This window comes from Polyangium jinanense, from assembly GCF_028435265.1.
Taxonomy (GTDB): Bacteria; Myxococcota_A; Polyangia; order Polyangiales; family Polyangiaceae; genus Polyangium; species Polyangium jinanense.
Genome location: NZ_JAGTJK010000009.1, coordinates 173,015 through 288,357, shown reverse-complemented (window position 1 = coordinate 288,357; position 115,343 = coordinate 173,015). Strand labels below are relative to the sequence as shown.

The window sequence follows — 115,343 nt, the reverse complement described above, 5'->3', positions numbered from 1 at the left end:
AATGATCACGGAGGTCACGTGATCCAGCTCCTCTCGGGTGTATTCGTCGGAATGGCCCTGGCCGTCTGCCTGTTTTTCGTGCGATTCTGGCGGAAGAGTCGCGAGCGGCTGTTCGCGCTGCTCGCGCTGGTCTTCGCCCTCCTCTCCGTCGAGCGCAGCGTCCTCGCGTTCGTCCCCGGCGGCTACGAGAGCCGTCACTGGATCTTCCTCGTCCGGCTGCTGGCGTTCGCGCTCCTCATCGCGGGCATCGTCGACAAGAATCGGCGCCAGCCGCACCGCGCCGTCCCGCGGGCGCGTTGATTCACTTCGTGCAGGAGAAGACCTCGGCGTGGGGGCGGCGTAGGTATTCGCTCCAGTAGTCGACCCCGAGCGCCGCGATGCCCTCCGGGGCGACCGCGGGCGGGTGCCAGACGATATCGCGGAAGCCAGCTTCGCGCAGGGCAATCTCGTAGGTGGTGCGTTTCCGGTAATAAGCCGAGATCGTGAACGGGAGCTCCGGCACCAGGCTCTTCACCGTGACGACGTCGCCGTCCTCGCCGGGCGACGCCGCTTCGAAGCCGTATTTCCGATAATACGACGTGTCTCGAAGCTCGATGTCGGGGCTCATGCAGATGGACACGAGGCGGCCGCCCGGCCCGAGCGACGCGTGGAGGCTCGTGCACATGTCGCGCAAGACCTCCCGCGACGGCGCGTAATGCAGGAGGTAAGTCGCGGCGACGATGTCGAAGGTGCCGAGGCCGCGGGCGTTCTGCGCATCGAGCACATGGTATTCGATGCCGAGCGGCTGTGATGCTTCGAGGTGGCGGGCATAATCGACCATGCCCTCGGAGTTGTCGATGCCGACGACGCGGGCCGCGCCGCGCTGCTTGAACCGACGGCTGTAGAGCCCCGTGCCACAGGCGACGTCGAGCACCGAGCGGCCCGTGATGTCGCCGAGCGCCTGGAAAAACGTGTACTCCTCGAAAAACTTCCGGAGCGGCATGTCGGCCGTCAGGTTCGTGATCGCCGCGAGCGTGTCGTACTGGCTTCCCATCTCGTTCCTTTCTTTCAAAGTTCGATCAGCGCCTGCGCCGCGACCAGGGGAATCGACGGCCGCGCGCTCGCCATGCTGGAGAAGCGCACGGCCGCGGGGTGTGGCACCCGCGCGAGCGTGTCGAGCTCGGTGGGACGCACCGATTGATACAAAACCTCCACCGTCACGCGTCGGATCGCGGCGCCGCCCTCGATCTTGTACGTGACGCGGTCGAAGCCGGGCTGGAACGTACCGTCGCCCGTGACGCCGACGGGCCCGATCCAGTCGATCCACGGATCCGCGCTCGACCAGCCCAGGGGAAGGAGGCGATTGTCCTTGACAAACCCAACCGAGGCGAGCGGCCGGTGCGTGGGGGCCCCGGTCGCGTCTTTGGCGATGGCCTCGTAGACCTGCACCTCGGATTCCTTGGTGACGACATCATGGTGCGGCAGGACCGAATCCGATCGATCGAGCCGCGCGCCGGCACGATCCACGAGCGCGCCCGTGGCGTCGAACCCGCCCGATTCGAAGAGCACCTCGCCGCCCGCGCCCTCGGCGCGCAGATGGATCCAGGCACGCCGGCTCGGATATCCGGTGGGGAACTTGTGCCCCGCGTGATTCTCCACTTGCACCTCGACGGCGAGCGCGCTGCCCTGCATCGACGCCGAGAGAATGCTCACGACCGCTCCCTCGGCGACGTGCGCCTCGGCCCGCGCCGCCGATTGTTCGAGCTCCTCGGGCGCCACGCCCGCGCCCGTCCATTCCGCGTTGTCCGCGAGGATCCGCAGCATGTAGGCATTCCCTCCGCTGAACCGATGCTGGCCGTACGGCGTGCGCGCGCCGAGCCCGGCGGGGAACTTGGCAATAGGCGAGGAGATGTCGACCTTCGCTCCGTCCTGCGTGGGCAAATGGCAGGTCGCGCAAGGAACACCCTCCGCGAACGTGGAGTTTTTCCACTCGAGGTAGGGCGCCTGCTCGAGGAAATCCCCTACACGCTGGTCGCCTTTCATGATGGGCACGAGCACGGTGTGGCACGTCGCGCAGACCTCGCTTTTCGTGATGTGCGCGGAGGCGGTGGGCGTGTAATTCACGATGAGCTGCATCGGGTCGACCTTGGGCACGAGGTGTGGGCCATAGATCTCCCGCTCGTATCCGATGACGAACCCGCCGCCGAAGCTCTGCGTTTTTCCGAGCCCGTCGTCGGCGATCTGGTGGCAAAGCGTGCAGGTCACGCCGTCGCGGGCGAGGTTTGCCTCTTTGCCGTCGCCCGCGACGAGGGCGTCGAACGTCAAATGCCCGCCCGCCTGCGCTTGCTCCTCGGACCCCGCCGGCGCATGGCAGCGCGTGCACGTCTCCTCGACGAACGCCTCGCGGCCCGAATGCTTGACGAGCTCCTCGCCGAAGACCGCGAGATAATAAGGATCCCGCGCCGCGAAGCCCATCATCGAGCTTCGCCACAGATACACCGGGGAAATGTCGTTCCCGGCGGCGTCGTGCATGACCGTGGTCTCCGGGCCGGCGAAGTGGCATTGCCCGCACTGGCTGCTCGTCGCAAAGCGGTCGGTGGTCGTGAGAACGACGGGCGGGAGCGGATCGAGCGGCGGGGGGAGCTCGACCTCTGGCTCGGGCTCGGGCCCAGGTGTGGTGCCGCCGCCGGGCGGCGTCTCCCCGCAGGAAAACCCGAGGGGCAAAAGAAGCAGCAAGACGCCTGCGCGAAGCGCGTATCGGGTGTTCGTCGCGTTCATGGCAGATTCCTCCGATCGGTGGGCCCGGACGACATCAAACCAGAGCCCCGCACGAGAGGCGATGACATTGTGCAAGCCGCGAGAATGATGACGGAACGCAACGGAAGGTGCCTCCTAACATTCTGGTACGATGTCCACGCCGCCGAAAAACTCGTCCACGAGGATCTTCCAGGCACGGCCATTCTCCTCGGGCCCGCATTTGAACGCCGTCTTCGCGAGTTTTTCGCCGCGGAGCACGGCGCGCGTCTCGCGGTAATACCGGGCGGCGAGGTCGGCGCCGTATTCGTTCACGGCGTCGCCGTTGTTCGGCTGGAAAGCGTAATACGTGCCGCCGCGGACCATCGTGGGCGTGGGCGCGTAGGGCGCGAGGCACGAGGGCTTCGTGCTGCATTTCTGGAGGATGGCGTCGTGGATCGATCCGAGCTTCTTGCGCGACCATTGCTCCGGCCCCGAGAGCCGCGCGGCGTCGTTCAGGTGGAAAATCTCGTGGAACAGGGTCTCCCGCACGGCCTCCGCGGAGCCGTGCAGCGAGCCCGAGACGTTGTACCCGATGCTCCAGCCGCTCGCGTAGGCCGACGGGGTCGTGCGGCCGACGGAGCGGAAAAACTTCCAGGAAATGGCGCGATGTCGATACTGGACGCCTGCCTTCGCGCGGGCGGCGACCGCGTCGAAGAAGGCGTCGAAATCGGCGCTCGCCTCGGCGACCCAGCCGAGGTGTTTTTCGTAGCGGCCGACGGGCAGCTCCGGGACGATACGAATCGAGCCGCGGAAGCCACCCTCCATCACGTAAGGCTCCTCGACGCCGACGACGCTGCCGGTCTTTTCGTAGAGCGAGAGCACGGTGGCCCGCGCGGAGGCGTGCCCGTCGTAGCGTTTTCCGAGCAGGCAACGAATTCGCGCCCGCGCGTCGGCTTCGGTGCAGGCCGCGGCGGCGGACGCCTCGCCCCGGAAGAGCAGCGTAACGGCTTCGTCCGCCGAAATGGCCGGGGGCGCGGGAACGCTCGCGGGAGCGGGCGCAGGCGCGGGCGCGGAGGCGGGCGCGGAGGCGGAGGCGGAGGCGGGAACGGCAGCGGATGCGGAGGCGGATGCAGGCGCCGGATCCGACGACACGGCCGGCGCCCCGCAGGCAGCAAGCAAAAGCGACGCGACGAATCGGGGTTTGGCCAGGCGTATCATTGTTCCATCGCCGGAGGTCCGGGCCGAGGGGCGGTCAAATTCTTGCCGGTAGCATACTGCGAGTCGTGACTTCCGAAAAGGCGTGGTAGGGTGTGAGCCGGCGTCCGGGTCCCGGTCGCCGATGGAGGACGACATGCTTCGTTTTGGCTTGGTTCGTGCTGGTGGGATGGTGGTGGCGGCCGCGGCGCTCGCGCTCGCGGCGTGTGGTGGAACAGTCGAGGGAGGCGGAGAAGGCGGGTCCGGCGGATCCGGCGCGCAAGGCGGCGTCGGTGGCGTCGGCGGCGTCGGTGGCGCCGGCGGCGTCGGCGGGACGGGCGGTACCGGCGGCATCGGGACGGGCGGGGCCGGCGGCGTCGGCGGCGCAGGCGGCGCGGGCGGTGCGGGTGGCGGCGGGCAAGGCGGCTCCGGCGGCAGCGGCGGGAACTTGCCCGATTGCTCCGGCGGCCCGGAGATCGTGCTCGCCATGAATCACATGCTGATCGGCGATACGGATCCGGACGGGACGGCGAATCCAGTGAACGCCTGGAAGCAATACGGAAGGAACATCGACGGGCTCGTGTCCACGAAGGAGTCGACCGGCCTCTGCAAGCCCGCCTTCGGCGGGTCGCCGGCCGCGGTGTATCCCGACGGGATCAATGGCATCGATAATGCGTTCGGAAAGAACGTGCTGCCCATTTTCCTTGGGCTCACCGCGGACTTGAGCGCGCGGACGAACGAGGCCATCGCGAACGGCGAATACACGTATCTGCTCTCGATGTCGAACGTCGGTCAGGAGGCGTGCACGACGTCGAGCAAGCTCTTCCTCGGCGGGAACCTGGGGCAAACACCGGCCTTCGACGGGACCGACGTCTGGCCGATCGACGTGTCGTCGCTCACGGATCCGGCCGATCCGACGTCGGCGATCTGCTCGTTCTCGTCCACGGCCATCACGCAGGGCGCGGTTGACACGATTTCGCCGAGCCAGCTCACGCTGCGGCTCAGGTTCCCGGACCTCTTCGACATGCACCTGCCCATTCATGAGGCCCGCATTTCGATGCAGCTCGACGCGAATCAGCAGGGCGCCACGGGCGGCCAGATCTCGGGCGTCATCTACACGCAGGACCTCACGGACGAGGTGGCGAAGCTGGCCTCCCAGTTCGACGAATCTTTCTGCGACCCGAGCAGCCCGACGCTGCAGAGCATCCTGAATCAGCTCCGCCAGGCCTCCGACATCATGAGCGACGGGACGCAGGATCCGACGAAGGAGTGTGATGCGATTTCGATCGGGATCGGCTTCACGATGAAGTCGACGCAGCTCGGGAGCGTGGTACCGGCCGTGCCGCCGCCGCCGGATCCGTGCGTGCCCTGAGGTAACGAGCGGCCATCGCAGGGGGGAGCCTAGAGCATCGACCGGTTCGATGCTCGGAAGATCGTGAAGCGATCTTCCCTCGGGGGGTGAATCGGCCGGGCTTTGCCCGGACGAGAGGGGGACGCGAGGCGTCCCCCTCGGGACAAGAGAGCTAGAACATCGAGCGGTTGCAAACCGATCGATGTTCTAGCGCTCTCCCACGCCCGATCGAAGAAGGCGGCAATCTTGCTCCGCCCTCCCTCGGACCTCCTGATCACGCAGAGTGCCCTCGCGGCCACGGCACATCGTGCTCGCGCTAGGCCGCGAAATTTTCTAGATCAAGAAGGCCATGCAGGACCACGCCCCCATCTTCGGGTTCAACGCGGCGCGGGAAGACATCGTGCGGACCGTGATCTCGCGCGTCGTGCTCTCCACGAGAGATCCCCTGCTCGCGCTGAACGACGCGGCTTACCACGAGACGAAGCGCCTCGAAGCCAGCAAGCGCGGGCCCGAGGAGCAGAAGGAGCTCGCCGAGTGGCAACGGCTCGCCCGCGCCTTGAGCCGCATGGACGACGGCGAACGGCGCCAGAAGCTCGTGGAGATCGTCGATCACATCGGCTGGGACGTGGCCGGGAACTTCGATCCACGCGTGTTCAAGGTGTCGTCGAAGCTCCTGCCGCCGATCGTGACGTACCTGCTCGCGCCGCGGACGCTCGTGCGCCTGGCCCGCGATCCGAGGCACCTCGTGAGCCTGTCGGCGCTCGATGACAAGGTGCGCGTCGAGGGGCCGGTCGAGGAGCTGCGCGAGCTTTCGCGGCACGGGACGGCGGTGTACGTCCCGACGCACCTCTCGAACATGGATTCGATCGTGTTCGGCTACGCGCTCGAGCGCGCCGGTCTGCCACCCGCGACCTACGGCGCCGGCAAGAACCTGTTCACGAACCCCGTGCTCTCGTTCTTCATGCACAACCTCGGCGCCTACCGCGTCGACCGGAGGGTCCGGCACAACCTCTACAAGGACGTGCTGAAGACGTACTCGTGCGTGCTGCTCGAGCGCGGCTACCACTCGCTGTTCTTCCCGGGCGGAACACGCTCGCGCTCGGGCGGCGTGGAGCGGCGGCTGAAGCTCGGGCTGATGGGCACGGCGATCGAGGCGTACGCGCGGACCTTGCTCGCGAACCGGGAGCGGCGCGTGTACTTCGTGCCCGCCACGATCAACTACCTCATCACGCTGGAGGCCGAGACGCTGATCGCGGACTTCCTCGCCGAGGCCGGCAAGGGGCGCTTCATCATCGAGGACGACGAGTCGTCGCGCCTCGGGCGCGTGACCGCGTTCATGCGCAAGATGTTCGACATGCAAGGCGCCGTGGTGATCCGCTTCGGCAAACCCATCGATCCCTTCGGCAACGTGGTCGACGAGCGTTGCCGATCGTTCGATCGGCGCGGGCGCGAGGTGGATCCCGCGAGTTACGTGAAGGATCTCGACGGGCGCGTGACGCTCGATCCGGTGCGCGATGCGCAGTACACGCGCGAGCTCGGCGACGAGATCTGCAAGGCCTACCTGCGCGACACGGTGGTGCTGGAGACGCACGTGGTCGCCGCCGCGAGCTTCGAGCGGCTGCGGCGCGCCTCGCCCGCCGGGGATCTCTTCACGGTGCTCCGGCAGCGCGACGTGGTCGTGGTGCCGCGCGACGATCTCGCGCGGGACGTGGTGAAGCTCCGCGATCGGCTGGTCGAGCTCGCGGATCGCGGGGAGATCGTGGTGGGCGGGTTTCTGCGGACCGCGTCGGGCGGCGACATCGTGGAACGCGCGCTCCGGGCCTTCGCCGGCTACCACGCCTCGCCCGTGCTCGCGTCGCGGGCGGACGGGATCGCGATCGTGGACACGAATCTATTGTTTTATTACCAGAACCGGCTCGCGGCCCACGGGATGGCCTGGGACGTCATCGCGCCCCCGGGCGTGCCGCCCGCGCGGCCGCCGGTCTTCGCCAAACCCGAGGCGCAAGAGGCGGCGCAGGGAGGTTTGTCGTGACAGAACAGAGCCAGACGCCGAGCGTGGGGATCGTGGGCGGCGGGCCCTGGGGGCGGGCGCTCGCGACGGCCGCGCGTCGGACGGGCGCGGAGGTGGTGCTGCACTCGCGGCGTGATCAGCCGGACAGCGATCCGGGGCTGCATGTGACGGTCGATTACGCGGAGGTCGCGAAGGCGCGGCTCGTGGTGATCGCGGTGCCGTCGTCGGTCGCGCGGAACGTGCTCAGGGCGCTCGGCGATCACCTCGGCGGGCAGCACCTCGTGGTGCACGGGGTGCGCGGGCTCGGGTCCGAGGAGCTCGAAACGGTGAGTGATCTCGTGCGGGAAGAGACGCCCGCGCGGCGGCTCGGCGCGCTCGGTGGGCCCGTGCAGGCGGGCGAGCTCATCGAGGGGCGGCCATCGGCGATGGTGATCGGGTCGCGGTTCCCCGAGGTGATCACGGCCGTGACGCGGGCGTTCCAGAGCCCGAGCCTGAGGGTGTACGGGACGAACGATCTGCGCGGGCTCGAGTGGGCCTCGGCGCTCGTCGGATGCCTGTCGATCGGGGTCGGCTACGCGGAAGAGGCGGGCGCGGGGCCGGGGCTTTTGGCGGCGCTGATCTCACGCGGGGTCGACGAGGCGGCGCGGCTCATGGCCGCCGCGGGCTGCGAGGAGCGGACGATGTTCGGGCTCGGCGGGTACGGCGATCTGCTCGCGTCGATCGCGCTCGAAGACCGGCCAGAGGTGGTGCTCGGCAAGGCGCTCGCGCGGAAGGTGCCGCTCGATCAGGCGATCGCGATGGCGAAGCTCCGCGTGGAGGCGATCCCGCTGATCCCGCGGATCGCGCGGTTCGCCGAGGAGCACCGCGTCACGGCGGGAACGTTCCGGGCGCTCTCGGACATCCTCGCCGGCGGGCGCCCGCAGGCCATGCTGGATCGCATGTTCGCAGGGTAGTCGCGAATCTGGACGGACCACGTCGAAAATCTGCCGCTACGGCGCGGCGGATCCCGCTTGCACCGATGCACGATCCTGACCGAACATGAACTCTGTGTCTGCCGCGCAAAGCCTATCCGACAACGAGCCGGTGAGCGTCGGCAAGTACAAGCTGATCGCGAACCTCGGCCGCGGGGGAATGGCCGACGTGTTCCTTGCCGTGGTCGCGGGGCCCCTGGGCGTGAACAAGCTGCAGGTGGTGAAGCGGCTGCGCGCCGAGTTCGCCGAGGATCCCGAGCGCCGGGAGATGTTCCTCGACGAGGCGCGGATCGCGACGCGCCTGAATCACCCGAACGTGGTGCAGACGTTCGAGGTGCACGCGGAAAAGGGCGTGTACTTCATCACGATGGAGTACCTCGAAGGCGCGCCGATGAACCGGCTCATCAACCGGTCGTCGCGCACGAAGACGCCAGCGCCGCCCGGAGTGCTGCTCCGGATCCTGGCCGACGTGCTCGCAGGGCTGCACTACGCGCACGAGCTCGCCGATTACGACGGCAAGCCCCTCAACATCGTGCATCGCGACGTGAGCCCGCACAACGTGATCGTCTCGTACGACGGTCAGGCGAAGCTGCTCGATTTCGGGATCGCGAAGTCCGAAGTGCGCATGATGGAGACGCGCGCGGGAATCATGAAGGGGAAGCTCGGGTACATGGCCCCCGAGCAAGTGCGCTGCAAGCCGCTCGATCGGCGCGCCGACGTGTTCGTCGCAGGCATCGTGCTGTGGGAAATCCTCGCCGGCCGCAAGATGTGGGACAAGGCCGCCGACATGGAGGTGCTCCACAAGCTCGCGACCGGTGATCTGCCGTCGATCGAGTCGGTTCGTCCAGACGTACCTCCCACGCTCGCGAAGATCTGCGGCAAGGCGCTGTCATACGATCCGGTGGATCGATATACGACCGCCGCGGAGATGCGGACGGCGATCCTGGACTACCTCGACAGCGCGAAGATCCGCGTGACGCCGGAGGACATCGGCAAATACGTCACGGCGGTCTACGCGGACAAACGCGCCGAGATCCGGAAGATCATCGAGCGGCAGATCGCGAAGCTGCGGCAGAGCGAGGCGTCGTCGCCGTCCGCAGAGGACATGCCCGCGTCGTCGATGCGCGTGGCGCGTGTGGACACGGCGCACGGCGGGAGCGAGCCCGGCGTGGGGGCAAACCTGCCGAACCTGCGCAGCATGCCGCCGTCGATGGAGGCGCCCGACACGATCGCGCCTTCGATCCCGCCGCCGCCGAGCCTGCCCGCCCCGGCGTCGCTGGAGCCGCCGCCGGTGACGCCGACGCTCGACCGAAACGCGGGGCCAAAGACCGAGCCGCCCGCGGTGCGGAAGAAGCAGCTCACGCCCGTCGTCGTCGAGCCGCCGGCAGAGCTGGTCGAGGCGGGGCCGGAGTCGTCGCGCGGATCGGAGCGCGTTCGCTGGCTCGTGGCGCTCGTGGTGGTGCTCGCAGCGGCGGTAGGCGCGTTCGTGGCCCTCAGGCTGAGGCAAACCCATGCGCCGCCGACGCCGCCTGCGGCCGTGGGGACGTCGCCGCACGATTCGAAGCAGCCGAGCTCCGGGCCGGTCAAGCCGGCCGCGACGACGACGGCGCCGAGGAAGTGACGCGCTTGCCGGGGCGGCGTGCCCGCGCTAGTCGGCGGCTCGACATGAGCCGATTCTCCCCGCGCGCGCTGATCTTCGACATGGATGGGCTGCTCGTCGACTCGGAGCCGCTCTGGCACCACGTGGAGCGCGCGTTCGCCCGCGCACGCGGGGGCGAGTGGACCGACGAGATGGCCCTCGCCTGCACGGGGCAAGGGATCGGGCGGATCGTGCACATCATGGGGGAGCAGATCGGCTTTCCGGTGGACGAGGCGCGCGACGTGGCGGAGCTCGAGGATCGCTTCCTCGCGCACGTGGAGAGTCTTTCGCTGAAGCCGTTTGCCCGGGCGTTCCTCGACGAGGCGCGGGGGCGGCTGCCGATCGGGCTCGCGTCGTCGTCGCCGCGGCGGCTGATCGACGCGAGCCTGAAAAGGTTTGGCCTGACGGACCATTTCGACGTGACGGTGTCCGGGCAGGAGGTGCCGCGGGCGAAGCCGTGGCCGGATGTGTATTTGCGCGCGGCGGAGCGGCTTTCGGTCGGGGCCGAGGGGTGCCTCGCGCTGGAGGATTCGAAGAACGGGGTGCGGGCCGCGAAGGCCGCGGGGATGGCGGTGATCGCGGTGCCCGAGGGGGATGGGGCCGCGTTCGTGGAGATCGCGGATGTTGTGGTGAGGAGCCTGGAAGAAGCGCGGGCGCTCGTGCGGTTGCCGTAGCGCCCGCGCGCTTCGTTTCCGGTCAGCTCTGGCGACGGCGACGCGCGAGGAGCGCCGCGACGGCCGCGAAGGCGGCGAGCGAGGCGCCCGCCGGGACGCTGGAGGAGCCGGGGACCGAGCAGTCGCAGCTCCCATCGTCATTGACGGGCGGGGTGGCCGGGTTGCCGCCCGCGCCGCTGCCACCGGCGCCACCGGCGCCACCCGCGCCACCGGCGCCACCCGCGCCGCCCGCGCCGCCCGCACCACCGGCGCCGCCCACGCCCGACGATTGGTCCGGGGTGAAGGTCAGGTTCGTGAAGAGGCCGTCGCCGTCGCCGGAATTGGCGATCATCACGTACGCCGTCTTCGTGCCGGCCGGGACCTGCGCCGTGGTGGTGTACGCATTCACGCCCTGGGAGCCGCCGCCGTCCGGCGTGAGGACGACGGTGTCGTCCGTCGCTTTGAAGGGCCCATACGTGAACTGGAGGGGCTCCTCGCCAAAGCGGACGAGGACCCTGGGCTCGAAGCTGCCGCCGCCAAACGGAGAGCCGCCGCCCGTGGTCGCGCCGTCGAAATCGATGGTGAGCGCGTCGGTGTTCTCCGGCAGGGTCACGCGGACCTGGACGACGCCGGGCACGTACCCCTGCTGGTTCGAGCCGACGTTCGCCGCAGCCACGCTCGGCGCGAACCAGACGCCGAGGGGGGCGCCGCCGCTGGTGCCGACGAGGAGCGGGCCCTGCATCGTGGAGCCGGTGAATTCGAGGATACGCTTGCACTCGGGCAGGACGCCGCGCGTGGTGAAGGCCGCCTCGAGCTGGGTGGCGACGGCGTCGCCGAGCGCGGAGGTCTTGACCTGGGCAAGGATGAGCTCGGCCATGTCGTGGTAATGGAGGTCGCCCGAGGGCGCGGCCTCCATCGCGGCGAAGACGGCGAGGTCGAGCTCGCCTTTCTGCACCTCGGTCAAACCCTTGCGGACGTCCCAGAGCGCGCCGGAGAAGAGGGTCGCGTCCTGGTGGACCTCGCCCGCGATGGCCGTGGGACAGGCGTCGGGGGCCGCGAGGCTGCGAATGGCCTTGCCGCTCGGATCGGCGTCCAGAACGGCGTATTCGCCGACGTCGGGATCGCCGGTGATGGCCGACGAGAAGTAATCGGCGAGGCCCTCGTTCATGCCGCCCGGCGAGTAGACGATGCCATACGCGTCGAGGTGCGGGGTGCCGACGAGCTGGATCGTCGCATTGACGACGGCGTGCGTGAACTCGTGGTAAATGACGTCGCCATCGTAGGCGTAATCCTTGATCGGGCCCTGGCCGAACATCATGGCGCCGCCCGAGATGTTGAAGAGCGAGCCCAAGGAATCCGGCGGCGAAAAGAAGGCATTCTGGAAGGGAACGAGGGGAACGTTGGGGTTGCCGATATTGGCCGGATTGCCGCCGAAGAGGCCGTCGGGCATGCGCAGGTTCGCGACCGCGTCGAGCGGGCCCGCCTGGACCAGGAAATCGGGCTTGAAGGTCCGGAAAAACCGGTATGCGATCTCGGTGTGCGCATACATGTGGAGCTCCGAGAACGGATCCTCGGCCGCCGTGTCCTCGGCCGGCGTCGTCGACGTGAAATCGAGCGAACCCGCGTCCGCCGTCACCGTATGCACGAGCTCACAGGTATGGATGGTGATACCCATGATGGTCGTCGTCGTCTTCATGTCGATGCAATTGCGCGCGACGACGAGGGGGCTCGAGAGTTGGTCGGCCCCGTCCGGCAAGTTCAGCGTGATGGTCTTCGTCTGCGGCGATTTGACCGGGTTCGACGGGAAGACGTCGGCCTGGTGCACCGAGACGGCCGCGTTGTAGCGCGCGACGACGTCGCCGGTCTTCGCGTCGACGACGACGACAGGCGCATACGGCATGGGAAGACCGGGCGCATAAAAATGCCAGGCGAGGACATTGCCGCCGCCCGAAGGCCAAATCACGAGCCGGGCCGTCTTGGGGTTCATTTCGATGCCGGCCGACTTGGAGGCTTTTTCAGCGACGTCCTCGGCCGAAAGCGCGGGCACGACGTCGGCGGGCAGGTCCTCGGCGAGGCGCGCCGTGACGATATGCGCGATGCCGTCGTCGCCGTACGAGACCGTGGCGCCACGATGAAGCACGGGCACGCCCTGGTGCATCTGCGGCATCTTGACGATGCGCCGGCCGTCACGCAGCGTCGCGTTGCGCGCAGGGCCGAGCGAGAGGCTCTGCGACCAGGGCGCGCGCTCCGCGAGGATGGTGCGCGCCGAGGCCTCGAGCGCCTGGGGCTCCGCACCCTTGACCGAGGCGAGCGACTTCTGCGCGGCGGGCGCGAACGAACCCACCTCGAGCAGTGTGCGCGGCCCGGAGGCGGCGAACGCCGTCCCGCCGAGCGCGAGGACCATCAAGCTTGCCGAGAAGGAGGAAAAAAAGCGCATCGTTGACCCTTGCTTTGGGAAGTCCGAGGACGTGGGACACGCACGGGAAGGGCGCGTCCGAATGGATCCTAGGAAGCCCCGAAAGCGAGGGCAACGATTGGAATCGTCCGACGAGAATGTAGCGTCGGAAAATTGACTAGTCGCGGATGCTTTCGCACCGCGGGCAAGCCGCCTTGAGCCGCTCACTCGCGCGATCGATGCGCTCCTGCGCGGCGGCACAACGATCGTCCTCTTTTCCAGCGAGGTCGCAGAGGCGCGTGGCGGCGCGTTTCATCGAGGCGTACGCGCGACACGCGCCATGGCAGGGGCTCTCGTCGCCGCCCGCCGCCGACATGCCCTCGGGCGCAGGCGTCGTCGGCTTGGTAGGCGCCGCAGGCGCTCGCTTGTGCTGCGGCGCTGGAGGCGCATCCGCGGCAGCCGAGGACTTCCTTTCCTCGTCCGGCACGCCCATCACGTTGAGGAACGTGCTCTCCCAGCGCGAAAGGGCCATCTGGGCGTCGTCCGGGGTCCGCAGGTCGTCGGAGGAGACCTCCGACGGGGCCATGGCCGTGGCCGCAGGCGGCGGCGGCGCCGGCGCCGGCGCGGGCTCGGCCGCGAACTCGGTCGCCGTGGTCGGGGCGTCCGAGGACTTCGGGGCCGCCGCGCAGGCGGTGAGCGCGAGGAGCGCGAGCGGAAGGGAAAAAGACGCCGGACGTAGGAGACGCAAGGACATGTCGAAACCCCCAAACGCGAAAAAGGCCGGCACCTTACGGTGACCGGCCCTTTTCTCTTTCTGACTCGCGGTCCGTGTGGACCGTTTCGGGGTGCGAAGGGGGGGACTTGAACCCCCACGGTGTTACCCGCTAGCACCTCAAGCTAGTGCGTCTGCCAATTCCGCCACCTTCGCTCGGAACCGCTTGCTTCGAGGCGACGGAACCTACCCGTTCCGCCTCCAATGTCAAACACTTTTTTCACGAGGCCGTCGAGCACACCCATCAAACCGTGAGCGCCGCTACAATCTCGCCGATCTCGAAGGGCTTGCGCACGGCTTTGACCTCGAAGGACGCGGGCAAACCCGAGAGGTCTCGCACGTTGCCCGAGATGAGGACGATCCGCACGGATGGGTGCGTCTCGCGGATCTCCACGAGCGCGCCGGGCACGTCCGCACCGAACGGCGAGAGGTCGCAGAGCGCCGCGTCGAGAGTGCCCGTCTTCAACGCACCTCCAAGCTCGGCACGCGTGCGCGCATGCACGATGGTCGCGCCACGCGCCGCGAGCGCCGCCTCGAGCAGATCGAAGACGGCGTCGTCGTCCTCGACGATGAGGATACGTTTGCCCGCGAGGACCATCGCAGGCTTGCGGGCCGAGTGCGGCGGCGCCGGCGGCGAGGAGGGGCGGCGAGGCCAGCGAAGCTCGAAGCGCGCAGAAGGCTCGGCACGCACGAGCGAGAGCGTTCCGCCCGACTCGCGCGCGAGCGCCGCCGCGAAACGAAGGCCGATGCCCGCGCCACCCGCGCGCGTGGTGACGCCCGCGTCGAGCAGGTTCGCGCGGCGCTCGACGGGCACGCCGGGGCCTTCGTCGGTCACGCCGAAAACGACGTCGTCGAGTCCGTCGAGCTTCGCGTCGAGGAGCACGGCGCCACGCGCAGGCGAGACGGCGACAGCGTTGAGCAGGAGGTTCGTGAGGATCTGCAAGATGACGGAAGTGCCCGGCAAATGCGCCATTTCGAGTGCAGGGTCGAGCGAGGTGCGGAGCTCGACGCCGCCACGCTTGGCCTCGGGCTCGCAGCCCTTCGCAGCCTCGGCGAGGATCGACGCGACGGACGCAGGGACGTCGTCAGGGACGTCGGCGCCGATCGCACGGCGGACGATCTGCCGCGCATGGCGCGCGCGTGATGCCGCGATGGCGAGCGCGTCCTCGACGGTGGGGAGCGAGTCGATCTCGCCGCGCGCGCGGTCGATCCATCCGAGCACGACGGTGAGCGCGTTCGAGACCTCGTGGAGGACGCCCGCGAGGTCTCGATCGGTCGGGCGTCGCGACGTTGGGTCGACGTCGCTCCGCGCGCTCTCTTTGTCGGCCAAGGGCCCGCGGCTCACGTCCTCGGAAGACCCTCGTCCGCGCGCCGCCTCGTCCCTACCACCGGTGTCGGACTCCGCCACGCCTCCAGCCTATCCCGGACCGAGGCGAGCGTGTACCCCCGGGACGCAGACGCGTGGCAGCACGCGGGCCTACCTCGAAAGCGCGAGGGACGGAGCGAGGGGCAACTGGTAACGACCGTCGAAATCCGTGGCTCCCTCCGCAATCTGAATCACCACGGTCTCCTCGGTGCCCGATGCCTTGACCGGCATCCACGCGCGAAGGGTCGCATTCGGCACGATCTGTCCCAGGGGATCACGGACCTCGCCGCGGAGCACGACGGGATACGGGAGGACGAGCGTGTCGAAGTTGACGGCCTGGCCGACCACGACCTTGGCCTGCGGGTTCGCGATCCACGGATAGAGCGAGCCAGGCGGCGGGACGACGAGCAGATCGGCAAGGCCAGGATCGGCGAGCAAGGAGAACTCGCCCGCGAAGCCGAGCGGCGTTGACATCGGCTGCGAGGCCGGCGCGTCGGCGAGGAGGCTGCGCGAGAGGTACGGGCGCGCAGGCGTTCGCGAAGGAAAAACGGAGGCCGAGCCCATCGAGAGGGGGCTGCCGTTCGGCAGGACGACCTCGCCGGAGACGACGGATTTGTCGTGGACCGTAAAACCCTTGCCGCAGACGCAGTCGCCGTCGGCGGGGACCTCGAAGCCGTCCTCGGTGGTGACGGCTTTCGTGAGGTCGAAGGTGGGGTGCGTGGTGACGCGGTACTTGCCGGGCGGGAGGAGCGCCGTGAAGATGCCCTCGTTGTCGGTGTCGACGACGGCGCTGTAGATGGCGCTGTTCGAAGCGTTGCCGGAGAGCTCGAGGCTGCGGAAGGAGACGGTCGCGACGACGGCGGCGTCGTGGGCGTCGACGACGTACGACGTGACCGTGCGGCCGACGGCGTCGAGGTCGATGAGGGTGAGGTCGGCCTGGATGTTCTTGTTGTCGGGGTTGAGCGGGCTCAGCGAGGCGACCTGCCAGAAGAACTTCGGCGCGTCCGGATCGTCGGGCGGCGGCCGGAGGCGGAGGATGGGCGAGCTCTCCTGGCCGAAGTCCCAGTAGTACTCGAGGTTGTATTTCGTGAAGAGCGCGAGGGGCGGGTCGACGGTGAGGACCTGCGTGCGCGAGACGGGGATGCCGTGCTTGGGCTCGACGACCTCGATGGACCAGCCGTTCAAGTCCTTGCCTTCGGGGAAGGCGATGCTGCCAGAGATGACGCGCGGTGCCTCGGAGAGGTGGAGGTCGATCTTGCCGCCCTGGTTGAGGTCGATGCCGCGGTAGTACATGGGCGGCGGCGGAGGCGCGGGGCAGTTCGCAGGCGCGCGCGGGACGACGTGCACGTCGTAGATGCCAGGCGGGATCTCGACGGAGTAGGCGTCCGTGCTGCCCTCCTGGATGACGGCCTTGGCCTCGTGATCGGGCAGGCCCGCGTGCTGGGCGTCGCGGAAGAAGGTGAAGTCTGCTTCGAGTTTGCCCTCGGGCGAGAGGGGGCAGCCCTTGTAGTCGTAGTCGACGTAGAGCTCGATCGGCGAGACGACGACGTGCGAGAGCCGGATGTCGTGCTCGACGACGAGGCCCGCGCTCGAGTGGTCGACGAAGCCCTCGCCGCCGAACGGGACGAGGTAGGGCGTGTTCGCGCCGGAGTTCGCCTCGGCCGTGGGGCGCACTTCGAGGATGAGGCCAGGAAGATCGGCCTTGGTCCCGACGCAGGTCTGGAAGCCGTCGACGCTGGCGCAGACGCCGCCGCCCTCGCAGTCCTCGTCGGAGGAGCAAGCATTCACGGCCTCATCCGCGAGTCCCCCGAGCGCGAAGCATCCGGAGAGGGTGGGCACGGCCGCTAGCACGAAGAGAGCAGAAGTCAAGGAGAAGGCGCGTTTCAAGGTCAACCTCCCGTGGTCCCGGCGTCGTTCGGGTCGCTCGTCACCACCGTGGGATCGAGCGGGCAGCTAACTTCGGCGGTTGGACAATTCTCCAGGACCGGCGGACAGTCGCCGACGTCGCATTGCCGGAAATGCCAGGTGATCTGGCTCGAATCCCGGAGGTCTTTGGGACAACCGGTCCTGGTATCGAATTCATGCGTGACGACGAGCGTCAGGCGATGGCAGCCGGGCTGAAGCGCAACCACGCCCACCTTGTAAAGAACCCCCACGAGCGGGCGTGGCCCGTCCGCCAGCGTCGCCGCCGGTAGCTCCGGGAAATTCGGCAAGATATTCCGGAAGGGCTGTTCCAAGGGGTTCTCGAATCCGTAATCGATGTAAAGAGCGGCCTTGACGGATTCCCCGGCGTCCTCGGAGGCCACCGACGCAGCAATCGGAAATTCGGGCAAGCCGAGGTCGCCGCCCACGAGCAGGATGGAGCGCGGATCGGGGTCGAGGCCCGAGGCGACGAGGATCGGCGGTGTCTGCTGCGGCTCGTACGTGACGGGCTCCGCGGTGACGAGGCAACCCGGGGCGAGTACGACGAGCCAAAGCGCATGAAGCGATCTTCGGGCCAGCGGGCCAAGGCCCAGGAAATGGCCTTCAGGCGAAGACGGACGGCGCGGCACCCCTGACAGCGCTGTCAGGTCTTGGAATGCCTCCGGCACGGGCCTTCGAGGCGCGCTGCGAGGTTCGAGCCGACACGCGGGCGAGAGGGCGGGCGAGAGCGGACGAGCGACGAGCAAGGGCACCTCCTTCTGGGGCGGGGCACGGCGCAGCGGCCGCCGCGCGAGCCCCTTCCATCAAGTGCCACGGAAGCGGCTCGGCGGTCCGTTCTTGTTCCCTTCGGTGGAAGGCGCCGCGCGGAAGCGGGCCTCGGCATACTCGCTACGCGTGGCCAGTCGAACGAGATCGGCGAGGGCCGGATGCGCCGCGCAAGCCCGCGCAAGGCCCCCCTCGGCCGTGAGGGGCATATCGAGCTCGAGCTTGAGCTCGGCGACGACGAGGCGAAGCGCCGTGGGAAGGTCGCCGCTCGCAAAAAAGCCGGCGCGGCGGGCGGCACGGCGGGCGCTTTCGATGGCGGCCTCGTAGGTGATGCCGTCGGGCTGGGCGAAGATTTCACGGAGGCGACGGTCGCCACGAGGCGGGACGATTTGCCAGAGGTCCTGGCCGAGTCGCGCGACGCCGGGGTCGGTGCCGCCAGTGGGGCCGACGGGGCCGAAGGCGGCGCGGAGGGCCTCGATGAGGGTGCGCAGGTGCTCCTCGGGGAGGCGGACGAGGACGTGCTCGGGCATGGCGCCGGCGATGGAGGCGCCGAGGAGGTAACGAAGCTCGGGGGTCTCCTCGCGGATCTCGCCGGTGAGGACGACGGCAGGCGGCGCGAGGAGCGCGACCTGGACGTTGAGGGCGGCCTGGTTCGGGGCGCCAGCGGGAGCGCGGCGGTGGAAGAGCGGGGGGCGCGCAGCGCCGAAGACACGCGTGACGGAGCCCCAAACGTCGCCGAGGACGGTGGGGGCGCCGGGCTGGACGCGGAGAGCGCCGGTGAGGCCGTAGTGGCTCGGCTCGCGGCGGTAACGGCCGGTCTCCCAGGTGATGGCGAGGGCCTCGTTGATGGGGCTCTCGACGTTGCGGAAGAGGAGCGCGAGGACGAGCTCGGGGGCCGAAGCAAGGGCCGAAAGCGGTGGCGGCGCGACGGCGCGGCCGGCCGGATCGAAGCCGGCGAGGACGTGATCGACGGCGCGGGCATAAGCGCCGTTGCGGTCGAGCAGGGCAGCCTCGTGGAGCTTCTGGAGCGTGGCGCGATCGCCGGGGCGCAAGGAGGCCTGGTGCTTGCGCACGACGAGGAGGTCGCGCGAGCGCGCCTCGGCATTGCCGCCGTAGAGCTCGACGAGGCGCTCGCCCGCGTCGTACGAGCCGGCCATGAGCTGCTCGAAGAGCGCGGTCTCGCGCGCAGGTCCGCCGCCCGGCGCGGGGGTCGGCGGCGCGGTGCGGGCGCGCGGCTGCGCAGGCGGCGAGGGCTCCTCGACGATCGGCGTGGGGAGCGGCTTCTCGGTCGGCGGAGGCGGAGGACGGAGGCCCGTCGGCATGGAGCGGATGGCGCTCGCCGCGAGGGGGATCGGGATGTCGTCGTCGTCGTCCGCGGCTTCGCCGAAGGCGTTCTCGAACGCCTGTTCGAGGTCGAAGACGAGGGCCTGGCCATCGTCGGCGAGGGGCTCGTCGGCCGGAGGCGGAGCCGGAGGCTCGGAGGGCTCGACGATGAGGCGGGGCCTGCGCGCATGCGCGAGTTCCTCGGCGATCTGCGCGGCGAGGTTGCGATCGGGGGCCGCGAGGGGGAAGGCGTCGGCGTAGAGGCGAATGGCCTCGTCGGGATCGGTGGCGACGACGAGGCGGCCGAGCTGGTAGAGGAAGCGGGCGCGATCGAGGCCAGCGCTCTGGCGGATGAGGTCGAAGAGGGCCGCGCGCGCAGCCTCGGGTTCGCCATACCCCGCGATGAACTCGAGCTTCTTGCGCATCGCGATCGGGCGGGTGTCGGGCTCGACGGCGGCCGTGTCGAGCAGGCGCGAGGCGGTCTCGAGCTGGCCCGCGGCGAGGGCGGCGTCGGCCGCGGCGAGGGCGACACGTCCGCGGCTGCGGAGGCCGCGGAGGTCGCCGCTCAAGGCGCGCTCGAAGAGGGGCAAGGCCGCGTCGAAGTTCTTGTTGCGTACGAGGCGCTCGGCCATGCCGAGGGCGATGAGCGGCGCGGGGCCGAACGCAGCATGCCGGCGCGAGAGCTCGCGCATGCCGGCGCCGCCGCCCTGGATGACGTCGAGCTCCTCGGCGAGGAGGAACGCCTGGAGCTCCATCTGCTCCGGCGTGAGGTGCTCGCCGATGCGCATGAGCTCGTCGATTGCGTGCTGGGCTTCGCGAGGCGTGCCGCCGCCACGCGCGCGGTACTCGAGGCGGCGCGCTTCGAGGACGGCCTCGGCCGAGTGCGGAGCGAGGCGGACGGCGCGGCGGACGCGGTCGAGGGCGGTGGCCTCGTCGCCGGTCGAGGAGGAGGCGCGGGCCGCCTCGACGAGGTAACTCGCGCGTTTGTCCGCGGGCTCGCGGGAGGCGGTGGCGAGCTGATCGAGGGCCTCGGAGAGGGTGCGGGCGTCGCCCTGGTGGCGAGCGATGGAGACGCGCAGCTCGATGACGGCGTCGCGCGCGGCGATGGGCGCGATGCTCTCCAGGATGTTGCGCGCAGCCTGGGCGTTGCCGCCGGCGAGCCAGTCGTTCGCGGCGCGGATGCCGTATTCGGCGCGCTCGTCGGTCTTCGCGGAGAGCTCGCCGAGGCGCTGCCAGAGGGGCGCGGCGCGGAGGGGCGATCCAAGGCGCTCGCGGATGTCGGCGAGGAAGCGGAGCGCGCTCGGATCGTCGGGCGTCTCCGCGAGGAGCGCGTCGAGCTCGGCGCAAGCGTCCTCGAGGCGGCTGAGGCGCTGCTCGAGGACGGCGGCGCGGCGCAGGCGGAGCGTGCGGCGGAGATCGGGCGCCTGTGCGGCGGCGATGCGCTTGCCGAGGATCTCGGCGACGGCGGCGTGATCACCCTGCGAGGCCGCGTGCGCTTCGAGGCCTTCGAGGGCCTCCTCATTGTCGGGCGCGAGCTCGCTCGCGGCCTTGAGGTGGGCGACGCCGGCCTTGTGATCACCGAGCGCTTCGAGGAGCGCCGCGAGCTCACGCAGGATGGAGGCGCGCGTGACGGCGTCCTCGGTGCGCTGGAGCTGGAGGTTCAGGAGCGCGACCTGCGCGGGGCGATCGCCGGTGCGGCGCGCGAGGCGCAGCGTGGTCGCGAGCAGCTCTTCGGTCGGCTCGCTGTCCTGGAGGATGCGCTTGAGGACGTCGAGCGCGGCTGCGTCCTCGCCGCGGCCCGCGAGCATGGTCGAGAGGTCGACCGCGATGCGCACGCGGGACATGGGCCCGAGGTCCTGGCGCGCGAGCTCGGAGGCGAGCACGGCCTCGGCCTCGCTCGCGCGCTCGGACAGGACGAAGAGCCGGCGCATGCTCGAGAGCGCGGCCTCGCGTTGCTCGGGCGTGATGCTCGGCGAGCGCAGAGCGCGCTCGAGTGTCTCGATCGATTCGGCGAAGTTGCCCTCGCGCTCCCTGCGCTCGGCGACGTGCAAGAGGGCCGCGAGGCGAACGTCGGGAGGGACAGCGGTGTCGAGGTCACGCGCGAGCGCCGCGTCGCCCGAGGCGAAGACGGCTGCGTCGGCGTCGCTCACGAGCAGCTCGTCCTCCGGGGCGCGGCGCGCCGCCTGGACGAGGAGCGTGCCCGTGACGAGCGGATCACCGAGCGCATGCGCGAGCTTTCCGCCGAGGCGGAGGAGCGCGACGCCCACGCTCGCGTAAGGCTTGGCGACGGCTTGCAGCAGCGATTCGAGGAAGGCACGTGCCGCTGCGGCGTCGCCCGCCGCAGCCGCGGGCGCGAGCTCGACGAGCGTGTCGTACTCGTCGATGTCGCCGTCCGCGGCCACGGCGCGCTCGACGAGCGAGAGCCCGAGCGCGTGCGCGCCGAGCGCGCTGAACGCTACCTTGGCGAGGGCCACGGCGACGCGCGCGCCATCCGGCCCGTCGGTGCGTTTCAACGCGGCGAGGGCCGTGTTCTCGAACCGGGCGACGAGCGGCCCGACGTGGCTCACGGACGCGACGAGCTTGCGCAGCGTCTCGCCGATCTCCTCGACGGTCCCGAGGTCCGGCCGCGCCGAGAGGGCGCGCAGCAGCAGGTCGAAGCGCATGCGGCTGCCTTCGCCCGCGGCCTTCGCGAGCGAGGCGGCGCGCTTAAGCCACGCGGCCCGCGCGCCTCCTTCGGCCGCCTCGGAGACACGCTCGATCGCGCGGATCGCCTCGGTGGGGTTGCCGCCGCGCTCCGCGAGGCGCGCCATCAGGAAGTACGACGTGCCCTCGGACGGGACGGCCTCGAAGCACGCGACGGCATGGCGCAGCGCCGCTTCGATGGCGCCTCGCCGTTCGAGCTGACGCGCGCCGCGGTAGTGTGCCGCGCGCCGTCCGTAACAACCGAGCGCGGCCGCGGCGAGCACGTCGTACGTGCGATCGAGCACGTCGATCCCACCCTCCACGGCGGACGATCGTTCGACGATCGCCACCGCCTCGGCGCGTGATGGATCGATCTGGATCGCGCTCGCGCCGATCTCGAGCGCGCGCTTCGGCAGCCCGTTCGCGACGGCCAGGTTCGCCGCCTCGATGAGCAGGCTCGCGCGCCTGCGCGGCTCGTTCGTGAGCGTCTCCGAGCGCCGCACGATCGCGTCGAGCGCGGCCGAAGATCCCGCGAAGGTCACGAGGTCCCGCGCGTACCGCTCCATCCCGCCGCGCGGCGCGGCCACCGCGGCTCGCCAGAACGCGTCCTCCGCGCCTGCCGGATCCTGCGCGAGATCCCAGCGCACGGCCCCGAGATCTCGAAGCCCGCTCGACAGGTTCTCCAGGGCCGACTGCTCCGGCCCATCCACGAGCTCCCCGAGCGCGCGCACCCTCGCCTCAACGAACGAGACGAGCCCATCCGAGCCGAGCGACGCGCCGCTCTGCTGCATCTTGTCGTCGAGCGCGTCGAGGTGCTCGTGCAGGTGATGCGACTCCGCGCCCTTCCCCGCGGCCCGCGCGAGCTCCGCTGCCGCCCCGTCCCAGTCCTCCGCCGCCGCGCGCCGCTGCGCCAGATCGAAGAGCCGCTCGATCGTGCGCTCGTTCTTCGTGTCGGCCGACACGAGCCGTTCGAGCAGCACCACGCCGAGCGCCGCGTCCCCCGCGCGATCACTCATCGCGAGCAGCCGACCTCGGAGCCCGGGCACGCGCGGCCCGTACATGTCGAGCGCGCGCCTTCCGACGTCGATCGCCCGCGGCGCGTCGAGCTCGAAGAGCAGCGCGAGCGCGTCGCCGAAGAGGCTTGCCATGTCGTCGAGGGGCCGCGGCTGCGCGAGCACCCACCCGAGCGCGTCCTCCAGCCGGTCCGGATCGTACGCCTGTGAAGCGAGCCGCACGAGCTCGCGCATCGCCTCCGGGCACCCCGGTCGGAGCGCGAGCCAGCGCTGCGTCCACGTCACGGCGAGCGCCATCTCCCCGACCGTCTCGAACGACTTCGCGAGCCCCTCGCAAAGCGTCGAGCGGATGAGCATCGTCGACGCGCCGCCCTCGACCGCCATTGCCGCGTCGAGATCGGGAAGCGCGATCGTCGCCCTCGCCAGCGCCGAAAGGGCCCGCGCCGACGTCGGATCCGTGAGGCACGCGTCTTCGGCCGTCCTCCGCGCGAGCGACGCGATCCCGAGCCCGAGGTAGCCCTCCGCGGCCACCGCGAGCAGGCTCGCGCTGATCTCTCCGCTCGTCTCGGCCGCGATCTGCACGAGCGCGTCGGCACGCTCGCGCTCCTTCGACGCGCCGAGCGTCGCCTGGAGCAGCGCCGCCGCCGCGACCTCCGAACCTTTCGCGCGCGCGGCGATCGACGCGATGCTCCCGCCCTTCTGCCGGAGCTCACGCCGCACCGAGGCGATCCCGTCAAGTGACGCCAGCGCGACAGCGCGATCCGCGAGCAGCCCCAGATCACTCTCGACCTCGGCCACGATCCCCGCGTCGAGCACGGCTGCGATCGCGCGCGCCGCGTTCCCCTCGTCGAGCGCCCGCGACACGCGGCGCAGGTGCACCTGCCGCGCGCGGTACCGGTTCGTCTGGAAGGCGGCGAGCGCGTGATCACGCAGCGCCTCGTCGGCCGCTCCCGCTGCACCGCGCGCGGCGAGCGCGTCCACCATCGTGTTCGCCGCCATCTCGTCTTCGGGCGCGATCTCGAACGCGCGCAGCCGATCCTCGAGCGCGCTGTCCGCGTCTTCGAGCGCCTCGTGCCGCGCCGCCGCCGTCAAATACCCCGCCGCCGCGTCCGCCTTCGGGATCGCTTCCTGCGCCCAGGCCGCGATCGTGCCGATGAGCTCGAGCGGCATGGGCTGGCTCGAATCGAGCGCCGCCGCCTCCTTCAACGCCGCCGCCGCGCCCTTCGGATCGGCGCCTCGCGCGAGCAGCACCGCGATCTTCAAGAGCGTCTGCGCCGACGAAGCGGGCCGCGACGGATGCACCGACGCACGCAGCACCTCCGCTGCCGCGACCGGCTCGCCGAGACCCGCGAGCCACTCGGCGACATCCGAACGCAGCGCCTCGTCCTCGCCGAGCTCGAGCGCGCGCCGCGCCGTGTTCACGGCCGTATCGAGCTCCGTCTCGCGCGACGCGAGCAACTGCGCCAGCGCCTGCGCGGATTCGCGCTCGCCCGCCGCGTCACCGGCCTCTCGACAACGCGCGACCCTGCCCCGCAGATAGGCGATCTCGGCGCGCGGCCCGTTGTGCCGCAGGATCGGCTCTTCCGTGCGGTTCGCCTCCAGCACGAGCGAACCTGCCGAGGTGGGCGCCGGCCGATCGGCGAGCTCGGGCGGCGGCATGGTGGCTCGCCGCGCGACCGGCGCGGCGTCTTCATCCGTCGCGGAGAAATGGGCCGATGAGCTCATGGAAGGGCGCGGCCAGGCTATCAGAGGCCGCGGACGAGCGGTGAGCTCAACGCACGATCAGGCCGAACGGCATGGCCGCGAGCGTTCGCTCGCCCGAAAGAAGGGGCGCCATCGACCCCAGATAGCGGGCGACCTCGGGCAGAAGCGCGCCCACCTCGGGCAAAAGAGCGTCCACGGCGGCCTGCCGCGCCACCTTCGCCGCCGCGCTCTCCTGCGCCGCGCCCGCCTCACCGTTCTCCGACGCTTCCAGGAGCTCCAGGAGCCCCCCGCCCTCGCCCACCACCTCGGCCGGCGCATCATCCGGCAGATGCGCGAGCTTTCGCGCGAGCGTCACCGCGTCGACGAGCCCGCCGAGCTCATCGACGAGACCCCGCTCCTTGGCCTCGACGCCACCGAAAATCCGACCCTCGGCGCTCTCGGCCACCTTCTCGACGGCCATCCCGCGCCCCTCCGAGATGCGCCGGACGAACAGATCGTAGATCGACTGCATCGACCCGAGCACCTTCTGCCGCGTCGGATCGTCCCACCCCTGGAACGGCGACATGTACGTCGCGCGCTTCGCCTTCAGCGGATCGGGCGCGGCCGCGATCGTCTCGGTCGTCACGCCGATCTCTTCGAGCGTCTTGCCCACGGCGAACTTGCCCGACACGACGCCGATCGACCCGAGGATGCTCGTTGGTTCTGCAACGATCTTCGTCCCTGCGCAGGCCAGGTAATACCCGCCGCTCGCGGCCATGCCCCCGACCGACACGACGAGCGGTTTGTCCCCGCGCAGCTTCATCAGCCGCTTCCACAGGAGATCCGACGCGAGCGCCGATCCGCCGGGCGAGTCGATCCGCAGCACCACCGCCTTCGTCGACTCGTCCTTCTCCAGCCGCGCGATCGTCTTGCCCAGATCACGCTCGTTGATCCCCTCGCTCCCGCCGAGCGGCGACGACGGCGCGCCGCCCATCGAGATCGCGCCCGTCGCCGGCACGATCGCCACGTGCGGCTCTCCGCCCGAGCCCGGCCCGGCGAGCACCCGGATCACGTCGATGATCCCGCCCGACACCGGCTCCGGCGACGCGCCTCCGCCGAACCGCACGCTCACGCGCTCCGCGCCCGCGAGCTTCTTCGCCTCCTCGCGCGCCTCGTCCGCGTAGCCGACCTCGTCGACGAGCCCCTTCGCCTTCGCCTCCTCCGGCGGGAACGGCCCATCCTCCACGATGTCTGCGAGCGCGGGTTTGCCCCGCCCCTCCGCGATCGCCGACAGCCACGCCGCGCGCAGCCCACGCAGCGCGCCCTCGACCGACTGCCTCGCCTCGGGGCTCGCGCTGTCGCGCGTGAACGGCTCCTGCGCGCCCTTGTATTTCCCGACCTGGAGGAAATTCACCTCGACGTGGAGCTTCTCCAGCAGGCGATGACCGAACACGAGCTCGGCCGCGATGCCCACCGACTCCACGCCTCCCGCCGGGCTCACCCAGACCCGATCGCAGCCCACGGACGCGAGCAAGAGCGTCGCGTTGCCGAGATCGTCGGCATGACAAACCACGGGCTTTTTCGCCTTGCGGACCGACGCGAGCAGGCGCCCGACCTCGTTCGCCCGCGCGAGCCCGAGCCCTGTGGTCCCGAGCTTCACGAAAAACCCCTTCGTCGTCTCGCGCTCGTTCGCCGCGCCGATCACCTCCACGAGCTCGGCGTGCGTGCGCCCGCGCGGCGAGCCGAAGAGCCCGCCTTGCGACGACTCGGGCGCCCCACGCGACAGATCGATCTCGACCACCGCCGGCCCCGTGAGCGCCGACGAGACCCGCGCGTTCGTCGTGCTCCGCGGCCTTCCCTCGCAGCCCGCGCCCGCGATCGCGAGCGCCGCTCCGATCGTCACGCCGATCGCCCCCAGACGCACCCGTCGGTCCCGCCGCTTTTTCATTAGGGCTCCCAGGAATCCGCGAACTTGGCGAGCCGCTCCTTCGCGCGCTTCGTGTGCGGGTTCGCGTCGCCGCCCTTCTCGATGATCTTCCGATACAGCGTGCTCGCCGTCATGCGCTCGCCGTTCTCCCACCGGAGATCCGCCAGCGCCGCGACCGCGTCGAGCAGCGTGCCGTCCGCGGCCACCGCCTGCTCGTAGAACCGGATCGCCGCCGCCCGGTCGCGCTTCTTCTGCGCGAGATCCCCCTGCGCCTTCAGCACCTTCGCGTCCTTCGGCGTCTTCTCCGCGAGCTCCTTCAAGAGCGGCTCGGCCTTGTCGAGCTCACCTTTCTCGATCGCCTCGGTCACGGTCTTCAGCGCGTCGTCCCCCGCCCCCACCTTGAGGCTCGCGGCCTCGACCTCCGGCTTCTTCGCGCTCTCGGCGCTCGCCACGAACACGCGCAAGGACGCCACGAGCGGATGCGGCCTCGGCATCGCCGCAAGCCGTTCGAGCTCGGCCTTCGCGCCGGCCACGTCACCCGACCGTGCGAGCGCATAGATCAACATCGACCGCGCGCGCCCGAGGTTCTGCTCGTCCCGCGCCGCGGTCTTCAGCCGCTCGATCACCGTCGCCCACACCGGCACAGCCTCGGCCAGATCGAGCGTCGCAAAGAGCAGCTCGTCGCTCGCCTGCGGGGTCGACTTCGGCAACGTCGCGACGAGCTTCCTTGCGCCGTCGACGTCTCCTGCGATGCGAAGCGCATCGATTCGACAGCGCGTCACGTCCGCGTCGGCCGCGGCGATCGACTGCGCCCGCTCCGCCGCTTGCTTCGCGCGCCCCACCACGAGATCGAGCTCGCGCCGCGCGTTCGCCAGATCCGGATCCGACGCGGCCAAGAGCCGCACCTTGAGCCACGCCACGTCCGCGCGCACGGCCGCGAGGCGCGCGAGCCGCACCGCCACGCGCAGATCCGCGTCCGCGATCGCGCTCGCCTTCACGTACGACTCGTTCGCCGCGTCGAGATCGCCATCGCGCAGATCGCGATCTCCTTGCTCCAGCAACGTTCCGAGCCGCGCGTCACCTGGCGTCGGCGCCGCCGCCCCGTTCCCCTTCGGCAGGTACTCGCGCCCGACCATCACCGCGCCGAGCGCGCCCGCGCCGAGCAAGAGCACCCCCACGATCCAGCGCGCCGCATGCGGGCGGCGCGGCGGCACGCCCGACACCGAGAGCACGTCGTCGTTGTGGAGGAGCGCCGACGACGGCGGCAGCGACGTGGGCCCGCTCGACGGCGTCTTCGCCGACGGCGTCTTCGAAGAGATCGGCTTCGCCGGCTCGACCTTCGGCGGCGCGGGCGTGGCCAACGCGGACTTCGCCGCCGTGATCTGCGGCGGACGATCCATCATCAGCGTCGGCCCGTCGCTCGTCGGCGGCCGCTCCATCATGAGCGTCGGATCCTCGCCGCTCGAAGGCCCCGCTTCCTGCACGTGCGGCGGCTCCGGCGTCGCCTTTTTCGGCGGTGGCGGAGGCTCCGGCGGCGGGAACATCGGCGCTGACGCCGCGGCCTTTCGGGCCGGCGGCGGAGCCTCCGGCGGCGGGAACATCGGCGCTGACGCCGCGGTTTTTCGCGGCAAGGGCGGCCCTTCCACGGGCGGCGACGGGAACATCGGCGCCGAACCCGCTTGCTTGCGCGGCGGCGGCGGCGGAGGCGGCAACGCGCTGATCCGCTCCACGGTCCCTCCCCGCTCCTCCGACGACGAACCCGAAGGCGCGCGCATCGGCGGCGGCGAACCGAAGCCACCGTTCGTCCGCGTCGAGACCGGCGCCTCGACGACATCCATCGTGTTCAGCTCTTCGAGCCCGCCCGGCACGCGCGGCGGTGTGAGCGCCGGCATCTCCGAGCCCTTGTCCGCCCCGGCCGCCGCGGGCGGGCGCACCGACCCTGGCCTGCGTCCGAGAAGCGCGCCGCCCATCGCCACGGGCGGAGGCTGAGGCGCGGCCGCTTGGGCTTGCTGCTGGCGCCCGGGCAACGCGAACACGACCGAACCTTCTTGCCGCGGCGGCTGCGCCGTCCCGCCCCCGAGGCCTGCGGGCGTCCTCGTTCGCGTCCGCGCACCCGGCGGCGGCGGCGTCGTCCCGGTCCCGGGCACGGTCATGCCGATGCGGTTGAAGAACGGATCTAGCTCGGCGATCGAACCGAGCCTGCGAGGCCGGCTGCTCCCGCGGGAGAGCACGTCGTCGCGGGTCACCTTCCCGTCGTGGATCGCGCCTTGAAGCTCACGCAGGGCGGAGAACTCGATCTCGCGCCCGTCGACGGTGCGAACGACCCACGTGTCGGGGACGGTCCCCACGGATGCGCGACGCACCTTGAACTGGTGCCCGCATGTCGTGCACTTGACGGAGGTGCCGCGCTCGGAGACGAGGGCGTCGTCGAAGTCGTACACCGTGCCGCAGCGCTCGCAGGTGACTTCCATGGGGAACTTGGCAGCTTTCCTCTTTGTGCACCGGGACGCAACGGCCGCACAGACCGGCGCCGCGGCGCATCAGGCTCCCTACTTCTACCGCGCTTGCCCTGTCCTGCTCCACTCTTCGACGTGCTCGGCCCGTGGATCCTACGCGCCCGGCCCGCCGGATCCTGGATGCCACAGCCGATCGTGAACGCCCTTTCACGATCCGCCCCACGCGGCGCCCCCGATCTCCCCTTCCGACGCGGAAAACCGCCGCGATCGCGCGGCCTTGTGCAGGGCATGTCGCTTGCTAGGCTCCCGCTGTTGCCCTGGCCTTCGTCAAGGCTCGGGCCCACTCTCTTCGCGCCTTGGTCGGTGCTTTTCGGGAGACGGTATGAAGCGACTTTCTCTGCTGGGCTTCATCGGCATGATGGCGACGTTCCTCGCAGGCTGTCCCATCTACGACGACGACGGCGAGTGGAACGAAGGCCCCTGCACCTCCGGGGATTGCTCGAACGGAGGCTGCAGGGACTCGAGTGACTGCGGCCTGAACGAGACGTGCGGCAACGACAACCAGTGCCACACGGGCGACTGCACGGTCTGGGGCTGCTCCGAAGGCTTTTCGTGCGTCGTCACGGGCACGGAGGCGAGCTGCCAGCCGGGCAGCGGTGGCACGGGTGGCACAGGTGGCACGGGCGGGACCGGCGGCACGGGCGGGACCGGCGGGACCGGCGGCACGGGTGGCGGATCGGTCACCTGGTGCGGCAACCCGGATGACTGCCCCATGGGGGAGACCTGCGCGCCCGACGGCACCTGCCAGCCGGGCACCTGCGACACCGTCGGCTGCGTCTACGGCTACGCCTGCGAGGCCTCGCAGTGCGTCCCGCAGAACCCCGCGGCGTGCGGCACGGACGCCGACTGCAGCGCGCTCGGCGCCGGCTACGCGTGCGTGAGCGGCGTCTGCACCGCGCCCTCGGACCAGTGCACGGACCAGACCCAGTGCCCGGCGAACAACAAGTGCGTCGACGGCAAATGCACCCCGTCGTGCAGCGACAACACCGACTGCGACGGCGGCTACACCTGCGACCCGGTCCTCGGCGTCTGCACCGTGCCCGCCGAGCCCTGCACCATCACGAACGACTGCGGCTCGGCCGATCAGGTCTGCGTCGACGGCGCGTGCGTCCCGCGCAGCGACATGGGCACCTGCCCGCCGGGCGACGTGTGGGTGGAGAACGGCTGCATCCCGAACCAGACAGCCGCCTTCTACTGCAACCAGGATGGCGTGCAGGACGCCTGCGCCGCGGGCTCCACCTGCCTGCACCACGCCTGCTACATCTCGTGCGCCCCGCCAAACGACAACGCCTGCAACAACCTGCCGTCGTTCGACGTCTGCAAGACCGTCTCGACGATGTCCGGCGACCACCAGGTCTGCGGCTCGAACAGTAACCTCGGAAACGAGTGCGATCCCACGGCCGGGCTCGCCTGCGCGTCGGGCAAGATCTGCATCGACGGCTTCTGCAAGTAGCTCCCGCGTTCTCGCATCGTCCCCTCGCACGGCGCCGCGGACATCCTTGCGGCGCCGTGTGCGCTCCCCCTGCCCGCTCCCGTCGTGGCATGCGCGCTGCCTGGGGCCTCCCACGCGGATTCGATCGGGCCTTCACGTGGTTCGTTGTCCGCGCGGAGCTCCGGGTCGCCACAGCGACCTCACGCTCCGCGCTCCCACGTGAGGCTTCGATCCATCCCCGACGGAGAGCCTGCACGATGAAGAACTACGGTTTCATCCAGCGTTTGTCGGATTCGTTCCCTTACGAGCGCAAGACCTCGGGGAGCTGGCTGTTGCCTGCTTCGATCGGAGTCGGCATCGGCGTGGCCCTCGGCGTGGGCATCGGCCTGCTCTACGCGCCGCGCCCGGGCGAAGAGACCCGGGAGCGGCTCCGCCAGGGCGCCGATCGGGTCAAGGACCGCGCGCGCTTCGCCGCCGGGCGCGTCCGGGGCGAGCTCGAACAGGCCGCCAGCCAGGTCCGCGAGCGCTCGTTCGCCACGTCGAACGAGGTCGGCCAGAACCGCTAGCGAAAAGGCGCGCGCCCCGCGTTCGTGGCGCGCTCTACACACCTCGACGTGCGAACCGTGTACGCGCTGCGTGCACGGTTTGCACGCTTCGAGGCTTTGCGGCTGCTGCGCGGTTCGTCCGCGCGGAAGGCCTGGCAACGACGACCGCGCGCCGCGTCCCTCACGCGGCCGAAGACGCACCATGAAACACGAGATCCTCATCGCTTTCTTCTTCGAACGCACGCACGCGGAAGGCGCGCTCGCCGAGCTCGCCTCGCTCGGCGTCCTGCCCGGCGACGTCAGCGTCATCCCCAAGCACGTCGGCCATCGAGGCGACCTCGGCCTCCACCTCGGCAGCAAGGCCTCGGAAGGCGCCGCGATCGGCGCTGCGATGGGCGGGCTGCTCGGCGCAATCGTGGGCGCGCTCGGCGCCGCGGGCTCGCTCGTCGTGCCCGCGACCGGCTCCGTCTTCGCGGGCCCCGTCGTCGCGGCGGCCGCGGGCGCCGGCGTCATCGGCGCGCTCGGTGTGGCGGTGGGTGGGATTCTGGGAGCGCGTCACCCGGAGTTCGAGGCGCGCCTTCTCGACGATGCCGTCGGCATGGGCGGCTCGCTCGTCGCGGTCCGGGCCTCGCCTGCGGCGGCCGGCGCCGTCGAGCGCCTCCTCGAGGCGCGCGGCGCGAGCTTCGTACGGCGGCAGGAGACCGAGCCCTGAGCTCGGCCCGAGGGGAACGCCTCGCGTCCCCCTCTGATCCTGGCCGTTCGGGCGCTCAGCGCGCCCCAGCGCTTCCGATCCGCTCCGCGAGCCCGTGCTCGAGCCCCGAGAGCGTCTCCTCCACGGTCGCGCGGAAATATCGCCGCGCCGCGAACAGCGCCGCTGCGCCGACCAGCCGCGGCGTCAGGCCTCCGCCGAGCAGAAAGCCCACCGCGACCGCGCCTGCGAGCGCCGCGTGCGGGTTCGCCCGGGCCACGTTGCTCACCATCGTGAGCACCTCGTTCGGATCGACGCCCCCGAGTGCTGCGAGCGGACCCTTGTCCGCCCCTTGTTCCGTCGTGCCGCTCTGCTGTCTCTCGCCAACCATGAACCCCTCCGTTCTCATCCCTGACGCGTCATCACGCGGCCGAGCACGTACCCGAACGCGAGTGCCACTCCGAGCGCGACGAGCGGCCGCTCCTCGACGAAGGCGACCAGCTTGTCGTCGGCACGTTTCACCTGACGAACCATCCGCGCGGCCCCGGTCCCGTGACCGTTGAGGTGCGCGCCGCCCATTTCCGACTTGTGAGGATCTTCGTGCATCGCCACGCGCTCTCAGCAACGGGCGCGCCACGCAGCCTGAGCAAGGCACGCACGGTCGAGGCGCCCGATCACGCTTCGAGCGGGATGCACAGCCGACAGATCGTCCCCTGCCCCTCCACGCTCTCGACCGACAAACGGCCTCGGCAGAGCGTCGCGAGGTGGTGTGCCAGGTACAGACCTACACCCAGCCCGCGATACAGGTAGCTCGGCGCGTTGGAACCCCGATAGAACTTCGTGAACACCTGGCCGAGCTCGCGCGCCGGGATGCCGATCCCCCGGTCCTCCACGACCACCGTCGCGTTCGTCGCGTCCTCGGAGATCACCCGCACCGAGATCGGCGCCTCGGGCGGCGAGTACTTCACCGCGTTCTCCACGAGCGACGTCACGATCTGCTCCACCCGCTCCGGATCGCACCGCACGCGCACCGGCGCAGCGGGCTCGTGCAGCGCGAACGTCCGGGACTCCAGCATCAGCTTCGCCTCGCCCACCGCCCGCCGCACCGGCTCTCGGAGGTCGAACGAGAGCGCTGCCACGCGCAGCGATCCGTCCTCGATGCGGGGCAAATCCACGAGCAGCGCGTCGATCAAACGGCCCAGCCTGCGCGCTTGCCGCATCGTCCGCGGGAACGTATCGGGCGGCACGCTCGTCCCTCGTTCGAGCGCCCGCGCGATCGTCGTGAGCGAGAGTTCCAGCGGCAAAAGCGGGCTTTTGAGTTGGTGCGCGACGAGCGCGAAGAACGTCCCGAGCTCGAGCCGCGCCTCCTCCGCGGCGGCCTCGCGCGCCGCGCGCTCTTGTGCGAGCCGCTCGTTTTCCCGGCGGAGGCGCTCGTTTTCCTCCTGGGCCTCGGCGAGCCTCGCGGCGAGCGCCTCGTGGCTCGGCTCAATGCGGCGGGCGGCTTTCATCGTGGTTCCCCCGATGGGTCGCCGCCACGCCTGGGCCCTCCGGCCAGTGCCTCGGCAGCACCAGCGAGAAGGCGCTCCCTCGCCCCACCTCGCTCGCGACCGTCAAGCTCCCGTGCAGCCGCTTCGCGAGCCCTTGCGCGAGATAGAGCCCCACGCCGAGCCCGCTCGCCGAGCTCGGCACGTTCGAGCCGCGGTAGAACTTGCCGAACACGTTGGCTTGCTCCGCCGCGGGGATCCCGATCCCTTGATCGATCACGCGCACCCGGACGCGCGACTCCGTCCCCTCGACCTCCACCGTCACCACGCGCTGCCGCCCCGAGTACTTCATCGCGTTGTCGATGAGGCTGATCAGGATCTGATGCACCCGATCCGGATCGGACATCACGGGCACCCCGTCGCCGGGCCCGTGGTACTCGAGCCGCTGCGTCGGCGCGGCCAGGCGGAAGTCCTCCACGACGTCGCGCGTGAAGACCGCGAGATCGAAGGCCGACACGTGCACCTCCAGCGTGCCTCGCTCGATCGCCGCGGCGTCGCTCAGGATCGCGTCCACGAGCCGCCCGAGCCGGAGCGTTTGCCTGAGCGCGCGCGCCATCGTCCCGTCGGGCGGCGCCTTGCCGAGCGCGAGCGCGCGCTCGATCGTCCGGAGCGAGTTCAGCACGGGCTGGATCGGCGCGCGGAGCTGATGCGCGGCCATCGACAGGAACGACTCGCGCTCGGCGGTCAGCAGCTTCGTCGTGACCGAACGATCACTCGCCGACAGGTCCCGCACGAACGCCGTCGCGAACGCGCGGCTCCCGGGTGGAACGAGCGACACTTCGAGCGGCACGTCTGTCCCGTCCTTGCGGTGCCCGATGGCGCGCTCCGGCGCGACCGTCGCCTCGTCCCAGCGATGCGCTTGCCCTCCGGGCAGCGCCACGAGCTCGGGGAACGATTCACCGACGAGCTCTCCGGGCAAGCGCCCAAGGAGTCGCTCCGCCGCTGGATTGGCGTACACGATCCGCCCACGTTCGTCCGCGCAGACCACCCCATCGGGGGCCCGCGCGATCACTTCCGTCCAATCGATCGTCGTCTCCTGCACGGTTACCACCTTGCGTTCGTCGACGATTGCTTCATTAGGGACGGAGGGGTTCTCTGCCAGTGGGGGGCACGAAATTGGGAAAGCGCTCGCGACCAACCGTTCTGATCGTCGATGACGACGACGAGATTCGTTATTCGATGCGCAACCTCCTGGTCGTATCGGACTTCGACGTCTTGCTCGCCGCCGACGGCGTCGAGGCCCTCAAGCTGCTCGAGCGCCAGCGCGTGGACGCGCTCGTCATCGATTTGATGATGCCGCGCCTCGACGGCGTGGGCGTCATTCGGGCCCTGCTCGGAAAACCGCCCGAGGAGCGGCCGAGCGTGATCATCGTCGTCTCGGCGCACGTCGAGCTCCGCCGTCGCATCATGGGCCTCGACGTCCGCCGCGTCTTCCCCAAGCCCTTCGACGCGCTCGCCCTGGTGAACGAGCTCTCGACAGCATTCACCCCGACGAACGGCGACTCGGCCAAGGACAAACCTTCCGAGCCGACCCTCGTCGCCGTCCCCCGCGGACACGAAGGGCGCCCGGTTTGACCCGGACGCCCCTCGATTTCCCGACACGTCCCGATTCGCTCAGCCGACCTCGTCCGAAGTGCCGATCCGTTTCCGGATCGTATCCTCGATCATTTCCCGGACAACCTGCCACAGCGCGTCCTGGTTCGGGCAGGCCGCGAGCGGCCCGAGCGGGATCTGGAATCCACCTTTGCCGCGCCGCCCGCCGCCGTAGGGCATCCCGAGCGGACCGATGCCGAACGCGTCACGCAGCCACGTCGCCGGATCCAAGGACGCGTCCGTCGTACGCAACGAGCCGTCGATCCACCCTTCGACCAAGCCGAACGTGATCGCCGTCTTGATCCCCTCGCGCCGGAGGAGGAAGTCGGCGGCTTGCCCGATCGCGTCTCGGTCCTGCGAGCGCACCTGCCCCACGCCCGCGAACACCCACGTCCCTTCCACCTGCATCGCCTCCAGCGCTCGCCGCATGATCCGCATCGAGCTCGACGGGATCGCGTACCGTGACAGCGCGCTGAGCACGTCCGTGTCCACGAGCTCGATGATGCTCGCGAGCGCCCGCAGGTCGTCGGCGCTCGCGTGGAGCAGATCGTCCGTGTCGCTCCGGATTCCGTAGGCCAGGGCGGTCGCGAGCCTCGTCGCGATCGTCCCGCTCTCCAGAACCCGCGTCGGCGCCTCGATCACGTACTCTGTGTAGATCGTGCTCGCCGCGCCCACGCCGAGCCGGATGTCCACGAAATCCGCGACGGGTTTTCCCTGAATGGCGTGATGATCCACGATGGACACGCAAGGCAGCCCTGCGCTCCTCGGCAGCTCGATCGAGTTCGCATCGACCAGGCTCAGCGCGCTGTACCGGTCGAGGTCTTCTGGCGCGGTCACGCGAACGAGTGGCAGATCGAGCAAGTTCACCATCGCCCGATTTTCCGCCCGGCTCACGAGCGGCAGATGGGCGATGTCGCACTCGATTCCCACGCTCGCGGCGAGCTTTTGATGGGCCCACGCGCTCGCCAGGCTGTCGGGGTCCGGGTATCCCCGGATGACCACGACGTGCCGGCCTTCGTGCTTTCGCAGCGCTTCGAGGAGCTGGCCGACGCGGCTCTCGGCACCGTCCACGCGCCGCGGCCCGCGCAAATCGGGAAGGTGGGGGCTGCTGCTACGGTCGGGTTCGATCCGCAACGCTTCTTGATGGTTCACCGTCTTGCCCTGGAGGTGCGGGCCTGATGCCGCACGGTCCGCCACCCACGAAAGCAAGCTACGCGCCCATCCCGCAGCCGGGCTATCCCGTACGAACGGAAATGAGCGTTTGCCCGAACCGCTTCAGAGCTTGAACATGGCCATGGCCGTTTCGCCGGGACGAACGGTCACGCTCTTCGACTTCGCAGCGCCACTCGAGGGCTTGCACGTCACCGAGTAGGTGCCGGCCTTGAGCGACAAACGGATCGACGACGACTTGCCCTTCGAGGCCCCGTTCACGGTGAACGAGCACGGACCCCCGACGGCCACGGCAACGAGCGTCCCGTTTGCCGCGGCGGGCGCGGGCGCGGGCGTCGCGGGGGACTTGCTCGTCGTCTCGGACGCGCCTGCGCCTGCTTTGGGCGCGGTGTCGTCTCCCCCCGAGGGAGGCGGCGTGGCGGCCGCGACGGCGGACGCGGAGGATGCCGGCGGCTCGGCGGGCGCGGCCGCGGAGGCGCTCTCTGCGGGAGCGGGCGCGGCCGAAGGAGCCGGCGTGCTCGCCGGCGTGGCGATGGCCGAGGGAGCGGGCGTGGCCGCGGGCGGCGGCGTGGGGACCGCGATGGGCCCGTTCTCCTGGGACTGGTTCGTCGTCGCGGCGGTTGGCTCGGCCGATTGCTTGCGCAGCAGCATGACCATGAGCACGACGATGCCGAGCAAGCCAACCGCGCAGAATGCGAGGAGCATGCGGATGACGCGTGAGTTATCCGGCGCGGGCGCGGGCACGGGTGCAGCAGCGAGCGCGGCGGCAGGTGCAGACGCAGGCGCGGCGACGGCCGCGGGAGCAGGCGCGGGCGCAGCGGCGGGCGCAGGAGCAGGCGCGGCAGCCGGCGCAGGCGCGGGCACAGCAGCAGCAGGCGGGGGCGCAGCCGCAGGCGCGGACGCAGCCGCAGGAGGAATGACGGGCCCGGAGAACACCTCCGTCATCGGCTCGTCCATCGGCGGCTGCGGGGCCGCAGACTGCAGCGCCGTCGCCATGTACCTTTGCAGCACCGGCGTCTCTTGGTTCGCCGAGCCCGGATGCACGCCCGTCTCGGCGTCATCGTCGGCGGGCAGGTGCGCGAAGGCGTGCGGCACGACGCCCCCGGCCATCGGCGGCGGGTTCGGCGCGGGGAGCCACGCGGGCGCGGAGGCCGGAGCCGACGGCGGCGGCGCGGGCGGCGGCACCGAACCGGTCGTCTTCCGCTCACGCGCGGAATGCGCGATCTGCCCGATCCGATCCACGAGCAGCCGGCCCTCGGGCGGCGAGAACGGCAAGAGCGCATGCGCGAACGCGTGCACGCTCCGGAAGCGCGCCTCCACGTCCTTCGCGAGTGCCCAGCCGAGCACCGTGTCGAGCTCCGCAGACACGTCGCCGCGCAGTTGCGACACGCGCATCGGCTCCTCGCGCGTGATCTGCAGCATCAGGTACGCGGCTTCGCCCTGGAACGGCGGACGACCTGCGAGCATCTCGTAGAGGATCGTCCCGAGCGACCACACGTCCGTGCGTGCGTCGACGTCCTTCGCCTTGCGCACGAGCTCCGGCGACGCGTACGGCGTCAGGCCGAACATCGCTGTCCCCGTGAGCTCGCCCGTCGCGTCCTGCGCGCCGCCGAGCAGCTTCGCCGTGCCGAAGTCCGTGATCTTGATCAGCGGCGCGCCGCCGGTCCGTTGCGTCACGAAGAGGTGCGACGGCTCGAGGTCTCGCACGACGATGCTGTTCGCGTGCGCCTCGGCCACGGCCTCGCAGGCTTGCAGCACGAACAGGATCGCGTCGTGCAGCGGCAGCGGGCCGGTCTTGCGGACGTAGCGCTCGAGGTCGGTGCCTTCGAGGTACTGCCGGACGAGGTAAAACGTCCCGTCGGCCTCGTTGCCGACGTCGATGATACGAGCGACGTGCTCGGAGGCGATCCTCGAGAGGGCGCGCGCCTCGCGGCGGAAGCGCTCGATCTCGCGCGCGTCGGCCTGGTGGGGCAGGAGCAGCTTGATGATGGCCCGCTGGTCGAACGCGGTGTGAAACGCGTCCATCGTGAGGCCATGTTTACGCCCGAGGATGGCGCGAACGCGGTACTTACCGCCGATCAGGGCGCCGGGATGGATGTCGTTGGCGGAGCGCATGACTCGTCGTTGTCGGCGAACCGGATCGCGCGCCCATTCTTGCATGACCTCGGCGGGAGGGGTAGGAGCGTGCGTCCGGGCGAGAGACGCCCGCGCTCCCCACCATGAAGCGCTACCGGCCCGGCCCCTACGACAACCTCCCCGACGTGCGAGATGGCTTGACCCGCAAGGAGCGCATCGTGCTCTGGGTCCTCCACCAGACGCAGGAAGAGCGCCGAGGCCGCAACGTGCCTACGGCCATGCTCTACGGCCGCGTCGTCGAGTACATCGACATGAGCGTCGAGGAGCTGCAGCGCATCCTCGCCCGCCTGGCCGCTCCGCAGGAAAATACCCGCGGCAAGCCCTGACAGGCTGTTGAGAAACGCCGCGAGCGCCCTGGAGCTAGGGAGGAGGACGCAGGAATACAGGCGTATTCCGAGGACGACGACCGACGATCCAGGGCGCGCAGCAAGTTTCTCAACAGCCTGCTGACGGCCGGACGCGCTCAGCCGGCCTTCGGGAGCGTGATCTTCGGCTCCTTCGGGTGACGCCGGTAGAGCAGGATCGTCCGGCCGAGCACCTGGACGAGCTCGGCGCGCACGGCGGGCGGGATCTTCTCGGCGAGGTCGCCGCGCTCGTCGGGGCACTCCGTCCCTACGCGCACCTTGACGAGCTCGTGCTGCTCGAGCGCGTCATTCACGGCGGCGACGATGCCGTCGGTCAGCCCGTGTTTGCCGAGCTGGACCACGGGATCCAGGTGATGGCCGAGCGCGCGCAGGTGGCGGCGCTGCTTTCCTGTCAGACTCATGCGGTCCTCTTTACTCGGCCAACGCGGTCGAGGGACGGCCGGCCTAGTCCCCCCGCCCCTCCACGTCAAGCGCGCCTGCGCTCCATTGCCGGATGCACCTGCCCCCTCCATGTTCCGCGCGTCCGCGCCGACGAGGCGCGAGAGGAGGGACGCGTGCAAGAGGAACGCGTGCAAGAAACGGAACGTATCACGTTCGTCCTCATCGCCGATGCGAGCCGAGCCCGCCTGTTCAAGCGGAGCGCCGAGGCGAACGCCGCGCTCGAGCTCGTCGAGCAGTTCGAGCACCCCGAAAGCCGCGCCATGGCCCGCGACCTCATGGCGGACAAACCCGGCCGTGCCTTCACCGGCGGCGGCCAGGTCGCTGGTCGCAGCGCCAAGGAGTACGCCACCGACCCGAAGGACGTCGAGGCCCAGAAGTTCGCGCGTAGCCTCGCCGACCGACTCGCCTCGCTGTACGACGCGCACGCCTTCCACGAGCTCGTCCTCGCCGCGCCGCCCAAGTTCCTCGGCCTCCTGCGCGGCACCCTGGCGGCGCACACGAACCACGTCGCCGAGGCCGTCGTCGCTTCCCACGAGAAGGACTACACGCAGCTCGACGTACGCACGATTGCCGAACGTATTGCCGCCTGAGATCCGGGCACGGAATCGTCGGGCGCCCCCCCGCGGGTGAGGGTATACCGGGGCCTTCCATGAGTGACGTGGCCCCGATTCCCAGTGCGTCGCGCATCGTGGACGAGACCTCCAGCGATGGGCCGAAGACTCTCCGCGCGGAGCTTCGCGAAATTGCGGCCCTCGGCGGACCCATCACGCTGAGCTTCGTCGCCAATCAGCTCCTCGGGTTCGTCGATACCGCCATGGTCGGCCGCCTCGGCGCCACGTCGCTCGCCGCCGTCGGCATCGGCAACGGCATCTTCTTCTCGATCACCGTGCTCTTCATGGGCCTCATCCTGGGCATGGATCCGCTCGTGTCCCAGGCCGAGGGCGCGGGCGATCGACACCGCGCCCGCGCCGTCCTCGGCCAGGCTGTGCGCCTCGGCTTCCTGCTGTCGGTCCCGTGCATGGCGCTCCTCGTCATCGCGGGCCTGCTCATTGGCCGCGCCGGCATCGACGCCGAAACCTCGCAGAGCGTCCTGCACTTCCTCCTCGGCCGCCTCCCCAACATCGTGCCTTTCCTCCTGATCACGGCGTGCCGCGTCTACCTCCAGGCCCGCGGCCTCACGCGCGCGCTCGTGTGGTCGGCCGTCTGGGCGAACGTCACGAACATCATCTTCAACATCCTCCTCATCTACGGCGACGACGGCCTCGTCGCCGTCGGCCTCCCGCGCGTCGGCTTGCCTGCGCTCGGCGTCCTCGGCTCGGGCCTCGCGTCGAGCCTCGCTTCGTTCGTCGCGTTCGGCGTCGTGTTCCGCGAGATCGTCCGGCGCGAGGGCGCGATCCGCGCCGAGGAGCTCCGCGTCGAGCGCGAGACCACGCGTACCATCGTCCGCGTCGGCTGGCCCATCGGCACGCACTTGCTCGCGGAGGTCGGCGCCTTCTCGATCGCGGGCATCTTCGCTGGCTGGATTGGCCCTCAGGCGGCTGCGGGCCATCAGGTCGCGCTCTCCCTCGCGAGCCTCTCGTTCACCATCGCGCTCGGCATGTCGAACGCGACCTCCGTCCTCGTCGGCCGCGCCGTCGGCCGCGGTGATTCCACGGGGGCTCGCCACGTCGGCCTCGTCGGCATCGTCGCGACGTCCGGCGTGATGGGCCTCTCCGCCCTCCTCTTCGCCGCGGCTCCTGCGTTCTGCGCGCGGATCCTTTCGGACAAACCCGACGTCATCGAGGCCGCGATTCCGCTCATCCGCATCGCGGCGATCTTCCAGCTCGCGGACGGCGCGCAGGCGGTCGCGGCGGGCGCGCTTCGGGGCACGGGGGACACGACGTCGGCGCGGAATGCGAACGTGGTCGGGTATTACGCGTTCGGCATTCCGCTCGCGCTCCTGCTCGGGTTCGCCGTCCGGATGGGCGCGGTGGGGATCTGGTGGGGGCTCACGGCGGCGCTCTTCGTCGTCGCGACGGCGCTCGTCGTCCGGTTCGCGCGGCTCACGCCGGCGCAAATGAAGCGCGTCTGAGGGGCCGACCTTGCGGTCTTCCAAGGGTGGCCCCAGAGGCGCGCTCTTCGGAGGCGTTCATGACGAGCCACCTTTCCAGAACCATCGTTCAAATCGCTCGCTTCATCGATTCGAGCCGCCACCTCGTGGCCTTCACGGGCGCCGGCATCAGCACCGACTCGGGCATTCCGGATTTTCGCGGCCCTGACGGAGTCTGGACCCGCCGCGACGCGGGCCTCCCTCCGCCGCGTTTTCGGGTCCCGCCGAGCGGCGTCGAGCCGAATGCCTCGCACCTCGCGCTCGTCACCTTGCAGGAGCTCGGCCTGCTCGCCTACCTCATCACGCAGAACACGGACAACCTCCACCGCCGCTCGGGCATCGACCCCGCGCGCCTGGCCGAGCTGCACGGCAATGGCGACCTCGTGCGTTGCCTCGCCTGCGACCGCCAGTTCACGCGGCGCGAGGTCGGCTGGGATCCGAGCCGGTTTGGCCCCGGCTATCGAACGTACGCGCCGGTGCGCGGCCAGCCGAAATGCCCCGGGTGCCAGGGCCGGCTCATTTCGTCGGTCGTCAATTTTGGCGATCCGGTCCCCACGCGTGAGCTCACCGAGGCCCGAAATCACGCCGAGGCTTGCGACCTCATGCTCGTCCTCGGCTCCTCGCTCGTGGTCAACCCCGCGGCGGCGCTCGTCGCGGTCGCGATCGAATCGGGCGCGCGCGTGATCCTCGTCAATCGCGGCGAGACCCCGTACGACCCCTACGTCGATCTGCGCGTCGAAGCCGGGATCGGCGATGTCCTGCCGCCTGCCGTCGAGCGGGTCAGCCGACGGAGGCGCCGCGTGCCTGCCTAGTGTTTGACACCATCCGAATGAGCCTTGCAGCGCCTGGGGAGCTCGGATACGCGTTGCGGATGCGGCCCGTCCTCCTCTCGATCGCCTACGCGCTCACGCTTGCCATTGCGTCTGCCTGTTCGAAAGGAAAACCCATGCCGCGTCCGAACGTGACGATCCCCTCCGCGATGCAGGGGCACCCGCTCGCCCGCGAGGCGCCGCCGGGGCATGCGTTCGTCTACGACTCGAGCGTCGTCTTCCACGAGAAGATCGGGCCGTCCGATCCCGAGTTCCGCGTCGTCGTCCTCGAGGCAACGCTCGAAGGAACGTACGTCAATGAGACCTACCGGGCGACGCGCCTGGGCCATGCGACGATGCAACCCGATGCCCAGGGCTGGGACATCTTGCCCATCGACGGCAAGCTCACGGTCACCGAAACATCGGTGCGCGTCGAGCTGGCTGGCGATGAAGCCAAGTGGAATGGTGAGTATTTGACGGCTGCCGAGGCGCAGCAGCGACAGTGGGCAAACGCGCCGAAAAATGAGGCCAAGGACGGGGGCACCGCGCCCCCGTCCCCGTGCCAGCGTTACAGCGATTGCACCTGCGCGCTCGACGCGGCGGCCACGCTGAAGGGCGGGGATAACCCCTTTCGCAAGGCCTGCGACGAGTCCAAGGGCTTACTCCTGCGCGCGCCGGACGATCCGAAGGTGTGCACCTACGGCCTCTCCGTGCATCGGGAGCTCGCGCCGAAGCTCGGTTATACCGTCCCGGCCGCTTGCGCCGAGTGACCGACCGCGTACTGCAGCAGCAACACGCCATTGCGGTACACCTTCGTCGACAAGAGCGTGAGGTTCACATGCGCGGGCAACCGCGAAACCAGCGGAATGCCTGCGCCGAGCAGCAGCGGGTTCAACTTGATCAAGAGCTCGTCGACGACGCCCTCGGCGAGCAGCATCCCTGCGAGCTCTCCGCCGCCGGCCAGATAGATGGGTTTCCCCTCTTCTGCCTTCAGCTTCCGGACGACACCGACGGCGTCCTCCGCGACGACCTTCACGCGCGGATTCGGGCTCTCCAGCGTCCGCGAAAACACGTACGTCTCCATCATCGGATACGGATCCGTGACCCCGAGCTTCAGCCCGATGTCGTATGTGCGGCGCCCCATCAGGACCACGCCGTAGCCCGCCCACGACGCGAGGTAATCGTCGACGTGCGGCCCTTCGTTGACGAAACAATCGAACGAATGGTCTTCGCGCGCGATGAAGCCGTCGACCGTGACGGCGACGTGATACACGACTTTTCTCATACCGATCTCCAGACACACGCCGGCCCAACCTGCCGGCGTCTGAACAGGCAGCAACCACGGTTTCGGAATCCGCCACGAGCAGACGACCGGCGCTCGACTTCCACCCATCCCATCCACGATGGACGGACGGGGAGGAACAGCGGTGTTCGCAATGGCGGGGGCTCGTGCTCAGCGCGTGGAGATCATAGACGACGCTTCGTCAGCGTCGCGGCGACCTTACCCACCCCCCGCGGGCCTTGCAAGAGAATTCTTTATCTCCCCGTACGGTTCGTCCCGACAGCATCATTTCGTCATCCGATTGTTTGTGGACAAAACGTTTCGTCGATGCCACCCTCCCCGGTCATGGCCCGCCTGCTCCTCGTTTCGAACCGTCTGCCCGTCACCGTGAAGGTCGAGCATGGCGAGGTCCTCGTCACCCGCAGCGCGGGAGGCCTCGCGACCGGCATGAAGGGGCCTCACGAGCGCTCCGGGGGCCTCTGGCTCGGCTATCCCGGCGACGTCTCGCGCCTCCAGCCCGATCAGCGCGCCGCCCTCGAAGCGCGCCTGGAAGAGCTCCGCTACGTCCCGCTCCACCTCTCGCCGGGCGAGGTCTCCAGGTTTTACGAGGGATTCTCCAATGGCGTCCTCTGGCCGCTCTTCCATTACATGCTCGATCGTGTCCCGCTCGGCGGCGAGCGCGACTGGGAGAGCTACCGCCGCGTGAACGAGCGATTCGCCGACCTCGTCGCCGCCCACCACCGCGAAGGCGACATCGTCTGGGTCCACGACTATCAGCTCATGCTCGTCCCCGGCCTCCTGCGAAAGAAAATCCCGAACGCGCGGATCGGTTTTTTCCTCCACATCCCTTTTCCCTCTTCAGAAGTCTTCCGCATCCTCCCCTGGCGCACGCAGCTCCTCGAAGGCCTGCTCGGCGCCGATCTCATCGGGTTTCACACACTCTCGTATCTGCGCCATTTCGCGTCCGCGCTCCTCCTCGTGAACGGCCTCGAAGCCAACGTCGATCGAGTCTTCACCGAGGGCCGAGAGGTCCGGCTCGGCGCCTTTCCCATGGGCATCGACGCCGCCGCGCTCTCCACCCTCGCCGGCTCGCCCGAGGTCGCCGCCGAGGCGCAGGCCTTCCGCCAGCCGGGCCAGCGCATTCTGCTCGGCATCGACCGCCTCGATTACACGAAAGGCATCCCGCGCCGCCTCCTTGCCCTCGAGCGCCTCCTCGAACGCGAGCCCTCCTTGCGCGGCAAGGTCCGCCTCGTCCAGGTCACCGTCCCCTCGCGCACGAACGTCGAGGCCTATCAGGGCTTCCGCAGCCGGGTCGACGAGCTCGTGGGCCGCATCAACGGCGCCTACGCCACGGTCCATTCGGTGCCCATTCACTCCATGTATCGCTCCTTCAACGAACGCCAGCTCGCCTCGCTTTATCGCGCGGCCGACGTCATGCTCGTCACGCCCTTGCGCGACGGCATGAATCTCGTCGCCAAGGAGTTCGTCGCGTCCCGCACCGACGAGGACGGCGTCCTCGTCCTCAGCGAGCTTGCCGGCGCCGCCTCCGAGCTCGCCGACGCCTTGCTCGTCAATCCGTACGACATCGGCGGCGTCGCGGCCGCCCTCAAGCGCGCCCTCACCATGCCCGAAAACGAGCGGCGCCAGCGCATGCAAAACCTCCGGCAGCACGTCCTCGAGCACGACGTCCACGGCTGGGCACAGAGCTTCCTCTCCACGCTCGAAGAGCAATCCGAGGCATCTCATGGACGCGCCCTCGGCGCGACCACGTCCGCGGCCCTCGAAGTCCTCACGACCGAGCTCCGCCAAGCGCCGCGCCTCACCTTGCTCCTCGATTACGACGGCACCCTCGTCCGATTCGCCCGCGCTCCCGACCAAGCCGCGCCCGATCCGGACCTCCGGCACCTGCTCACGGCCCTCGCGCGACGCCCCGGCACGCGCGTGCACGTCGTCAGCGGCCGGTCGCGCGACGCCCTCGAACGCTGGCTCGGCGACCTGCCCATTTCGCTCGCAGCCGAGCACGGCTTCTGGACGCGCGACGCAGAGGCGCGGGAATGGCGGGCCCGCAAGAACATCCCTTCCGATTGGAATGCGAAATTCCTGCCCTTGCTCCGCCAGTTCGTCGCCCGCACCCCGGGCGCATTGCTCGAAGAAAAGAACGCCTCCCTGACCTTCCATTACCGCATGGCCGACCCTGAGTTCGGCGTGCTCCAGGCCAAGGACCTACGACTCCACCTCGGCGATCTGCTCAAGAACACGCCCGTCGAGATCCTCCCCGGCGACAAGACCGTCGAAATCCGCCCCATGGGCGCGGGGAGCGGCGCGCTCGTCGCCTCCTTGCTCGAACGCGCTCCCCCCGGCGCCCGCCTCGTCGCGCTCGGCGACGACCTCGTCGACGAGGAAATGTTCGCCGCGCTCCCCGCGCCGCACGTCGCCATGCACGTCGGCCCGCGCCCGAGCCGCGCTCCCTACCGTTTGTCCGGGCCCGCGGCCGCTCGCGCCTTCCTCCAGGCCATTGCCGCGGACTAACAGGCTGTTAGCCGCGCGGGCACTTCCGCATCACCCTCTCGGGTGGTGCGAGTCCGGCGGGAATCAACCCGTGCGCGTCGAGCGATCGCACGATTCGTGTCGTCCCCGAAATCCCCTCGCCCCGCGCCGCCTCGATCCGCGCCGCCGCCTGATGCCACGCGGGCACGTACCTCAAGGCCGGCGGCAAATGCCTCGTCCCGTGCAGCGCGCCGAGGGCGAGCTCGTACGCGCGTTTTGCTTCCGCGTCCCAGGGCAAACCCACCGCGCTCCGCCACCGCTCCGGCAAGAGCCCCGCGCAAAGCCTCGCGGCCCCGCGCATGTAGGGCGGCCCAAACAGCACCCGCAGGATATCTCGCGCCATATCCCCGAGCTCGAGCTCTCCCTCCACCATCCCCTCGAAATACCGGTCGAAGCTCTCCCAGTCCGGCGGCAATTGCTCCGGGTGCAAACCCACCGCGGCGCCCCAGCGCTTCGACTCCTCGTAAAACTGCGCCCGCTCATTCCGATCGAGCGGCTCGATGGCCGCCTCGTACGTGGTGATCGCCCCTTGCACCAGCGTCGCGAACACCCATTGCATGGCGGCCGGATCGTTCGCGCGATACCGCTGCCCTGCCCTTCCTTCGCTCGAACGCGCGGAGATCCTCCCGCGAACGCGCTCGTGGAGCTGGAAGATCCGCCCCCCCACCTCGAGTGACATCGAAACGTCCCCGAAAACGAGCGCATGCGTCGCGTACACCGTCCGCCGCGTCCTCGCCATCAGCTTCGTTTGATAATCGCTGAACCGCCCCACGCCCTCGGCCACCTCGGGCAGGAGCACCTCCAGAACGACCGCCGGCGGAATGGCGGCCAGCATCGCCCATTCCCGCCAGATTCGCCGCACCATCCCGTCCTGCGCGAAGAGCCCCTCCACCGGGCCCTCCGCATGCTCACGCGCGTACGCGAGGCAACGCTCCTTCCGCTGTCTGTCCTGCTCGAAAGCCTTCGTGGAAAGGGGAGAGACGTCTGGGGCCATTGCATCAACGTATCACGGAGGCCGCTCCCTCCGCAGCCTCCCTGCGCGCTCGATCCCGACCCCCGCGATCACACCGGCCGCGTAATAAATGAGGTCCATCGCATGGAATCCATGTCCAAGCGCGAGCCCACCGAGCCGCGTCGCGCGGATCGCATCGATCCACGGCGCGTGATAGAGCTGACTGGCTTCGATTGCGTAACAAAAGATCAGCGCGGCGGTTGACGCTTGCGCGGTCCCGGACGCAGGAGCGACGAGCCCCACGAGCCAGAAGCTCATCGTGGCATAAAGCGCGTCCCCCGCGCCCTTCGAGAGCCACGCGGGCAGCCCCGGGATGTTCCGCGAAAGCAAGCCGAGCCCGATCGTCACGAGCACGAGCGCCGCGGAAAGCCCACGCGAACGACGGCACTCGGTTCTTCTCGACGAATGCTCGGCCATCAAAGGCAATGCCGCTTGTACTTCTTTCGACCGGACGCATCGATGAAAAAAGGCGGATCGCAGCCATCCCTCGGCGCGGCCGTCTTCACGCGCGTCGTCGTCGAGCGCGGCGGCGCGGTCACGCTGGGTGAAAGGGTGGGCGCCGCCGATACGACGCTCGTGGCGGAAGGCGCCGGCGTGGGCGTTGCGGAAGGCGCGCTCGGGACCACGGATTCGGGCGCGGTGAGGCTCGCCGCCATCGAAGGCGCGCCCTGCGCAGACGCCGCGCTCTCGGGGCTCCCCCGCAGCAGAACGACGATCAGCGCCACCACGAGTATCCCGACGAGCCCGACGAGCCCGAGCACCACGGGCGTCACGCGTCGCTCGGGCGTATTCGCCGGCGCCGCATTCTGCGACTCCGTGTTCGCCACCGAAACCGCCGTCACCGCCGCTACCGGCGCCGGCGGCACGGGCGTGTCGAGCAGCGTCACCTCCTCGCGGCTAGGCACCAACTTCGCCGGCTCCTTCGCGAGCGGGGGCAACGACGTGCGGCGCTCCTCGCTCTCGATCGCCTGAATCAATCGCGCCCGCTCGGCGAGCATCTCCCCCGCCATCTCCTCGACCCACGCGCCGATCTCCGACGGCGTCGCCAGCGGCCCGCACGCCTCGAGCGCCATCGCCATTTCGAGCGCCGTGGCGTATCGCGCGTCCGCGTCCCGTCGCAGCGCGCGCAGCGTGACCTCGTCGAAACACGTCGGCAGATCGGCCACGCGTTTGCTCGGCGCCTCGACCTCGGCTTCGAGCAGGCGCACGAGCGCGAGATCCTCCGACGCCCCCGCATACAGCCGCCGGCACGTGAGCGTCTCCCACAGCACGACGCCCGCCGCATACACATCCGCCCGCCGATCGAGCACCTCGCCGCGGAGCTGCTCGGGCGACATGTACGCGAGTTTGCCCTTGATCGTATGGTCGCTCGTCACGTGCGCCCGCCCGGCCGCGCGCGCAATGCCGAAGTCGAGCACGCGCGAAACGCCGTCCGCGCCGACGAGCACGTTCTGCGGCGACACATCACGATGCACCACGCCGAGCGGCTCGCCCCGCGCGTCCTTGGCCTCGTGCGCCGCGTGCAACCCTCGCAGCGCGTTCGACAGCACCGCGGCCACGATGCGCGGCGGGATCTTTTGCTTGCGCTTGCTCGCCGCACTGATGAGCCGCGACAAGGGCTCGCCGTGCACGTACTCCATCACCAGGAAGACCTCGCCTTCCTGCGACACCACGTCGAGCGTGCCTACCACGTTTGGATGCCGGATCCGCGCTGCGATCCGCGCCTCGTCCGTGAACATCGCGACGACCTCGGCGATCCGCGCGTGCCATGGATGGAGGCGCTTGATCGCCACCGTCCGCAAAAATCCCTCGTCTCCGATGAGCCGCCCGAGATGCACCGTGGCCATGCCACCCGCGGCGATCTCGTCGTACACGCGGTAGCGGCCCAGAATGAGCGCCCGGGGCGAGCCGCGTTCGGCTTCCATGAAGCCCCGAGATTACCCCTTGTGCCGCGCCTTGATGAGCTGAAAGTAGCGCCGCGCAATCCCCGACGCCGCCGCGGCCGCGCCCACGTTGCCGCCGTGCGCCGCGAGCACCCGCTGTACGTAGCGTCGCTCGAATTCCTCCACCACGCGCTCGCGTGCCCGCGGCAAAGGCAGGTCGAGCGCGAGGATCTCCTCGATGAAACCCGCCCCCGACGCGGGCCTCGGCGGCGAGCTCGGCCGCGGCACGCCGGGCGCGCGCGGCGGGTTCGGACGCAGCGTCGCGATGGGCGCGAGCTCGCCGAGCGCCACGCGACGCGCGACCGCGTTGTAGAGCTCGCGCACGTTGCCCGGCCACGCGTAGTCCGCGATCCGCCGCGCGAAATCAGGAGGAAACGGCATGTCCTTGCCCGCGAGCTGCCGCCAGAAATGTTGCGCGAGCACGAGCACGTCGCCCGTTCGCCTTCGCAGCGGCGGCAGCTCGATCCGCGCCACCGCGAGCCGGTAGAACAGATCGTCGCGAAACCTCCCCGCCTGGATCTCGTGATCGAGATCGCGCCGCGTCGCTGCCAGGATCCGCACGTCCACGCGGATCCATCGGTTCGATCCCACGCGCTGCACCTCCGAGCGCTCGAGCGCGCGGAGCAGCTTCGCTTGCAGCGGCAGCTCGAGATCACCGATCTCGTCGAGCAAGAGCGTGCCGCCGTGCGCCTCCTCGAACACGCCCTTGCGTGACTCGGTCGCGCCCGTGAACGCCCCGCGCTCGTGCCCGAAGAGCGCGGACTCGACGAGGTTTGGCGGCACGGCCGTGCAATCGAAGACCACGAACGGCCCCTGCTTGCGCGGCCCGAGCTCGTGCAGCGACTCGGCCAGAACCTCCTTGCCCGTGCCCGTCTCGCCCTCGATGAGCACGGGCACGTTCGCGCTCGCGAGCCTTTCGCAGAGCGGATAAAGCGCGCGCATCTCGGGGCTCGCGCCGACCATCGCGCCGAACCGCACGGCCGAAGGGATCTCCGCGGGCGCCTGATCCGCGAGCCTGTCGATGCGGATCTGCGTCTCGCCCACCGTGACGACCTCGCCGCCCGCGAGCAGCGCGCCTTGCACGGCCACGCCTTGCACCGACGTACCGTTCGTCGAGTCGAGATCCGTCACGCGCAGCTTGCCGCGCAGGATCTCGAAGGCCGCGTGCCTGCGCGAGACCAGCCGATCGTCGATGCGCAGATCGCACATCGGACTCTGCCCGACGAGCACGCGCGATGGGTGACCGGGCGCGATCGTGAACGTCTGTCCGCGGCTCGCGCCGGCGACGACCACGAGCGAGAACCCGGGCGCGGCCGCGCGATCGGGCCTGCGCACGAGCTCCGTCTCCACCTTGTCGTCGAACTCGTCCTCGTCCTCGCGCCCGCTCATGCGCCGCCATCTGAGCACGCACGCCCGCGGACGTCACGGGCCCGCGCGCCCCCCGCTTTTCGCCGGAGAGTCGCGGCTCCATGCGTTCGTGCATGAACCTCGAGATCGCGGACGAAGAAGCACGGGAGCTCAGGATCGCGCTCGACATCCGGCTGCGGGAGATGCGCAACGAGCTCGTCCACACGGACGACCACGCGTACCGGGCCGACTTGCGAAGGTCGCTCGAACGGCTGGAGAAGATCGCGCAGAAGGTCGGAGGAAGCGGGCCTGGCTGAACCGCGCCCGCGCGGCGTCTACGTCCCGTTCCCTGTGGCGCTCGCCTTTGCCGGCGCCGCCTTCCCGAACGTGTACATCGCGCCGAGGCCGACGATCGTCGCGCTCGCCGCGTAGTTCCCGCCGTTGATGATGTTCGGTTGCGGCGGGGGGTTCGCCACGAGCGGGCTCACCTGCGGGATCTTCGCTTCGCGTGGATCGACGTCCTGCGAGAACAGGATGGCGTGCGCCACCACGAGGTCGAGCCGAACGGGCCCGATGTGGAGGCCCGCGCCGATCGACGGCGTCAGCTTGTTCGAATCGATCGTCAGCACCGAGACGTACTCGTTCGGCACCGCGCTCGTCTCGAAGCGCAGCCCTGCCCGCACGTCGAGCTGCGTTTTTCCGAGGGGGATCGTGTATTCGCCGCCGACCTGCGCCGAGAACGCGCCCCGAAAATTGCGCGGCAGGTTCACGGGCGGCAAGAGGTACGTCTCGGGAAAACCCACCACGTTCTTCAGCGCGACCCCGTTCGGATCCACGCGAATGCTGTCGTGAACGCCCCAGTCCTCGTAGGCGAGCGCGAGCTCGGCCCGGAGTTTGTCGTTCGGCCGCGCCTCCACGCCGAACCGCACGTTCCACGGCAGCTCGAAGGCCACGTCCGCGTCCTCGCCTTCCTGCCGCGCCGTCGCGAACGGCGCGGCCGACGGCAGCCGCGTCCGGATCGTCCCGCTCGACCGCACCCAGAACGGCAGATGCCCGGACAAACCCACACGCACCTTCGGGTGCGGGATGTAAATCAGGCCCGCGTTCGCCGACGGCGCCACGATCGGCCCGACGGCGAGCTCGGCGAGCACGTCCCACGCCGGCTGCTCCGGCGCGCAGAAAAACCTGTCCGGCACGCAGCCCGAGAACACCACCGTGCTCCGGAACGTCCCCGCGAGCAGCTCGAACCCTGCGCCGATCCGCAGCTTCGGCGTCGGCGCGTATGCCGCGTACACGCCGCCCACCGCGAGGATCGATCCTTCGAGCGAGAGGAGCGAATACCGCTGCGGCGCGGGCTGTCCGTTCGACGTCTCGGGGTACGTCGCGATGCCCACGTACGGCGCCCAGACCCCGACGCCCACGACCCATTGATCGTGCGGGACGAACGAAAATCCGAGCGTCGGGATCGGCAGAAACGGCGCGCTCCCCTGCACCGGATCGAACGTCTGCACGCCCTCGTTCACGGTCGCGCCCGTGTTCGGATCCGTCTGCCGGACGACGGTGCGTCGCGTGTATTCGCTCGAAAAATGAACGTAACTCGCGTCGAAGAGCACGCTCATTCCGGCGTCGTAGAGCCCCGCCGGGTTGTAGACGACGGAGCCGAGATCGTCGGCGCCCGCGACGAACGCCCCGCCACGACCGAGCGGGCGCACGCCGCGCTCCGACAGATAGAGGCCCGCCGCTCCGGCGGATTCGGTGAAAAGCCCGAGAGAAACGGCGGCCAGCGCGCCCATGGCGAGGGCGCGCTTCCGCGGGGAGGTTTGTCCGTTCATTCGCGGGGCCGCTTCTGCACGATGGTGTAGATCTGCTCGAGACCGCGGGTCGGGCTCGTCAGGAAATCACGCGCGGAGCCGAAGATCGTCTCGTAATCGTTTGGCGCGAGTGGCCCCGGGTTCGCCGCCGCGTCGATGCGGCTCACCTCGGCCACCGTGTCCATGATGATCTCCAGCGGCGAGAGCCTCGCCACGCCGTTCACCGGCTCCATCGGCGTCACGAGGTTCGGCAGGATGTAATCCATCACGTGGTACTTGTCGTACGTGTCCGAATTGAGCGCCTTCAGGAGTTGCAACGCCGCCGGCAATGCGCCCTTGTTCCCCGTCTCGTCCTCGGGCCGCGCGCCCGGGGCCGCCGCGTTGAGGAGCGGCGCGATCTCGGTATCGGCGAGCAGCGCTTGCAAGGTGTCCGCGAGCGACGACAACGTCGCTTCGAGCGCCTGCCCATCACTCGAGGCCGACAGGAGATGATCGAGCAGCCGCTCGAGCTCACGCCGCGCCGTCTCGTCCTGCCGAATCTTTTCGAGGAGGTCCACGAGCGCGGCCACCATCGGGCTATCGAGCCCATCGGCCAGCGATTTGCCGAGCTCGTCCTTCGCCCAGGTGCACGGCGTCCCATTCTCGCGATCCGGGCAGTGCGCGTTCACCTGCTCGCGGAACGCGCGCAGCGTCGTCGACAGCGCCCGCGGAATGCCCGGGTTCGCGAACTTCGCCGCCTCGCCTTCGCCCTCCACGGCGAGGAACTGATCCACGAGCTGCGAGCGCGCCCGCTTCCATTGCCCCTTGCGCCGATCCGCATCGGCCTTGCACGTATCGTACGCCGCCTGGCAATCGGAGAGCTCCTGCCCCGTCTTCCCGGAACAGCCGCACGCGTTGTCGAATCGCAGATCCATGGCGTGGAGGCCATCGGCGAACAACGTGAACACCGTGTGCTGGGCCTGCGGCGTCCCATCGACCCACGTCGTGCCCTTGTTCCCCTTCCGATCCGTCATTCCCGCGGCCTCGGCGTACGTCGGGTCGAACAGGATCTTCGCGGTCTTCTCGAGCACGTCGGCGCCCGTGAGCACCTGGCCCGCGTTCGGCCCGCGCGCGACCGTGACCTTCGAGACGTCGCGCATCGCCTTCGAGAACTCGTGCAGCGCCGGCACGATGTCGGTCACGAACGCGTCGGCGAGGATCGGCTCGTACGTGTTCACGCCCGCGCCCGAGCAATAGAGCGGGTTTGTCTGGGGATCGCCGCTCGAATTGCACTCCTCGCCGTGATCGGACCCCGGCCAGTGGCGCTTCAGGATCTCGATGAGATCGAGCAGCATGACCTCACCGTCGCTGTTGGACGAGACGTCCGCGAACGTGGTCACGAGCGGCCGCAGGTAATCGTAGAAGCCAAACCGTTCGAGGACGAACAGCGTGTTCTCCCCGCGCAGCCGAAGGAGGTCCGACGACGTCTGACACTTGCGCGTCTCGAGCTGCGTCTGCGGACAAACCACGGTGGGGACGGGCTCGATCAGGTTGGAGACGAAATCATTCGTCTTCTTGTTTTTGGCATTGCCGCCGAGGATGTAGAGGTCGAGGTCCGGCAGCACGCTGAACTGATCCGACGTCGCGCCGAAGAAGACGAGCCGGTTCAGCGCGCTCGGCTCCGGCTTGAGCGTGAGGCCCGTGATCCCCGAGGACTGCTCGAAGAGCGCGCCCTTGTCCGTGAAGACGCCGAGGAAGTTCAGGATGCCCTCGAGCGTGCCCGATTTGATCTTGAACTCGGCCCGCTTCGGGTGATCGGCCGGCAGGACCGAGTCGAGGTAAAACACCGCGAGATTCTCGAACGAGAGCAGCTCGCATTCATCGTAGCTGCCGATGAGCGGCCACGTCACCGTGAGGCTGCCGAGCGCCGCCTTCACCTTCGCGCCCTGCTTGTTACACGCCTTCACGTTGTTCGCGTGGTGAATGATGTCGAGCGTCCGCTCCCAGCACGAGCGGTTTTCCCCCGCGAGCGACTTCGTCCGATCCACGGGCGTCGACGGATCGAGCGTGTTGTTCGTCGTGACGTTCCACGCCGGACCATTGAGATCGTCGTCGTAATACGTCATTTCGTCGCGGTTCGTCATGAGCCGCATGAGCGACTCGCCCATGTGCGAGACGCCTCCGGTCGGCGTCACGAACGCCGGATCGCCAAACGATCCGATGAGCTTCGCCGTGAGCCCCGGCCGCTGCGTGATCCGCCCCATCACCTGGGCAATCTCGTCCCAGATCGGCGCCTCGTACGGTATCTGCGCGAATTTCTCTTTGCCCTGCGCCGCGAGTGCGTCGTGGTCGAGCGCGATCTTCCGGATCTTCAGCGCCGCGCCGAGCAGCCGCGCGAGTTCCTGCTCGTGGTTCTCCACGAGATCGATGAGCCCGAGCACGAGCGCGTCCGACTCCGGATCCGCGAGGATCTGCCCGAGCGCATGCGCGAGATCCGGCAGCGGCGAGGTATCGGCCTTGAAGCGCCGATACGGGACACAGCTTGCACACTCGGTCCCCGCGGGTTTGACCTCCTCGGTCTCGAGATCGTAGACCGCGTCCTCGCGATCGCCGAGCAGCATCGTCGCCCCCGCGACCGCGTACATCAGGGTCTCGTGCTCGCTCTGCCACGCGTCCTCGCCCTCGCTCGGCGCGTACTCGGTCGCGTCCACGAGCGGCGCGAGGTCCTGCGCGACCGCGCCGATGAGCGTGCGCGACGTGTCGACGTATTCGTACACCTGCGGCTCGGGCCGGCCAAACGCGTCCGTGCCCGGCGTCCCTTGCGGGCTGAACGGCGCGAGCGCGGAGACGGGCACGTTGATGTTCGTCACGAACTGCCCGAACTCGTCCGTGTCCGCGAGCCCATCGCCGTCCGTATCCGCGAACGGCGCGGGCACCGTGCCCGCTTGCCCCGGCACATTGCCGAACGGCACCACGAACCCGCGCCGATCACGCCGCGCGATCCACGTCGGCGCCGCGTCTTGATCCTTCGCGTACCGCACGTCTTGATCGAGCAGGATCCGCGAGAGCATCTCGAGCGTCTCCATCGGCCGGCTCGGCTGCGCCGTCGCCGCGTCCACCGTGAGTGGCGCGAGCGGCGCGAGCGTCGGCTTCGCGGTCGCGAGATCACGCTCCACGACGCGCAGGATCTGCGTGAGCTCGGGCGCCATCACGCCCTCGGGCGCGAGCACGTCGAGCGCGCTCCCGAGCAGCGGGCGCAGGCGCGGATACGAGAGCAGCGGCCGCACCGCGCCGAGGGACGCGCCCGTCGGCCTGTAACCTTGCCGCCCCCATATCTTCGAGAAAGCCTGCCGCGCGGGTTCGCTGCTCATGAACGAGGCGAAGACCTCACCGAGCGCGCGCGTCGACGCGGGCACCGTCGGCGTTCCTTGGGGCTCAAATGGATTCGACTCGTAGAGGCGCGAGAGGTTCTGGCTGAACGAGAGGAGCGCGTCGTGCAGCCGCACCTTGTCGCCCTCGGCCTCGGTCGTGACGTCGTCGATCTCGACGTCGGGGAAGATCGCGTTGAAGGCCTGCACGAGGTCGCTGCGTCGCTTCGCCATGGCCTCGACCTTGGCGATGCCGAGCGCGCGCGCCTTCTCCTGCTCGGCCCCCCTCGCGGGCGGCAGGAAACTCGTATCGACTTTGTCCGCGTAGATGCCCTGGTTCGAGTAGTGGCAGATCGCGTGGTACGAGCCGCCCGTGAGATCCTCGGTCAGCGAGCTCGCGCCGATACGATCGCAGAGCACACCGTACAGATCGTCGCCGAGCGTGGCCTTGGGCGGCGCAATCCGGGTGGTATCGATGCCTTCGTGGCACGACGCGGCCGCAGCGACCGTCGCGGCGAGGCCGAAAGAACGAAGAACGCGACGCAAGACAGGCGATCGAGTCAGACGAGCGCGCATGGCGACCCTCCCACGCAAGTGATTCTACATGAGCTCTGGCTCACCAGGAACGGCGTCGTTCGACAATTGTCACGGGCGGGACGACCAAAGGTTGCTACATCTCGCCGCGCATGACGTTCATCCCCGCGGAACCCGACGTCCCGGCCGCGCAAACCGCATCGGGGCCGCTGGTCATACGTTACGAAGACATTAACCAGAACGGAAAACTGCTGCTCGATGCGATGCCCGTGGTGCTCGGACCATCGGTATGGCGAGCGGTGTGGCAGCACCGCGCGACGGCTGCACTCGCAGCGGAAGGGATCCTACCGATCCTGAGCCGCTTCGTGATCGAGGGTGGCGAGGGCCCGCTGTCGGTGATGTCGGCGATCAAAGGGGAGGGAAAGTTCCAGCTTGCCCATACCGTGGGGGAGAATGGAGCGGTCGAGCGGCTGGTCCTCAACATGTGGTGCAACGTGTACGGCGAAGCGGGGCGCACGCACGGGCCTCCGCCGGCGAACGCGGGCGAGCGCCTGCTCGCGGGTCGCGTCTTCGCGGAGCACGTGATCACGCGCCCGTTCGGCCCGCCCGAGGCGCGCAAGGTCACGCGCATCTCGGTGCCGGGTTTGCCCGAGGTGCCGCCCGATCGTTACACGTGGCGACCGCCCGAGGCCTCGATCGAGCTGCCGCCGGGCGCGCGCTGGCTCGACGACACATTCACGCTCGACGCGACGCCGGTGATCTTCGGGCTCGACCATACGGACTCGAACCAGCACGTCAATTCGCTGGTCTATCCGCGCCTGTTCGTGGAAGCCGCGCTGCGCCGGTTATGGGACCTCGGCCGGAAAAACCCGCTCCTCGCGCGCGCCGCGGAGATCGCCTACCGCAAGCCGAGCTTCGCGGGCGAACGTGTGCGCGTCGCGCTTCGCGCGTTCGCACGGGACGACGCGGCCGGGGTGGCGGCGATCCTGGTGTCGGACGAGGAGGCAGAGGGGCCGATCGGGAAGGCGCGGCCGCGGGTGTTTGCGAGGATTTGGTTTGCGGAGGCGTGAGCGACGCTCACTTCTTCCTGAACAGAAGCGACAGCCCGAACACCGCCCCCAGCGTCAGAATGATCGTCGCTCCGCTGGCCACGTCCGCGTGGTACGAAAGCATCAATCCAATCGACGACCCGATGACCCCGATGGCAATCGCGAGCAGCGCCACCCGCCCGATGCTCCGGCCCACCATTTTCGCCGTCGCCGCCGGGATCACCACGAACGAGCTCACCAGCGCGATCCCCACCGTTTTCACGGCCACCACGATCACCACCGCCGTCAGCGCGAGCAGCATGTAATCGAGCGCGGCCACCTTCACACCCGACAGCGCCGCGAGCTCCGGATCGAATGTCGCATAGGCGAGCTTCGTCCACGTGAATGCCATCAAAAGCGACGTCACCACGCCGACCACGCCCACCGTGATCAGATCGTCCGGGGATATCGCCAGAATGCTCCCGAAGAGCACCGTCTCCACGTTCACCTGTGGCCCGTCCGTGGATCGGAGCCCCAAGAGCAGCACGCCGAGCGCGAACGAAACCGCCGAAAACACGCCCGTCGCCACATCCCCGCGCAGGTTCCCGCGCCGCAATACGTAGCCGATTCCGAGCGCGATCAGCACCGTGAACGGCAGCGCCACCCACGTCATTCGCTCCAGCGACACGCCGAGCAAAAGACCGAGCGCGATGCCGCCGAACGCCGCGTGCGCCAGGCCGTCGCCGATGAACGACAACCCCCGCTGCACCACGAAGACGCCGATCATCGCGCAGAGACCACCCACCACCGCGCCGGCGATCATCGCCCGCTGCATGAAGGCCACCTGCAAGGGCTCGAGCAACGCGTTCACGACGTTCACTCCTCGTCCGGCAATTGATGGTGATGCGAATGCGCCGCGTGATCGCCGCCCGCCACGGCCGAGATCGCCGAGAGCGACGCCTGGCCGAGCAGCTCGCTCGGCAATCCCCACGCCGAGACCCTCCCTGCGTCGAGGTACACCACCCGCTCGGCGCACCGCGCCACCGCCGCCAGGTTGTGCGTCACGAGGATCGCCGCGAGCTCGTCGCTCGCCGAGATCTCCGCCAGCAAATCGAGAAACTCCGCCCGGCCCTTCACGTCGACGCCCGCCGTCGGCTCGTCCAGGATCACGAGCGACGGCTTGTTCACGAGCGCGCGCGCCAAAAACACCCGCTGCGTCTCGCCGCCCGAGAGCCGCGCGATCTCCTTTTCGAGCAGCTTCTCCCCGCCCACGTGCCGCAGGATCTCGATCGCGCGGGCGCGCTCCTCCTCGCGGATGCGCAAGGGCCAGCTCCCACGCATGCTCGCCACGATGAGATCGATCGAGCGGGCCGGGAACGTCATGTCGCTCGTCTTGCGCTGGGGCACGTAGCCCACTTCCCGCAGCGCTTTTTGTGCGGGTTTGCCCATGATCCGGATCGAGCCGCTCGTCGGCGGCATCAGGCCGAGCACCGTCTTCAGGAACGTGCTCTTGCCCGCGCCGTTCGGGCCGCAGAGGCACACGAACTCGCCCTTCGGCACCCAGAACGAGATCCCGTCGAGTAGCCTCCGCCCGGGCACGTCGACGATGAGATTCTCCACCTCCAGGACCCGCGGCAACGACGGATCGGGGAGCGTGAAATGGCCTTGCGGCATCCCATCCGCTTCGGCGTGTACGGCGCTCATTTCAGGGCCTTGTCGAGGACGTCGGCGTTCTTGAGGAGCAGCTTCTCGTAGGTCTCGGCGCCGGCGCTGCCGCCGACCGGATCGAGCTCGAAGAGCGGCAGCTTCGCCTGATCGGCGATCACCTGCGCGGGCCTGCGATCGAGCTGCGGCTCGGAGAAGAGCGCCGCGGCCTTGCTCTTCTCGACCGCGGCGAGGACGTCCTTCACGTACCGCGCCGTCGGCTCCTTGCCGGGGAACGGCTCGATCACGGCCGCGATCGAGAGGCCGTAACGCTCGGCGAAATACCCCATCGAGCCGTGGAACGTGACGATCGTCTTCTTCGTCCAGCCCTTCGAACGCGCCTCGAGCTCGGCGTGCAGCTTGTCGAGCTCCGCCTCGATCGCCTTGCCACGCGCCTTGTAGCCTTCGGCGCCCTTCGGATCGAGTTTCGAAAACGCCTCCACGAGCTCGGGCACGACCGACTTCATGCGCACCGGATCCAGCCAGAAATGCGGGTCCTCGGCGCCGTGCGCGTGGTTGTGGCCGTGGTGGTCGTGCTCGCCCTTCGCCGCGCCCTTGGGCTCGGGCTTCGGCGCGTGATCGCCGTCGTCGTGCTCGCGACCGTCGGCGTGCTTGTCGTGCTCGTGCTCGTGCTTCGCCTTGTCGTCGGCATGATCGTCGTGCTCCTCGCCCTCCTCCGCGGCCTCGGCGCCGACCTCCTCGGCCGTCATGCGCCGCGGGTTCGCCTTCGGGCCGAGCTGCACGATCGGCACGTCCGTGCCCGCCGCGCCGCGCACGATCTTCTCGAGCCAGCCATCCATCCCGAGGCCGACCGACACGCCGAGCTTGCTCTTCGCGACCTGCGCCATCTCCTTCGGCGTCGGGTCGTAGCTGTGCTCGGAGCGGCCCGGCGGAAGCACGAGCACGACGTCGAGGCCGTCGCCCGCGACGCGACGCGCGATGTCCCAGAGCGGGAAGATCGAGACCGCGACGCGGGGTTTGTCCGAGGAGGCGGCGGGCCCGTCCTTGCTGCGGCTACTGCAGGCCGCGGCGACGAGCACGACGAGGACGAGGACGATGGAGCGCAGAACCGTGGCGAGTCTCGGCGTCATGAACAAGGCTTCCCCCCGGGCGAGGGCCGGGGCGGCAGGATCGAAGCGAGGGGGGATTCGTGTCAAGCAGGCTCGGATGCTGCTCCGGCGATGCCTCGACGAGGCCTCGTAGTACGATGCGCCTCTCGATGTCGTCCACGTCCCTCACCGTCTCCAAAGCGAACCAGACGTCGATCACCCCACGCGCCGCATTCCCCCGCGCCCGCGTGTGCGTCGACTGTCGCACGCTCCTCGGCCCCAAGGAGGCTTGTGACGGCGGGCCCAAGCACCGCGTCGTTTCGATCGAAACCCCCACGGGACGCAACGCGCTGCGCACGGAGGTGTGGGGCCCGCCCTCCGTACGCAGGCGCGCCAAGCAGCTCGCGAAGGCCGGCGGCACGAGCCTCGGTGCAGGCTCGATCTTCGAGGGGTGTACCGGCTGTAGCGACTGCGGCACGGCCGCGCTCGAAGGCGAGTTCGTCGTCATCGTCGCCGTGATCGCGCTCATCGCGGCGGCCGGCGTCGCGCTCTACTGGATCATCGCCAAGATCGTCGAGGCCATCCGCGCCTACCAGAACCGGCCTCGGCCGAACGGCGGGATCACGAAGCCCCCGTCGCTCGGGCGCAGGGCGGGGCCGAGTGGGGTCGTGATGGGACAAACCGGCATGCTCGCGCCGGCGACGGGCACGTCGTGCGTCGCCTGGTCCCTCGATCTGCGCAACAAGCGGTTCCTCGGGACCGACCTCATGCTGCACGACGCCGAGACCTCGGGCTTCGAGGTGAAGCTCGACGACGGCACCACCCTGCGCGTCCCCGGCGGCCGCATTCGCATCGAGGGCCCGCGAGAGCGGGTCGATCGATCGGACGCCTCCCCCGTCGATGAGTTCGTCCAGACAATCTCGCACGAGGACGACCCCGAGGACGCCGGGCTCGACCCCTTCCCATTCGATACGGTCGACGAGATCGTGGTTCGTCCGGGCGATCGGGTGCGTGTCTTCGGCGAGCTCGAACGCGAGGCGGACCCGGCGGCGCCCGGCGGTTATCGCGCGTCGAACGTGCTCCTCGTGCCGAAGGGCGTGCCCGCCCTCCGCGTGGAGCGGCAAGAGGACCGGAAATAGGAGGCCCGAGATGCCCCAGAAGGTCGAGCTCGCAGCCTGTCAGGTCCACGTCACGCCCGACGATTACGCGTCCGCCGAGACATTCGAGGCGATGCTCGGTCGCATCGGCGACAAACTCGCGAAAGCCCGCGCGCGCCTCGCGAACGGCGCCTACGAGCACCCTTGCCTCGCCGTCTTCCCCGAGATGATCGGCGGCTTCTTGCCGCTCGCCGGCCGGCTCGACGCCGTCCGCGACGCGCGCACCATCGACGAGGCGCTCACGAAGGTCGCGATCCGCTCGCCGTTTCGCATGGCGTCCGCGATGCTCCGCGGCAAGACGACCCGCACGAGCGTGGGCTTCCTCCTCGCGGTCGCTCCGGAGGTACGGCGTATCTATCGCGAGGCCTTCTCCCGCTTCGCGCGCCGCTACGAGGTTTGGACCGTGGCCGGCAGCGCGCTCTTGCCTCGCAATGCCCACGGAAACCTCTCCGATTCCTTTTCGCCGGCCGAGGGACGCGTCTACAACACCTCCTACACCTTTCATCCCTCGGGCCGACACATCGGCGTCTCGCGCAAGGTGAACCTCGTCCCCACCGTCGAGGACACGCTCGGCCTCTCGCCGGGTCGACGCGGCGAGCTCATGCCGTTCTCCACGCCGTTCGGCCAGGTCGGCACGCTCATCTGTTACGACGGCTTCGCCGTCCCGCACACCGCGCGCGAGCCCGACTTCTGCCCGCTCCTCTCCCATTACGACGATCACGGCTGCAGCGTCGTCGCCCAGCCCGCCGCGAATTTCTGGCCTTGGGAGACGCCGTGGACCTTTGGCGGAATGGACGGACGTTCGAGCCGCAAACAACAATGGCTCGACGAGGGACTCTTCTCGCAAATGGAAAGCACCCCGCTCCGTGCCGTGCGCTACGGCGTGACCGCGCAGCTCCTCGGCCGGGTCTTCGACAGCCACTTCGACGGCCGCTCGCAGATCCTCGCGAAGGACGGCTCCTCCGTGCGCATCCTCGCCGAGGCGGCGCGCGGCGACGCGTCTCCCGAGGCCGAGGAAGTGCTCCTCCGCGTGGTCGAGGTGTAGACATTCCAGCGTCGGGGTCTTACCTTCGGGCGCCGGCGACGAGCCTCCGAGGACCTACCGCGACATGAATCAACCGAACCCGTGGATCCTGCTCATGGGAGGCTTCGCGCTCTTCAACGTCGCCGGCATGGCGTACGGGATCAAGGCGCCGGAGTGGGCGCGGATCGCCGCGGCGCTCGCCTGCGGGCTGCTCGGCGTCGTCTGCATCGTGCTCGCGTTCAAGCGGCAATTCGGCAAGAAGCCGGTCCCGCCGCCGAAGGTCGAAAAGCGCGCCACGCGCGCGCAGAAGCCCGCGTCCCCGCGCCCCACGCGGGCGAGCGACGCGGGTGACGTCTCGTAGAGAAGGCCGCTCGGTGTCGCGCGCGGCCGGCTCGATCTTCCGCAACGAAGCGCGCAGGGCCCTGCTCGCGGACCTCGCTGCGGGCCGCGTCGTCTCCGACCTCGCTTTCGACCGGCTCTACCCTGAGCGCATTCGCAAACTCTCGAATCGATACTGGACCCCGGTCCACGTGGCCCGCCACGCCGCGGGCCTGTTCGCGAAACACGGCGCGCGCCGCGTCCTCGACATCGGCGCCGGCATGGGGAAGTTCTGCGTGGTTGGTGCAATCACGACGGAGCTCGAGTTCTCGGGCGTCGAGCAACGGGAAACCCTCGTCGCCGCCGGCCGGGAGGTCCTCAAGGCGTACGCCATTCCGCGCGTCACCTTGATCCACGGCATGCTCGACGACGTCGATTTCGACGCGTACGACGGGTTTTACCTGTTCAACCCCTTCGAAGAGAGCACGTTTTCGCCCTCGCAATGGGTCGACCGAACGGTCCCGCTCTCCGAGGAGCGCGCCACGGAGGATGTCGCCCGGGTCGAGGCCGCGTTCGCGCGGGCCCGGCGCGGCACGTGTATCGTGACCTTTCACGGATTCGGCGGAGCGATCCCCAAGGGATTCGTGTACCTGCCCGAGGAGACGCGCGGCGTTCCGTTCCTGCGGCTCTGGGTGAAGGATTGAGCCTGCGACGAGGGTGGCGCGGGCTCGCTTTCCGCTGGTAAGCTCGCGTCGTGCAAGGCGATCTCGATTTCGGCACGCGCTCCCGGGTGCTCGGCGCGATCTGCGCCTTCGCGCTCGCGCTCTTTTTGCTCGCGCTCGCGTTCGGCATCGTCTCGGCGCCGTTCCACATGCATCCCGTCCTCGCCGCGCTGCTCAAGGGGTTCATCGTGCTCCTCTTCGGCTCGATCGGCGCATTCCTCGTGTCCATCGCCACGCAGACCCTCACGGGCACGCGCGCAAAGACCCGGGACGTGCCCGACGAGGCGCTCGCCCATTGCCTCACGTGTGGCGAGCGCACCCCGAACGACGCCGTTTGCCCCGTCTGCGGCGAACCGCCTTGCGACCGGTCCCACGCGTTCAGCGTCAACAAGGAAGGCTGGGCAGGCTCGGCTTTCGGGATCGCGCTCTTCGGAGCCCTCCTGTGCCTCGGGCTCTTTGTCCTCATCGGGCCTTATCACGACGGCGAGCGCCGCGTCTGGGTGCTGCTCGCTTGTGGCGCGCTCGGATTGCTCCTGCTCGCCGTGGGCGGCGCGGGCGTCGTCGGCGCGATCCTCGTGCTCTGGGGCGCACTCGGGGGCGAGTCGACCCTCCAGTACACGGTCACCAGCACGGAGTGGCGTGCGAGCGGATCGGGCGCAGCCTCGTGGGGCAAGCTCATTTGGCTCTCGGGCCATGCGCGCGTGGTCTCGCCGCTCTCGCCCTCTCCGAGGAGCGAGGGCGGGTATCGGGTATCGCCGGGCGACATCGAATTTGCGGAAATGGTCGCGACCCTCGACGCCGCGGGCATCGTGCATCTCGCGGACGTGACGACCTATGACTTTCTCCTCGGCGACAAACCCGCGAACGGGGCCCGCCCGCGCGCCCGACGAAACGTCCCGCTCCCGTTCACCCGCACGAAAAACCGATCCCTCCGCATCCGGCTCGCGCCAGTCTTTCGCACGGTAACGCCGGAAGGCGAGTACGACGATGGCCTCTCGGACGTGTACGTCAAGGATGAGCTCCTCGCCTCCGAGCCTCGGAACACCGTGAGCCATTTCTTCGCGCAATACCTGCTCGAGGAGGCGGACGTCCGAAAACTCCGCCACAGGCTCGACGAAGACCCGGTGCACCGCGCCCAGGCCATCACCCACGCCCACGCCTTGCGCGAAAGCGGGATTGTCGTCGCGCAAGAGCTCGTCGATGCCGTGCTCGGCGCCCTGGGCGACGCGAACGCGAACCCGAAGGCTTAACGGAACCCGTCCTTCGCCGCCCGCACCTTCCCGAGCGTCTCGGCCCCGTTCGCCCCGCCAAACTTCGCCCGCAGGCTCGGCTCGTCCACGCGCAAGAACGGATTCGTCCGGTGCTCCTCCGCCATCGTGGAGGGAACCGTGGGCTCGCCGCGGCTGCGTTTGTCCTGGGCCACTTCGAGCGCGCGCTTCACGTCCTCGTTCTCGGGCTCCGCGAACGCGGCGAACCGCAGGTTGCTCACGGTATACTCGTGCCCGCAATAAAGCTTCGTCTCGTCCGGAAGGCGGCCCAGCTTCTGGCACAAAGAGGCATACATCATCGCGGGTGTGCCCTCGAAGAGCCGCCCGCAGCCCGCGACGAACATCGTGTCCCCGGTGAACACCGCGTCGTTCACGACGTACGCCACCGCGCCGAGCGTGTGTCCGGGCACGTGAAGCGGCCGGAACGTCAGACCCGCCACCTCGAACGGCGTCCCCTCCTCCACCCCAACCGTCTGCGCCGGAATCCGCCCCTGTGCCAAATCGCTCGCGTGTCCATACACGGGCACATCTCCAAAACGGCCACGCAGCGCCTCGTTCGCGCCCACGTGGTCCCAGTGGTGGTGCGTGTTCAGGATGGCCACGAGCTCGAGCCCCTCGCGTGCGAGGGCCGCGAGCACGGGCTCCGCCTCCGAGGGGTCCACGACCACCGCCTCGCGCCGCCCCTCGTCGGCCACGAGATACGCATAGTTATCGCTCAAACAGGGAACCGTCACGACGCGCATGCGGGACACCCTACTGCGCCCGCCGTCGCTCCTCAATAGATGCCACCTGTGCCATCCGCCCGCCGCCCCTCCTGGCAGCAGCGCCTCCGATGGCACACTCCGGCACCCCGGCACAGTCCCTTTTCGTGAGGAAATTCGAGGGGCGGGGTCCGAGCGCTCGGTGGCCCGGCGCTTGCTCAATGGCGGGGCATGATGAAACACGCTCGCTCCGCCTGGTGGCTCTTCGCTTCGCTTCTCCCCCTCACCGCGGCCGGTTATGGCTGCAGCGGCTCGATCGACGCGCCCACACCGCCGACGGCCGAGGCGCGCGGCACGCTGACGCAGGCCCAGAGCTGCGCCGATCTCGAGCAGATGCTCAAGCAGGACGCGGTCGCGAAGATGAACGCGCAGATCGACGCGATCATCGCCGAGATCGAGGCCAACGGCGGTTACTGGGGCTACCCCGATTACGGCTGGGAAGACGGCGGCGACGTCGGCACCTCCACGGGCAACGGCGGCGTGCCTTCCCCGCCCCCCGGCGGCGGCGTGGGCGGCTCGGGCGGCGCCAGCGGCGGCACGGGCGGCTCCAGCGGCGAGCCGAGCAACGGCGGCGACGGGAGCGGCGAGCCCCCGGCGCATTCCGAAACGAACACGCAGGTCGCGGGCGTCGACGAGGCCGACCTCCTCAAGACGGACGGCAATTACATCTACCTGCTCCACGGCCAGAGCCTCGAGATCCTGAAGTCCTTCCCGGCCTCGGATCTCGCGATCAACACGACCACGGCGGTCGAGGGCAACCCGATCGAGATGTTCGTGACCGACGACCAGCTCGTCATCTACTCGCAGGTCGACGGCACGCAGCTCTACAAGGACGCGGGCGTCGATCCGCGCTCGCCCTACTACGATTATTATGGCGGCGGCGTGGCCTACGACGGGTATTACAACCCGTACTACGCGCCGCTCACGAAGATCACGGTCCTCGGCCTCGACGCCGGACAGACGACGGGCGTGCAGAAGGAGGTCTATTTCGAGGGCAACTACGCCTCCTCGCGCCGCGTGGGCCAGCACGTGCGCACGGTGCTCTCCGGCGGCCAGCATGGCCCGGTGCTGAGCTACTACCCCGAGTTCGCGAACGAGTCCGATTACCCGCAGACGGTCGAGCAGTGGACGACGGCGTTCGAGGATCTGCGCTTCAAGAACGCGCTCGCCATTTACGCCTCGACGCTCAATGACTGGCTGCCCTACCGCTTCGAGAAGAGCAACGGCACGGTCTCGCTCGTCCCGCCGAGCTGCAGCTCGTATTACGTGCCCACCGAGGGCTCGACGGTGTACGGCATCACGCAGGTGGAATCGTTCGCCCTCGACAACCTCCACGCGCCCCTCGTCGAGACGAGCATCGTCGGCGGCGTGGACACCGTATATTCGAACGCCGATTCGCTCTACCTGGCGGCGCGGGCCTGGAAGGACCCGGGGCTCAACTGGAACCTGCCCGTCGAGGCGGTCGACACCACCGAGACGTTCGTCCACAAGTTCGACCTCGCGGCGAATCCGGCGCAGCCGGCCTACGTCGCGTCGGGCAAGGTGCCCGGCCAGGTGAAGAATCAGTTCTCGCTCGACGAGAAGGACGGCCAGCTCCGCATCGCGACGACGCGGCAGCTCGCCTCGCAGACGGACTGGACGACCTCGAACGACGTGTACGTCCTCGGCCAGAACGATGACGAGCTCGTGCAGGTCGGCGCCGTCACGGGCCTCGCCCTCGGCGAGCAGATTTATTCGACGCGGTTCATCGGCAACCGTGGTTATGTCGTGACGTTCCGCCAGGTCGACCCGCTCTTCGTGATCGACCTCTCGACGCCCACGGCCCCGGCCGTCCTCGCCGAGCTCAAGATCCCGGGCTTCAGCGAGTACATGCACCCGATCGACGACAATCACCTGCTCACGATCGGCCAGGACGCCACGAATGACGGCCAGATCATCGGCCTCGCGCTTCAGGTCTTCGACGTGACGGATCCGACGGCGCCGGCGCTGATGCACAAGTACACGTTCTCGGGCGCGGATACGGGTTATACCGAGGCGGCGTACAACCACAAGGCGTTCAACTATTATGCCCCGAAGAACCTGCTCGCGTTCCCCTTCAGCGGCTGGAACCCGAACACGGGCAACCTGAAGAGCTCGCTCGAGCTCTTCGACGTGACGCTCGACGGCGGCATCCAGAAGCGCGGCTCGATCGACCACACGAGCTTCTTCCAGGCCGATCCGTACGGCTACTGCGGTGGCTACTACGGCGTCGACGTTCGCCGCGGCGTGTTCATCGACGATTACGTCTACGCGATCTCGTACGGCGGCGTGACCGCGAGCGACGTGACCAGCCCTGAGACGATCGTCTCCTCCGTCGCCCTGCCCCAGCCGGTCCAGCCCTACGACTCCTGCGGCGGCGATCTCTGAAAAAAACCCGCCGCGCCCCGAGGCCCTCTCCTCCCCAGCCTCGGGGCGCGGCGATTCCTCAAGACGAACGCTCCCGCGTCATCTCGGTCATCGTCGCGCGAAACCCGAGCGACGCAAAAAGCCTCTGCGCCGCTTCGTTCTTCGAAGCCGTCGAGAGCACGACGCGCGGGGCGCCGAGCTCCGAAAGCCTCTGAATCATCCCCTCGCAAAGCGCGCGCCCCGCGCCGAGCCTCCGCCCCTCCGGCTCGACGTAAAGGTCGTGCAGGGCGCCGTACGCGTCGAGCAGAAGCGCCCAGTCGCGACCTTCGAGGCGACCCCAGGCATACCCGACGACCCGCCCCGCGCCGTCCTCACCCCGGGCCTCGGCCACGAGCACGATCGAGCCCTGCCGGCGCATCTCGCTCGCGAGAAAGGCCCCGTATCCCCGCTCGTCGCTCACCAGGCAAAATCGGAGCGGATCGAGCGAATGATGATACTGGACGAGCGCCGTGCCCATGCGGCCGAGCGCGACGACGTCTTCGGGCTTGGCCGGACGAACGAGAACGGGAGGGGAAAGCGTCATGGGAAGTCCTTAGGAGCGTGCATGCCGAAAAAGAAGGCGGACGGCTTCGAGCGTCACCAATCGCGGAACCGCTGCCGGAGTTTTTCCACGCGCGCCTAGCCGTCGATCACCATCTCCGCGATGCGCCTCCGGTGATGCGCCGCGTCCCCGAACGCCGCGCGGCTCCACTGCGCGCGCTTGAAATAAAGCTGCACGTCGCACTCCCAGGTAAAACCAATGCCGCCGTGGAGCTGCACGGACTTCGCCGCCGCGAACGCGTACGTATCCGACGCGTGCGCCTTCGCCATACGCGCGAGCTTCTCGGCCTGCGCGGGCGCGTGGTCGATCGCCACGGCCGCGCGATACACGAGCGAACGCGAGAGCTCGATCTTGGCGAGCAGATCCACGAGCGGGAACTTCACGGCCTGGAAGGCGCCGATCGGCCGGCCGAATTGCTGCCGGATCTTCGCGTATTCGGTGGTCGTGCCGAGCAGCCGATCCGCGCCGCCCACCATCTCCGCCGCGAGCGCCGTCCAGATTCGCGGCATCACCCGGCCGAGGATCGACACGGCCGCGCCTTTTTCACCGATCCGATCGGCGTCGCTCACCACCACATTCTCGAACCGCACGGCCCCGCTCCGCCGCGTGGCATCCACCAGTTTGTCCGGCGACACCGTCACGCCCGGCGACGCGGCCGGCAGGGCGAACAGACTCGGCCCCTCGGGCTCGGTCGCCGTCACGAGCAGGAGAGCCGCGCTCGGCGCGTCCACGACGAGCTCCTTCTCGCCGGAAAGCAGAATACGCTCTCCCTCGCGGCGCGCCGTCGCCTCGACGTGCCCGACGTTCCAGCCCCCGCGCCGCTCCTCCAACCCCACGGCCGCGCGGACCTTGCCCTCCGCGATCTGCGGCAGCCAACGTGCCTTCTCCGCCTCGCTCGCCGCCTCCCGGAGGACGAGCGTCGCGAAGAGCGTCCCGACAAACGGCAGCGGCGAAAGCACGCGGCCCATTTCTTCCATCAGGACCGCGAGACTCGTCATCGACATCTCGCTCCCGCCGTGCGCCGCGGGCACCACGAGGCCGAGCCAGCCTGCCTCGGCGGCCCGCGCCCACAGACCCTCGTCGAAGCCCGCGGGCGTCTCCATCCATCGCCGCACGTCCTCCGTCTTGCAGGAGGATTCGAGCAGCTTCCGCGCTTCGCGCCGGAGGAGCGCCTGCTCCTCGCCATAACCGAAATCGTCGGGGATCCGAGCGTTCGTTTGCATGGTCCCTCTCCTCAGGTGCTCTTCGGCAGGCCGAGGATCCGCTCGCCCACCAGGTTACGCTGAATCTCGCTCGTCCCGCCGCCGATGGTGAAGCCGAAGCTGTTCATGTAGGCCCGCTGGAAATGGCCCCCGTCCGCCGCGCGCTCGGCGCCGAACGCGTATTGCGCGAGCGGCCCTTCGAGCTCCTGGCCAACCGCCGCGAGCTTTTGCCCGAACTCGGTCGACACCAATTTGCTCAAAAACGGAAGCGCGAGCGGGCGCTCCTCGACGAGCCCGGGGACACGCGCCCGGAGCGCCGACGCGAGCAGCGCTTCCTCTTCGATCGCGAGCTCCGCTATGCGATCCCGCATCACGGGATCCTCACTCGCGGGACGACCATCACGAGACACTTCTTTCGCGAGCGCGACGAGCCGCGCGACCTCACCGCCCGACGCGAGCGCCCCGCCCGTGGCGCTGCCCTCGGACGCGCCGCGCTCGAATGCGAGCGTCATGACCGCGAGGCGCCAGCCGTCCCCTTCCCCGGCGAGCAGGCACGACGCCGGGACCTCGACGTCCTCGAAGAGCACCTGATTGAACCCGCCCTCGCCCGTCATCTTCACGAGCGGCCGCACCGACACGCCCTTCGATTTCATGGGGAACAGGAAATAACTGATCCCCGCGTGCTTGGGCGCGTTCAGGTCCGTGCGCGCGAGGAGGATCATGAAATCGGCCCAGAGCGCCTGCGTCGTCCACACCTTGTGGCCATTGACGATGTAATGGTCGCCCTTCCGAACGGCGCTCGTGCGCAGGCTCGCGAGATCACTGCCCGCGCCGGGCTCGCTGAAGCCCTGGCACCAGACCTCGTCGCAGGAAAGGATGTTCCGCAGGTATCGTTGCTTCTGCTCCTCCGTGCCCACCGCGAGGATCGTCGGGCCCGCCCAGTCGAGGCCGATGCGGTTCACGAGGAACGGGACGCCGGCGAGCCCCATCTCCTCCGCCACGACACGCTGCGACCCGGGCGGCAAACCCTTTCCGCCATACGCCTCGGGCCACTCGACGCCGAGCAGCCCCGCGTCATACACCTGCTTTTGCCAGGCCTTGAGCCAGAGGAATTGCTCTTCGGACTCGACCTCCAGAAATGTCTGCGGGAGCTTGAAGCCCGGATCGGACGGGCGGTTGTCACGGAAAAACGCTCGCGCCCGCTCGCGCAGGTCACGCTTCTCGGCGGTGTCTCGGCTCGGGTCCATGCTGAAACGCATGGTACCACGAGGTTTTACCGCTGCGAAGAGCTCACGCTCGGCTTCGGCGCGCGTACGCCCATCGAACGAAGCGCGCCCTTGAGGCCCTCTTCGAGGTCCGCGACCGTCGTGAGCCCCGAGAGATCGACGCCAAGCTCCACCATGGTCTGCGCGACCTTCGGCCGGATGCCGCTCACGATCGCGCGCGCCCCGAGCAGCTCCGCGGCGCGCACGATACGCAGGAGGTGGTCGGCCGTCTCGGCGTCGAGTGTATCGACGCCCGTCAGATCGAGGATCGCATAGTGCGCGCCGCGCTGGACGATCTCCTGGAGCAAGGCCTGCATGATGGTCGTCGCGCGCGCCGCGCTCACTTGCCCGACGATGGGCAACGTCAAGATGCCCTCCCATATCTGGATGATGGGGGTCGAGAGCGCCGCGATGGTCCTCGCTTGCTGCTCGATCAGGAAGGCATTCTCTTTTTCGGTGCGGCGAAGCGCGTCCTCGGTGACGCGGCGCTCCTCGACCTCCTGCCGGAGCCGCTCCAGCGCGACCGCGAGGTCCGCGCGCGTGGCCGCGTCCGCGGCGAGGAGGCGCTCGAGATCGCCCTCGATCGTGCGATCCGAGGGGCGCACGATGAACTCGTCCGCCTCATCGCCCCGGGCCTGGAACATGACCTGCTGCGCCCAGCAATTCTTGCCGAAGAGGCGCGCGCAAAGCCCGGCGAACTTGCCGCCCATCATGCCCGAGCCCCAGCACGCGGAGAGAGTGCGCTGGTAACTGGCCTCCCAGCCGTTCTTGCAGCGGAATCGGCCCACCTCGGCCTCGCGGTCGAGCGAGACGATCTCCCAGATCCCCCAGCCCGCCGCCGCCGCGATGCGCGCGAGCGAGGCAAACCCCTCCTCGAAGCTCGCGAACGTCTCGATGTGCGCCCAGTCTCCGTCGACGCTGTCGCGCCCGCCACTCTGCAACGCGAGGTTGAATCGCTCGACGCCCACCATGCGTGAAAGGCCGAGCATGAGGCCGGCGACGGTCGTCTCGGTCCACATGATCACGGACGGATTGCCGCCACATGACAACATGCCTTTCCGCATATCGAAGGACACGGACACGTCGCCGACCTCGCAGGCGACGATGGAATCGTGCTTCTGTTGATCAGGGACTTGGCTCCCCGAGAAAAGAACGCCGGTCATGATCACCCCCCGGTGAATGCCGCACGATACGCGTCCGGAACGCGTTCGTATGCTCGGGCCAATCCTGAATGAGGGGACCGGGACGTGCCCCAAGCGCGCCGGGGCGCGGGCGTATGGGATCAGAACGCAGGTTGCGCGGCGAATCGGACGAGGTGATGCTCCTCGTCGCCGAAAAGGGCGTTCAGGACGTGCATGCGCTTGAAATACAAGCCGATATCGTGCTCGTCTGTAATCCCGATTCCGCCGTGGAGCTGGATGGCTTGTTGCGTGACGTAACGTCCGCAAATGGCAAGCTCGACCTTCGCCGCGCTGACGGCGAAACGGCGCGCGGCCGGATCGGGGTCCGAGATCTTGATACTCGCGAGGATCGAGGTGCCCTTCGCGAGCTCCATGCGGACGAACATGTCGACCGCGCGGTGTTGCAAGGCCTGGAACGTGCCGATCTTCACGCCGAATTGCTCACGCGTCTTCAGGTAGTCGACGGTCATGGCGACGGCCGCGCGCATGACGCCGAGCCCCTCCGCGCACGCGGCCGCGGCGCAAAGATCCATGATTTCATCGAGCACGGGCGCCGCCGCGCCCTCGGGCCCGAGGCGGTTCGCGCCCGGGACGATCGCGCCGTCGAGCTTGATCGTCGCGGCCCTTTGCCCATCCATCGTCTTCACCGGCGTGATGCAGAGGCCCTTGGTCTCCCGCGGGAGCACGAAGAGTGAGATGCCGTCGCTATCGCCCGGAGCGCCCGCGGTGCGGGCCGAGACGACGATCACATCCGCGGCGTGGCCATTCTGGACGAAAATTTTCTCGCCCTGGAGCACGTAATCGTCGCCCTTTTTCGTGGCCGTCGTCTCGACCCATGTCGAATCATAACGACCGCCGCGCTCGGCCCAGGCGAGCGCGAGGCTCGTGTCGCCGGCGAGGAGCGGCGCGAGGAAGGCCTCGTGTTGCTCGGCGCTTCCCGCGCGCAGGATGGCCGTGCCCGCCGAGAGCACGGACGCGACATACGGCTCGGGGAGGAGCCCCGCGCCGAATTGCTCGAGGAGGATCGCGACGTCCACGAACGAGCCGCCGAGGCCGCCCGCGGATTCGGGGAAGGCGAGACCGATCCAGCCGAGCTCGGCCATCGTTTTCCAGAGCGATTTGCTCCAGCCGATGGAGTCTTCGCGGAGGGCGCGGAATCGCGTGACGGGAGATTCCTTCTTGACGAAGGAGGCCACGGTGCTTTCGAGGAGCTTCTGATCGGGAGTGAGGTCGAAATTCATGGCGAGTCCCCGTCAGCTCGGCAGGCCGAGGATGGCTTTGGCGATGACGTTCTTCTGGATCTCGTTGCTGCCGCCGTAGATGCTGGCCGCGCGCGTGTAATTGAACTGCGGGGGAATCGAGGCACAGCCCTCGGGGACCGTGCCCGGCTCGTTGTGCCAGGAGAGCGAATCGTGCCCCATCAGGTCCATCGCGAGCTCGTACATCTGCTGCATGATCTCGCTGCCGCGAATCTTCAGGATACTCGACTCGGCCCCCGGCGCGTGTCCGAGCTCGGCCGAGGCGATCGCCCGGTAATTCGCCATCTTGAGCGCCCAGAGCTCGATCTCCATCCGGGCAATCCGCGCGCGCCACGACGGCACCTCGATGAGCGGCACGCCCTTCTCCTTCGTCGCCGCCGCGATGCATTTGACGCGCCGGAGCATGCGCGTCGACAACCCCACGGCCGCGATGTACGTGCGCTCGTGGCCGAGCAGCGCCTTCGCCAGCGTCCAGCCACCATGCAGCGGGCCGACGAGGTTTTCCGCGGGCACGACGACGTTCTCGAAGAACGTGTCGCAGAACGCGAGCGTCCCGGCGATCGTGAGCGTCGGCCGCGCCGTGACGCCAGGCGCCTTCATGTCGACGAGGAAAAAGCTGATGCCCGATTGCTTCTTCGCGGTCTTGTCGGTCCGCGCAAGCACGAAGATCCAGTCAGCGTACTGCGCGTACGTCGTCCAGGTCTTTTGCCCATTGAGGACATAATTGCCTTTGCCGTCGGGCTCGGCCGAGAGCTTGAGCGAGGCGAGGTCGCTGCCGGCGTTCGGCTCCGAATACCCCTGGCACCAGACCTCCTCGCCCGCGAGGATCTTCGGCAAGAAGCGCCTGCGCTGCGCGTCGCTCCCGAACTGGAGGATTAGGGGCCCGACCATCGTGAGGCCGAACGGAGAGAGCCCCGGGGCGCCGGCGAGCTCGAGCTCCTCGGTCAGGATGAAGCGGCGCGTGACGTCGAGCCCAGCGCCGCCCCATTCCGCGGGCCAATGGGGAGCAACCCAGCCCTTCGCGTAAAGGATCCGGTGCCACTCCATGATTTCGTCGTGATCGAAATGCCCGTCGACGTCCGCTTTCTCGCGGATGCGCGGAGGCATGGCCTCCCGGATCCACGCGCGGACCTCGTCGCGGAAGGCGATCTGTTCAGGGGTGAAGGACAGGTCCATCAGGCTCTCCGGGGTCGGTCCATAGTGCGAACGGGCGCCGGAGGGAAGCCCCCTCGTGTCCTTCACGGGGCCTCAGAGGCTTCTCCCGGTTTCGTCCCGGTCCACTTTGCGCAGCTCCAGCGGGGTGCCCCCCGTCCAGCGGCGGAAGGCGCGATAGAAGCTGCTGCGCTCCGTGTAGCCGAGGAGGAAGGCGATCTCCTGAATCGAGAGGGATCGATCCTGCAGATAGCGGTCGCAGAGAGCGCGGCGCTGCTCGTCGAGGAGGTCGTTGAAGACGACGCCCTCGTCCTTGAGGCGGCGCTGCAAGGTGCGCGGGCTGAGCGCGAGGCGCCGGGCGATGTGATCTTGCGAGGGAGCGCCGCCGCGCAGCTCCTCGACGAGGAGGCGGCGCACGCGATCGGCGAGCCCGTTCTCGTGCGGGAGGCTATCGAGCTGGATCCGGGCCTGCTCCTCGAGATAGGCGCGGAGGCGTGGATTGGCGAGGCGAAGCGGCCGCTCGAGCTCTTCGCGATCGGTGATCATCCGGGTCTCGGGCATCTCGAAGCGCACGGGGCAGCCGAACGCCTCGTCGTAGGGGCGGAGATCACGCGGGGCCGGATGCTGGAACCAGATTTCGCGCGGCCGAAAGGCCTCGCCGACGTAGATGCTGAGGCTCTTCACCCAGGTCGCTGCGATCGACTCCGCCATCGCGCCGATCCGGCCGATGGATGGGTGCAGCACTCGGCGGAGACAGGCGTCGCCGCCCTCCAGGTCGAGGGCAGGGAGCAGCATCTCATGAACGAGATGCCGATAGCGGTCGGCTTGCAGCACGGCCTCGCCGAGCGTGGCGGCGTGCGCCGCCATGTACGTGAGCAAATTGCCGTGATCGAGCTCGAAGCTGGCGCCAAAGGTCAGGCCGAGCGAGCCCTTCGGGAAGCGTGGCGCCGCGATTCGCCACAAGGCCACGTACCGAGCCATGGGGACGCGCAGATCGGGATCCACGAGATCGGTCTCGGAGGCGCCCGCCGCGGCGAGGAGCGGCCGTGGGTCGAGGCCGGCGCCCTCGAGGACGCTCACGACGTGCCGGAAGGCGCCCGCGTGCACCGTGCTCGTCACCTCCGGCGCGCGGAGCGATCGGGCGCGCTCGCGCGGCTCTGTCTGGCTGGGCGCCTCTTCCGCGGTCGTATACGTATCCATCACGTCTGTCCATGACACCGGCGCGACGGGTGTCGGCGTTGGTTTCTTGCCGCGCGTGTCGGTGGACGCAACAACATTGTCGCAGGCGGACACTGGCGGGATTCCGGGAGAGCAGGCATCCTCGATTGCATCGATGAGCGCAAACAGCGCGGGGCGCGCCGGATCGGCTGCCTCTCATGCCTGCGTTCGCCACTCGTATCCCACCCGACCGCGTGTCGGGTGACGGAAGGAGGATTGTCATGCTCAAGAAAATTCTCGCTGGCCTGGGTCTCTCGCTTTCTCTCATGGCCTGTCTGGGCGCGCCCGAGGAAGGTGTGACCGTGGACGAAGGCCCCGTCGCCACCGCAGAGCAGGCGCTGCGGCCTTCGGGTCGCTATCGGACCTACTACAGCGACAACACGTACACGGTGGCGGTGGGCTGGGAAAACCGCGAATGCGATTGGCGGTACGACTCTTCCGACGGCGACTTCTCCGCTTACTACAAGGAGTTCCGTTACGATTGCCCCGAATACAACGATCCCTTCCTGCCGTCGACGAAGTGCTGGGACTGTACGACGGCGACGTCGTGCACGCTCCAGCCGTGCCCGTAAAAGGCCTGTCAGGGGCACGCCGGCGGGACGAACGCCGGATCGACGAGATCCACCGCCACATTGCCCGCGCCGCCAAAGTCGTTCTCCGGCTCCCACGGGTCGACGTCGAAGAAAGCGGGCTCGGTCCAGCCGTTTGACGCATTGATGAGGTTTCTGTCTGTCGTTGCTTCCTCCTCACCCAGGCTTCGCCTGGCGCACTGGTGCTCAGGATCTACAGCGTCACGATCGAATTGCTGCGGCGGCTGCGGCCCATCATCGAGAAGATCGGCGGGAAGGATGCGAACCTGGCGGATCAGCTACGGCGCGCCGCCACAAGCGTGCCGCTGAATCTGCACGAGGGCGCGTATTCGCAGGGGCGGAACGAAAGGGCGCGGTGGCACACGGCCATGGGTTCGGCGGCGGAGGTGCGGGCATGCCTCGATGTGGCGGAAGCACTCGGATACGTGGATAGAGTGGACGAGGAGCTGCGCAACAAGCTGGACCATCTCGTCGGTACCCTGCATCGGCTCACGCGGCGATAATGGTTCGTGCGGGCCGTCCTCCCCCAGGGCGGCCCGCTCGCACGGCCTGGATCTCAGCGCCCATGACACCGCACATCGCGCCATTCACGGTGGATCCTGGCGATCCTTGTGCACGGCGAGGGCGGAGCCGCGCAAGAGAATTCACAGGCTGGTGGGACACACAATGTCTGTGCGCGACGGGTCCCGCGTCGTATCCGACCACCGACCGGCGCGTCGAAGACCTCCACGATCTATGTCGACGAAGACCCCGGCCGTTGCCGACAACCGCAGCGAGCCCGTCGACGAAGCCCCCAGCCGTTGCCGACGAGCACGGCGAGCATCTCGACAACCACCCCAGCCGTTGCCGACGAGCGCAGCGAGCATGTCGACAACCACCCCGGCCGTTGTCGGCGACCACGGCGAGCCGGTCGACGAAGCCCCCAGCCGTTGCCGACGAGCCCGGCGCCCTCACGGCGACGGGAACCAAACGCTCGCTTCTCCCGATCGCCCGAACGACCTCCGCGCGCGGCGCCCCATCCCTGTTTCGCCCCCGCGCGGTCGCGGAAATCGTCTACGCTTCGTCGGTCACGGCTCCGACGACACCATCGAAAAACTCCACGCAGCTCGTGTCGTCGAGCAGCCGATTCCATCCGCGCTCGTCGAAAGGCACCGGCAGCCCGTGGTTCGTGAGCAGGACGGCAACGAGCTGCCGCGACGGGTCGACCCACACGAACGTGCCCGCGCCCCCCGACTTGCCATACGAGCCCGGCGACAGGCGCGTCCCGCCGGGCGAGAATCGCGGCGTGAAGAGCTCCCAGCCATACCCCTTCGGCGCCGACACGAGGTTTTCGAGCGGCGACGTGTCCGTCTTCCGCGCATCGACGAACGGCGTCTGATTCGCGACCATCGCGGCGACAAGCTCCGGCCCGAGGATACGCTTTCCATCGTACGTGCCGCCGCCGAGCACCATCTGGCAGAACGTGGCCACGTCCTTCACCGTGGAAAACACGCCGTCACAGCCGCACACCCCGCCAAGCAAAAAATCCTGGTCGTCCTGCACCGTGCCCCGCACGACCGCGGTGCGCCGCTGCGTGGCGCCCGTCGCCGCGATGCGCGGGTGCAGCGCCGCCGCGGGATTGTACGTCGTGTCGACCATTCCGAGCGGCCTCCACACGGCGTCGCGGGCGAACGCGTCGAGCGTCATGCCCGAGGCCGCCTCCACGACCTTGCCGAGCAGGCGATACGTGAGGTCGCTGTATCCCACCTTCGTCCCCGGGGGATACTCGAGCGGTGTCGCCGCCATTTTCCGCCATATCTCGATCGGCTTCTCGTCGAAAAAATGGTTGTCGAGCGGCAGGCCCGACGAATACCGGAGCATGTCCCGTACGGTCACCCGCTCCTTGCCCGCCCCCTGGAACGCCGTCAGGTACTTGACGACCGGATCGTCGAGGCCGAGCTTGCCCCGGTCGACGAGGATGAGTGTCGAAATGGCCGTCGACACGACCTTCGTCATTGATTCGAGGTCAAACAGAGTGTCGAGCGTCACGGGCTCGACGCCCCCGCGGACCTTCTTGCCATAGGCGTGCTGCGCGACGACCTTGCCGTGCCGCGCCACGAGGGCCGCAAAGCCTGGAAAGCCCTCGTCGTTGACGCGGCGCTCGAGGCGCGCGAACACGTCTTCGAGCCGATCGAACGACATGCCGACGTTCTCGGGCGCATCCGGCACGAGCGGACCCGTGGAAGACGAAGACACGAGCGGTTTCGGCGTGTCCGCGCCGCGCGACATAGGCTCCGGGCAGCAAGCCGATGCGAGCAGCAGAGACCCGACACCTTGAAGAAGTCGGCGGCGATCGAGGGAGGACGTGAACTTGCCCATAAGAAGGGAGATTCTTCGTCAGCGGAGGGGATGGAAGCGTCACGCGGGCACACAGGGAACGCCCGCGCGCAAGCGCAACATTTTGCCGACCTTTACGTGGGCAGCAAGTTCCACGTCAGGGGGGTGCGCGGTTTTGACGGGGGTTTGGGGGCAGAGCCCGGCGCGCCCGGGCGAGCCCCCAAGCGCCCGAAGCATGGTCGCTCACTTCGAGCCCACGGATTTCCTTGGCGTCCAGGCGGGCGGATCACTGGCGGGAAAAGATTCCTCGGATGCCTCGTCCACGAGCTCGTCGGCGACCGTTTTGGGTTCGAGCACCCGGGTCTCCCCTTCCCATGCGACCGGCGGCCTGCCGTGCTCGGGCTCGTCGGCCGGCGTGCAGCCGCTCGGTTTCTCGGGCTGGGACGTTCGATCGTTGCGTTCCCCGGGGTTCCACGTCTGGGCCATGAGGTTCCTCCACGGGTCTCATGCCCGCCTCGGGGCGGACCGCAAGAGGGGCACGGACCGAACCGGGCCGCCGTCATGCGGGGCGCCGAGCGCATCCTCAATGGATGACTCGGCCAAACCCTGGACGTGGGTCTTTTCGTGCCCAACGAAAGCGGCGAGTCCGAGCCACGCGGCATCCGGCTGGCCGAACGCCACGCGAGGAGACAGATCATGGCCGAAAAAAATAAGGACGAGGGCAAGGGCACGATGACCGTCCAGGAGGCGGGGCACCTCGGCGGCAAGGAGGTTCAACATCAGCGTGATCTCCGCGATCGGAAGGAGGTCCGCGGGCAGGCGTACGACAAGCCAGGACCGCCCGAGGGGACGGCGTTCGGCATCGGCGCGATCACGCAGGCGCTCGCCGGGATGGAATTTCCCGTGACGAAGCAAGACCTGCTCGAACGGGCGGGCGATCAGGAGATCGAATATCGCAAGGGGCAGCCCGTCTCGCTCCGTCAGATCATCGAGGACCTCGAAGACGAGGAGTTCCCCTCGATGGCGAACGTCGTGCAGGCGGTGAGCGGCGCCCTCAAGGAAGAGGGGCTCAGCGGCGGCGGCGAAAAAGAGGAGAAGGCGGCCTAGCGCCACACCCCCGGGCCCCTCTCCATGCCGTGGAGAGGGGCCCTTCAGGGTTCGTCATTCGACCGTGACCGTCTTCGCGAGGTTGCGCGGCTGGTCGACGTCGTTGCCCTTCAGGTTCGCGACGAAATACGCAATGAGCTGGAGCGGGAGCACCGTGAGGAGCGGGAGCACCTCGTCCGGCGCTTTCGGGATCCACACGATGTGCTGCGCGAGCTCCAGCATCGGCTCGTCGCCCTTCGTGGCAATGGCGATGACCTGACCCTCGCGCGCGCAGACCTCCTGCAGGTTCGAGAGCATCTTCTCGTATTGCGCGTCGCGCGGGCAAACCGCGACGACCGGGAGCTGCTCGTCGATCAGCGCGATCGGGCCGTGCTTCATCTCGCCCGCCGCGTAGCCCTCGGCGTGCGCGTAGGAGATCTCTTTCAGCTTGAGCGCGCCTTCGAGCGCAATCGGGAAGCCGAGCCCGCGGCCGAGGAAGAGCACGTCCTTCGCGTGCACGAGCTTCTTCGCGATGGCGTGCACGTAATCGGCGTCGCCGAGGATCTCGCGCTGGTGGCTCGGGATCTCCCAGAGCGCCTGCAGCACCTTCTGCGCGCGCTCCTGCGGCAGCGTGCCGCGCCGCCGGCCCATGTACACCGCGAGCAAGAGGAGCGCCGCGAGCTGCGTCGTGAAGCATTTCGTCGAGGCCACGCCGATCTCGGGGCCCGCGTGCGTGTAGAGCGCGCCGTCCGCCACCCGCGGGATCGCGCTGTCGAGGACGTTCGCCACCGCGAGGACCCGCGCGCCGCCCGCCTTCGCCGCCTTCACGGCCGCCAGCGTATCGGCCGTCTCGCCCGACTGGCTCACCGCGATCACCAGATCGTCCGGGTAGAACAGCGGCTCGCGGTAGCGCACCTCGCTCGCGAGCTCCACGACCGAGGGCACCTTCGCGAGCTGCTCCATCCAGTAACGACCGGCGATCGCCGCGTGGTGGCTCGTCCCGCAAGCCACGAAGTACACGCGCCGGATCTGCTTCGCCACCTCGGGCGGCACGCCCATCTCGGCCGCGTAGACGTCCCCCTCGGCGAGGTCGATCCGGCCGCGCAGGGTCGCCTCCACGACCTCCGGCTGCTCGTGGATCTCCTTGCGCATGAAATGCTTGTAGCCCCCACGTTCGGCCTGCACCGGGCTCCAGTCGATGTGCTTCGCCTTGCGGGTCACGACCTCGCCGGCGACGGTCTCGCAACGCACCCCCGAGGCGCGTAGCTCCACCACGTCCCCGTCCTCGAGGAACATCATCGAGCGCGTGTGCGCGAGCAGCGCCGGAATGTCGCTGCCGCAGAGCATCTCGCCCTCGCCGAGGCCCACGACGAGCGGCGAGCCATGCCGCGCCGCGACCACCACGTCCGGCTCCTCGCGCGACACGACCGCGATCGCGTAGGCGCCCACGACGTGCCGCAGGGCCGCCTGCACCGCGGAGAACAGCGTCTTCTGGCCGCGCGAGAGCTCGCGGTGGATGAGGTGCGCGACGATCTCCGTGTCCGTGTCCGAGAGGAACTTCACGCCCTCGGCTTCGAGCTCCTGCCGCACGGCCACGTGGTTCTCGATGATGCCGTTGTGCACGACGGCGACCGGCCCGGCCGAGTGAGGGTGCGCGTTCGCCTCGCTCGGGCGTCCATGCGTCGCCCATCGCGTGTGCCCGATGCCCGTCGAGCCCGCGAGGGGCCGCTTCTCCAGCGCCTCGGACAAACGCGCGAGCTTGCCCAGCGTCCGCACAATCTCGATGGAACGACCGTCATGGATGGCGACGCCGGCCGAGTCGTACCCCCGGTACTCGAGCTTCCGCAACCCGTCGACGATGATGGGGGCCGCATGCCGCGTCCCGACGTATCCCACGATCCCGCACATCGGATGCCTCGCTTCGGAAAGCGGCACGCGCGCCGCTGCCGAGGTGTAACCCGAGCGGTGGCTCCGAGCGAAAAAACTTCGACACCGGCCGCGGTGCGGTGCGTCAGGAATCCTCGTTCCGCCCCGCACGCGTACGGCGCGCGAAGGCGATCGCGATCCCGCAAGCGAGCGCGGACACGAGCGCGGCGCCCCCGAACGCGAGGGCCCCGCCCCCGCGGCGATAGACGTGGATCCAGCCGAGCATGCCGGTGACGGACCCCAACGAGATGGTGGCCACGAACACCCCCTGCGCCGTTCCGAGAAGGTGCTTGGGCGCACGATCTTTCACGTAAGCGAGGGCCGAGACCCACGGGAGGCCGAAGGTGATCGCGTGGAGGGGCTGGAGCACGAGGAGCGGCCAAAAGCCCGGGACGAACCCGATGAGGATCCAGCGGAGCACGGCGACCCCGTACGCGATGGCGAGCAGGACCGGGGCGCGGACACGCGCGGCGAGGGCGCTCGCGTTCGCCATGAGCACGACCTCGGCGGAGACGCCGACGGCCCAGGTCGCGCCGAGGATCCGCGGCGAGGCGCCCCGCGCGAGCAGGTGCAGCGAGAAGCACTGGTCGTAACAAGCGAAGGCGACCTGCGCGAAAAACGCCGAGGCGAGGAAGAGGCGCACGTCGGCGCTCGTGAGCAGGGCGCGGATCTGCGCGGCCGAGGGCCTCGCAGGGACGGGCACGCGGGAAGGGAGCGCGAAGCTTATGCCGAGCGTGACGAGGAGGAGCGCGGCGATGGCGAGCGGGATCTGCACAGCAGACGTCGGCTCGAGCCCGCCGGCGAGGATCGCGGCGACGAGAAACCCCATCGAACCGAAGAGGCGCGTCATGCCGTAGGGCACGTGCCCCTCGCGGGCCGCTTCGAGGGCCACGACGTCGCCCAGCATGGTCATGGGCGTGCGGAAAAACGCGAAGACGACGACCGGCAGGAGCAGCGCGGCGAAGGTCCCGCCCCCGGCCCCCGCGAGCGCCGCGACGCCGGCAAACCCGACGAACGCCCCTGCGCACGCGACGCGGAGGAGATGGCCCCGCAGGCCGAGCGCGTCGGCCACGAGCCCGAACACGGGCGGGCCGATCACGCCCATCGCGGGGTACGTGGCCATGAGCAGGCCGAAGTGCACGCCCTCGATGCCACGCGCGGCGAGCCAGGGCGGAAAAAACGGCAAATACACGCCGAGCACCGCGAAGCTCGCGAGGTAGTAGAGGCGGAGCGCGACGACGCCGGGCACGTGCGGCGCGCACTTTGCACGACGAAACGGGCCACCGCAATAGGGCCTGGACACCAATGGTCGCGCCCGACCGAGCGCAGGAAATTCCCTCGGTGGGGCCTCGGCGAACCCGGGGGTACCGTCGTCCGATCGAAAGCGCCAGGCAGTGTGAAGGAGGAAAGCGATGCACGATCACGCCACGCACGGCAGCCACGCGCACGAACATGGAGAGGGCTGCGGCCACACGGCGATCCGGCACCAGGGGCACACCGATTACCTGCACGATGGGCACCTGCACCACGCGCACGGCGATCACACGGACGAGCACGTCATTGCAGTGGACCAGGCGAACCGCGCCGAATGCACGCCCTCGCACGCCTGCGGCGAGCACCAGCAGAGCCACGTGCACGGGCCTGCATGCGGGCACGAGGGGGTCCCGCACGGAGATCACCTCGATTACCTCGTCGGCGGGCACCTGCATCATCCGCACGGCGGGCATTGCGACGATCACGGCAAGCTCGAGCTCGCCTGATCCAGGGCTCCCGACACGCGTCTTGCGGCCCGACCTGGCCGGCTGGTAGCCTCCCCCGGCTGGAGGGTCTTTTCATGAAATCGAAGGATGATCGGCAATCGATCGAGCGCCCGCTCGGGCGCGTGGTTCTCTCGTGCCTCGGCATCGCGCTCGCCTCGCTTGCCGTGGCCTGCGCGGGCGGCTCGAACAACAACCCGACCGGCGGAGGCGGCGAGGGCGGCGACGGCTCCGGCGCGGCGGGAGGAGGAGGCTCGGGCGGCGCGGGCGGCGAGGGCGGCGAGGGCGGCGGCGCGATCGTCTACCCCGTGGCCCCGGAAGAGGTCGTGAAGTTCAACCCCGCGCTCGGCGAGCTGCCGGAGGGCATCGCGATCGACGGGACCACGGCGTACGTGAGTTACTCGGTGAACCCCAAGGTCGTGAAGCTCGACCTCGAGACCGGCGCCGTCACCGATTACGGCACGATTCCGGGGCCGGTCGGCCTCGCGTTCCCGCAGGGCGTCGGCATCGACGCGAACAAGAACGTGTACGTCGTGGTGAAGAGCGAAAGTCCGCAGCAGTTCCAGGCGGGGGTCTACAAGTTCCCGCCGGGCGGCGGCGAGGCCACGTGGGTCCCGGGGACCGAGACGTTGACCTACCCGCGCGCGATCACGTTCGCGAGCTTCGGTTCGGGCTTCGTGTCGAACCCCGTCGCCGCGTCGTTCACCGAGATCCAACCGGGGGACGCCGTGGGCTCGGAGATTGGACCCAGCAAGGAGTTCTCGGGCGACCAGATGTCGGCTTGCGCGTACGGCGAGATGATACCGAGGGGAATCACGAGCGTCGTCGCCTCGGGCACCAGCATGGCCGATGCCTCGTTCTTCTGGACCAACGCCGACCGGGCGACGATTTACCAGGGCGGATTCGTCCCCGCCGGGGGCGGCGCGGTCACGTTCCAGCTCGGCGGCGCGATCGCGGGCCCCGATTGCGCGCTGCTCGGCGGCGTCGAGAGCCTGATCGAGGATCCGGTGGACGTGAGCCTGCTCGTCGTCGCGCGCGCCGCGCACAAGATCGTCCGCGTGCAGTTCACCGGAGAAACCCAGGTCCTCTCCGAGGGGGAGGGCTTCTACGAGCCCTCCGCCATTGCGATTGGCAAGACGAGCAAGGGCCGCTTCCTCTACATCACGAACTCGGCGCACACGACGTACAACAAGGGCGGCATCCCCGGCGTCGTGCGTATTCCGCTCCCCGACGCCAAGTAAACGCCCGCCCGGCGACCTTGCTGCACCGCAGCAATCCTCTCCATCCTCTCACATCGTAACCTTCATTTCCGTGCCTGCGGCGCGTGTTGCACCGCCGCAGACGACGCTTGCCTTCCTGCACCCGCGCGCCTACCCTCGATCCGATTACGGTGGAGGTTTGCCATGGCATTGCGTGAGGTTTCCGTAGGCGTGCTTGTTTTGCTTCTGGCGGCGGCCTGCGGCCCGACTCCGGATCCCGAGGCGACCGGTGGCCAGGGAGGCCAGGGCGCATCGGGCGGGAATGGGCCCGGCGGCTCGGGCGCGGGCGGCGCGGGCGGCGCGGGCGGAGAAGGCGGCAGCGTGCCGTATCCCTCTGCGGATGCATTCGACCCGGCGTACGACGCTTATTTCGATCCGCCCGCGGCCGGCGCGTACGTCGACGATTACCGCGTCGTCGGCGAGATCACCCCGCCGTCCTGGTCCTGGGGCAAGATCGAGCTCGTCGAGGGGCTTCAGCGTTACCGCACGGAGGGTTACAACGTCCGCACGCAGAAGCTCCGCTGGGAGGACACGTTCGAGGACGACACGTACAAGCTGAAGACGTATTTCGGCGCGCTCAATCAACAGCTCGTCGACGGCTTCAACATCCATTACAAGGACGCGTGCGCCGGCGAGGTGGGGAAATCGGGCGCGCCGGCCTGCGGCAAGAAGGGGCCGATGCGCCCCGAGGCGCGGTTCGTCCTTTTGCACCACGGTCCGAAGACGGCGTCGCTCTCCTGTGACAAGACGAAGACGCCCGTCTTGCTCGTGCACGGCGCCATGCAAAACGGCAACGTCTGGCTCCTGCCCGGCGGCGACGACGGCGCGGGGAGCGCGTACCCGGGCACGGCGCAGAAGACGGGCTTCGTGCAATGGCTCGAGGAGCGCGGGCATTGCACGTACGCGCTCACGTTCGGCACGTTCCACGGCGACAACTTCAACCAGGCGACGAACCTGGCGAACGTGATCCGCCGCGTCTCCGCGCTCGTGGGCCAGCCCAAGGTCGACATCGTGGCCTGGAGCAAAGGCGTCCTCTCGGCCGACCTCTACCTCTCGAATGTTTCGAGCTGGAAGGATTGGGGCTCAAAACATTTCGAGCGCGTCGCCGCGGACTCTGCGAAGAACGTGCCCGCCTTCCGCAAGGACGTGCGCACGTACGTCGCGCTCTCCGGCCCGCACCTCGGCATCGACCTGAACTTCCGCCACCCGTTCAACAACCTCATCATCTACAGCACGCCCGACGCCGCGCCGATCGGCCAGGGCCCGGTGACCTGGGGATGGATGAGCGCCGTGCAATGCGTGACGTTCGGATATGCCTCGGGGCCGAACTCGATCTTCCCGAACCCCTACGCCTACTCGGCCTGCGAGAACCGCGGCGCGACGTGGCCCGATTTCTGGACGCGCATCTACACCTCGAACATCACGGGCCTCGACGCCGAGGGCAAACCCGTCTCCGCGATGAGCCTCGAAGCCCTGAACGCAGCCGAAGGCGTGAGCGGCGCGGACTTCGATTTCGATCAGTACAACCACGCGATGTGGGGCTCGCTCGACGAGTCCGGCGCGTATGTCTCGGCCTACCTCGGGCAGCTCCAGACGGCCTACGACCTGCGCAGTTTCTACCCCTTGCCGAACCGCCAGGATGATCCGGTCTCGTACGATTGGTCCGAGCTCGACACCGACGAGTCGAAGTGGCGCGACTGGGTGAGCGTCTACAAGCTCGGCTACAACCCGGCCGGGGCGTGGGGCACCGGTGGGTGGATCGAGGACGACGACGCGCACATCACCTGCCGCGCCACCGCCTACGAGCCGCAAACCTCGCCCTGCAAGGCGAAGCACGCGTATTACGATACGACGCACGCCGAGGATTATTCGTTCGGGTACGCGACGTACACGCTCATGGACGGCGTCGGTATCGAGGCCGTCATGGAAATGGGCGGCAACTTCATCGAGCGATTGAAGAACCACGGTCTGAGCCCCGACCTCGATTCCCTCTACGTGGTGCACGGCCAGAAGCCCGGCGCGCCCGGCACGATCTTCGAGATCGACGGCATGGAGTGCCCCACCTGCGATCCGAAAGGCGACGGCGTGCTCTTCGACGTGAGCATCGCCGCGCAGGATCAGCTCACGCAAGGCTGGTCGGCCGATGCGAAGGCCTCCCGCTCGAAGCAGGAAGGTGTTCCGTTTGGGCACCTCGAGGTCGGCGTCGCGCCGGCCGTCTGGGAGAAGATCGGGGCCGTCTTCGACAAGTGATCCCGACGCACGCGGCGCGGGCCCGCGCGGGGCTTTCCCCCGAGGCCCGCGCCGCGGTACAACGCGCCATGTCCAAAGACCTCGCCCTGCCCGCATTGGTGACGATTGTCGCCCTCGTGACGTATTTCGTGCTCACGATCAACGTCGGCCGCGCCCGCACGAAATTCAACGTCCCGGCGCCCCAGACCTCCGGGAACGCCGATTTCGAGCGCGTGCTGCGGGTGCAGCAGAACACCGTCGAGCAGATCATCCTGTTTCTCCCGAGCCTGTGGATGTGTGCCCTGATCACGAGCCCCAAGATCGCCGCGGGGCTCGGCGCCGTGTGGATCCTCGGCCGGATCGTCTTCGCGTGGGGCTACTACCAGGCCGCGGAGAAGCGCGGGCCTGGCTTCGGGATCACGATGCTCGGCAACATGGGCCTGCTCATCGGATCGATCTACGGCGTGATCACGACCCTCCTGTGATAGGCTCCGGCGGAGCCGCGTCGAGGAGGGCCGGAGAGTTCGATGCTACTTGCGCCGGGGACCGTGATCGCGGGCCGATACCGCCTAGAGCGGCCGCTCGCGTCCGGGGGCATGGGCTCGGTGTGGGTCGGGCGGCACGTCACGCTGCAGACCGACGTCGCGATCAAGTTCATCTCCACCGAGTCGACCGCGTCCCAGGCCGCGCGCGCGCGCTTCGAACGTGAGGCGCGCTCGGCGGCGCACCTCCGCCACCCGAACGTCGTCGCGGTCCAGGACTACGGCATCGAGAACGAGACGCCGTACCTCGTGATGGAGCTCCTCCGCGGCGAGAGCCTGGAGGAGCGCATCCACTCGCACGGCCGGCTCTCGCTCGCGGCGCTCGCGCAGATCGTGCAGCAGATGAGCCGCGGCCTGCGCAAGGCACACGAGGCGGGCATCGTCCATCGCGATCTCAAGCCGGGCAACGTCTTCCTCGCGCGGGACGACGACGACGAGGTCGAGGTCGTGAAGATCCTCGACTTCGGCATCGCCAAGGAGACGGACATGTCCCTCGGCGAGGCCACGAAGACCAGCGAGCTCATGGGCTCGCCGCATTACATGAGCCCCGAGCAGCTCCGGAGCTCGAAGAAGACCGACGTGCGCAGCGATCTCTGGTCCGTCGGCGTCGTGCTCTACCGCGCGCTGACGGGCAAGATCCCCTTCCCCGGCGACACGCTCGCCGAGGTGATGGTGCAGGTCTTTTCCGCGCGCCTGCCACCGGCGACCTCGATCGTGCCGGAGCTGCCGCCCGCGATCGACGCGTTCTTCCAGCGGGCGCTGGCGAGAAATCCCGACGATCGGTTCCAGTCGATACGCGAGCTCGCCGAGGCGTTCCAGTCGGTCGCGAGTGGTCGCGGCATGCCAGCGGCGCCCGCGCCCCCGAGCCCGCCGGAGGGCGCGCGCGGCTCGCTTCCGAGCGTGAACGCGCTGGGTACGCCGCTGCCCGTGGCACCGCCGATGGGCGGCGTGCCACCTGCGCCGTCTTCGTCACCGGGTCTGTCGGCGCCGCAGTTCACGTCCCCTGCCCCGGCGTCCTCGCGAGGTTTTGGGGGGCTCACGCAGCCGGAGGCTGCACTGCGCTCCCCACACCCCCCAGGGGTGCCGGCTGCACCGAACTCCTCGCGAAGTCCTTCGGCGCCGCAGTTCGCGCCGGCTGCGCCGACGTCCTCCCCCGGTTTGTCGGCGCCGCCGATCTCTTCGCCAGGTTTGTCCGCACCGCAGACCTTGGCCTCCACGACGACGCCGCCCGTGCCCGTGGTTGGTCCGGACGCACCTCCGCCGCTCGTGCCGGGAGGCCCCACCGCGCCGCCCGTCTCGATGCCGACGTTCCCGGAGGCGGCCACGCCGCAGCCGCCCGCGGACGCCTCGGCCGCGCCGCTCGGCGCCCCGTTCCAGGAGCCGCCCGCGGCCGCGCCCTTCCCTGCGCCGCCGGGCGCCGCCGCGCCGGAGCGCGAGCCCCCGAACCCGCTCGACCCGCGTGCGTCCCGACGAACCCGGCAGGTGCAAGCGGCCGTGATCGGCGTGCTCGTCGTGGGTCTCTTGGTCGCGATCGTGCTCATCGCGTCGCGCCGCTCGCCCGATCCCGAGGCGGCCGCGTCTCCGCCCGAGGCGACATCGCCCGATTCGGCGGGAGCGGCCACGGCGGCGGGCACGGCGCTCACGCCGGACGAGATGGCCGCTGCAGTCCCGGACGAAACGCCGATCGAAATCCTCGCGGACGAAGCGGCGGCCGCCCCGAGCGCAACGCAGGCGCCGCGCCCCTCGGGGTGGAAGCCGATCCCGAAGGGCCACGGGCGACTCCTGATCCGTGCCAAGGGAGGTATCTGCAAGGTCACCGTCAATGGCGTGTACTACGGTGTGACGCCGGTCGACGCGATCGTGGAGACGGGAAAGCAACGCATCTTCTGCCGCATGCCCACGGGCTCCACGCGATCCAAGGAGCTACGCGCGCCCGAGTTCAAGGTGACCAAGGTCGAGTTCGAAGTGAAGCAATGACGGCGGCCACGGGCGGCCTGCCACGCTCGGAATTTGGCGGGCGACGAAACGCTAGGCTTTCGCTATAGGTAGTATTGGCCAACGTGACGAGCTCAGATACGAAAGACGATCTGCCCGAGGAGATCGAGGCAGACCTCGTAGAGGACGACGAGGAGGAGCGCCGGGACACGCGCGAGTGGCGTACCCGCTCGTGGCTGCCGAAAGCGCCGCTCTTCGGGCTCGACGCGAGCTTGTCGGAGCTCGGCGTGGCGATCCTGGAAGCCGACGCCGAGGGCCGCCTCGTGCGCATGAACGCGACCGCCGAGCGCCTCACGGGCGAGAGCTTCGAGGAGAGGCGCGGCGCGCAGCTCGACGAAGTCTTCCGCGTGCGGCCCGCATCGCCCCCGACGCCGTTCCCGTCCGAGGGCTCGTCGGTCGGCCCGCTCCCGACGGGCATGCTCGGGCAAACCGCGTTGCTCGAGCGGAAAGACGGGCAGATCGTGGCCATCCGCCACGCGACGGGCATCTCGACCGCGAGCGAGGGCGCGACCGGGCGCGCGGGCAAACTCGTGGTCTTCCGCGACGCGAACGTCGAGCAGCTCCTCTCGCTCCAGATCGCGCGGCAAGCGCGCTACGACGCGCTGACGGGTCTCTTGAACCGCCACGCCTTCGCCGAGCGCATCGAGCAAGCGCTCGCGCAGAGCCGTGAGCGCGGCGTGCGGCACGCGCTCGTGTACTTCGACCTCGATCGGTTCCGGCTGGTCAACACGACGTGCGGCCACGACGCGGGCGACGACCTCCTCCAGTGGGTGGCGACGCGCCTGCACGAGATCATGGGGCCGCAGGACGCGGCGGGTCGGATCGGCGGCGACGAGTTCGTGGTGCTGCTCCATGGGCGGGACACGCTCGAAGCCGAGCAGGTCGTGCGCAAGCTCCAGCGGACGCTGCACGAGTTCCGCTTCGGCTGGCAGAAGAAGACGTTCCCGGTCGAGGCGAGCATGGGCCTCGTGCCGTTCGGCGCCGAGTTCCACCGCGCGGCCGAGGTGCTCGGGGCCGCGGATCAGGCCTGCCGCTTGGCGAAGGACAGCGGCCGCGGGCGCCTGCAGATCTACATGAACGACGACCAGGACATGGCGCGGAGCCGGCGCGCCATGCAGTGGGTCGCCAGCATCCAGCGCCACCTCGCGGACGGGCGGCTGCGCCTCTTCGCGCAGGAGATCCACGCGCTGCCGCCGACGAAGCGAAGGGGCCTGCATTTCGAGGTCCTCGTGCGCGTGGTCGGCGACGAAGGGCAGCTCGAATCGCCGGTCGGGATCATCCAGGCGGCCGAGGACAGCCGCATGATGGACGAGATCGATCGGTACGTCGTGTCGAGGACGCTGGCGACGCTCGGCTCGCTGCCGAAGGAGCACCTGAAGCACCTGCACACGTGCGCGATCAACCTCTCGGCGCTCTCGCTCCTGCGCGAGGGGCTGCTCGATTTCCTCGTCGAGCAGCTCGGCAAGTACAAGGTGCCGGCGACGAAGATCTGCTTCGAGATCACGGAGACGGCGGCGTTCGCGAACCTGCAGGAGGTGCTCTGGATGATGCAGGAGCTCGGGGCGATGGGCTGCCGGTTCGCGATCGACGATTTCGGCAGCGGGCACGCGTCGTACGGGTACCTGGAGAGCTTGCCGGTCGATTACGTGAAGATCGACGGCATGTTCGTGCGGAGCATGCTGGACAGCCCGCTCCACCGGGCGATCGTGGAGAGCGTGCAGCGCATCGGCGGGATGCTGGGGATCGAGACCGTGGCCGAATCGGTCGAGACGCAGCCGATGGCGGAGATGCTCTCGAACATGGGCATTCATTATGCCCAGGGCTGGCTCTACGGAAAACCGAAGCCGATCGGCGACGTCCTGGCGACGCTGGCCTTGCCGGACGGGAAATGATCTACGGGCACTCGCCCGTGACCGACTCGGTCATTCCCGTCCCCAGGTTGCACATGACCTCGTAGTTGCACGTGGCGCTCGCGAAGGAGCACGACGAGGCGAGGTTGTTGTCCTGGCAATACGAATCGACGCATTCGATCCCGGGATCCGTGGGCGGCGCGGCGGGCGGGCCGGCGGCGCTGGCCCAGGAATCGCAGACGAGCTTGCCAGCCTCGCAGGAGCATTCGTAGCCCCATTCGATGAAGTTGAGCTTGCACGTCTCGCCGGGCTGACACCCCACGTCCTGCCCACAGCGCTTCTTCGCGCCCGCGAGCGAGCCGCCCGTGCCGCCGCCACCATCCGAAGCGCTCCCGCCCTCGTCGCTGCAGGCCACGAACAGAAGCAGGCCGGCTGTCATGGCCATGAGGCCGCGCAGAGGAATCTTCGTAAGAAAAGCCATGGTGGGTCTCACCTTCATTTTTTGGTCTCGTGAAGTCTCCAGAGGTACCAGCAAGCAACCGAACGATAAGGCCTCCAGGGCCGCGCGAGCTTGATCATTCGCTCGGGCGTCGGATCCTTCCGGAGTCCGTGGAGCTTTTTCATTCCCTTCTGGATACCGAGATCCGCGACGGGGAGCACGTCGGGCCGGCCGAGGCGGAAGATCAAGAACATCTCCGCGGTCCAGCGCCCGATGCCTTTGACGCGCCGCAGGTGCTCGATCACGGCCTCGTCGTCGAGCGCGGGCAGCTCGTCGAGCACGAGCGTGCCATCGAGGAGTTTTTCGCAAAGGTCCCGGATGAACTTGACCTTGGACCCCGACAAACCGCAGGTCCGGAGCGCCTGCTCCTCCACGCGGAGGAGCTCGGCGGGCGGGAGGAGTTTTCCTCCGCCGAGGGCGAGGACGCGGCCGAAAATGGTATCGGAAGCCTTCACGGAGAGCTGCTGGCTGACGATCGACTCGACGATGGCCTCGAAAAACCCGGGCGTATGAAAAGGCCCGCTCGTCTGGGCGGCGGAGCCGAGACGACACGGGCCAACGGAATGGATGAGCTCGGCGAGGCGAGGATCGGCGGCGGAGAGGAAGCGGAGGGCCTCGGCGTGGGGGTCGGGGGCGGTCGGGGTCATGGAGCGGTGATCTTACCGAGGAAGAGGTTGTTTGTCGTGGTGTGTCGCGGAAGATCCGTTCTTCATTTCCCTCGCCTCCGAAAACTCGCCCCCAGATCCCACCCATCCCCGCCCCTCGCGAGCACGAGCTCCGGCATCAATCCTCCCGCCACCCGAAGCTCCCCGAGCACGCCCACCCGCAGGCTATGCGTCAGCGCCCGCGCAGATGCATTCGGCGCAAGCTTCGGCGGCTTCATCGCGAGCTCCTTCGCCCGCGCCGCGTCGTCCGCCGTCGCCAGCGATAACAATGCACCGAGCGGCCCCGGCTGCGACGGTCGTACGATATCGATCGAAAGCGCCACCTGCCCCCGCGCGCGGCGCCGGCCGAGCTCCACGCGCGGGAGCGTCGTGGCCGTCACCTCGTGCCCGGGCCTCGACAAGATCGGCGCGAGCGTTCGCGCCACCTCGACGAGATGCGCCGATGCTTCGTCCACCAACAGCTCCGAAGGCGGCCCGCCCCAACCCGGATCCCCATGGGCCGGCGGCAACGGCCCGAGCCCGAGATGCGACAAACGCTCCGGCGGAACCGCGTCCACGAGCCGCTGCGCGACCGACGGCGCGCCGTAGCTTCCGGCCTGGGGGCCGATCTGCAAGACGATCCACGCAGCACGGCCGAGGTCGAATCGGACTGCGCCTTTGCGCTCGCCGTGCAAGCCGAGCCCGAGCCAGCCCACGTCGTCCCGCTCCGCCTCGAATCGTCGTAACGACGTCGCGAGGTCGTCCGCGCGCGCGACCTCGATCCCGTCGAGGAACGCCGAGCCACGCGCCGCGAATCCATTCTTGGAGAGCACGAGCCCACGGTCGCCGCATTCCGCGCGGAATGCCCCCGTCCCGTCCGGCGCGCTCGGATCGAATTTTTGCGGCACCACCGAGACGAGCGGGGAAGCAAGCGCGCGGGCGAGCTTGTGCGGGTCGGTCGTGCCAAACACCACCGCAAGCGGATCCTTCGGGTAAGGCGTGGGCTTCGGGACCTCCGCGAGCACCGCCGCCGCGCCCCGGCCGCGGGCGCGCTCGATCGAGAAGATCACGTCCGCCGCGCCGAGCGTCTCCTTGCGCGCCGTGCGCAGGCCCTCGCGCAAGCGCACGACCGTGCCGAGCGCCTCCTTCGAAGGGAGCGATTGCGCGAGCGCCGGGACCGGGTGGCCCGCGGTGTCGAGGGCGAAAAGCGGATCGGCGATCGCCGCGCCGAAGAGGGCCGCAGTCGGGTCGCGTAGGTCGTGCGGGTCGATCGTGCGCGTGGGCCAGGGCAGGTGCAGCGAGAAGCGGCCGCCGTGCGGGGTGCGGCCGAGCGCAGCGGCGGGGGGCGTCGCGGCCACGAGCGCGCTCGCCAAGGAGGCGCCGAGGAACGTGCGCCTGGACAAACGATTGTCCGAGCCGAACATTTCGTCGCTCATCGCACCACCCAGATCTCGTCCGCGGTCGCGACCACGAACGGCGCGCGTCCCGGGCCATCGGGAGGGCACACCGCGAGCGCGCGCACGCCCGCCGCCGCCGGCAAGCGCATGATCTCGCGCGCGCGCCCCGCCTCCCGCGCCGCCGCGCGCGCCCAGGTGCGCACGACGACCGCATCGTCGAGAGCATTCGCCACGTCGAGCCCGCTCAAGATCTCCGGATCGCCGTCCTGATCGAGATCCCCCACCGCGAGCTGCGCGCCCGCGCCGGTGATCGTCTCGACGTGCCCCGCGTCGTCGCGCACCTCGACCGCGCCGCGATCGCTCCGCGCCGCGATCACGGTGAAACGCTGGCCCCGCGGCGTCACGAGCGAGGCCGCGGCGAGCACGTCGAAGTTGCCGGCCGTGACCGGCGTGATCGCAGTTTCTCCCGGCAAACAAGGCACGAGCGGGCCCGTGAGCCACCCCGACGCGATACGCGCGCAGCCGCTCGCCTCACCCGCCGAGACGGGCAAACCCGCGAGGGGCGCGACGACCGCGAGCTCCGCGTCGAGGCGTAGTGCCTTCGCGCGATCCGTCACGCCGACGTCCGCGAACCGTTTGACGCCGCCCGCTTCGTCCTTTTGCTCGACGAGCCCTGCGAGGCCGATCGGCTCGCGCAGCGGCGACGGGTGCAGCGGCGAGAGATCCGACCAGGAGCGCGAGCGCAGCGGTAAAACCTTGCCGTCACGGATCCGCAGCGTGGTCACGCGGCGGCGGCTCGTGCTCAGGATCTCGAGCGCGCCGTCGCCGTCGAGGTCGCCACACGCGAGAGCCACGACGTCGGACTCGAAGTTCTGGCCACGCGTGACGTTTGCTTTCGCGAGCGGCACGGGTTCGAGGAAGCTACGAATCTCGGCGTCGATCGGCGCCTCGGCGAAGGCGTGCGCGAGCGGGCCCGGCTCGGGATCCCGAATGCGCGCCCAGACGGTGCGCGGGACGGGGAAGACGTCAGCGGTGACGCGCAGTTTGCCGCCGCGGATCTCGACGACGAGGTGGACGAACGATCGCTCGCCGCGCGCCGCCACGCGTGCATCCGCGAGCGAGAGCGGGCTCGGGTGCGCGGAGCTGCCCGCGCCGAGGCGACCCGCGAGGAGCGAGGCGATGCGCGCCGTGAGCTCGGCCCCGCGCGGCGCCGGCGTATCGGAGACGAGCGGCGCGGCGACGACGAGGGCGCGAATGGGAGCGGACGCGAGCTCCGCGGCGAGGGATTCGGCCACACGGGCGACGGAAGCACGCGGCGGGCGCGGCGCGGCCGGCGGAGGGTTCGTCGGGGCCGGGTTCGTCTGCGCGGGGTTCGTCGGGGCCGGCGCGGCGGGCTTTTTTGGCTGGGCGCCGCCGTTTCGCGGGACGAACAGGGCGAGGGCGATCGCCGAGACAAACGCCCCGCGCGCGAGCCTTCCGCGCGAAATTCCCCCGAGCTCGCGCGGGCGCGTCCCCTCGGTGCGTAGCGGCAGGGCGGCCACGCGAGCAGAATAAGCGACCGGGGGGCGCGTGGCTACTCTGCGATCAGCGCGACCGTTCGGTCGAGGGCGCGGCGTCTTCCTCCTCGGGCAAACCCGCGAGCCTGCGCGCCGTCGGACGGATCCCCTCGGCGAGCGCGGCTTGCCCCGCGAGCGCGTACAGGCCGCAGGCCGCCTCGGTGACGCCCTGGTACGTCGAGAGCCACCGGGCCATCGCCAGGTTCTTCGTGCTCTGCGAGAGGATGGCCTCGCGTCGCTCGCGGTCGACGTCGACGAGCGCGCGCCGGAGGTCCGCAATGGCGAGCCCGAGGTCTTCCGCGACGGCGAGCGGCGCGATGGCGAGGCTCTTGATCTTCGGCGGCTCGACGAGCGGGCGCTCGCGAAGGAGGCGCTCGACGGTGCTCGCCACGCGAAGAAGAACCTCGGGATCGTCGGGGATCTGCGAGGGGATGCCGTACGCGGCGGCGACGGGCACGCCATAGGTGCTCGCGAGCGTGGTGCGGAGCGAGAGGAGCAGGGCTTTGAGGCCCTCGACGCGCTCTTCGGCGAGCGCGCGCGGAGCGTCGTCGTCCGCGAGCTCGCGCGCGTGGGCGAGGTCGGCGGCGAACATCGTCTCGGTCGAGCGCGCGAGCAGGTCACGCAGCGCGTGGAGGAAGCTGGCGACGGTGATTTCGCGTGGCAGGCCCTCCGGGAACAGCGCGATTTCGAGCTCCGTGGCGATCTCGGAGGTGTGCTCGTTCAAGGAGCCGAGCACGGTGCGGCTGATGGAGACGCGATCCGCGACGAGCTTGGAGGGTTGCGACATGGGAGGGGACTATGGATACCGCCCCGCGGGCATGCTGAGAAGACCTCACGCCTTCCAGAGCCGGAGTCCCGCGGGCACGACGACGAGCGCGACCACGAGCCCCGCCACGCTGCCGAGCGCGCCCACGAGGCCGAGATCCCGCAGGCCGTCGAAGCGGCAAAGCGCGAGCGCCGCGAAGCCCGTGGCCGTCGTGAGCGCCGTGGCCGCGACCGGAGGACCCTCGTCTCGCAAGGTCTCGCGAATCACATCGTGCTTGACGTCCGGGGCTCCGGTGAGCCCTGAGGGCCGGCCTGTGCCCTCGATCCCCCCGTCGACTTCGCGGGCCCGGTACAGCAAGAACATGCCCTCGTCGACGGTGATCCCGAGCAGCACGGGCAGGACGAGCGCGTCGTAGGCGTGCAGCGGGATGCCGAAGATCCGCACGAGGAGGAGCACCGCCGCGATCTCGCAGAGGACGACGATCGCCGCAATCACCACGTCCCGCGCGCGCCGGAGCGACATCGCGAGCGCGGCGACCACGAGCACCGCGGCGACGCCGCCGATCTTCGGCAGGTCTTGCGCGAGGCTCTGCCGCAGCACGACTTCGAGCCGCGCATACCCTGTCAACATGGCTTGCGGATCGGTCTGCCGCAGCGCTTGCTCGACCCGCGCCGTCGCGCCGGGCACCTCGCGCGGCCGCACGTAGAGCGCCACGAGGTGATCGCCGTCGTCGGTGCCGAGGTAACGCGACAGGAGGATCGAGGCCGTGGTTTTGCGGAGGTCCTCGATCTGGACGAGGTCACGCGAGGGCGCGCGCATCGCATCGAGCGCGCCCGAGAAACGCGCCGGGGCAAACCCCGTCTCCACGAGCGCTTTTTCGAGGTCGTTCGCCTTCGCCGGGAGATCGAGCGCATCGCGCGCCGAAAAGCGCGCCTCCTGCGTCTCCTTCGCGGGCGCGAGGGCCGTGAGCGCGTCGACCGCCTCGACGTCGTCCTTCATCGCGGAGAGCGTCTCCGCGAGTCGGTCCCCGCGCGCCCGCGCGCGCTCGAGATCTCGATCCGCGACGAGCACGACCCATTGCCCGCGTTTGCCCCCGAACGCGTCGAACACCGCCTGCTGCACCTTCAGCGGCTCGAGCTCCTTCGGCCGCACGGCCACGATCGACTCCGACAAACCCGGCGACGCGCCCAGGAAAACGGCCCCGACGGGCAGGAGGGCGACGAAGGCGAGGAGCGCCGCGCGCCTGCGCGTGCCCGAGAGCCAGGCGAATGCATCGGTCCAGCGCACGGGCGCCGGTGGAGGCGGAGGCTTTCGTTCGAGGAGCGCGCCGACCTCCGGCGTCACGAGCACGATCGCCACCGCCGTGAGGAGCTCGCCCGCGGCGCAAAGGAGGCCGAGCTGCTGCATGGCCTCGATGCTCGAAAACGCGAGCGCGCCGAACGCCGCAGCCGCCGTCCCGGCCGCGAACAAGACGCCGCGCGCCGTCTTCGCCCGCGCCACGCGCGCGGCCTCGCGAGGTTCGAGCCCGGCCCGCCGCGCTTCGAGCAGCGCCGCATACACGTGCACGCCCGTGTCGACCCCCACGCCCACGACGACCGACATGAACGCGATCGCGATCGCGGACAAACCACGCGGGAGCGCCGCCGCCACGGCCGCGGTCCACACCGTGCCGAGCAGGAGCGGCGGCATGACCGCGACGAGCGCGCGCACGCGCCGGAAGATCAAGGCAAAGACGAGCGACGCGAGCCCCATGGCGATGGTGCTGGAGATCGAGAGATCACGCGTCAGCATGGCCTCGGTCGCCGCTGCAATCGCATGACCACCCGTGAGGCCGAACCGCATCTCGGGGTGGGCCGAGCGAAGCGGCGCGAGGACAGACTCCGCGTCCTCGACGAAGCGCCGCGCGTCCTCGCCACGCAAAGCTTGTCCACGCGGCTCGGCGAGCACGAGGTGCGCCGTGCCGTCGTCGGTGGCGAACGCGCCGTCCGGCTGCGTGCGCACGCCGGAGCCGATGTCCGCGCCCTCGTAGGCGAGTTGCCCGAGCCGGAGCGGATCGGCCGCGAGGAGGTCGGCGACGGCACCGCTGCCCGGCGCGAGGAGCATGGCCCGGCTCTCCGCAAGCCGCGCGCGCATGCCCTCGGGCGTGAGCGCGCCGCGCAGGCGCTCCATCGCGTGTGGATCCGCGTGGCGAAACACGAGCATCGGATCGAGGGCGCGCGAGGTGTCGACCCGATCGGCGGCGCGGGCCACGCTCGGGCGTTTTCCGAGCTCGGCCGCAATTTCGGCCGAAACCTTTGCGTTCGTCTCCGGATCCGGCCCCTCGACGAGCACGACGGCGAGGTCGCCGCCGCCGAAGCCACGCACGTACCGGCGGAGCGCCGCGGCCTCGCCCTGATCGGGCAGGAGCGAGGCTACGTTCGGGTCGAGCCGGAGCCGGAACGTGACCGCGAACAGCGCGAGGAGCGTCATCCCGACGAGCGCGAGCGTGACGGCGCGCCTCGCCGGACGCCCTTTCGACTCGGGAGCAGACATCGGCGCTTCGATACGCCGAGCGCCCTCGCCCGGCAAGCCGTACGTACGCCGGAGCAAGAACGATCCGCTCGATGAAGAATTCAACAAAGTCGGGAACGATGCGGCCCTGTCGATGTCGGGTCCATCGCCATGCGGACCTCCTTCATTTCGTACACGCGCGCGGCTTCCATCCTCGCCTCGATCCTCCTCTCCGCAAACGCCGCTTCGGCCGATGACGTGCGGGGGTTGCGATCGGACAAACTCGTGGAAAAGACGCACGTGGTCGATCTCCGCATCGGCCACGGTCACGCGGACCTGGTCGTGCGGCGCACGGTACACAATGGCGGTCCGCGCCACGATCAGGCGACGTTTTACATCGACATGCCGTCCGGCGCCGTGGCCGTCGGGCTACGCACGCTGGGGACCTTGGACGGCAAGCCGCACTGGTTCGACGGCGAATTGCTCGAGGCGGAGAAAGCGGCGGCGCGGTATCGGGAGCTGACGGGCGTCGGCGGGTATTACCCGAAGGATCCGGCTTTGCTGTCGTGGCGGAGCCAGAACCTGCTCGCGCTGCAGGTCTTCCCCTGCCCGCCCGGCGAGGACAAGACGATCGAATACACGCTGCGGTTGCCCACGCAATACCGCGACGGGCGGCATCACCTCGATCTCACGGCCGCCCTGGGCACCGAGGAGCTGCCCGCCGCAGCCACGGTATCGCCGATGATCGCGGGCGAGGCGCTCTTCGTCGGCGATACGCGGCAAAAAGCGCCGGCACAGATCAGCCTGAAGGAGGCGGTGGACCTGTCGGTCGCGCCCGCGAGCGAAAAACCCGTCGAAGGCGCGCTCGCGTCGGTGGGGTTCGGCAAGCAGAAGAACGTCGTCCATTTCCACGTCGCCGCGGCGCCCGCACTCTCGCGTGTGCCCCGCGGCGCGCACGTCGTGGTGCTGATCGACGCCTCCCGATCGCTCGATCAGGAGCAGGTCGAGGCGGAGGTCGCCATGACGCGGGCGTATCTCTCCCACTTCCCGGACGCCCGCGCGGCGGTATTCACGTTCGATCGCGCGGTGCACGCCTCGAAAAAAGGGTTCGTCTCGGTACGCGAAGCGCTCGCCGGGCTCGACGGATCGCAGATTGTCCTGCGAAACGGGAGCCACATCGACGAGGCGCTCTCCCGCGCGGACGCGCTGCTCGCGGCCTTGCCGGAGAACACGCCGAAGCGGATCCTGGCCTTGACGGACACGCGCACGCGGCAGGAGCTCACGCCGGAGCGTCTGCGGGGTCAGCTCTCGAAGAGCGGCGCGCTCCTGCACGTCGGCGTGGTGGACAGCGCGTTCTCGACCACGCTCACGCGCGACGACACGCACGCCTGGGCGGCGATGACACGGCCCACGGGCGGGCTCGTGTGGCAAGCTTCGATGGATACGGCCGACCAGAGCGACGAGCCCCGAAAGGTGTACGAAGAGCTCGCGCGTCCCAAGCGGATCGATCATTTCCAGGTGCACGCGCAGGGCATTGCCCAGGAGGCGCTCGTGGCTCCCGAGGCGCTGGCGGAGGGCGAGTCGTTCGAGGACCTGCGTTTGTCGGACAAGCAGGTTCCCTTCGTGGAGGTGACCGGCGAGCTCTGGGCGACGCCCGTGCGCCGGGTGCTCGTCGCGGACGAGGCCGAAAATCGAAGGTGGGCGGGGCTCGTGTTCGGCTCGAACCTGCTGCATTCGATCGAAGAGGCGGACATGATGTCGCTCGCGGTGATGGGGCGGGCCGTGTCGCCGGTGACGAGTTATCTCGCGATCGAGCCGGGCGTGCGTCCTTCGACGGAAGGCATCGAGGAGTTCTCGGCAAGCGGCTGGGGCTTCGGGTCCAGCAATTGCCGGCTCTACGGCAGTCACCGCGCGAAGCCGCCGCAGATCAGCATGTTCGACAAGCAGGCGTTCCTGAAGGACGAGCTTTCGCGTGGGCTCGCTGCGTGCGGCGGCGCAGGGAAAAAGGCGACCGTAGGGCTTGAATCGACGCTCGAGGAGATCGTCTCGGTGCGGGCGACGATCGACGGGGAAAAGGCGGGGGCGAAGCTCGTCACGTGCCTGGAAGAGGCGGCGTGGGGGATCGAGCTGCCGGGGGCGTTCGCCTCAGTTTGGCAGGGTTTTACGGTCGTGCTTTGAGCGGCACGTGGTTCATTGCAGCGCGGCGTTCCACATCGCCTGCCAGAGCTCGGGGTACGCGCTCGCGACGCGCGCCGGGGCGTGGTCGCAAAGCGCGCGCGCCGCGAGGTCGAATGCGAGCGCGCCTTCCGTGCGGGGCGTGAGCGAGCGCTTGCATTTGCGGCCCGGTCGCTCGGGCGGGCTCGGCGGGACGGGCAAGGACGCGCGCGCGGCGCCGCGGTTCAGGACCGCGGAGACGCTGCCGATCCCCTGCGCGGCACGGCGCGCGACGGCCTCGGAATAGGCGCCGTCCCCGAATTTCTCGGCGACGAGCTGCAGGATCGAGGTGTGGTCGAGCAGGCCGCCGTGGACCGTGCCGCGCTCGACGAGCGGCGAGACGACGATCGCAGGGACACGCACGCCCGCCGTCTTGAACGGTCCATCGTGGATCGGCGGCGGCGAGACGTGGTCGTAAAAACCTCCGTGCGAGGCATACGTGACGATGAAGAGCGTGCGGCCGAAGCGCTCGGCGTTCGACGTGAGCGCCTGGTAGACCTGGAGCAAGAATCGCTCGCCGGGCGCCATGGGCAGGGGCGGGCGGTTGTCGTTCGGCGGTCGGCCGAGGTGGAAGGGCGCGTCGAAATAAGAGGGTTCGATGTAAATGACCTGGGGGAACGTGGCGTCGGGCTCGTTCCGGACGTCGTCCGCGAGCCGGACCGCCGAGCGGAAGCGATCGCTCGTGACCTCACCGTGCATCCAGGGGCAAAGGGTGAAAAAGGACAAACCGTCGTGATACACACGATATCGGATGCCACGCTGCTTCATCCAGTCGAAGACCGTCTCGTGCAACGGCAAGAGCCGGGGCGTGGTGTCCGCGAGTAGAGAATAGCCGCACGTCGCCATGAGCCGGTTCGGCGCCATACCCGTAGGCAGCGGAGCGAACCAGCGGTCACAGACGGCATAACTCTTCGCCAGGAAGTTCGTGACGGGCGCGCCCGAGCACCGCAGAAAGCCCATCGGCAAGGTTCGCGACGCGCGGTGCGCCGAAAGCGCATGCGCCCGCACGAAGCCATCCATCGCGCGCTCGCCCGAGGAGGTTCTGCGGCCGAGGGAGAGATGGACGGAATGGCTATCCTCGGGCAGCTCCGCGGACATTGCGCCGTCGCGCATCTCTTGCGGATGGTGCACGCGTCCCTCGCAGGTGTTCTCGTAGCGCGTGTCGAGGAGCTTCCCGTCGACCGGCGTGCCCACGAGCCCGTCGAGCTGCCCCTCGTACGGTCCGCCGTCGAGGCTCAGATGGCCGAGGACGTGATCGAACGACCTGCTCTGCATCATCAGGACAACGATGGTGTCGATGTCCTCGAGTTTGTCGGGCACGGCCTACCTCCAACTGGTTACCCGTCGAAATGCGAAAATAGGGTTTGCACGCGGCGTGCCAGCGTGGAACGATGCACTCGTGAGCTTGAATAGGGGCTCGACACACCGCGGCGACACCCCGCGCATCACGGCCCACACCGGACGTATCTCCGACGTGTCGGCGGACGTGTCCGTCGACATGTCGAACGCGTCGTAGGCTTGTCGAACGCCCCCTTTTCGTGATATCAAGAGTACGTGTCCTCACAAGACGCGGAGCTCTCGACGCTCGATGGGCTCAACCCGCCGACACACGCAGACGGCCCCGAGGCGGGGTTCGGGAGTTCCCGCGTCCCCACGTTGACGATTGTCTGGCACCCGACGGTGGAGCGGGTCGGCGATCGGGCACTCTTGCCGCTGCCAGCAGGCGGCGCGGGCACGGAGCTGTCACGCCTCGATCCCGAGTTCTCGCGCCCGGGTTCGAGCCGGCGCGAGCCGCTCGGCGATGCGCACGTGAGCCGCAAAGCCATACGCCTGCTCCGGCTCGAAAACGAATGCATTCGTATCGATACGCAAGGCAGCCCCACGCGTATCGTCGCGAACGGAAGTTTGCTTCAAGGCTGCCGCGATTTCTCGACGGATGATTTGAAGGCCGGGATCGTACTGGAGCTCGCGAGCCGCATCGTGCTCCTCTTGCATCTCGACGAGCTGCGCCAGGAGTCGGAGGATAACCTCGGCCTCGTGGGCGCGAGCCTGGGAATCGAGCGCGTTCGCCGTGAGATCCGGCAGCTCACGAACCTCGACGTGCCCGTTTTGGTGCGCGGTGAAACCGGGACGGGTAAAGAGCTCGTCGCGCGTGCTCTCCATAACACGGGAGAGCGGCGGAGTCGGCCTTTCGTGGCCGTGAACATGGGCGCCATCCCACCCGCGCTCGCCGCCTCCGAGCTGTTCGGGTCCGACAAGGGCGCCTTCACAGGCGCGCGCGCCCACTCCGGTTACTTCGGCGCCGCGGAAGATGGGACGCTATTTCTCGATGAAGTGGGCGAGATGCCGCTCGACGTGCAGGCGTCCTTGCTCCGCGCCCTCGACGTGGGTGAGGTGCAGACGCTCGGGGCCTCGCGTATGCGAGAGACGCGGGCGCGTATCGTCGCCGCGACCGACGCGAATCTCGAAGTGAAGGTGCAAACGGGGGCCTTCCGCGCGCCGCTCTTGCATCGGCTCTCCAGCTACGAGCTCGTGATTCCGCCCCTGCGCCAGCGGCGGGACGATATCGGGCGTCTGTTCGTACATTTTCTCCGCACCGAGCTCGATCGCTTCGGAAAGGCGGACCGGATCCCATTGAACCAGGTGGGGCTCCCCGCGTCGTTCATGGCGGCGCTCGTCCGGCACGATTGGCCCGGAAACGTGAGACAGCTCCGGAATGTCGTGCGGCAGCTCGTCCTCGGAAGCCACAACACAGGCCCGCTGGATCCGGGTCCGGCGCTTGCGGTGCTGCTTTCGATGAACCCGCCGCCCGCGGGCGGAGGCTTCGGGAACGCCGGCGGAACCGAGACGGGGGCCTCGCCGACCAAGGAGCCCATGACGCCGCGACGCAGCCGCAAGCCGAGCGACGTGACCGTGGAGGAGCTGCACGAGGCGCTGCGCGCGTGCGACTTCGACATGAAGGCCACGGCCGAGCGGCTGAGGATTCCGCGGAGCTCGATCTACAACCTCGTCGATCAACACAAGGTGCGGCGCGCGAGCGACCTCGGACGGGACGAGATCCTGCGCTGCTCCCGGGAATGCGACGGGAACGTCGAGCTGATGGCGAGGCACCTCGGCGTCTCGAAGGTGGCGCTGCAGCGGCGCATGCGCGAGCTCAAAATCAGCATCGGCTGAACGCCCGATCGGCGCGCCCAGGGCGCATGTTTCGGCTAGGATGCGCCTCCGCCTGCCATGTCGTCCGCCTCGACCGCCCCCCACGCCTCCGTTCGTCCCACCCCCACGCTGCGGGAGTGGCTCCGCGAAGGTCCCTTTTCCATGGGCCTTTCGTCAGGGTTCTTCGGGTTTTTCGCGCACGCGGGGGTGATGACCGTGCTCGAAGACGAAGGGCTCTTGCCCACGCGGGTCTCGGGCTCGAGCGCGGGCGCGCTCGTGGGCGGGATCTGGGCGGCGGGCGCGAGCGCGGTGACGATCCGCGACGAGCTTTTGCGGCTCAAGCGTGAGGATTTTTGGGACGTGCGGCTCGGGCCGGGGCTGCTCGCGGGCAAACTCTTCCGCGCACGGCTCGAAGCGCTCTTGCCGGTGCGCTCGTTCGATCGGTGCCGCGTGCCGCTCGCGGTGAGCGTGTACGATGTGTTCGCCCGCGGGACGCGTGTGCTCGCGGAAGGGCCGCTCGCGCCGGCAATCCAGGCGTCGTGCACGGTGCCGGGGCTGTTTCATCCCGTCTGGCACGAGGGGCGGCCGCTGCTCGACGGCGGGATCCTCGACCGGCACGGGCTCGCCGGAATGCCCGCAGGTGAGCGGCTTTTTTATCACCACCTCGCGTCGCGCTCGCCGTGGCGAAAGGTGGACAGCCCATCGCTAAAGGTGCCGGAGCGCGCGGGGATGAGCGCGCTCGTCATCGAGTCGCTTCCGCGCGTGGGTCCGTTCCGTCTGCCCGAAGGCGCGCGCGCCTTCGACATCGCGGCGCGGGCGACGCGAGAGGCACTTTCCCGGCCCACGAAGGGCTCCGAAATCCGCGTGCAGGGAGGTTTGGCATGACCGACGAATCCACGAAAAAACCGTGTCTCATCCGGGCCCGCGACCGCGGACCCGAGGCCTCGATGTCGCATCCGTTCAACCCGAATTCGCTGATCCACGGGCACCTCCTGGGAATGGCGACCGGGCTCGAACGAATCGGGGTCAATTTGATCCGGGTGCCGCCGGGGAAAGAGTCGTTCATTTATCATCGCCATCACGGCGAGGAGGAGTTCCTCTACATCCTGAGCGGCCGGGGCATCGCCGAGATCGGGGACGAGGAATTCGAGGTGGGGCCGGGTGATTTCATGGGTTTTCCCGTGCCGTCGGTGGCCCATCACCTCAAAAACCCGTTCGAGGAAGACCTCGTGTACCTCTCGTGCGGCGAGAAGAAGCCGACCGAGATCGCCGAGTTCCCGCGGCTCGGCAAGACGATGATCCGCTCGGGCAACCAGGTCTCGCTCTTCGAGACGAGCGCGGCCGAGGCGTTTCCCGGGCTCGAAAAGGTGAAATGAAGGGGGGCGGGGCCGATCAGGGGCCGCCCGAGAGCACCACGTAGGCGATCGGCACCGCCGCGCCGACGAGCACGAAGATGCCGCCCCGGCCGATCAAACCCTTCCGGCCGGGCAGCATGAACATCCCCGAGAACGCGAGCAAAAGGAGCAGGACCGCGTAGCCGTCGGCCACGAAGGTCCACGCCTTCTTGCCGCGGTTCAGGTGCAGCCAGTTCGCGAGCCGCAGGAAAAACCGCGGCTGTTCGCCCTCGTCGAGCACCTTGCCGGTCTGCGTGTCCACATGGAGCGTGCGCCGGTCGAGCGTGATTTCGAGCTGGTTCGGCGCGGCGCGGTAGACGTCGCTCGGTTTGGCCGGGATGTGGAGCGTTTGAAGGACCCGCTCGGCGACGGCCTGGTCTTCGCCTTCGAGAGGGCCGCCGAGCTCGTGCGTGGATTGGTAGCTCTTGAAATTCGGGTCCCAGTCCGCGATGTGGTTCACCGCGAGGCCGGACGCGGCATACACGAGAGTGAGCCCGACCGCGAGGTTTCCCGCGTCCCGGTGGACCGTGCGCAAGAGGCCTCGCAGGGACAAACGCCGCCGGGGCTCGGGCGCGCCCTCAGCCATGTCGCTCCTCGGCCCACGGGTCGGCGTGGTTGTGGTAGCCGCGCGTCTCCCAGTAGCCGGGCCGGTCGGTCCGGACGAACCGGACGCCCGTCACCCATTTCGCGCTCTTCCAGAAATAAAGGTCGGGCACGAGCGCGCGCGCAGGCGGGCCATGCGGGCGCGTGAGCGGATTTCCCTCGTGCTTGTGCGCGATGAGCACGTTCGGCGCGGTCGCCTCGGCGAGCCGGACGTTGGCCGTGTATCCGTTCGCCGCCTCGAAGATCACGTGGCGCACGGTGTCGCGCACCTTCGCCATCTTCGCGAGCTCGGCGACCTTGACGCCGGTGAAACGCGCGCCGAGCACGCTCCAGCCCGTGACGCAGTGGACGTCGCACGTCTGCTCGGTTTGCGGCAGGGCGAGGAGGCCCGCGAAATCGAGCTCGAAGGGATTGTCGACGTCGCCATGGACGCGCAGCTTGAAGGCTGAGGGGCTCGGGTCGCCCGGCTCGCCGCCCATGGGCTTGAGCGCGTCGAGGATGCGCTGGCCGGGCGGCAGGCGCGGGCGGCCGTCGGGGCGGAGCTGCTTGCCGCGCGGATCGCTGTCGGCGGCGAGGACGTAGGTGCCGCCGCCGAGCGCGAGGAAGGTGGTGCCGGCCGCGGCGGCGCGCAGGAAGGCGCGGCGGCGGATGACGTTTTCGAGCTCGGGGAACTCATCCTTGGGCTTGGACACGGGAGCCTCCTCGATCGAGCGCACTCATCCTAGAGCATCGACCGGTTCGATGCTCGGAAGATCGCGAAGCGAGCTTCCCTCGGGGGGTGAATCGTCCGGGCTTTGCCCGGACGAGAGGGGGACGCGAGGCGTCCCCCTCGGGACGAAAGAAGCCTAGAACATCGATCGGTTGTCAAACCGATCGATGTTCTAGGCCGTCGTCTGAAGCGTCGTCGCGCCGCCCTCGGTGAGGGCCGCCTGAGCCGCGGCGAGCCGGGCGATCGGCACGCGCAGCGGCGAGCACGACACGTAGTCGAGCTTCACGCGCTCGAAGAAGCGGATCGAGGACGGGTCGCCGCCGTGCTCGCCGCACACCCCGAGCTCCAGGTTCGGCCGCGTCTTGCGGCCGCGCTCGCAGGCGATCGCCACGAGCTCGCCCACGCCTTCCGTGTCGAGGCTCGTGAACGGGTCTTTCGGCAGGATGGCCGCCTCGACGTAGGCCCCGAGGAACTTCCCGGCGTCGTCGCGCGAGATGCCCATCGTGGTCTGGGTCAGATCGTTCGTGCCGAAGCTGAAGAACTCGGCCTCCTCGGCGAGCTCCGAGGCGCGCAGGGCGGCGCGGGGCAGCTCGATCATCGTGCCGAACAGGTACGACACCGACCGACCCTTCTCGGCGAACACCTCGCTCGCCACCCGCTCGATCGTCGCCTTCGCCAGCGCGAGCTCCTTCCGCGTCATGGCCAGCGGGATCATGATCTCGAGCTTCGGGGGCGCTCCCTTCTCGGCCACGTCGCACGCGGCCTCGAAGATCGCGCGGGCTTGCATCTCGTTGATCTCGGGGAACGTCACGCCGAGGCGGCAGCCGCGGTGACCGAGCATCGGGTTCAGCTCGTGCAGCTCCTCCACCTTGCGCACGAGCTCCGCCGGACGGACCTTCATCGTCGCCGCCAGGTCCTCGATCTGCTTGCGCTCCTGCGGCAGGAACTCGTGCAGCGGCGGATCGAGCAGGCGGATCGTCACGGGCAGCCCCGCCATCTCCTGGAAGATCGCGGTGAAGTCCTCGCGCTGGTAGGGCAGGAGCTTCGCGAGCGCCGCTTTCCGCGCGTCCACGTCGCGGGCGAGGATCATTTCACGCACCGCGGCAATTCGTTTGTCGTCAAAGAACATGTGCTCGGTGCGGCAGAGACCGATTCCTTCGGCCCCGTACGAGCGTGCCGTCCGCGCGTCCGCGCCCGTGTCCGCGTTCGCCAGCACCTTCAGCCGCCGCGCCGTGTCGGCCCAGCGCATGAGCTCCTCGTACTCCGACGAGAGCGACGCCGGCGCCGTCGGGATCGCGCCTAGGTAGACCGATCCCGTCGCTCCATCGAGCGTGATCACGTCGCCGCCCTTCACGCTCACCGTGTCCGTGGGCCGACCGAGCTCGTCGTAGATCGTCACGGTCATCGTGGCCGTCTCGTAACTCACGGCGACCGCTGAACACCCCGCGACGCAGCACTTGCCCATGCCGCGCGCCACGACCGCCGCGTGGCTCGTCATGCCGCCGCGCGCCGTCAGAATGCCGTTCGCGGCCTTCATCCCGTGGATGTCCTCGGGCGACGTCTCGGCGCGCACGAGGATCACGGGCAGGCCTTGCGCGGCCTTTCGTTCCGCCTCGTCCGCGTGGAACACCACCTGCCCGCTCGCCGCGCCCGGGCTCGCCGGCAGGCCTCGCGCCAGAAGCGTCTTCGGCGCCTTCGGATCGATCGTCGGGTGCAGGAGCTGCTCGATCGACGCCGGGTCGACGCGCATCACCGCCTCGCGCTGATCGATGAGCCCCTCCTTCGCCATCTCCACGGCGATCCGCACGCCCGCGCGCCCCGTTCGTTTCCCGTTTCGCGTCTGGAGCAGATAAAGCCTGCCCGACTGCACGGTGAACTCGAGGTCCTGCATGTCGCGGAAGTGCTTCTCCAGCCGCTCCTGCGTACGCACGAGCTCCGCGTAGGCCTCGGGCATGCGCACCTCGAGCGAGCCTTCGTCGTTGCCTTGCCCCTTCGCGATGGGGTTCGGCGTGCGCACGCCGGCCACCACGTCCTCGCCTTGCGCGTTCGGTAGCCACTCGCCGAAGAAGCGCTTCTCGCCCGTCGACGGGTCTCGCGTGAAGGCCACGCCCGTGCCGGAGTCTTCGCCCAGGTTGCCGAAGACCATCGCTTGCACGTTGCACGCGGTGCCCCACGCCTCGGGGATGTCGTGCATCTTGCGGTACGTCTTGGCGCGATTGTTGTTCCAGCTCCGGAAGACCGCGACGATCGCGCCTTCGAGCTGCGCCCACGGATCGTCGGGGAACGGCGTCCCCGTCTCCTCCTGGACGATGCGGCGTTGCTCCTTCACGAGCGAGCGCAGCGTCTCCTCGTCGAACATCGAGTCGGGCAACTTGCGCTGGAGCTCGGCCACCGTGAGCCTCTGCGCCTCGACCATCCCGCGCGCGGCCGCGGCCTTGCGGCGGGCGATCTCCAGCGCGTCGTCGAAGCGCTTGCGGTGGATCCCGAGCACGACGTCCGCGTACGTCACGATGAACCTGCGGTAGGCGTCGAGGGCGAAGCGCGGGTTTTGCGTGCGCGCGCCGAGCCCGGCCACGATCGCCTCGTTCAGGCCGAGGTTCAGGATCGTGTCCATCATGCCGGGCATCGAGGCGCGCGCGCCGGAGCGGACGCTCACGAGCAGCGGGTTCTCGGGGTCGCCGAAGCGGGTGCCGACGATCTCTTCCACCCGACGGATGGCCGCGCGTGCCTCGTCGAGCAGGCCCTCCGGGATTCGCTCGCCGGAGGCGAAGAAGGCCGTGCAGACCTCAGTGGTGATCGTGAAGCCCGGCGGCACGGGGATCCCGAGCCGGGTCATTTCGTGCAGCCCTGCGCCCTTGCCGCCCAAGAGCGGCTTCTGGGTTCCGTCGCCGTCGGCCTGACCGCCCCCGAAGAAGTAGATGCGCTTCGCCATGGCGGCTTCTTCCATGGGTTGGGCTGTGAGCGCAAGCGAGATCTGAGAGGGTGTTTCCCAGGCATCGCGAGCGGCCCGAGGGTCACGGGCGAGCCTCGGCCAATCTGCCGACCTTGGCCGAGGGTCACGGGCGAGCCTCGGCCAATCTGCCGACCTTGGCCGAGGGTCACGGGCGAGCCTCGGCCAATCTGCCGACCTCGGGCGAGGGTCACGGGCGAGCCTCGGGCTATCTGCCGACCTCGGGCGAGGGTCACGGGCGAGCCTCGGGCTATCTGCCGACCTCGGGCGAGGGGCACGGGCGAGCCTCGGCGCATCTGCCGACCTTGGCCGAGGGTCACGGGCGAGCCTCGGCCTATCTGCCGACCTTGGCCGAGGGTCACGGGCGAGCCTCGGGGTGTCAATCGACCGAGCAGCAGAACGTGATGGGATCGGCGAGCTCGACCGTGCCCGTCGGCTCGACGGTGCCCGGCGGGCACGCGCCCGGCTCGGTGACCTCCGGCGTGGTGTACGTATAATAGGAGAAGGACGAGGTGCATTGATCGTCCGTCACGAGCGCGGACGTCGCAGTGGCGCACGCGTCGCTGTATCCTTGCACGGACGCGCTGCACTTGGCGTCCGCCGGCGCGCCGCACGTGCATTCGGTGCAAGCGCGCGTGTCGTTCACGCCCTCGTAATGGATGGCGCGGTCGGGATACCCGGGCGGGCAGGGGTGCTCGCCTCCGCGGACGACACAAATACGAAATGGCGTGACGGGCTCGGGCACGCAGAGCAGGCCGTCCTCGCAGACCCCGTCCGTCGACGCGCCGCCGCAGGCGCGAACGGCGCTTTGGGAGGATGGCTCGGGGAGCGTCGTCGTCGGCGCGGGCGTGCAGGGGCCCATGACCTCGTTGAAGTAAGCGTGGACCGAGTTCTGTTTGGGCGTCGAATCGAGGCACGTGTTCGGCGGCCCGGACGCCACGTCCAGACCGACAGGAGCGCCGCACGATTGATGGTAGAGCAGGAGGAGGTTGCCGCAATCGACGCTCGGCGCGCCGCACGAGCAGCCGCACGCCGCCGGCTCGGCGGCGATATCGTCGCGCACGTCGACGAGCAGCGTCGGAAAGCTCTCCGGGCACGCCGGGGAAGGGACGCCCGTGACGACGGCGGCCGGCGCGGACCATCCGTCCGGCGGCGGGACCGCGCAACGATGCGTCTCCGGGCAGGGGACGCTGCCGCCCGCGCCGCCCATCCCCCCTGCGCCGCCCGCGCCGCCTGCGCCGCCTGTGCCGCTCGTGTAGTCGCGTGCTTTCGGCGTGCAGGCGAGGACCCCGAAGAGAAGCACGGCCGAGGCGAGCCCGAGCCCCAGCGAATCCGGGCGCCACCGCGCTCGAACGTCACATCCGCTACGACTTTCCAGCACGCGGCGACGATACACCTGCGCGCAGCGACCAAGCAAGGGTCGGGCGCTCGCCACCTTCCGCTTTGGTGGAACCGTGCTCTTGACACATTTTTACATATTCGGACGCGAAGCGTATGATGTAGCAACCAGCCGATGAAATGCGCAGCCCCCATCTCTGCCCTCGTGGCCTCGGCCTCCCTGCTCTTCGGGGGGGTTGCGCGCGCTGACGAACCCCCGAAACCTGCGCCGGCTCCCCCTGCCGCACCTCCCCCCGCGGCGCCCGTCCTCGTCCCGCCTCGCCCGCTCGCCGCGCTCGAGGCTGCTTATCCGACCCAGCCGGGCCTCACGGGCGAAGCCGACGTCCTGCTCGACGTCACCGTCGCGGCGGATGGCAGCGTCAAAGAGGCGCGTGTCGTCTCCGGCGACGCGCCCTTCACGGAGGCCGCGTCCCGCGCCGCGCCGTCCTGGCGTTTCGAGCCGGCGACGCGCAACGGAAAACCCATCCCCGCGCGTATTCGTGTCCTCATCCACTTCACGCCCCCGGAGCCGCCTGCCGAGGAGGAGACCCCTCCCGCGCCCGAAGACGGCGCCGCGCCGAAGGACGGCGCACCCGGCAAAAAGCCGACCGCGACGCCGAAGCCGGCGGGCCCTGCGCCGATCGAGGTCCTTGCGCTCGGCGAACGCCGCGCCGTCGGGACCTCCTCGCTTGGCCGCGCCGAGGTCCGCGTCTTGCCAGGCGCATTCGGTGATCCCTTCCGCGCCATCGAATCCCTCCCCGGCGTCACGCCCATCTTCTCGGGTTTGCCTTTTTTTTACATTCGCGGCGCGCCCCCCGGCAACGTCGGGTATTTCCTCGACAACGTCCGCGTCCCTTATCTGTATCACCTCGCCCTCGGCCCCTCGGTCGTCAATCCGGCGATCGTGGACCGGGTCGACCTCTATCCCGGCGGCTACCCTGCGCAATTCGGTCGTTATGCCGGCGGCATCGTCGCCGGCGAGACGACCAAGCCGAAGAGCGAGCTCCACGGCGAGGCGAACATCCGGGTCTTCGACGCCGGCGCCATGGTCGAGACCCCGATCGGCGATCGCGCCACCGTCATGGCGGGCGGCCGATTCTCGTATACCGCGGCCGCGCTCTCCCTGCTCGCGCCCGGAACCACCCTCAATTATTGGGACTATCAGGCACGCGCGACCTTCGACGTCACGCCCACGGATCGCCTCACCCTCTTCGCATTCGGCGCCCACGATTACCTTGGCGCCGAGCTCGACGGCGTCGAGCAGGGCCTCTTCGACGTCCAGTTCCACCGGATCGACCTCCGCTACGACAAGGACGTCAGCCCTCGCACGCGCCTTCGCCAGGCCATCTCGTTCGGCTACGACCGCACGGCCGTCGGTGGCCAGGAGGGCATTTTCGCGCGCGATTTCCTCTTCTCGACGCGGAGCCAGATCCTTCACCGCCGTAGCGAATCCGTGCTCATCCGGGCCGGCGTCGACGCGAACTTCGATTATTACGACCTCGTCGCGGGCACGGACGACGACGACGGCCGCGATCTCCAGACGTTCCTCGACCAGTTTTTCCCGCCGCGCCAGGACACCGCGGTCGGGTTTTACGCGGACGCCGTCCTCGACGCGGGCCGCGGCGTCGAATTCACCCCCGGCGCGCGTGTCGACCTCTGGGGCTCGGGCGGCGTCACCGCGATCAGCGCCGATGTCCGGCTCGCGATGAAGGTCCCCATCGCGCCCCGATTCAAGCTCGTCTCCGCGATGGGCCTCGCCCACCAGCCGCCCGGGTTCGTCTTGCCTGTCCCCGGCCTCACCATCGGGAAGCTCGCCGGCGGCTTGCAGCGCAGCGTCCAGTCGAGCACGGGCCTCGACGTGAAATTGCCGTTCGGCTTCGAGGCGACGGGCACGTTTTTCCTCAATGGCTTTTTCAACATGGCCGACGCGCTCGATTCGGTTGGCCGGGCGAACGGCGGCGGAGGAGGAGGTCCCGGCGGCCCCGGCGGAGGACCCGGCGGCCCTGGAGGCCCCGGAGGCCCCGGCGGGCCGCCGACCGACGAGGAGGACGACGATGACGACGACGCGAACGTGATCACCGATCGATCCCTCGGCACCGCCGTGGGGCTCGAGATCTACATCCGCCGCAAGCTCACGGAGCGGCTCGGCGGATACATCGCTTATACGCTCTCCCGCTCGTCGCGGAGCATCGGCTTCTCCTCGGGCCCGGCGCAATTCGATCGCACCCACGTCCTGAATGGCGCGATCTCCTGGGACGCCGGCAAGGGCTGGCGCCTCGGCTCGCGTGTCGTTTTCTACACGGGTTTACCCATCGCGGCCGAGACCGCCGCGATCTGGGGCAAGAGCCGCACCGATCCCTTCTTCCGTATCGACGCGCGCATCGAAAAGCGCTGGGACCTGAAAAAGCGCGGCTGGGTCTCGCTCGTGATCGAGATGCTCAACGCGACGCTCAGCAAGGAGCAAACCGGCGTCAGTTGCGGCTCCACCGAATGCGAGGCCCAGGAGATCGGACCGGTCACCGTGCCGAGCATCGGCGTCGAGGGCGGGCTTTAGCGGCTCGTATCAGGGCGCGCGCCAGAGCTCGACGCCGTTCTCCACCACGGCATCCATGTCCACGAACAGCCCGACGAGATCGCCGAACGAGCCCGTGGCGAGCCCCATCTCCTCGATGATCGGGTGGCTGTCGGCCACCTTCAGGTTCAACGCGAAGCGGCCATCCAGCACGCCGGCCCGGCGGAAACGCTGGATCGTCGCGCGCGCCTCGACGCCCGATTGATAACAGGCCCTCTCGGGCCGCTCGGCATCACGGAATTGCTTCAGCAGCGCGAATGTGAGGCCGGACGACATCGATCGCGAAAGATCGAGGCGCACGGCGGATTCGGGCTCCGCGCTCTCCCGCCCACCGAAGAGCCGGTCCGACAAACCCGCTGCGGCCGCCTGCGGATCGTCCCAGACCTCGTCGAAGAGCGCCCGGCTCGTCCCGGGGACTTTCGTGATCTGGAAGAGCTGCTCCGTGCGCCCCAGGGTCCGTGGACCGAACCGGTCGATCACGACCGGCGAGACGCGGAACACGCTCGCGGAAGCCGCGTCGTACGGGACCTCCAGGTGCGCGAGCTCGCCCGGGAAACCCCATACCTCGCGCCCCGTCACGACGGCATGTCCCTCGTCGAAGAACGAGTAATAAGGGAAAACCACCGGCCGATTGGCCAGGGGGCTCGGCCCCGTGGGGCGCGTGGACAGGGCGGGGATCCAGACGCCCCCCGCGGCGACCGAGAAAAACCCCCGCTGGGCGTCAGGCGCGCTCTCGGGGCGCATGACGCCGAATCGAGCGAGGGTGAAGACGACCCGCGACGAATACACCCGATAATCGCAGACCCCGAAGGACGGGCGATTCAGGAACCGATCGCAGACCACCTGCAGGCGGCGGACGTCCGCCTCGACCGGGAACAGATAGAGCGTCGCGCTCGAAAGCGCGAGCGGCTGCGCGAGCGCCTGGTTGTCCGGGCGCTCGACGTATTTTCCGACGCCCGCGCTCACAAGAGGCTCCGGAGCGCGAGTTTGTTCTTGCCCTGCCCGAGCTCGACGAGGCGCGACGCGAGGCCCGAGGGCGCCGGCAGCGAGAGCTTCCAGCGCGTGCGAATCTGGAAGCCGAACGAACGGCTCGTGGTGGCGTCGAACCCGGTGATGTCGTATTTGCCGCGCATCGGCCCCGCGAGATACTCGTCATCGAGGGTCACCCGGCCGTCGAGCGGGCGCACCTCGCACCGCCCGAGCCCCCAGTCGAGGCAGGCCGAAACGAAAGGCCCGAGGCCACGCGCCGAGCGTGTGAGGATCGGCTGCGAGAGCATCGACGAGATGGCCTTCACGTTGTGACCGATCGCCCCCGTCCTGCAGGCGGGGTCGAGCCCGGCCTTGCGGATCGGCAATTTGCAGATGGGGCCCCGGTCGAGCCAATCTTCGAGGCTGCGGAACGCCTCGCGCCCTTGCATCGACGCCGAAAGCGCGCAGAAGCGGCGCAGCGGCGAGCGGACCTGCCAGAGCCGCTCGGGCGTGGAGGTGCTGCGTTTGTCCCTGATTTCGACGCTGGCGAGCTCGGTATCGAAGCCCCAGAACAAGAGGCCGCCGCCCGCCATGAGCGGATCGGTCACGTAGAAGCGCGGTACGTACGTGAAGGGACCGCGCCCGAGGGAAAAACCCGTCATGCGGACGAAGGGAATGGCGTTCATCACCTCCAGGTAATTTCGATGGAGCAGCGAGCGCGGGAACGAGAAGCGCGCGCCTTCTCGCGCGCCGAGCGTGATCACGAGCGGATGGAAGCCGGGCGGCGTGATCTCCTGCTCCTCGAGCTCGAGCCCGGCTGGGAGCATGCGCCGCACGTCGTTCTCGGGCAGGAAGATGACCATGACGGCGCCATCGTAATCGCCGAGGACCTCGAGGGGGCCCAGCGCGGGCGTGGTGCCTCGCACGTCGTAATCGCCGACGATGTTCTCCGGGAAGCCGCAGATCGCGCGTGACACCTGCATGCCGGACATCGCCGCGGACTCGACGCAGCCCGTATTGAGCCCGTTTTTCGTCCAGTCGCCGGCGAGGAAGAGGTTTTCGAAGCCGGACTTGTCCGAATGCAGGCGATAATGGGTCGAGCCCTTCGGCGACATGACGTAGCGCTCGGAGGGATCGATGTTCGCGCGCCAGTATTGCGCGTCGAACCTCGCCTTGCCGTCGCGGTGCCGGGGATCGACCAGGAAAAACCAGTTGAGCTCGTCCTCGTCGTGGGTCGTGGTCGCGAGCGGCCAGAGCACGCCGGGGTTTTTCGTGAGCCATTCGATGGAGGTGCGCCGGACCGCCTCGTGCATCCTCCGCGGGAAATCGTGATCCCAGGGCGGGGGCAGCCCGTCCCTCTGCAGCGCGGCCGCGGCGATGCCCGTCGGGGTGGCCGTGGACGAAGGAGGCGCGAACAGGCTCACCGGGGCGTCGGTCGCGCCGACGAAGGGGGGCTGCGGCGGGGGCAGGTGCGTGGCCGAGACGGGGATCGAGGCGACCGGGAAGGGGCGCAGGAGGTCCGCGTCGAGCAGCGGGCCGGTGAAATACGCGAGGCTGCCGGGGTAATCGCGATTCGGGTCTTCCGGCGTCCCCACGGGCCAGTTCTCGCGATTGATGAGGTGCGTCATGTCGCAGTACGTGTTCTCGGGCTGCGCATAGGCCGCGACGCACG

The 115,343-nt window shown here is 69.2% G+C and carries 92 protein-coding genes and 1 tRNA gene (2 of these 93 running past the window's edge); 39 read left to right on the top strand and 54 right to left on the bottom strand.

The features are described 5' to 3' along the window. Both KEG38_RS20320 and KEG38_RS20315 read left to right on the top strand, forming a co-directional pair. Positions 1-22, top strand: the end of a protein-coding gene (locus tag KEG38_RS20320; protein ID WP_272421384.1) for a DUF5985 family protein. The gene continues 236 nt to the left of window position 1, outside the view; only the last 22 of its 258 coding nucleotides appear in the window; the start codon falls outside the window, past its left edge; it ends in the stop codon at positions 20-22. Further along, the gene (locus KEG38_RS20315; RefSeq protein ID WP_272421383.1) at positions 19-300 is read left to right on the top strand and encodes a DUF5985 family protein; all 282 of its coding nucleotides are present in this window, start codon (positions 19-21) and stop codon (positions 298-300) included. Before KEG38_RS20320 ends, KEG38_RS20315 begins: the two co-directional genes overlap by 4 nt. Before the next feature lies 1 nt (position 301). On the opposite strand, the gene KEG38_RS20310 is transcribed toward KEG38_RS20315, so the two are convergent. From KEG38_RS20310 to KEG38_RS20300, 3 genes are all read right to left on the bottom strand, one after another. Continuing rightward, complete coding sequence (locus tag KEG38_RS20310; RefSeq protein WP_272421382.1) at positions 302-1,033, bottom strand: class I SAM-dependent methyltransferase; 732 nt, start codon at positions 1,031-1,033, stop codon at positions 302-304. A 14-nt stretch (positions 1,034-1,047) separates the two neighbouring features. Then, complete coding sequence (locus KEG38_RS20305) at positions 1,048-2,757, bottom strand: hypothetical protein (protein WP_272421381.1); 1,710 nt, start codon at positions 2,755-2,757, stop codon at positions 1,048-1,050. 114 nt (positions 2,758-2,871) lie between these two features. After that, the gene (locus KEG38_RS20300) at positions 2,872-3,933 is read right to left on the bottom strand and encodes a hypothetical protein (protein WP_272421380.1); all 1,062 of its coding nucleotides are present in this window, start codon (positions 3,931-3,933) and stop codon (positions 2,872-2,874) included. A gap of 133 nt (positions 3,934-4,066) precedes the next feature. Between KEG38_RS20300 and KEG38_RS20295 the strand changes: the two genes are divergently transcribed. The 5 genes from KEG38_RS20295 to KEG38_RS20275 all read left to right on the top strand — a co-directional run bounded on the left by KEG38_RS20295 (position 4,067) and on the right by KEG38_RS20275 (position 10,555). Further along, entirely contained in the window at positions 4,067-5,281 is a 1,215-nt protein-coding gene (locus KEG38_RS20295) for a hypothetical protein (RefSeq protein WP_272421379.1), read from the top strand. Positions 5,282-5,609: 328 nt separating this feature from the next. Then, positions 5,610-7,292, top strand: a complete 1,683-nt coding sequence (locus tag KEG38_RS20290) for a 1-acyl-sn-glycerol-3-phosphate acyltransferase (RefSeq protein ID WP_272421378.1) — start codon at positions 5,610-5,612, stop codon at positions 7,290-7,292. Continuing rightward, positions 7,289-8,224 carry an NAD(P)-binding domain-containing protein gene (locus tag KEG38_RS20285; RefSeq protein ID WP_272421377.1) on the top strand — a complete coding sequence of 312 codons (936 nt, stop codon included), beginning with the start codon at positions 7,289-7,291 and terminating at the stop codon, positions 8,222-8,224. The genes KEG38_RS20290 and KEG38_RS20285 overlap by 4 nt, the downstream gene beginning before the upstream one ends. 85 nt (positions 8,225-8,309) lie before the next feature. Beyond that, entirely contained in the window at positions 8,310-9,863 is a 1,554-nt protein-coding gene (locus KEG38_RS20280; RefSeq protein ID WP_272421376.1) for a serine/threonine protein kinase, read from the top strand. A 44-nt stretch (positions 9,864-9,907) separates the two neighbouring features. After that, positions 9,908-10,555 (top strand): HAD family hydrolase, encoded by a 648-nt coding sequence (locus tag KEG38_RS20275; RefSeq protein ID WP_272421375.1) that lies wholly within the window; start codon positions 9,908-9,910, stop codon positions 10,553-10,555. 22 nt (positions 10,556-10,577) lie between these two features. Here the strand turns inward: KEG38_RS20275 and KEG38_RS20270 are convergent, their stop codons facing one another. From KEG38_RS20270 to KEG38_RS20230, 9 genes are all read right to left on the bottom strand, one after another. After that, complete coding sequence (locus KEG38_RS20270; protein ID WP_272421374.1) at positions 10,578-12,971, bottom strand: MYXO-CTERM sorting domain-containing protein; 2,394 nt, start codon at positions 12,969-12,971, stop codon at positions 10,578-10,580. 136 nt (positions 12,972-13,107) lie between these two features. Continuing rightward, positions 13,108-13,683 (bottom strand): hypothetical protein, encoded by a 576-nt coding sequence (locus KEG38_RS20265; RefSeq protein WP_272421373.1) that lies wholly within the window; start codon positions 13,681-13,683, stop codon positions 13,108-13,110. Positions 13,684-13,775: 92 nt separating this feature from the next. Beyond that, a tRNA-Leu gene (locus KEG38_RS20260) sits at positions 13,776-13,857 on the bottom strand. Between the two features lie 88 nt (positions 13,858-13,945). Beyond that, positions 13,946-15,109 (bottom strand): ATP-binding protein, encoded by a 1,164-nt coding sequence (locus tag KEG38_RS55570; RefSeq protein WP_272421372.1) that lies wholly within the window; start codon positions 15,107-15,109, stop codon positions 13,946-13,948. 69 nt (positions 15,110-15,178) lie between these two features. Next, positions 15,179-16,954, bottom strand: coding sequence for a carboxypeptidase-like regulatory domain-containing protein (locus tag KEG38_RS20250; protein WP_272421371.1), 1,776 nt, complete (start codon positions 16,952-16,954; stop codon positions 15,179-15,181). 2 nt (positions 16,955-16,956) lie between these two features. Next, entirely contained in the window at positions 16,957-17,736 is a 780-nt protein-coding gene (locus KEG38_RS20245; protein ID WP_272421370.1) for a hypothetical protein, read from the bottom strand. A 57-nt stretch (positions 17,737-17,793) separates the two neighbouring features. After that, the gene (locus tag KEG38_RS20240) at positions 17,794-24,498 is read right to left on the bottom strand and encodes a hypothetical protein (protein WP_272421369.1); all 6,705 of its coding nucleotides are present in this window, start codon (positions 24,496-24,498) and stop codon (positions 17,794-17,796) included. 46 nt (positions 24,499-24,544) lie between these two features. Next, positions 24,545-26,404 (bottom strand): signal peptide peptidase SppA, encoded by a 1,860-nt coding sequence (gene sppA, locus KEG38_RS20235; RefSeq protein WP_272421368.1) that lies wholly within the window; start codon positions 26,402-26,404, stop codon positions 24,545-24,547. Continuing rightward, a complete protein-coding gene (locus KEG38_RS20230; protein ID WP_272421367.1) occupies positions 26,404-28,854 on the bottom strand; it encodes a zinc-ribbon domain-containing protein in 2,451 nt (816 codons plus the stop codon). Before KEG38_RS20230 ends, sppA begins: the two co-directional genes overlap by 1 nt. Before the next feature lie 367 nt (positions 28,855-29,221). On the opposite strand from KEG38_RS20230, the gene KEG38_RS20225 reads away from it, so the two are divergent. The 3 genes from KEG38_RS20225 to KEG38_RS20215 all read left to right on the top strand — a co-directional run bounded on the left by KEG38_RS20225 (position 29,222) and on the right by KEG38_RS20215 (position 31,588). Next, positions 29,222-30,352, top strand: a complete 1,131-nt coding sequence (locus KEG38_RS20225) for a hypothetical protein (protein WP_272421366.1) — start codon at positions 29,222-29,224, stop codon at positions 30,350-30,352. A 236-nt stretch (positions 30,353-30,588) separates the two neighbouring features. Beyond that, positions 30,589-30,897 carry a YtxH domain-containing protein gene (locus KEG38_RS20220; RefSeq protein ID WP_272421365.1) on the top strand — a complete coding sequence of 103 codons (309 nt, stop codon included), beginning with the start codon at positions 30,589-30,591 and terminating at the stop codon, positions 30,895-30,897. Between the two features lie 181 nt (positions 30,898-31,078). Continuing rightward, positions 31,079-31,588, top strand: a complete 510-nt coding sequence (locus KEG38_RS20215; RefSeq protein ID WP_272421364.1) for a hypothetical protein — start codon at positions 31,079-31,081, stop codon at positions 31,586-31,588. 55 nt (positions 31,589-31,643) lie between these two features. Here the strand turns inward: KEG38_RS20215 and KEG38_RS20210 are convergent, their stop codons facing one another. The 4 genes from KEG38_RS20210 to KEG38_RS20195 all read right to left on the bottom strand — a co-directional run bounded on the left by KEG38_RS20210 (position 31,644) and on the right by KEG38_RS20195 (position 34,150). Then, complete coding sequence (locus KEG38_RS20210) at positions 31,644-31,955, bottom strand: hypothetical protein (RefSeq protein WP_272421363.1); 312 nt, start codon at positions 31,953-31,955, stop codon at positions 31,644-31,646. 14 nt (positions 31,956-31,969) lie between these two features. Beyond that, positions 31,970-32,170, bottom strand: coding sequence for a hypothetical protein (locus KEG38_RS20205; RefSeq protein ID WP_272421362.1), 201 nt, complete (start codon positions 32,168-32,170; stop codon positions 31,970-31,972). Positions 32,171-32,238: 68 nt separating this feature from the next. Then, the gene (locus KEG38_RS20200; RefSeq protein ID WP_272421361.1) at positions 32,239-33,072 is read right to left on the bottom strand and encodes a sensor histidine kinase; all 834 of its coding nucleotides are present in this window, start codon (positions 33,070-33,072) and stop codon (positions 32,239-32,241) included. Then, positions 33,050-34,150, bottom strand: coding sequence for a PAS domain-containing sensor histidine kinase (locus tag KEG38_RS20195; RefSeq protein WP_272421360.1), 1,101 nt, complete (start codon positions 34,148-34,150; stop codon positions 33,050-33,052). The genes KEG38_RS20200 and KEG38_RS20195 overlap by 23 nt, the downstream gene beginning before the upstream one ends. Positions 34,151-34,209: 59 nt before the next feature. Here KEG38_RS20195 and KEG38_RS20190 point away from each other — a divergent pair, with 59 nt between their 5' ends. Further along, entirely contained in the window at positions 34,210-34,683 is a 474-nt protein-coding gene (locus KEG38_RS20190) for a response regulator (RefSeq protein ID WP_272421359.1), read from the top strand. A gap of 39 nt (positions 34,684-34,722) precedes the next feature. Here the strand turns inward: KEG38_RS20190 and KEG38_RS20185 are convergent, their stop codons facing one another. Both KEG38_RS20185 and KEG38_RS20180 read right to left on the bottom strand, forming a co-directional pair. Then, complete coding sequence (locus tag KEG38_RS20185) at positions 34,723-35,853, bottom strand: DHH family phosphoesterase (RefSeq protein ID WP_272421358.1); 1,131 nt, start codon at positions 35,851-35,853, stop codon at positions 34,723-34,725. Between the two features lie 123 nt (positions 35,854-35,976). Then, the gene (locus tag KEG38_RS20180) at positions 35,977-37,986 is read right to left on the bottom strand and encodes a serine/threonine protein kinase (protein WP_272421357.1); all 2,010 of its coding nucleotides are present in this window, start codon (positions 37,984-37,986) and stop codon (positions 35,977-35,979) included. Between the two features lie 104 nt (positions 37,987-38,090). On the opposite strand from KEG38_RS20180, the gene KEG38_RS20175 reads away from it, so the two are divergent. Further along, positions 38,091-38,333 carry a hypothetical protein gene (locus KEG38_RS20175; RefSeq protein ID WP_272421356.1) on the top strand — a complete coding sequence of 81 codons (243 nt, stop codon included), beginning with the start codon at positions 38,091-38,093 and terminating at the stop codon, positions 38,331-38,333. A 137-nt stretch (positions 38,334-38,470) separates the two neighbouring features. Here KEG38_RS20175 and yhbY read toward each other — a convergent pair whose 3' ends face one another. Further along, positions 38,471-38,773 carry a ribosome assembly RNA-binding protein YhbY gene (gene yhbY / locus KEG38_RS20170; RefSeq protein WP_272421355.1) on the bottom strand — a complete coding sequence of 101 codons (303 nt, stop codon included), beginning with the start codon at positions 38,771-38,773 and terminating at the stop codon, positions 38,471-38,473. 153 nt (positions 38,774-38,926) lie between these two features. On the opposite strand from yhbY, the gene KEG38_RS20165 reads away from it, so the two are divergent. From KEG38_RS20165 to KEG38_RS20150, 4 genes are read left to right on the top strand one after another with little or no spacing between them, the layout of a single operon-like run. Beyond that, positions 38,927-39,403, top strand: a complete 477-nt coding sequence (locus KEG38_RS20165; protein ID WP_272421354.1) for a host attachment protein — start codon at positions 38,927-38,929, stop codon at positions 39,401-39,403. Positions 39,404-39,462: 59 nt separating this feature from the next. Further along, the gene (locus KEG38_RS20160; protein ID WP_272421353.1) at positions 39,463-40,884 is read left to right on the top strand and encodes an MATE family efflux transporter; all 1,422 of its coding nucleotides are present in this window, start codon (positions 39,463-39,465) and stop codon (positions 40,882-40,884) included. A 59-nt stretch (positions 40,885-40,943) separates the two neighbouring features. Continuing rightward, positions 40,944-41,714, top strand: coding sequence for an SIR2 family NAD-dependent protein deacylase (locus KEG38_RS20155; protein ID WP_272421352.1), 771 nt, complete (start codon positions 40,944-40,946; stop codon positions 41,712-41,714). 59 nt (positions 41,715-41,773) lie between these two features. After that, the gene (locus tag KEG38_RS20150) at positions 41,774-42,481 is read left to right on the top strand and encodes a hypothetical protein (protein ID WP_272421351.1); all 708 of its coding nucleotides are present in this window, start codon (positions 41,774-41,776) and stop codon (positions 42,479-42,481) included. Here KEG38_RS20150 and KEG38_RS20145 read toward each other — a convergent pair. Next, positions 42,451-42,996, bottom strand: a complete 546-nt coding sequence (locus KEG38_RS20145; protein WP_272421350.1) for a dihydrofolate reductase family protein — start codon at positions 42,994-42,996, stop codon at positions 42,451-42,453. The two genes, KEG38_RS20150 and KEG38_RS20145, sit on opposite strands and share 31 nt — an antisense overlap. A 342-nt stretch (positions 42,997-43,338) precedes the next feature. On the opposite strand from KEG38_RS20145, the gene KEG38_RS20140 reads away from it, so the two are divergent. Next, a complete protein-coding gene (locus tag KEG38_RS20140) occupies positions 43,339-45,522 on the top strand; it encodes a bifunctional alpha,alpha-trehalose-phosphate synthase (UDP-forming)/trehalose-phosphatase (protein ID WP_272421349.1) in 2,184 nt (727 codons plus the stop codon). Between the two features lie 7 nt (positions 45,523-45,529). Here the strand turns inward: KEG38_RS20140 and KEG38_RS20135 are convergent, their stop codons facing one another. Genes KEG38_RS20135 through KEG38_RS20120 form a run of 4 tightly spaced genes read right to left on the bottom strand, consistent with a single transcriptional unit; the run spans position 45,530 to position 49,884 of the window. Further along, positions 45,530-46,534, bottom strand: coding sequence for an oxygenase MpaB family protein (locus tag KEG38_RS20135; protein WP_272421348.1), 1,005 nt, complete (start codon positions 46,532-46,534; stop codon positions 45,530-45,532). A gap of 12 nt (positions 46,535-46,546) precedes the next feature. After that, the gene (locus KEG38_RS20130; RefSeq protein WP_272421347.1) at positions 46,547-46,969 is read right to left on the bottom strand and encodes a ribosomal maturation YjgA family protein; all 423 of its coding nucleotides are present in this window, start codon (positions 46,967-46,969) and stop codon (positions 46,547-46,549) included. Continuing rightward, positions 46,969-48,477 (bottom strand): serine/threonine protein kinase, encoded by a 1,509-nt coding sequence (locus KEG38_RS20125; RefSeq protein WP_272421346.1) that lies wholly within the window; start codon positions 48,475-48,477, stop codon positions 46,969-46,971. The genes KEG38_RS20130 and KEG38_RS20125 overlap by 1 nt, the downstream gene beginning before the upstream one ends. 12 nt (positions 48,478-48,489) lie before the next feature. Continuing rightward, complete coding sequence (locus KEG38_RS20120) at positions 48,490-49,884, bottom strand: FHA and sigma-54 interaction domain-containing protein (RefSeq protein ID WP_272421345.1); 1,395 nt, start codon at positions 49,882-49,884, stop codon at positions 48,490-48,492. A gap of 92 nt (positions 49,885-49,976) precedes the next feature. On the opposite strand from KEG38_RS20120, the gene KEG38_RS20115 reads away from it, so the two are divergent. After that, on the top strand, positions 49,977-50,159 hold the full coding sequence (locus tag KEG38_RS20115; protein WP_272421343.1) for a hypothetical protein: 183 nt from the start codon (positions 49,977-49,979) through the stop codon (positions 50,157-50,159). Between the two features lie 18 nt (positions 50,160-50,177). Here the strand turns inward: KEG38_RS20115 and KEG38_RS20110 are convergent, their stop codons facing one another. After that, positions 50,178-51,674, bottom strand: a complete 1,497-nt coding sequence (locus KEG38_RS20110) for an OmpP1/FadL family transporter (RefSeq protein WP_272421342.1) — start codon at positions 51,672-51,674, stop codon at positions 50,178-50,180. Further along, positions 51,671-55,546, bottom strand: coding sequence for a hypothetical protein (locus tag KEG38_RS20105; RefSeq protein WP_272421341.1), 3,876 nt, complete (start codon positions 55,544-55,546; stop codon positions 51,671-51,673). Before KEG38_RS20105 ends, KEG38_RS20110 begins: the two co-directional genes overlap by 4 nt. A gap of 140 nt (positions 55,547-55,686) precedes the next feature. Between KEG38_RS20105 and KEG38_RS20100 the strand changes: the two genes are divergently transcribed. Continuing rightward, positions 55,687-56,604, top strand: coding sequence for a hotdog family protein (locus KEG38_RS20100; RefSeq protein ID WP_272421340.1), 918 nt, complete (start codon positions 55,687-55,689; stop codon positions 56,602-56,604). A gap of 7 nt (positions 56,605-56,611) precedes the next feature. Here the strand turns inward: KEG38_RS20100 and KEG38_RS20095 are convergent, their stop codons facing one another. The 3 genes from KEG38_RS20095 to KEG38_RS20085 are packed head-to-tail and all read right to left on the bottom strand — an operon-like array spanning position 56,612 to position 59,357. Next, a complete protein-coding gene (locus KEG38_RS20095) occupies positions 56,612-57,433 on the bottom strand; it encodes a metal ABC transporter permease (RefSeq protein WP_272421339.1) in 822 nt (273 codons plus the stop codon). Between the two features lie 5 nt (positions 57,434-57,438). Continuing rightward, positions 57,439-58,266: a metal ABC transporter ATP-binding protein gene (locus KEG38_RS20090; RefSeq protein ID WP_272421338.1), complete on the bottom strand. Its 828-nt coding sequence runs from the start codon at positions 58,264-58,266 to the stop codon at positions 57,439-57,441. Continuing rightward, positions 58,263-59,357, bottom strand: coding sequence for a metal ABC transporter substrate-binding protein (locus KEG38_RS20085; protein ID WP_272421337.1), 1,095 nt, complete (start codon positions 59,355-59,357; stop codon positions 58,263-58,265). The genes KEG38_RS20090 and KEG38_RS20085 overlap by 4 nt, the downstream gene beginning before the upstream one ends. A 128-nt stretch (positions 59,358-59,485) precedes the next feature. On the opposite strand from KEG38_RS20085, the gene KEG38_RS20080 reads away from it, so the two are divergent. From KEG38_RS20080 to KEG38_RS20060, 5 genes are all read left to right on the top strand, one after another. Further along, positions 59,486-60,454, top strand: coding sequence for a hypothetical protein (locus KEG38_RS20080; protein WP_272421336.1), 969 nt, complete (start codon positions 59,486-59,488; stop codon positions 60,452-60,454). Between the two features lie 10 nt (positions 60,455-60,464). After that, positions 60,465-61,517, top strand: a complete 1,053-nt coding sequence (locus tag KEG38_RS20075; RefSeq protein ID WP_272421335.1) for a carbon-nitrogen hydrolase family protein — start codon at positions 60,465-60,467, stop codon at positions 61,515-61,517. Positions 61,518-61,581: 64 nt separating this feature from the next. Then, on the top strand, positions 61,582-61,857 hold the full coding sequence (locus KEG38_RS20070; protein ID WP_272421334.1) for a hypothetical protein: 276 nt from the start codon (positions 61,582-61,584) through the stop codon (positions 61,855-61,857). Positions 61,858-61,870: 13 nt separating this feature from the next. Continuing rightward, entirely contained in the window at positions 61,871-62,518 is a 648-nt protein-coding gene (locus tag KEG38_RS20065; protein WP_272421333.1) for a class I SAM-dependent methyltransferase, read from the top strand. Between the two features lie 50 nt (positions 62,519-62,568). Next, positions 62,569-63,786: a hypothetical protein gene (locus KEG38_RS20060; RefSeq protein WP_272421331.1), complete on the top strand. Its 1,218-nt coding sequence runs from the start codon at positions 62,569-62,571 to the stop codon at positions 63,784-63,786. Here KEG38_RS20060 and gloB read toward each other — a convergent pair. Continuing rightward, positions 63,783-64,547, bottom strand: a complete 765-nt coding sequence (gene gloB / locus KEG38_RS20055) for a hydroxyacylglutathione hydrolase (RefSeq protein WP_272421330.1) — start codon at positions 64,545-64,547, stop codon at positions 63,783-63,785. The genes KEG38_RS20060 and gloB overlap by 4 nt on opposite strands. A 189-nt stretch (positions 64,548-64,736) precedes the next feature. On the opposite strand from gloB, the gene KEG38_RS20050 reads away from it, so the two are divergent. Then, positions 64,737-66,971: a beta-propeller domain-containing protein gene (locus KEG38_RS20050; protein ID WP_272421328.1), complete on the top strand. Its 2,235-nt coding sequence runs from the start codon at positions 64,737-64,739 to the stop codon at positions 66,969-66,971. Positions 66,972-67,029: 58 nt separating this feature from the next. Here KEG38_RS20050 and KEG38_RS20045 read toward each other — a convergent pair whose 3' ends face one another. The 7 genes from KEG38_RS20045 to KEG38_RS20015 form a co-directional block, all read right to left on the bottom strand. Continuing rightward, on the bottom strand, positions 67,030-67,533 hold the full coding sequence (locus KEG38_RS20045; protein WP_272421327.1) for a GNAT family N-acetyltransferase: 504 nt from the start codon (positions 67,531-67,533) through the stop codon (positions 67,030-67,032). A gap of 95 nt (positions 67,534-67,628) precedes the next feature. Next, a complete protein-coding gene (locus KEG38_RS20040) occupies positions 67,629-68,774 on the bottom strand; it encodes an acyl-CoA dehydrogenase family protein (RefSeq protein WP_272421326.1) in 1,146 nt (381 codons plus the stop codon). 11 nt (positions 68,775-68,785) lie between these two features. Beyond that, positions 68,786-70,000: an acyl-CoA dehydrogenase family protein gene (locus KEG38_RS20035; protein WP_272421324.1), complete on the bottom strand. Its 1,215-nt coding sequence runs from the start codon at positions 69,998-70,000 to the stop codon at positions 68,786-68,788. Positions 70,001-70,026: 26 nt separating this feature from the next. Beyond that, positions 70,027-71,181: an STAS domain-containing protein gene (locus KEG38_RS20030; protein WP_272421323.1), complete on the bottom strand. Its 1,155-nt coding sequence runs from the start codon at positions 71,179-71,181 to the stop codon at positions 70,027-70,029. A gap of 119 nt (positions 71,182-71,300) precedes the next feature. Next, entirely contained in the window at positions 71,301-72,440 is a 1,140-nt protein-coding gene (locus tag KEG38_RS20025) for an acyl-CoA dehydrogenase family protein (RefSeq protein WP_272421322.1), read from the bottom strand. A gap of 12 nt (positions 72,441-72,452) precedes the next feature. Further along, positions 72,453-73,634, bottom strand: coding sequence for an acyl-CoA dehydrogenase family protein (locus KEG38_RS20020; RefSeq protein WP_272421321.1), 1,182 nt, complete (start codon positions 73,632-73,634; stop codon positions 72,453-72,455). Positions 73,635-73,706: 72 nt separating this feature from the next. Next, on the bottom strand, positions 73,707-74,810 hold the full coding sequence (locus KEG38_RS20015) for an AraC family transcriptional regulator (protein WP_272421320.1): 1,104 nt from the start codon (positions 74,808-74,810) through the stop codon (positions 73,707-73,709). 239 nt (positions 74,811-75,049) lie between these two features. Between KEG38_RS20015 and KEG38_RS20010 the strand changes: the two genes are divergently transcribed. Beyond that, positions 75,050-75,400, top strand: coding sequence for a hypothetical protein (locus tag KEG38_RS20010; RefSeq protein WP_272421319.1), 351 nt, complete (start codon positions 75,050-75,052; stop codon positions 75,398-75,400). Positions 75,401-75,600: 200 nt separating this feature from the next. Further along, complete coding sequence (locus tag KEG38_RS20005) at positions 75,601-75,921, top strand: four helix bundle protein (protein ID WP_272421318.1); 321 nt, start codon at positions 75,601-75,603, stop codon at positions 75,919-75,921. A gap of 550 nt (positions 75,922-76,471) precedes the next feature. Here the strand turns inward: KEG38_RS20005 and KEG38_RS20000 are convergent. Both KEG38_RS20000 and KEG38_RS19995 read right to left on the bottom strand, forming a co-directional pair. Then, positions 76,472-77,653 (bottom strand): serine hydrolase domain-containing protein, encoded by a 1,182-nt coding sequence (locus KEG38_RS20000; protein ID WP_272421316.1) that lies wholly within the window; start codon positions 77,651-77,653, stop codon positions 76,472-76,474. A 324-nt stretch (positions 77,654-77,977) separates the two neighbouring features. After that, positions 77,978-78,220, bottom strand: coding sequence for a hypothetical protein (locus KEG38_RS19995; RefSeq protein ID WP_272421315.1), 243 nt, complete (start codon positions 78,218-78,220; stop codon positions 77,978-77,980). 210 nt (positions 78,221-78,430) lie between these two features. Between KEG38_RS19995 and KEG38_RS19990 the strand changes: the two genes are divergently transcribed. Next, positions 78,431-78,841 carry a DUF2795 domain-containing protein gene (locus KEG38_RS19990; protein WP_272421314.1) on the top strand — a complete coding sequence of 137 codons (411 nt, stop codon included), beginning with the start codon at positions 78,431-78,433 and terminating at the stop codon, positions 78,839-78,841. A 54-nt stretch (positions 78,842-78,895) separates the two neighbouring features. Here the strand turns inward: KEG38_RS19990 and glmS are convergent, their stop codons facing one another. Further along, positions 78,896-80,716, bottom strand: a complete 1,821-nt coding sequence (glmS, locus tag KEG38_RS19985) for a glutamine--fructose-6-phosphate transaminase (isomerizing) (protein ID WP_308215637.1) — start codon at positions 80,714-80,716, stop codon at positions 78,896-78,898. A 115-nt stretch (positions 80,717-80,831) separates the two neighbouring features. After that, on the bottom strand, positions 80,832-81,995 hold the full coding sequence (locus KEG38_RS19980; RefSeq protein WP_272421312.1) for an MFS transporter: 1,164 nt from the start codon (positions 81,993-81,995) through the stop codon (positions 80,832-80,834). 163 nt (positions 81,996-82,158) lie between these two features. Here KEG38_RS19980 and KEG38_RS19975 point away from each other — a divergent pair, with 163 nt between their 5' ends. From KEG38_RS19975 to KEG38_RS19950, 6 genes are all read left to right on the top strand, one after another. Then, positions 82,159-82,506 (top strand): hypothetical protein, encoded by a 348-nt coding sequence (locus KEG38_RS19975; RefSeq protein ID WP_272421311.1) that lies wholly within the window; start codon positions 82,159-82,161, stop codon positions 82,504-82,506. A gap of 74 nt (positions 82,507-82,580) precedes the next feature. Beyond that, positions 82,581-83,744, top strand: a complete 1,164-nt coding sequence (locus KEG38_RS19970) for an NHL repeat-containing protein (RefSeq protein WP_272421310.1) — start codon at positions 82,581-82,583, stop codon at positions 83,742-83,744. 162 nt (positions 83,745-83,906) lie between these two features. Then, positions 83,907-86,012: an esterase/lipase family protein gene (locus KEG38_RS19965; protein WP_272421309.1), complete on the top strand. Its 2,106-nt coding sequence runs from the start codon at positions 83,907-83,909 to the stop codon at positions 86,010-86,012. Positions 86,013-86,080: 68 nt separating this feature from the next. Beyond that, positions 86,081-86,476: an MAPEG family protein gene (locus KEG38_RS19960; RefSeq protein ID WP_272421308.1), complete on the top strand. Its 396-nt coding sequence runs from the start codon at positions 86,081-86,083 to the stop codon at positions 86,474-86,476. Between the two features lie 42 nt (positions 86,477-86,518). Further along, positions 86,519-88,510: a serine/threonine protein kinase gene (locus tag KEG38_RS19955; protein ID WP_272421307.1), complete on the top strand. Its 1,992-nt coding sequence runs from the start codon at positions 86,519-86,521 to the stop codon at positions 88,508-88,510. An 83-nt stretch (positions 88,511-88,593) separates the two neighbouring features. Then, positions 88,594-90,420, top strand: a complete 1,827-nt coding sequence (locus KEG38_RS19950; RefSeq protein ID WP_272421306.1) for a putative bifunctional diguanylate cyclase/phosphodiesterase — start codon at positions 88,594-88,596, stop codon at positions 90,418-90,420. 1 nt (position 90,421) lies between these two features. Here KEG38_RS19950 and KEG38_RS19945 read toward each other — a convergent pair whose 3' ends face one another. The 6 genes from KEG38_RS19945 to KEG38_RS19920 form a co-directional block, all read right to left on the bottom strand. Beyond that, positions 90,422-90,859: a hypothetical protein gene (locus KEG38_RS19945; protein ID WP_272421305.1), complete on the bottom strand. Its 438-nt coding sequence runs from the start codon at positions 90,857-90,859 to the stop codon at positions 90,422-90,424. Positions 90,860-90,873: 14 nt separating this feature from the next. After that, positions 90,874-91,524, bottom strand: a complete 651-nt coding sequence (locus tag KEG38_RS19940; protein WP_272421304.1) for a DNA-3-methyladenine glycosylase family protein — start codon at positions 91,522-91,524, stop codon at positions 90,874-90,876. 62 nt (positions 91,525-91,586) lie between these two features. After that, positions 91,587-92,957 (bottom strand): hypothetical protein, encoded by a 1,371-nt coding sequence (locus tag KEG38_RS19935; RefSeq protein WP_272421303.1) that lies wholly within the window; start codon positions 92,955-92,957, stop codon positions 91,587-91,589. Continuing rightward, positions 92,954-94,459: a hypothetical protein gene (locus KEG38_RS19930; RefSeq protein ID WP_272421302.1), complete on the bottom strand. Its 1,506-nt coding sequence runs from the start codon at positions 94,457-94,459 to the stop codon at positions 92,954-92,956. The genes KEG38_RS19935 and KEG38_RS19930 overlap by 4 nt, the downstream gene beginning before the upstream one ends. 43 nt (positions 94,460-94,502) lie before the next feature. Further along, the gene (locus KEG38_RS19925) at positions 94,503-95,261 is read right to left on the bottom strand and encodes a hypothetical protein (protein WP_272421301.1); all 759 of its coding nucleotides are present in this window, start codon (positions 95,259-95,261) and stop codon (positions 94,503-94,505) included. A 45-nt stretch (positions 95,262-95,306) separates the two neighbouring features. Continuing rightward, a complete protein-coding gene (locus KEG38_RS19920) occupies positions 95,307-97,772 on the bottom strand; it encodes an MMPL family transporter (protein WP_272421300.1) in 2,466 nt (821 codons plus the stop codon). A gap of 129 nt (positions 97,773-97,901) precedes the next feature. Here KEG38_RS19920 and KEG38_RS19915 point away from each other — a divergent pair, with 129 nt between their 5' ends. Beyond that, a complete protein-coding gene (locus tag KEG38_RS19915; RefSeq protein ID WP_272421299.1) occupies positions 97,902-99,908 on the top strand; it encodes a vWA domain-containing protein in 2,007 nt (668 codons plus the stop codon). A 12-nt stretch (positions 99,909-99,920) separates the two neighbouring features. Here KEG38_RS19915 and KEG38_RS19910 read toward each other — a convergent pair whose 3' ends face one another. Continuing rightward, positions 99,921-101,264: an alkaline phosphatase family protein gene (locus KEG38_RS19910; protein WP_272421298.1), complete on the bottom strand. Its 1,344-nt coding sequence runs from the start codon at positions 101,262-101,264 to the stop codon at positions 99,921-99,923. Positions 101,265-101,498: 234 nt separating this feature from the next. On the opposite strand from KEG38_RS19910, the gene KEG38_RS19905 reads away from it, so the two are divergent. The 3 genes from KEG38_RS19905 (at position 101,499) to KEG38_RS19895 (ending at position 104,473) form a co-directional block, all read left to right on the top strand. Further along, a complete protein-coding gene (locus KEG38_RS19905) occupies positions 101,499-103,118 on the top strand; it encodes a sigma 54-interacting transcriptional regulator (RefSeq protein ID WP_272421297.1) in 1,620 nt (539 codons plus the stop codon). Between the two features lie 141 nt (positions 103,119-103,259). Then, a complete protein-coding gene (locus KEG38_RS19900) occupies positions 103,260-103,982 on the top strand; it encodes a patatin-like phospholipase family protein (RefSeq protein WP_272421296.1) in 723 nt (240 codons plus the stop codon). Further along, positions 103,979-104,473 carry a cupin domain-containing protein gene (locus KEG38_RS19895; RefSeq protein WP_272421295.1) on the top strand — a complete coding sequence of 165 codons (495 nt, stop codon included), beginning with the start codon at positions 103,979-103,981 and terminating at the stop codon, positions 104,471-104,473. The genes KEG38_RS19900 and KEG38_RS19895 overlap by 4 nt, the downstream gene beginning before the upstream one ends. Before the next feature lie 16 nt (positions 104,474-104,489). On the opposite strand, the gene KEG38_RS19890 is transcribed toward KEG38_RS19895, so the two are convergent. The 4 genes from KEG38_RS19890 to KEG38_RS19875 form a co-directional block, all read right to left on the bottom strand. Further along, entirely contained in the window at positions 104,490-105,077 is a 588-nt protein-coding gene (locus KEG38_RS19890; protein ID WP_272421294.1) for a PepSY-associated TM helix domain-containing protein, read from the bottom strand. Further along, positions 105,070-105,786: a molybdopterin-dependent oxidoreductase gene (locus KEG38_RS19885; RefSeq protein ID WP_272421293.1), complete on the bottom strand. Its 717-nt coding sequence runs from the start codon at positions 105,784-105,786 to the stop codon at positions 105,070-105,072. Before KEG38_RS19885 ends, KEG38_RS19890 begins: the two co-directional genes overlap by 8 nt. Positions 105,787-105,975: 189 nt before the next feature. Further along, positions 105,976-108,735, bottom strand: coding sequence for a pyruvate, phosphate dikinase (gene ppdK / locus KEG38_RS19880; RefSeq protein ID WP_272421292.1), 2,760 nt, complete (start codon positions 108,733-108,735; stop codon positions 105,976-105,978). A gap of 397 nt (positions 108,736-109,132) precedes the next feature. Next, the gene (locus KEG38_RS19875) at positions 109,133-110,134 is read right to left on the bottom strand and encodes a hypothetical protein (protein ID WP_272421291.1); all 1,002 of its coding nucleotides are present in this window, start codon (positions 110,132-110,134) and stop codon (positions 109,133-109,135) included. A 132-nt stretch (positions 110,135-110,266) separates the two neighbouring features. On the opposite strand from KEG38_RS19875, the gene KEG38_RS19870 reads away from it, so the two are divergent. Then, positions 110,267-112,684 carry a TonB family protein gene (locus tag KEG38_RS19870; RefSeq protein WP_272421290.1) on the top strand — a complete coding sequence of 806 codons (2,418 nt, stop codon included), beginning with the start codon at positions 110,267-110,269 and terminating at the stop codon, positions 112,682-112,684. Positions 112,685-112,693: 9 nt separating this feature from the next. Here KEG38_RS19870 and KEG38_RS19865 read toward each other — a convergent pair whose 3' ends face one another. Together KEG38_RS19865 and KEG38_RS19860 are read right to left on the bottom strand one after the other, a co-directional pair. Further along, the gene (locus tag KEG38_RS19865; protein WP_272421289.1) at positions 112,694-113,668 is read right to left on the bottom strand and encodes a hypothetical protein; all 975 of its coding nucleotides are present in this window, start codon (positions 113,666-113,668) and stop codon (positions 112,694-112,696) included. Beyond that, positions 113,665-115,343 carry the end of an FAD-dependent oxidoreductase gene (locus KEG38_RS19860; protein WP_272421288.1) on the bottom strand. It continues 1,867 nt past the right edge of the window, so only the last 1,679 of its 3,546 coding nucleotides appear in the window; the start codon falls outside the window, past its right edge; it ends in the stop codon at positions 113,665-113,667. Before KEG38_RS19860 ends, KEG38_RS19865 begins: the two co-directional genes overlap by 4 nt.

Bases quoted from the DNA above. Each gene is read 5' to 3' on its own strand.
- KEG38_RS20210 (WP_272421363.1), bottom strand. From the start codon at position 31,955: ATGGTTGGCGAGAGACAGCAGAGCGGCACGACGGAACAAGGGGCGGAC.
- KEG38_RS19940 (WP_272421304.1), bottom strand. From the start codon at position 91,524: ATGACCCCGACCGCCCCCGACCCCCACGCCGAGGCCCTCCGCTTCCTC.
- KEG38_RS20200 (WP_272421361.1), bottom strand. From the start codon at position 33,072: ATGAAAGCCGCCCGCCGCATTGAGCCGAGCCACGAGGCGCTCGCCGCG.
- KEG38_RS20085 (WP_272421337.1), bottom strand. From the start codon at position 59,357: ATGACGCCGAGACTCGCCACGGTTCTGCGCTCCATCGTCCTCGTCCTC.
- KEG38_RS20295 (WP_272421379.1), top strand. From the start codon at position 4,067: ATGCTTCGTTTTGGCTTGGTTCGTGCTGGTGGGATGGTGGTGGCGGCC.
- KEG38_RS20020 (WP_272421321.1), bottom strand. From the start codon at position 73,634: ATGGACCTGTCCTTCACCCCTGAACAGATCGCCTTCCGCGACGAGGTC.
- KEG38_RS20030 (WP_272421323.1), bottom strand. From the start codon at position 71,181: ATGACCGGCGTTCTTTTCTCGGGGAGCCAAGTCCCTGATCAACAGAAG.
- KEG38_RS19965 (WP_272421309.1), top strand. From the start codon at position 83,907: ATGGCATTGCGTGAGGTTTCCGTAGGCGTGCTTGTTTTGCTTCTGGCG.
- KEG38_RS20125 (WP_272421346.1), bottom strand. From the start codon at position 48,477: ATGGAAGCCGAACGCGGCTCGCCCCGGGCGCTCATTCTGGGCCGCTAC.
- KEG38_RS19990 (WP_272421314.1), top strand. From the start codon at position 78,431: ATGGCCGAAAAAAATAAGGACGAGGGCAAGGGCACGATGACCGTCCAG.
- KEG38_RS20205 (WP_272421362.1), bottom strand. From the start codon at position 32,170: ATGCACGAAGATCCTCACAAGTCGGAAATGGGCGGCGCGCACCTCAAC.
- KEG38_RS20025 (WP_272421322.1), bottom strand. From the start codon at position 72,440: ATGAATTTCGACCTCACTCCCGATCAGAAGCTCCTCGAAAGCACCGTG.
- KEG38_RS20140 (WP_272421349.1), top strand. From the start codon at position 43,339: ATGGCCCGCCTGCTCCTCGTTTCGAACCGTCTGCCCGTCACCGTGAAG.
- KEG38_RS19900 (WP_272421296.1), top strand. From the start codon at position 103,260: ATGGGCCTTTCGTCAGGGTTCTTCGGGTTTTTCGCGCACGCGGGGGTG.
- KEG38_RS19935 (WP_272421303.1), bottom strand. From the start codon at position 92,957: ATGAGCGACGAAATGTTCGGCTCGGACAATCGTTTGTCCAGGCGCACG.
- KEG38_RS20120 (WP_272421345.1), bottom strand. From the start codon at position 49,884: ATGAGCGGGCGCGAGGACGAGGACGAGTTCGACGACAAGGTGGAGACG.
- KEG38_RS19890 (WP_272421294.1), bottom strand. From the start codon at position 105,077: ATGGCTGAGGGCGCGCCCGAGCCCCGGCGGCGTTTGTCCCTGCGAGGC.
- KEG38_RS20080 (WP_272421336.1), top strand. From the start codon at position 59,486: ATGTCGTCCACGTCCCTCACCGTCTCCAAAGCGAACCAGACGTCGATC.
- gloB (WP_272421330.1), bottom strand. From the start codon at position 64,547: ATGCGCGTCGTGACGGTTCCCTGTTTGAGCGATAACTATGCGTATCTC.
- KEG38_RS19915 (WP_272421299.1), top strand. From the start codon at position 97,902: ATGCGGACCTCCTTCATTTCGTACACGCGCGCGGCTTCCATCCTCGCC.
- KEG38_RS20130 (WP_272421347.1), bottom strand. From the start codon at position 46,969: ATGGCCGAGCATTCGTCGAGAAGAACCGAGTGCCGTCGTTCGCGTGGG.
- KEG38_RS20215 (WP_272421364.1), top strand. From the start codon at position 31,079: ATGAAACACGAGATCCTCATCGCTTTCTTCTTCGAACGCACGCACGCG.
- KEG38_RS19970 (WP_272421310.1), top strand. From the start codon at position 82,581: ATGAAATCGAAGGATGATCGGCAATCGATCGAGCGCCCGCTCGGGCGC.
- KEG38_RS20160 (WP_272421353.1), top strand. From the start codon at position 39,463: ATGAGTGACGTGGCCCCGATTCCCAGTGCGTCGCGCATCGTGGACGAG.
- KEG38_RS19925 (WP_272421301.1), bottom strand. From the start codon at position 95,261: ATGTCGCAACCCTCCAAGCTCGTCGCGGATCGCGTCTCCATCAGCCGC.
- KEG38_RS20175 (WP_272421356.1), top strand. From the start codon at position 38,091: ATGAAGCGCTACCGGCCCGGCCCCTACGACAACCTCCCCGACGTGCGA.
- KEG38_RS19975 (WP_272421311.1), top strand. From the start codon at position 82,159: ATGCACGATCACGCCACGCACGGCAGCCACGCGCACGAACATGGAGAG.
- KEG38_RS20300 (WP_272421380.1), bottom strand. From the start codon at position 3,933: ATGATACGCCTGGCCAAACCCCGATTCGTCGCGTCGCTTTTGCTTGCT.
- KEG38_RS19995 (WP_272421315.1), bottom strand. From the start codon at position 78,220: ATGGCCCAGACGTGGAACCCCGGGGAACGCAACGATCGAACGTCCCAG.
- KEG38_RS20305 (WP_272421381.1), bottom strand. From the start codon at position 2,757: ATGAACGCGACGAACACCCGATACGCGCTTCGCGCAGGCGTCTTGCTG.
- KEG38_RS20310 (WP_272421382.1), bottom strand. From the start codon at position 1,033: ATGGGAAGCCAGTACGACACGCTCGCGGCGATCACGAACCTGACGGCC.
- KEG38_RS20150 (WP_272421351.1), top strand. From the start codon at position 41,774: ATGCGGCCCGTCCTCCTCTCGATCGCCTACGCGCTCACGCTTGCCATT.
- KEG38_RS20225 (WP_272421366.1), top strand. From the start codon at position 29,222: ATGAAGCGACTTTCTCTGCTGGGCTTCATCGGCATGATGGCGACGTTC.
- KEG38_RS20050 (WP_272421328.1), top strand. From the start codon at position 64,737: ATGATGAAACACGCTCGCTCCGCCTGGTGGCTCTTCGCTTCGCTTCTC.
- KEG38_RS20270 (WP_272421374.1), bottom strand. From the start codon at position 12,971: ATGCGCTTTTTTTCCTCCTTCTCGGCAAGCTTGATGGTCCTCGCGCTC.
- KEG38_RS20145 (WP_272421350.1), bottom strand. From the start codon at position 42,996: ATGAGAAAAGTCGTGTATCACGTCGCCGTCACGGTCGACGGCTTCATC.
- KEG38_RS20115 (WP_272421343.1), top strand. From the start codon at position 49,977: ATGAACCTCGAGATCGCGGACGAAGAAGCACGGGAGCTCAGGATCGCG.
- KEG38_RS20220 (WP_272421365.1), top strand. From the start codon at position 30,589: ATGAAGAACTACGGTTTCATCCAGCGTTTGTCGGATTCGTTCCCTTAC.
- yhbY (WP_272421355.1), bottom strand. From the start codon at position 38,773: ATGAGTCTGACAGGAAAGCAGCGCCGCCACCTGCGCGCGCTCGGCCAT.
- KEG38_RS20010 (WP_272421319.1), top strand. From the start codon at position 75,050: ATGCTCAAGAAAATTCTCGCTGGCCTGGGTCTCTCGCTTTCTCTCATG.
- KEG38_RS20035 (WP_272421324.1), bottom strand. From the start codon at position 70,000: ATGGACCCGAGCCGAGACACCGCCGAGAAGCGTGACCTGCGCGAGCGG.
- KEG38_RS20045 (WP_272421327.1), bottom strand. From the start codon at position 67,533: ATGACGCTTTCCCCTCCCGTTCTCGTTCGTCCGGCCAAGCCCGAAGAC.
- KEG38_RS20265 (WP_272421373.1), bottom strand. From the start codon at position 13,683: ATGTCCTTGCGTCTCCTACGTCCGGCGTCTTTTTCCCTTCCGCTCGCG.
- KEG38_RS20090 (WP_272421338.1), bottom strand. From the start codon at position 58,266: ATGAGCGCCGTACACGCCGAAGCGGATGGGATGCCGCAAGGCCATTTC.
- KEG38_RS20075 (WP_272421335.1), top strand. From the start codon at position 60,465: ATGCCCCAGAAGGTCGAGCTCGCAGCCTGTCAGGTCCACGTCACGCCC.
- KEG38_RS20015 (WP_272421320.1), bottom strand. From the start codon at position 74,810: ATGGATACGTATACGACCGCGGAAGAGGCGCCCAGCCAGACAGAGCCG.
- KEG38_RS20240 (WP_272421369.1), bottom strand. From the start codon at position 24,498: ATGAGCTCATCGGCCCATTTCTCCGCGACGGATGAAGACGCCGCGCCG.
- KEG38_RS20100 (WP_272421340.1), top strand. From the start codon at position 55,687: ATGACGTTCATCCCCGCGGAACCCGACGTCCCGGCCGCGCAAACCGCA.
- KEG38_RS19955 (WP_272421307.1), top strand. From the start codon at position 86,519: ATGCTACTTGCGCCGGGGACCGTGATCGCGGGCCGATACCGCCTAGAG.
- KEG38_RS20070 (WP_272421334.1), top strand. From the start codon at position 61,582: ATGAATCAACCGAACCCGTGGATCCTGCTCATGGGAGGCTTCGCGCTC.
- KEG38_RS19960 (WP_272421308.1), top strand. From the start codon at position 86,081: ATGTCCAAAGACCTCGCCCTGCCCGCATTGGTGACGATTGTCGCCCTC.
- KEG38_RS19945 (WP_272421305.1), bottom strand. From the start codon at position 90,859: ATGGCTTTTCTTACGAAGATTCCTCTGCGCGGCCTCATGGCCATGACA.
- KEG38_RS20280 (WP_272421376.1), top strand. From the start codon at position 8,310: ATGAACTCTGTGTCTGCCGCGCAAAGCCTATCCGACAACGAGCCGGTG.
- KEG38_RS19920 (WP_272421300.1), bottom strand. From the start codon at position 97,772: ATGTCTGCTCCCGAGTCGAAAGGGCGTCCGGCGAGGCGCGCCGTCACG.
- KEG38_RS20290 (WP_272421378.1), top strand. From the start codon at position 5,610: ATGCAGGACCACGCCCCCATCTTCGGGTTCAACGCGGCGCGGGAAGAC.
- sppA (WP_272421368.1), bottom strand. From the start codon at position 26,404: ATGAAAAAGCGGCGGGACCGACGGGTGCGTCTGGGGGCGATCGGCGTG.
- KEG38_RS19895 (WP_272421295.1), top strand. From the start codon at position 103,979: ATGACCGACGAATCCACGAAAAAACCGTGTCTCATCCGGGCCCGCGAC.
- KEG38_RS20275 (WP_272421375.1), top strand. From the start codon at position 9,908: ATGAGCCGATTCTCCCCGCGCGCGCTGATCTTCGACATGGATGGGCTG.
- KEG38_RS20155 (WP_272421352.1), top strand. From the start codon at position 40,944: ATGACGAGCCACCTTTCCAGAACCATCGTTCAAATCGCTCGCTTCATC.
- KEG38_RS20230 (WP_272421367.1), bottom strand. From the start codon at position 28,854: ATGGAAGTCACCTGCGAGCGCTGCGGCACGGTGTACGACTTCGACGAC.
- KEG38_RS19870 (WP_272421290.1), top strand. From the start codon at position 110,267: ATGAAATGCGCAGCCCCCATCTCTGCCCTCGTGGCCTCGGCCTCCCTG.
- KEG38_RS20040 (WP_272421326.1), bottom strand. From the start codon at position 68,774: ATGCAAACGAACGCTCGGATCCCCGACGATTTCGGTTATGGCGAGGAG.
- KEG38_RS20180 (WP_272421357.1), bottom strand. From the start codon at position 37,986: ATGCGCTCCGCCAACGACATCCATCCCGGCGCCCTGATCGGCGGTAAG.
- KEG38_RS20135 (WP_272421348.1), bottom strand. From the start codon at position 46,534: ATGGCCCCAGACGTCTCTCCCCTTTCCACGAAGGCTTTCGAGCAGGAC.
- KEG38_RS20110 (WP_272421342.1), bottom strand. From the start codon at position 51,674: ATGAACGGACAAACCTCCCCGCGGAAGCGCGCCCTCGCCATGGGCGCG.
- ppdK (WP_272421292.1), bottom strand. From the start codon at position 108,735: ATGGCGAAGCGCATCTACTTCTTCGGGGGCGGTCAGGCCGACGGCGAC.